Genomic DNA, 81332 nt, shown 5'->3' with positions numbered 1-81332 from the left:
GGGTCTCGGTGATTTTCTCGACTCCGGGGCCCGGGGGCCGGCGGGGCGGGCCCGCCCCCCGGGACCCCGACGGCCTCCGCGCCGCCCTATCCGGCGTCGGCCTCCATCGCCCGCACCAGGCCGGCGGGCCGCATGTCCGTCCACGCCGCCTCGATCGCGTCGAGACATTCCTGGCGCGAACCCTCCGGGCCGCCGACGCTCCACCCGCCCGGAACCTCGATGTGCGCGGGCCACAGCGAGTACTGGCCCTCGCCGTTCACCAGCGTCACAAACCGCGCCGACTCGTCATCGAAAGGATTGGTCACGACCGTCCCCCCACTTGTTTTCCCACATGCCACGGCATGTTCTTCAGATATATGCGGGCCTGTCACGCGGATTCACCGCTCCCCCACCATCGGACCGCCCACCCCTTCCGTGCGACCCCGGTCGCACGGGACGGAGATGCGTTACGCCTCGGGATACCGGCGCGACGCCGATGGCCGGCCGGCCTTCCGGCTTCGCCCGTTCACATCAATCACCATAGATGACCGCCGACGGCCGAAGAGCCGAATTCGGTCCCTTACTTATGGATGCGCACGGCCGCGACGTGCGCGAAGGCCGGCCCCGGACATATGCCAACCCGGATTCCCCGGAAACATCCAGCCAACCCATGTCCCAATTGTGCATGTTTCACTGAATACGACCCGCGCAAATCCGGATAACCGCCGGCGTACGCCTCATCGGCTCCGGGTCCGCACCGATCGCACCGCGCTCCCGTGCGCCGGGTGCGCGCCCCATACCGAACCAATGGCCCTTTCTGTCACGCAGCGTGATATCCGCCTCCGTGGGGCGGCCCACCCGGCGGGGGCGGCCCCCACCGCGTGCGGTACGAATGCCGTGTGACCGAAGAGAACCCGCCCGCGACCGTTCGCGTGTTCATCGCCCTCGCCCCGCCCGACACCGCGAAGGACGAGCTGGCCCGGGAGTTGCGCCCCGTGTACGACACGCACCCGCAGGTGCGGTGGAACCGCGTGGAGGACTGGCACATCACCCTGGCGTTCCTGGGCGCGCTCCCGGTGGAGACCGTTCCGCTGCTGCGTCCTCCGCTCGCCGCTCTCGCCGCGGCCCACCCCGCTCCCCGCCTGGCGCTGCACGGCGGCGGCACGTTCGACGAGCGGGTGGCGTGGAGCGGGATCGCCGGGGACCTCGACGGGCTGCATCTGCTCGCCGCCGGCGTGCGGACCGTGGTGGAGGACTGCGGCATCGCCCTGGAGAACCGGCCGCTGCGCCCCCACCTGACCCTCGCCCGGGTCCGCCGGGGCGACCACACGTCGGCCGGGGAGATCGCGGCCCGGCTCACGGAGTTCCGCGGCCGCCCGTGGCCCGCCGAGCGCCTGCACCTGGTCGGCAGCAACGCGGGGCGCGGCCCCGGGCAGATCCGCTACCGCGACATCGAGGCGTGGCCGCTCGGCACCGCGCGCGAAGCCGGGGCATCACCTTCGCACTCGTAGAGCGCGCCGTTACGCCAGGCTGCCCAGAGTGGGGCGTGGCGCCGTGTGTTGGTGAGGTTCGGGGGTACCCCTGTGGAACGGTGGGCTGACTTCGGCTCGCACCACCCAGGCGGACACCGCACAAGCGGAAAGGGATTTCACTGATGGGACACGGCGGAAACGTGATCGCGGAGCTCACCACGGACCACCGCGAGGTCGACGAACTGTTCGCGAGGATCGAGGCCCAGCCGGTCGGCGACGAGCAGCGCAGGAAGCTCGCCGACGAGCTGACGATCGAGCTGGTCCGTCACTCCGTGGCGGAGGAGATGCACCTGTACCCGGTGGTGCGCCGGTACGTGGACGACGGCGACGACATGGCCGACAAGGAGCTGTCCGACCACGCGAAGGTGGAGCAGCACCTCAAGGACCTGGAGGGGCTGCCCGCGGACGACCCGCAGTTCGACCATCTGGTGGCGACGCTGAAGCTGGAGGTGAGCGAGCACGTGCGCGACGAGGAGAACCGGCTGTTCCCGCTGCTCGCGGCGGCCGTCTCCTCCGAGGCCCTGGAGGAGCTGGGCGAGAAGGTCCGCGCGGCGAAGAAGACCGCCCCGACCCGTCCGCACCCCTCCGCCCCCGACACCCCGCCCGGCAACAAGATCCTCGGCCCCGGCACCGGGCTGGTCGACCGGGCCCGCGACCTGCTGACCGGCCGCGGCAAGGGCTGAACCCCCCGGCGCCCCGGCACGTCCCCGGCGCTCAGCGGGCGCGGGCCGGGCCGAGGCGCAGGCGGTCGAGCAGGTCCGCGTGATGGAGGCGGGCTATCGGCTCCATCAGATCGGGGTGGCGCAGCAGTGCGGTGGCCGCCAGGTCGTGCGCGTTCGGTTCGGTCAGGCGGCGGAACTCGGCGGGCCCGGCCACGGTGTGCTCGCACTGTTCGAGCGCCTGCACCGCTTCCCTCGCCGCCCCGGGTGCGGTGAGCAGGTGGGCGGCCCAGCTGGCGACGACCTCGTCCACCCAGCTGCGCCAGGCCGTGTCCTGCGGACCGGCCGCCGCATGGCCGTGGGCGCCGGTGACCTCGTCGAGGCGGGCCGATCCGCCGGGGCCGCTCAGGGCCACCAGGGCGGCGTCCAGGTCCGTGGGGTAGCGCAGCCAGGTGGCGACGGTGACGGCCTGGCGGGCCTGCGCCTCGGCCAGGGCCGCGGTGAGCGGCCCTCCGTCGGCGGGAAACGCGCGCGTCAGCCACTGGGTGGTGGCGGCGATGAGCGGGGAAAGGTCTGCGGACATCGGGGCGTCCCCTCGGGTGCTGGATCGCCGTGCAGATTACTGCCCCCTCCCGCACGCGCCGTATGACGCAGGGCACGTTCCGGCCGTGGTGTGCGTCATGGGCCCCCACCGACGGGGCACACGGCTGCCGAAGGCCGGACCAGGAAGCAGCGGGCCCGTCGGCCCGGAACGATTGGGAGAGCACACCATGACCCACCCCCGCCCCCTTCCCGGGCTGGACGAGTCCTTCTGGATGGACAGCACCGACGCACCGGACCGTCCGCGCCTGGCCTCGGACACGGATGCGGACTTCGTCGTGATCGGCGGCGGCATCGCCGGCCTGAGCACGGCGTGGGAGCTGACCCGGGCGGGGCGGAACGTCGTGGTGCTGGAGGCGGACCGCATCGCCTCCGGGGTCACCGGATACACCACGGCCAAGGTGTCCGCGCTCCAGTCGCTGGTGTACGACAGGCTGCGGCGGACCAGGGGCGCGGAGGCCACCCGGCTGTACGCGGCGTCGCAGCAGGACGCGGTGGACCGGGTGGCCGGCATCGTCGAGGAACTGCGGATCGCGTGCGACCTGGAGCGGGTGAGCGCGTACAGCTACGCGGCCGGGGCGGCGTCGCGCCCGCTGATCGAGGCGGAGGCGCGCGCCGCCGCCGAGGCGGGTCTCGACGCCGCGTACGTCACCGGGACGGAACTGCCGTTCGCGGTGGCCGGGGCGGTCCGCGCCAACGGGCAGGCCCAGTTCCACCCGCGCAAGTACCTGCTGGCCCTGACCGACGACCTGGTCGCGCGTGGGGGCCGCGTCTTCGAGCGCAGCCGGGTCACCGGCCTCTCGGAGGGCACACCGTGCCGGGTGACCACCGAGTCGGGGCGGACCGTGACGGCCCGGACGGTGGTCGTCGCCACGCACTACCCGGTCTTCGACCGCGCGATGCTGTTCGCCCGGCTCTCGCCCCGGCGGGAGCTGGTCGTCGCGGCGCCCATCGCGGCGGACCTGGCGCCGAAGGGCATGTACATCACCGAGGACGAGGGGAAGCGTTCGGTGCGCTCCACGCCGCTCGACGACGGGCGGCGCCTGCTGATCGTGACCGGGGAGAGTTTCACGCCGGGCACCGGGGACCCCGCGGAGGGGTTCCGGCGGCTGGACGGCTGGATGCGCGAACGGTTCCCGGTGGGCCCGACGGCGTACCGGTGGGCGGCGCAGGACAACGATCCCAGCGATACGGTTCCGCTCATCGGGCCGTTCCACATCGGGGCGCGTCACACCTATGTGGCGACCGGTTTCGGCGGCTGGGGCATGACCGGCGGGGTGCTCGCCGGCCGTCTGCTGACCTCCCTCATCTCCGAGGGGACCCCTGCCCTGCCGTGGGCGGAGCTGTACGACCCCCGGCGGCTGGGCAGCGCGGTGCGCGAGGCGGGGTCGCTGCTGGGAGCGCAGGCGGAGGTGGCGAAGCACTTCGTCGGCGACCGGCTGGCCGTCAGTCACCTGGACTCGGTGAGCCAGGTCCCGCCGGGCACGGGGGCGGTGGTCCGGGTGAAGGGCCGTCGCTGCGCCGTGTACCGGGCCCCGGACGGCACCGTGCGCGCGGTGTCCGCGCGCTGTACGCATCTGGGGTGCCTGGTGGCGTTCAACGAGGCGGAGACGGCGTGGGAGTGCCCGTGCCACGGTTCGCGCTTCGCCGTCGACGGCACGGTCCTCCAGGGCCCGGCGGTCCGGCCGCTGGAGGCGTTGGACCCCGGCGAGGAAGGGTAGGCGGGGGCCGGGCCCCGGGCCGCTAGCGGCGTGCCATGTACAGGCTGAACGCCTTGTGCAGGACCTTGTTGAGGGGGTAGTCCCACTCGCCGACGTACTCGGCGGCCTGGCCCCCGGTGCCGGCCTTGAAGCGGAGCAGGCCGAGCAGGTGGTTGCCCTCGTCGAGCGTGTCGGTCGTGCCCCGGAAGTCGTAGACGTGCGCGCCCTGGGCGTGGGCGTCGCGGATCATCTGCCACTGGATGGCGTTGTTGGGCTGGACCTCGCGCCTGCGGCTGGTGGAGGCGCCGTACGAGTACCAGACGTGCCCGCCGACGGTGAGCATGGTGGCGGCGGCCAGCACCTCCCCGTCGTGCGCCGCGAGGTAGAGCCGCATCCGGTCGGGGTGCTCGGCGGTGAGCGCCTTCCACATGCGCTGGAAGTACTCCAGGGGGCGGGGGATGAACCGGTCGCGCTCGGCGGTCTCGGTGTAGAGCGCGTAGAAGGTGTCCAGGTCGGCGTAGTCGCCCTGGACGACCTTGACGCCGGCCTTCTCGGCCTTCTTGACGTTGCGGCGCCACAGCTGGTTGAAGCCGCTCAGGATCTCGTCGAGCGTGCGGCCCGCGAGGGGGAGCTGGAAGACGTAACGGGGCTGGCCGGCGGCGAAGCCCTCCTCGCTGTCGCCCCCGGCCTGCTGCCAGCCCATGGCTCGCAGACGGTCCATCAGCGCGAAGGCGCGGGGGTCCTGTTCCGTGGGGTCGACCTCGCCGAGGCGGTGGGCCAGTGGGTCGGCGATGGCCTCCTTCACGGTGGCCGCGTCCCAGCGCCGGGCGACGACGGGCGGGCCCATCTTCACGGTGAACGCGCCCTGTCCCCCGAGGTGGTCGAGGAGCGGCTTCAGCCACCGGCCGAGGTCGTCGTCGTACCAGTCGATGACGGGGCCCTCGGGCAGATAGGCGAGGCAGCGCTTCAGCTTCGGCAGCGGGCGGTAGAGGACCAGGGCCGTTCCGGTGACCCGGCCGGCGTCGTCGGTCCAGCCGAGGCTCTCCGCCCGCCAGTCGGGTTTCACCTCGCCCCAGGAGGGGACCTGCATGTGGCTCGCCGACGGCAGGCTCTCGACGAACGCCGTGTGCTCGTCCCGGCTGATCGTCCTCAGGCGGAGGTCCATCGGTCTGCTCCTCGTTCACGGGGGGTGATCCTCTGGCAGCGTAAGGGCGCTCGTCGCCGCCCACGACGCGAGCGGTCCGGGGGCGGGCGTTCGGGCGAAACACCTGTCGGGTCAGCGCCGGGCAGCAGCGACGCCGGGATCGGGCCGAGCGTGGCGAGGACGGCTGGTGCCGCCGTGACCAGCGGGTCCGGCACGTCGCTCCTCTCGGGAAGCGAGGAGTGCGGGGCGAGGGGGAGCCGTCGGCCGCGGCGAGGCCGGCCCCGGTGCCGATCGGGCGCTCCCGCAAGGAGTCCGGGTGATCCATGGGCGGTGCCTGCCGGGCAGCCGTAGCCACTGTCCGCGACGCAGCCCGCGTGGCACCACCGCACACGCTCCAATGACCTCGCCAAGATGCGGGGGCTGTGAGAGTGAGCAGACTGGGTTCCATGGCAGATCAGCGGCGCTCCCACGCCGGAACCACGAAAACGACGACCACTCGTCGCTCCTCGTCCGCACGAGGCCCCGAGCACGCGGCCCGCGCTGCCTGCCAGAGCCTGGAGGGTCTCATCGACCACCACGCGGAGGGGGTGTCCGCCATCCGGCGCACCGACGACGGCTGGTGCGTCGTCGTGGACGTTCTCGAAGTGCCCCGGATCCCGGACACCACGAGCCTCCTCGCCTCCTACGAGGTGCAGCTGGACCGGTCCGGTGAACTCCTGGAGTACCGCAGGGTCCGCCGGTACCGCCGGGGCGCCGCCGACGAGTGAGCCGCGTCCACTCCCCTGCCGGAAGGACATTCCATGACCGCCACCACCTACTCCGACGAAGTCGTCGCCTGCCCGCCGCGCGCCGGCACCCTGTACGACGTCCTGGAGCTGATCCTCGACCGGGGCATGGTGATCGATGTGTTCGTCAGGGTCTCCCTGGTCGGCATCGAGATCCTCAAGATAGACGCGCGCATCGTCGTCGCGAGCGTGGATACGTATCTGCGGTTCGCCGAGGCGTGCAACCGGCTCGACCTGGAGCGGGACTCGGGCAGCACCACGGTTCCGGAACTGATCGGCGGCGGTGCCGTCAAGTCCATCGGCAAGCGGAAGGTGCGCAGGGCGGCCGAGTCGGTGGGAGACACCGTACGCAAGGCGGTCGGCGGCGGCGACGACGAGGACGAGGAGTCGGAGGAGCGGCCGAAGAAGCGGCGTTCTCCGGCGCGCGACAGCGAGAGCCGGCGCCGCCGGGCGGAGGCCTGAGCCGTGACAGCCGACGGTGTGTACGTCTACGCGATCACCCCGGCGGGAGTCACCCTCCCGAAGGGGCAGGGCGGGGTGGGCAGCCCGCCCGCCCGCCCGCGGACCGTCCGGCAGGGCCGGCTGGCCGCCGTCGTCAGCGACGCTCCCCCGGATCTCCGGGCGCGCCGCCGCGATCTGCTGGCCCACCAGGATCTGCTGATGCGCCTCATGGACGAGGGGCCCGTGCTGCCGATGCGGTTCGGCATGGTCGCGCCGGGCGAGGAGGCCGTGCTGCGGCAACTGGCCGCCGACGGGGCCGGGCACACGGCGGCCCTGAAGCGGCTCGCGGGCTGTCACGAGATCAACGTCAAAGCGCTGGCCGCCGAGGACGCGCTCGCCGATGTCGTCGCCGAGGACAGCACCGTACGCAGGCTGCGGGATGCCACGCGCCGGCGTCCGGGATACGAGGCCAGCCTGAAACTGGGCGAGGCGGTGGCCGCGGCCCTCGCGCGCCGGGCCTCCGAAGCGGGGCGGCGGGTGCTGCGGGAGCTGACCCCGAGGGCGCGGGCGGTGGCGGCGGGCCCGGAGGTCCAGGGGTGCGTCCTCAATGTGTCGTTCCTGGTGGACCGCGGTGCCAGTGAGGCGTTCCTGGCCGAGGCCCACCGGTTCGCGAGCGACAACCGCGGCCATGTGGAGCTCCGTCTGGCCGGGCCCCTGCCGTGCTACAGCTTCGTCGCGGCCGAGGCCCGCCCGGTACCCGTGGGCAGTGGCTGAGATGGGCCTGATCACGGGACTGCTCACTCTGCCCCTCGCACCCGTCCGGGGGGTGGTCTGGGTGGCGGAGAAGCTCAATGACGCCGCCGAGCGCGAGCTTCACGACCCTCATGTACTGCGCACGCAACTGGCCGTACTCAACCAGGAGTTGGAGGACGGAGACATCACGCTCGAGGAATTCGAACGGGAAGAGGAGCGGCTGCTCGACCGGCTGCACGCCGTTCGGGCAGGCCGAGTGCCAAGCGATCGAAGGTGACGTGCTCATGGATGACCAGGCCAAGGTGACGCTCGCAGCCGCGGTGGTGGGCGGCTACGTGCTGGGCCGGACCAAGAAGGGCCGGATGGCCCTGACCGTCGCTACGTACCTGGCGGGCAGACGGTTCGGGCTCGAACCCCGCCAGCTCGCCGCGGAGGGCATGCGCCGCCTCGGCGGGGTCCCCCAGGTCGCGGAGCTCCAGGAGCAGCTGAGGGGCGAGGTCATGGACGCGGGCCGCAAGGCCGTGACGGCGGCGGCCAACCGCGGCATGTCGTCGCTGGCCGACGCGATCAGCGACCGCACCGCCCGGCTCGTCGAAGGTCCGCGCGAGGACGACACGTCCGAGGACGACGACGCAGATTACGAGGACGAGTACGACGAGGACGAAGAGGAACCGGAAGGCGGGGACGCCTCGCACGAGGACGAGGACGAGGAGGAGCCCTGGGACGAGGGCGAAGACGAGAGCGAAGACGAAGACTACGAGGACGAGGACGAGGACGAAGAGGAACCGGAGCCGGAACCGGAGCCGGAGGCTCCGCCCAGTCGGCGGCCGGGCGGGAAGAGCGGTACGGCCGGTAAGGCACCGGCCAAGAAGGCGGCGAAGAAGACCGCTCCGGCCAAGAGGGCGGCACCCGCCAAGAAAGCCGCGGGGAAGAAGGCCGCCGAGAAGAAGACGGCGGCGAAGAAGACCGCTCCCGCGAAGAAGACGGCCCGGGCGAAGAAGGCGGCGCCGAAGAAGACGGCTCCCGCGAAGAAAGCCGCGGCGAAGAAGACCACCGCGAAGAAGACGTCGTCGTCCAAGCGGAGCGCTTCCAAGCGCACCGATCGTCGGAGGTAGCGAGTCATGGCCAGGACAGAACAGGACGAGCGCGCCGATGCGCCGGACGAGTCCGGGGCCCAGGGGTCGGGCCTGGACAGACTCCGGGAGGAACTGTCGGGCTTCCTCAGCGCCAAGGTGGAGGACCTCGCGGGCAAAGCGGGCGGCAAGCTGACGGATGTCGCGCAGCAGCTCACCGACTCCGCGGAGAACGGCGGTTCCCTGCCCGCCGTGGCCTCCCGCGTCCTCCAGGGCGAGTCCCCGCTGAAGTCGTTCGTCTCCGAGAAGGCCAAGGGGGTGAAGGACAACATCACGGAGAAGGCCAAGGAGGCGTTCGGCGGCGGCAAGGGGAAGAGCAAGTCGGGCGGCGGCAAGTCGATGAACATCGTCGAGGTGCTCGACGTCGGCGTTCCCCTGCGTACCGCGTACGACTACTGGACCCAGTACGACCGCTTCAGCAGCTTCGCGAAGGGCGTCCAGGACGTGTCGACGAGCGACGAGGCCACGAGCGACTGGAAGGTCAAGATCGGCCCGTCCTCGCGCAGCTTCAAGGCGACTGTCCAGGAACAGGTCCCCGACGAACGCATCGTCTGGACGTCGGAGGGCTCCAAGGGCACCACGCGCGGCGCCGTCAGCTTCCATGAGCTGACACCGAATCTGACCCGCATCGTGCTGGTCGTCCAGTACTACCCGTCCGGGTTCTTCGAGAAGACGGGCAACCTCTGGCGCGCCCAGGGGCGCCGCATCCGGCTCGACTTCAAGCACTTCCAGCGGTACGTCACGCTCACCGACGAGGAGCCCGACGGCTGGCGCGGCGAGATCCGCGACGGAGAAGTCGTCGTGTCCCACGAGGATGCCGTGGCCGAGGAGGAGGAGTCCGAGGGCGACGAGGGGTCGGAGGACGAGGAGGAGTCCGAGGGCGAGGAGGGGCCGGAGGACGAGGACTACGACGACGAGGACGGCGACGAGGAGGGCGAGGACGAGGAGGAGTGGGAGGACGACGAGGAACCGGAGGAGGAAGAGGAACCGGAGGAAGAGGAGGAAGAACCGGAGGAGGAAGAGGAAGAGGACGACGAAGAGGAGCCCGCTCCCGCCGGGCGGCGCGCGCGGAGGTCCCGTCGTGACTGACCTCGACTTCAGGCAGGACGGCTACGCGCCGGCCGGCCCGCACACGACCAACCTCGCCGACATCCTCGAACGCGTCCTGGACAAGGGCATCGTCATCGCCGGTGACATCAAGATCGATCTGCTGGACATCGAGCTGCTCACCATCCGGCTGCGCCTCTTCGTCGCCTCCGTCGACACGGCGAAGAAGGCCGGTATCGACTGGTGGGAGACCGATCCCGCGCTCAGTTCGCACGCGGCGCGCAACGCCCTGCAGGACGAGAACCGGGAGTTGCGTGCCCGCCTGGAAGCCCTTGAGTCACAGACGGCCGACGCGCATGAGCCGCAGGCGTCCGAAACGAAGCCGTCGTCCCGGAGATGAGCCGAGGAGAACCGAGTACATGACCGAGCACATCCCCTCGCCCGCCGACGCCGTCTACGTCTACGCGGTGTGCCGTGCCGAAGAGCCGCCGGTCCTCGCGGGGCCGTCGGGCGTCACGGACGAGAGCCCCCTGCGCGCGCTGACCCTCGGCCCGGCGCTCACCGCAGTCGTGCAGAGCGTGCGGGCGGCGGACTTCACCGACGAGGCGTGGCAGGCACGGCTCGCCGACGAGCCCGAGCTCGAACGGTACGCTCGGGCCCATCACGAGGTCGTGTGCGCGGTGGCCGCCCGCTGTCCGACGGTGCCCCTCCCGCTGTCCACGCTGTACCACGACGAGGAGCGGGCGCGGGCCTCACTGAGCAGGGAGTCGGAGCGGTTCCACGCCGCGCTGGAGCGTACGGCGCACCACTCCGAGTGGGGCGTGAAGGTGTACGTGACCGACGCACCGGCCCGACAAGTCGCCGAGGCCGCCCCGCAGGGCCCCGCCCCCGGGGCCGGGGCCGGCCGGGCCTACCTCGACCGGAAGCGGAGCCTGCGGGACCGGCGCGAACGGCACCGGACGGACGGCGTGCGGATCGCCGAGGTCGTGGACGCGGGTGTGAGCGGTCTGGCCACCGCGTCGCGCCGGTTGCCGCCGCACGGGGCACGCGTCCCGGAGGAGCGGCGCACCCAGGTGCTCAACGCCACCTATCTGGTGGCCGAGGACCGGGCGGCGGAGCTGGCGCGGCTGGCACAGAGCCTCCGAGAACGGACCGGGGCGCAGGTCGAACTGTCGGGGCCCTGGGCGCCGTACTCCTTCGTCGGCGAGGTGTAGAGGGTGGAACGCGCCATCGTGCCGTGGGACGAGCCGGAGCCGCTGAGCGGGCCGATCGGCGTGCCCCTGGTCGATCTGCTGGACCGGGTGCTGGCGACCGGGGTGGTGATCAGCGGGGACCTGGTGATCGCGATCGCCGACGTGCCTCTCGTACGGCTGTCGCTGCATGCGCTGCTGTCGTCGGTCAGCGAGCGTGTGCCCGCCCCCTGGGCGGACGGGGGGCCGTTGTGACGGACGCGCGGGTCGATCTGGACTCCGGCCGGATGGGTCAGGACCTCGTCACGCTGGTGCTCACCGTGGTGGAGCTCCTTCGCCAGCTGATGGAGCGCCAGGCGATCCGGCGGATCGACGAGGGTGACCTCACGGACGAACAGACCGAGGAGATCGGTACGACGCTGATGCTCCTGGAGCAGCGGATGACGGAGCTCTGCGAGCAGCACGGCGTGCGGCCCGAGGACCTGAACCTGGACCTCGGGCCGCTCGGGACGCTGCTGCCGCGGGACTGAGCCGCGGGGCGTCCCCGGCGGCGGCCACCCGAATGGCGGGCGCGCGGGAGCCGGAGGAGAGTGGGAGAGGGGCGGAACGCGGCAGAACGGCTTCTGCCCGGCCGGCCCCTCTCCCCCGACAAGCTTCCGTGTGAGGAACTCATGGCGACCAACGAAAGCGTCAGCGGCACCCGGCTGGAAGGCGGCACGCGAGGGACGACGACCATCGCGGACAACGTGGTCTCGACGATCGCCGGCATCGCCGTACGGGAGACCGACGGCGTCCATGCCGTCGGCAAGGGCCCTTCACGAGCGCTCGGAGCTGTCAAGGACCGGGTCTCCCGCTCCAGCGACCCCGGGCGGGGCGTCAAGGTGGAGGTCGGCGAGAAGCAGACCGCCATCGACCTCGACATCGTCGTCGAGTACGGCGCCACCATCATGGAGACCGCGCGCAGCATCCGTACGAACGTCACCGAGGCGGTTCAGACGATGACCGGTCTCGAAGTGGTCGAGATCAACATCAACGTCACGGATGTCCATGTGCCGGGTTCGGACGACGACGAGGACGAGACGTCAGCCGGCAACTCGCGCGTCCAATGATGCCCTCGGGGCTGTCCCCGGCGAAGGCGACAGTCCTCAGTCCTCAGTCCTCAGTCCTCAGTCCTCAGTGAGGATGCCTTCGCGGAGCCTGCCGAGTATGCGGGCGATGAGCCGTGAGACATGCATCTGGGACAGGCCGAGACGTTCACCTATCCGGGCCTGTGTCATCTCCTGGCCGAAGCGCATCTGGACGATGGCGCGTTCCCGTTCGTCCAGCGTCTCCAGGAGGGGCGCCAGGGCGTGCAGGTTCTCGACCAGTTCGATCCCGGGGTCGCACTCACCGGTGATGTCCGCGTGGGTCCGGCTCACCCCGCCGGGGCCGTCGGTCTCCGCACCGTCCAGGGGCACGTCGAGCGAGTGCGCGGTGTAGCCGTTGGAGGCGACCAGGCCCTCGATGACGTCCTCCTCGCTGATGCCGAGGCGTTCGGCCAGTTCGGCGACCGTGGCTTCCCGGCCTAGCGTGGTGGCCAGTTCCTCCTTGGCCTTGGCAAGGGTGACCCGCAGCTCCTGGAGCCGCCTCGGGACATGGACGGACCACGTGGTGTCCCGGAAGAAGCGCTTGATCTCACCCACGATGTAGGGAATCGCGAATGAGGTGAACTCGACTTCCCGGCTGAGCTCGAAGCGGTCGATGGCTTTGATCAGTCCGATGGTTCCCACCTGGATGATGTCTTCCATCTGGCCGTTGCCGCGGTTGCGGTAACGGGCGGCAGCGAAGTGCACCAGGGTGAGATTCATTTCGATGAGCGTGTTGCGGGCGTACTGGTACTCCGCCGTTCCTTCTTCGAGGATCCGCAACCGGTCGAAGAACAGTTTGCTGAGTGCACGGGCGTCCTTGGGCGCGACCTTCAGCGGATCGGCGATCTCCGGGAGTTCCGCCGGCACCTCTGTCGTGGTCCCCGGCACCTGCGCAGATACGGATGTCGACATGGCGACCATTCCCCTTCCGTCGTACAGCGGCTGCTTACGCGTGCGCGAGACTGCGACTACCCGCCCTTGGCCGAGAAATTCGCGAACTCGCCAGGAATACAGCGCAGAGGGCGGGGCATGTGACGCTTCGGAGGTTGATACCCATGGTTCCGATCATTCTGGTTCTTCTGCTTGCGCTCATTCTCTTCGGGGCGGGTTTCGCCCTGAAGGCTCTGTGGTGGATAGCCGTGGCGGTCCTTGTGGTGTGGCTGCTCGGCTTCGTCGTACGCCCGGCGAGCGGCGGTGGAAAGCGCGGCCGCTGGTACCGCTGGTAGTTGATCGCTCATCCCGGAAAAGGGTCGGGTCGCGGCGCGTGCGCCGTGACCCGACCCTTTTTCTTTATCATCTCCCGCGCGCAGAGCCCTTTCCCGTGTGCAGAGCCCTCGATGGATGGCAGGCGGACTTCCGAGAAGCAGTCGGTCCCGACACCGATGCCCTCGCGTACCGTCTCGGCGGCGGTCCGGTCCGGGCCGCTACTTCCGGACCGCCGCTCGCCGCCCCACCCGGAGGTACAGGGCGTGGCCCAGGGCGACCGTGCTCAGGCCGAACATCAGGACGCCCAGCGGGACATGCCACGCCGCCTCGTGCGCGATGCCCAGCACCACCTGCACCGAGGCGAGTACGAGGAATCCGGTCGCGTACAGGACCGGGCGGGGCGATCCGCCGCCCGGCCGCCACGCCAGGATCGCGGCGAGCACGTAGAGCATCGACGCGCCGTACATCACGCGGGCCCCCACACTGTGCAGCACCTCACCGTGGGCCGAGAGCAGGAGCCCGGCGGTGACCGCCTGGAAGAAGACGGCCAGGGTCTGCAGGGCGAGCGAGACCTCGATGAACGTGGTCCGGCCCGGCGCTGCGGCCGTGTCGGGCCCGGGTCCGCCAGGTGCTGCCGTCGTCGGTGCGGCCATGACGCTGTCCTCTCTTCCGCCTCGCGGCGGTGGGTCGGTACGGTCTCAACGGTCCGACGACGTAGCTCCGCGGAATGTGAGGCCGGGGGCCGCCTCACATTCCGGCACCCTGTTCCGTCGAACCACCAACAGCGGAAACGGACGACGAGACCCAGGGACGGTCGCGCACATGAGCACACCTTCCGAGGCGGGGAACGAGCGGTCCGAACCGGACCTCGGCACGGTCATCGGGGAGCGCCGGCAGCTGATGAACCTCGCCTACCGGCTGCTCGGTTCGGTCGCCGAGGCGGAGGACGCCGTACAGGAGACGTACGCCCGCTGGTACGCGATGTCACCGCGACAGCAGGAGACCATCGCCTCGCCCGGGGCGTGGCTGACGACGGTGGCCGGCCGGGTCTGCCTCGACGTGCTGGGCTCGGCGCGGGTCAGGCGGGAGCGTTACGTCGGCGAGTGGATACCGGAGCCCCTGCCCGACCGCTCCGAGTGGGTCGGCGGGCACACCGACGGCGGCCGGGACGAACCGGCGGATCCGGCGGACCGGGTCACCCTGGACGAGTCCGTGAACATGGCTTTCCTGGTCGTGCTGGAGTCCATGACCCCGGCCGAGCGGGTGGCGTTCATCCTGCACGACGTCTTCCGCTACCCCTTCGTGGAGGTCGCCGGCATCGTCGGCCGGAGCGCCCCTGCCTGCCGGCAGCTCGCCGCGTCGGCCCGCCGGCGCCTTCGGGAAGCGCGGGCCGGGACGGGTCCTGCGGCCGGGCAGGCGGTCCTGGTACGGGAGTTCAAGGAGGCGTGGGAGACCAAGGACATCGCGGCGCTGATCGCTCTCCTCGACCCCGAGGCGGCGATGATCACCGACGGCGGCGGGCTGGCCGGGGCGGCGCTGCGTCCGGTGGAGGGCGGCGAGCGCGTCGCCCAGTACCTGTGCCACTTCGCGGACAAGGTGCCCGATCTCGTACTGCTGGAGCGGACGGTGAACGGCCGGGCGGGACTGGTCGCCCAGCACGCCGGGGTCACCGTCACCGTGGCGGCGTTCGGTCTCGCCGGGGACCGCGTCCACCGCATCTGGGCGGTGCGCAACCCGGAGAAGCTCCGGCCGTGGCCCGGGCACGGCGGGTCCGGTGCGGCCCCTCAGTCGTGGGGCGGGTAGGTCAGCCGGCCGGCGCGGACCGCGCGTCCTTGTTCAGGGCCGCGGACCGCTTCGACGTGAGGGACAGGATGTCGACGGCCTCCGCGCCCGCGACGATCAGCGCGTCGGTGATCAGTCTGCGGTGGCAGCGCCACCGCACGGCCTCAGGGCAGTCCCGTCATCCCTGCTTGGATTCGACGTCGTGCGTGTGTTTCTCGGTGATGACGCCTTCGACGTGACCGGCTCCGGAGTTCCCTCGCACATGGTCCCCGACGGAGAAATCCTTCGTGGTCCGGTTTCCCTTCCTTCCCGGCGCGAGCGGCTCCGTTTCCCCGGCCGTGGTCCCATCCGCCGTGGGTACGCTCATTTCGAACGGCACGCCACCGGGCGGCCGCCGGAAATACGTCGGCAGGACGTGGAAGCGGGTCGATCATGTGCACCGCCGAGGACTACCCCGTACGGGCGGCCGCCCGCTCCCGTACGCTGGCCGCCCTCGACGAGCAGCTGGTCCGGTGCCGTGCCTGCCCCCGCCTCGTGGAGTGGCGGGAGGAGACCGCCCGCGTCAAACGCCCCGCGTTCCGCGACTGGGAGTACTGGGCGCGTCCCGTACCCGGTTTCGGCCCCGCCGACGCCTCCCTGGCGATCACGGGCCTGGCGCCTGCCGCGCACGGGGGGAACCGGACGGGCCGGATGTTCACCGGCGACCGGGCCGGCGACCTTCTGTACGCCACGCTGTACGAGCTCGGCCTCGCGTCCCGGTCCACGGTGACGGACCTGGGCGACGGGCTCGAACTGTACGGGGTCAGGGTGACGTCCCCCGTGCACTGCGCGCCGCCCGCCAACCGTCCCACGCCCGGCGAGCGGGACACCTGCCGGCCCTGGCTGACCCGGGAACTGGAGTTGCTGCGGCCCACGGTGCGGTCGGTCGTCGCGCTCGGCGGCTTCGGCTGGCAGGCGACCCTGGCGGCCCTGGAACGGGCCGGGCGGCGGGTGCCCCGGCCGAGGCCGGTGTTCGGGCACGGTGTCCGTACGGCGCTGGCCCCGGCCGACGGGGCGGGCGATCCGCTGACCGTGTTCGGCTGCTACCACGTCAGCCGGCGCAACGTCTTCACCGGGCGGCTCACTCCGGCGATGCTCCGCGAGGTGCTGGCCGAGGCGGCGGAGGCGGCGGGACTGCCCGCACGCCTCCCCTCCCTGCCGGAACCATGAGGTGGAGGTCCGCCGAGGAGGCTCTGAAGGTGCTGCGCGACGGGGCGATGGCCGAGGAGTGCGTAGACGACCTGGAAGGGCCGGACGAGGACGAGGATGCGGCCGAGTACGAGGACGGCTGACGGCCGGAGTGGGCGGCGGGCGAAGGGGTCGGTTCGCGGTGGTGGCAATTCCGCAAGATCAACAGGTTCGGAGTGCCGAAAATCGAGCAGGCGTCCGTCATGGGATCCCTCTCTCGCACCAACGCCACCCCCGCACCGTTCGAGCACGCGTCTCGTCCGCGAGGAGGCGGGGCGGCCGGGAGAACTCACAGGCTCCGCCGACGCCTCCTCGTACCCGTCGCGATGATGTCGTTCGCCGTCGTCGCGGCGGGCTGCAACGACGACGGCTCCGCGTCGGACGGCTCGGTCTCGCCCGCGGCCCACGCCGAAACGACGGCCTCCTCGCAGACCTCGCCGCCCTCCGGCCCGGTCTCCTCGGCTCCCGCGCAGCCGGCGCCCTCCCCCACGGCGACCGGCGGTTCCGGTACGGACTCCGGCGCCGAGGCGGCCGGCCCCGGACGGTGCACGGCCGAGGGCCTGGGCATGAGCGTGAAGCAGGCCGACGGAGGCGCGGGGCAGGTCTACTACCGGCTCACCTTCGTGAACGAGTCCGCCCGCTCCTGCGCCCTGAACGGCTTCCCCGGTGTCTCCCTGATCCAGCGGGACGGCAGCGTCATCGGCGTACCGGCCAAGCGTGACGGCGCCGCGCACGGGTCGGCGGTGATCGGCCCCGGAAGGACGGCACACGTCGTCCTGCACACGCTCAACCAGGGCATCGCGGACGGCGGCTGCTGGAAGCGGGCCGACTATCTGCGGGTCTACCCGCCCGGCTCCAAGGAGGCGCTCACCCTGCGCGACCCCCAGGTCCGCGTCTGCGGTGACCGCTTCACGACCACGTCCGTGGAGGGCTGACGACGCACCGCGGCGCGGCCGAGGGGAGGGGCACGAAAACTCGCATGCCCCTCCCCGGACGGTTCTGGGATCATGCCGGGATGGCCCACGCTTTCGACCCTCTGGTCTACCGGAAGGGCCGGTCACGTACATCGGTCCGGAACGGCCGGACGGGCTGCACCCGGACTCCGTGGTCATCACGCCGGAAAACCTGCGCGACCTGATCCCCGCCTGACTGCTGACGTTGCTCACGGCGAGGCCATGGAGGGGCTTCCTTCTCATTCCTCTCATGAATTAGTCCTTCCGCTTTCCTCGCCGCCGACTTCACGCCGGGATGCCCCGAGGGCATCCCGGCGTCGTCGTTGGGTCCCGGCCCCTCGGGCCCGTGCCGCCTCGCGTGGGCGGCGCGGGCCCGGTCAGGCGGGGATCGCGTCGACCGTGGGGGCGACGGGGGCGAAGAGGTCGGCGATGGCTGCCAGGGCGGCGGTCTGGAGGGCGGCGGCCGGCACCACCGTGCCGTCGGGCGCGGGAAGACTGCGGGTGGCGGTCGCCTCGGCGACGACGGCGGGCCGGTAACCGAGGTTGAAGGCGCCCTGGGCGGTGTGGGTGACGCACATGTGGGTCATGAAGCCGGCGAGCACCAGGTCCTTGCCGCTGCCGGGCTCCGCGCCGAGGGCGGTCAGCGCCTTCTCCAGTTCCGTGCGGTGGAAGGAGTTGGGGAACTGCTTCACGACCACCGTCTCGCCCTCCCGGGGAGCCACCTCGTCACTGAGTGCGCCGAGGTGCTCGCGGATGTCGTACGGGGAGCCCTCACCGCCGTCATGGATGACGTGGACGACGGGGGTGCCGGCGGCCCTGGCCCGTTCCAGCAGGCGGGCGCAGGCCGCGACGGCCTCCTCGGCACCCTCCAGGGCCATGACGCCGGTGCGGTAGGTGTTCTGGACGTCGATCAGGATGAGGACGGACTCGCTCAGCCGGGGCAGGCGGGCGTCCAGGCCCGATACCTCGCGGAGCGTCGCGGAGGGCTGGTTGGTGGTCATGGTGGGTGCCTTTCTCGGATGGGGGCATGGCGAGGCCGTCCGCCGTGCCCGGGTGCGTGGAAGCCGCCGGTGACGACGGGGGCTGGGGTACCGGAGCGGTCAGGCCGCGCGGGTGCGGAAGCGGCGGCGGTATGCGGCGGGTGTGGTGGCGATCTGCCGGCGGAACACGCGGTGCAGGGTCTCCGCCGACCCGAGCCCGGCGGCGGTCGCCACCCGGTCGAGCGGGTCGTCGGTCGTCTCAAGGAGCCGGCGGGCCGCCTCGACGCGGGCTGACTCCACGTAGGCGGCGGGAGAGACGCCGGTCTCCTGTTTGAAGACCCGGGCGAAGTGCCGCTCGCTCAGACACATCCGCGCAGCGAGCACCGGCGCGGAGAGGTCCTCGTCGAGGTGGTCGGCGATCCACAGCCGCAGCTCGTCGATGTCGCGCCGCGAGGCCGCCGGCCGGCTGAGCGGGACGGAGAACTGGCTCTGTCCGCCCTGCCGTTTGAGGTACATCACCAGCTGCCGTGCCACGGCCAGGGCGGTGTCCTCGCCCAGGTCCTCGGCCACCAGGGCGAGTGCGAGGTCCAGACAGGCGCTGATGCCGGCCCCGGTCCACACCCGCCCCCGGTCGGCGCGGACGAAGATCGGGTCCGCGTCGACCGTGACCTCGGGGTGCGCGGCGGCGAGCTGGGCGGCGGTCGACCAGTGGGTGGTCGCCCTCAGGCCGTCCAGGAGCCCGGCCGCGGCCAGCAGGTGCGCGCCCACGCACACGGACGCGACCCGCCGGGCGTGCGGGGCGGTGTCCCGCACCCACGCGACGATGTCCTGGTCGATCCGGACGACGGGCCCGTCGTCGGTCGCGTCGACCGCGCCGGGCACCAGCAGGGTGTCGACCTCCCGGCCGACCTCGTCGAAGGCCAGGTCGGTCAGCAGCCGCACCCCCGCCGAGGTCCGCACCTCGCCCGCCTGGGGCCCGGCGAGCCGCACCCGGTAGCGGGCACGCCCCTTGGACACCCTGTTGGCCAGGTCGAAGACCTCTGCGGGGCCTGAGACGTCGAGGAGGTCGACGCCGGGGAAGACCGCGATGACGACGCGGTGTGCGGTGGACATGTCCCCATCGTCGCCAACCGCGGGGTTGGCCGCAATGACGGTTCTCTGTCACATTCGGACACCGGACGACGGGCGGGCGGTCGCCGAAAGGCACCGGGAGCCGCCCGTCGGATGCCGGTCCGTTCCGTCAGCCGGTGACCGGCCACTCCAGCGGCTCCTTGGTGAAGCCCCGGCTCAGCTGGACCGCGGCGGCCTTCTGGCCCTCGGGGATCAGGAAGGCCTTGCAGATCTTCTCCGACTGGCCGGCGCTCAGTTTCTTCCGCGTGTCCGGGGCCGGGCAGTTCGGCCACTTCGCCTCGCCCATGATGACGATGAGCGCCTTGGTGCGTTCACCCTTGTCGGTCTTGACGATCAGGTCGTCCTGTCGTCGGAGGCTCCGGAGCCCTTCCTGCCGTCGTCCGAGCCGGAACCGTCGCAGCCCGTCAGTACCGCGGCCGGCGCCGGAGCGCCCCTCGCCGCGGGCACGGCACGCGTCCACGTACGCGTTATCTTCCGTTCCCCGTTCCCCGCTCCCCGTGCTCGTTCCGTCCGGCCGGGTGAGGCAACTCCCCCGGCCGGGCTCTCCGTTCGAGCGCACGATCCTGCCGGAAGGGGTTCCGTCGCGAGCGGACGGGGCTCGGCGGCGGCCCCCGGGCCGCCGTCGCGCAGGACGCCGCACCGGGGCCGTTCGAGATGCGGGGCTGCGCGCGCACTGATTCGCTGGAGTGGTCGGCTGTCCACCGAGCACCGGGAGTGATCATGAGCGTTGCGGACGAAACCGGCGGCCGGGCCGAGCGCATCCGGGCCAAGGCACGGGAGATGCGGGAGGCCGCCGACCGCGCCCCCGACCCGCAGGAGCGGCAGCGCCTCCAGGACAAGGCGCGCCGGCTCCAGGAGCGGAGCGACCAGGTGACCACCAAGGGCGACCACGGGACGAACGCGCTCTGACCGCCCGGAGCCGGCGGCCCCGCGGAATCACTGGGCGAACCGGGGCAGCCACTTCACCTGGTAGTCGGGGTGGCCCGCGCTCTCCGCGGCCAGCTGCCGGACCACGAAGCCGAGGCCGAAGGCCCGGCCGGACGCGAAGTCGCGCTGGGGGCGGTCGACGTCGAGCGCGGCGACCTCGGCGTACTCGTCCAGGAGGACCCGGTTGGTCTCGATGCGCTGGAGCGTCCTGGCCGGGTCCTGGCGGACGATGTGGCGGTCGTAGTCGTGGCCGTGCGTGCGCAGGGTGAAGGCGATCGCGCCACCCCGGTCGTGGATCTCGCCGGGCGTCTCGGCCGGGCACCGCCATGCTTCGCCGCCGGCCGCCCGCGCGAGGTCCTCTTCCTCGTCGAGGCGCGCCCGGACGAACGCGACGAGGTCGGAGTTGTCTGTCATCTGGTTCGCATCCTTCCGCTCGGCCCCACCCCTCAGGGGCCGAGCTGGACCCTATCCCGCCGCGCCTCAGTGGCTCCCGTCCGCCGGCTCCAGTACGAACACGGGGATCTGCCGGTCCGTCTTCTTCTGGTAGTCGGCGTAGTCGGGGAACGCCTCGACGGCGCGCTCCCACCACTGGGCCTTCTCCTCGCCGGTCACCTCACGCGCCGTCATGTCCTGGCGTACCGGCCCGTCCTGCAGCTCGGCACGCGGATCGGCCTTGAGGTTGTGGTACCAGACGGGGTGCTTCGGGGCTCCGCCCTGGGAGGCGACCACCGCGTACAGGCCGTCGTGCTCGACGCGCATGAGCGGGGTCTTGCGGATCTTCCCGCTCTTGGCGCCCACGGTCGTCAGGACGATGACGGGCATGCCGCGCATCGTCGTCCCTTCCGTCCCGCCCGAGCTCTCGTACTGCTCGACCTGGTCGCGAACCCACTGGGAGGGACTCGGTTCGTACTCGCCCTGGAGAGGCATGCGTTCTTTCCCATCGTCGTTCTGTCCGGCCGTGGCGCGTCGTCGGCCGCGGCACCTCATCATGGCTTCAACGCCTTCTGGCTGCGGGAAAATCCGCGTCGGCCGTCGTGTCGCGGTCAGGAACCGGCGGTGCCGTAGTGGACCGTGACCCTCTCGAAGCCGAGGGAGCCCAGCAGGCCCCGGAGCATCGCGGTGGTGTTCTTCTCGGCGCGCCGCGTCAGCCCGCTCTCCTTCGCGGCGTCGCCGATGTGGTGTGCGGCCAGCTTGTTGACCGCCTGCTCGCTGCCGGGGTTGTCGGAGAAGAAGTCGCCGAGCCGGTCCAGGAGGCCCCGCTGCTTGGACACCGCGTAGGAGCGGTCGGGATCGAGCGACGGCTTGCCGAGGACCGCGTGCGGGAGCCGGATCTCGGCGGTGGTGCGTTCCTTGTCGACGGTCACTCCGCCGCTCGTCACCCGTCCGAGGTCGACGTACGCGGAAACCGTGCCGGCGCCGACGTACAGCGTGCGGGTGCCGCGGATCGCGTCGGGCACGAACTTCGTGTCCTTCTCCAGGTCGACGACGACCTGGAAGTTGCCGGCCGCCGCCTCGTACCTGTCCAGGTCCTGGATCGACTTGAGCACGGCGGGCCCTGAGCGGTCGTGGGTCTCCTCGCCCAGTAAGCCGCCCAGTCCGGGCAGCAGGCTGAGGCGCGTGCCGATGAACAGCAGGGCCAGCGCGCCCGCGCAGACGGCGGCGGCGCGGCCCCAGCGGCGGTTGCGACGGCGGCGGACGCCGTCGCCGGCCGGGGCGGGCTTCGCGGACGGTTCTGTCGCCGAGTCGGTGGAGGTCATATCGCTCGTATGACCCGGCCGGCCGGATTCACGCCGGGCGGACGAGGCCCCGGCCGCCTTCGCCCCCTGTACGTCTCCCTCAGGCCCCGGTGACACCGTCCAGCCGCTCGCGCACCAGGTCGGCGTGGCCGATGTGGCGCGCGTACTCACTGATCATGTGGACGTGGACGAGGCGCAGGGAGTGCTCATCCCCGTTGTGGGTGAAGGTGTCGTCCAGCGAGGCACCGGCGACGGCCTCGTCGGCGAGCCGGCACTCCTCGACCAGCCGGGCGTAGTCCTCGGCGGCCCTGGCCGGGTCGAGGTCCTCGAAGTCCGCGTCCTTGCCCTTGGCCGGGTCGTACATCGGTTTCAGTTCCTGCCCGGCGAACCGCTCCCGGAACCAGGTGCGTTCGACCTTGGCCATGTGGCGCAGGAGGCCGAGAAGGGCGAGGTTCGACGGGGGCACGGTCCGCTGGGCGAGCTGTTCACCGGTGAGGCCGGCGCACTTCCGCAACAGCGTGGAGCGGAACCAGTCCAGGTATCCGGTGAGCGTCTCCCGCTCGTCGGCGACGAGCGAGCCGGACGTACGCGTGGCCTCGGGGGCTGTCCAAGTCATCCCGCGATCATGTCCGCTGAACAGCCTTTCGCACGAACCCTTTTACGGCCGCATGCTGTATCCGCTGCCGTCCGGGGAGGAGCGGGTCACGGACGTCGTGACGCCGCCGATGAGCCCGAGGACCAGGAAGAGGACCAGCAGTGCCTTGCCTGCGGTGCTCATGACCAGCGGCCTGGTGGCGGTGCGCGGCTGCCCCGGCGGTACGGAGAGGGCGTCCTCGCCGAAAAGCCCCTTGGGGTAGGCCGGGCTGAGCAGCGAGAAGTAGGCGGACACCCGCGTCTCGTAGCGCAGGGTGGCCGCTGTGGCCTCGAACAGGGGGCGGGGCAGGCGGCCCAGGATCAGGGTGATCAGCCACCAGAGGACTGCCAGGACCGACCAGCCGGACATGGCGAGGCCCCGCACGATCGCGGCGGGAATCACCAGGACCAGCCGGAAGAAGACGGCGAGCCGGTTCAGCCGGGTCGGCCGGACGTCGATGCGTACCGGGTGGTGCGACGGCTGGGCCAGGGTGAAGGGCGGATAGCTGTCGATGAGCAGCATGGCGCTCGCGCCCACCCTCGTCCGGTAGGCCAGGACCTGGGCGAGGAAGCGGTAGACGGGCCCGGGCAGCCGGGCGAGCGCCAGGGCCGCGAACCAGCCGAACACGCCGGTGAAGAAGGCCGCGATCTCCAGGAAGAGCAGCACGACGGCGTGCGGGATCAGCAGAAGCAGCCGGAAGAAGACGGTGAGCCGCCGTTGGCGCACGGGTTCGACGATGTCCAGCACGGGCAGGAACTCGTCCGCGTCCCCCGCTCGTGGCCCCGGGCTCCACTGGGCGTCCGTCATGTCGCTCCTCTTCGGCGGTGGCCCGCGCCGGGCCCGCGCCCGCCCCCGATCCTGGGGCCGGGCGACGGCTTCGGCACGCCCATGTCCTCCCAAGGTCGGACCGGCGTACGCGGTCCGCAATCGGCCGCGGGCCGATCGGGTAGCCCGAAGCCGCCCCGGTCAGCGCTTGCGGGGACCGCCGCGCGCGGCCCTGCGACGGACGCCGTGGCGCGTCCGCGCCCAGAGGGAGGCGGGCCCGCGGGCGGGGCTCTTCGGCCGCCGGGCCGCCGACCGGGCCGGCGCACGGTCCGGCTCCTCGGCCAGGACGTGGTAGCGGTGGCTCAGGCGCCGCCCCACCAGCAGGTAGGCCAGGAGGGCGCCCGCGGTGTTGAGGATGACGTCGTCCACGTCGAAGGCGCGGCCCGCGACGATCGCGCCCTGCACCAGTTCCACGACGACGATGACCAGCACGGTCAGCAGGAACATGCGGAGCATCCTGAGCCGTCGCGGGACGAGGACGGGCAGCAGGACGCCGAAGGGCATGCCCAGCACCAGGTTGCCCCCGGCCTGCTTGCACGCGGCGAGGAAGGTGTAGTCCTCGGCGTACTGGCGCAGCGAGCGGCCCGGCCGCAGGTTCGACTTCACGAGTTCCTCGGAGGCGGGGGACGGGGTGAGCGTCACCTTCGCCAGTACCACCGAGAATCCGGCCATGGCCACGAAGGCCAGCACCAGGATGGTGAGGCGCAGCAGGAGCCGCCCCCACCCCTTCCGCCGGGTTCTCTCACGCTCGGGTCGTGCGGCCGCTGCGTCCATGGCACACGGATGCCCCGGAAGAGCGGGGGCACACCCGCCGCGGCCGTGCGGGGCCGAGGTCCCGGCGTCAGACTGGTCGCGACGGGCGGGGCTCGCAGGGCCCGGCGCATCCGGACCGATGCGGAGATCTCATGATGGGCGACCACGCGAACGCTCCCCTGAACTGCCTGGTCACCGGGGCCACCGGCTACATCGGCGGCCGGCTGGTCCCGGAACTGCTGGCCGCGGGACACCGGGTGCGGTGCCTGGCCCGCGCCCCGGAGAAACTGCGCGGCCATCCGTGGGCCGGGGAGGTGGAGACCGTCCGGGGCGACGTCACGGACGCGGCGTCCCTCGACCCGGCGATGGACGGCATCGACGTGGCGTACTACCTGGTGCACGCCCTGACGACCGGGTCCGGCTTCGAGGAGACCGACCGGCGGGCCGCAGCGGCCTTCGCGGAGCGGGCGCGGGCGGCGGGGGTCGGCCGCATCGTCTATCTGGGCGGCCTCACCCCCGACGGCGTACCCGACCGTGAACTGTCACCGCATCTGCGCTCCCGGGCCGAGGTCGGCCGCATCCTGCTGGAGTCCGGCGTGCCGACGACCGCGCTGCGCGCCGCCGTCATCATCGGCTCGGGTTCCGCCTCGTTCGAGATGCTGCGCTATCTCACGGAGCGGCTGCCGGTGATGGTGACGCCGAGCTGGGTGTCGACGCGCATCCAGCCGATCGCGGTACGCGACGTGCTGCGCTACCTGGTGGGCAGCGCCCGCATGCCCCGGGACGTGAACCGCACGTTCGACATCGGCGGTCCCGACGTCCTCACGTACCGCGACATGATGCAGCGGTACGCGGAGGTGGCGCGGTTGCCGCACCGGCTGATCCTGCCCGTGCCGATGCTGACACCGGGGCTCTCCAGCCACTGGGTCGGGCTCATCACGCCCGTGCCCGCGCGGATCGCCCGGCCGCTCGCGGAGTCCCTGCGGTACGAGGTGGTGTGCCGGGAGCACGACATCGCGGACCACGTCCCGGACGGGGCGGGGCAGCCGTTCGGCTTCGAGACCGCGCTGCGGCTGGCCCTGCAACGGATCCGGGAGGCCCGGGTCACCACCCGGTGGTCCTCCGCCTCGGTGCCGGGCGTGCCCAGCGACCCGCTGCCGACCGACCCCGACTGGGCGGGCGGCAGCTTGTACACGGATGTGCGGGAACGCGCCGTCGAGGCGTCGCCGGAGGCTCTGTGGCGGGTGGTCGAGGGCATCGGCGGGGAACACGGCTGGTACTCGTTCCCGCTGGCCTGGGCGGTGCGCGGCTGGCTCGACCGGCTGGTGGGCGGGGTCGGCCTGCGGCGCGGGCGGCGCGACACCGACCGGCTGCGGGTGGGTGACTCGCTGGACTTCTGGCGGGTCGAGGAGATCGAGCCGGGGCGCCTGCTGCGGTTGCGCGCGGAGATGCGGCTGCCGGGGCCGGCCTGGCTGGAGATGTACGTCGAGCGGGACGGGGAGGGTCGGTCGCACTACCGGCAGCGGGCCCTGTTCCATCCGCGCGGGCTCCTCGGTCACGCCTACTGGTGGAGTGTCTCGCCCTTCCACGCCATCGTGTTCGGCGGGATGGCACGCAACATCGCGCGAGCGGCGGAGACCCGTACGTCACCCGGACGGGCGATACCCGCGGTGTCGCCCTGAGCGAGGGGTGCGGGGGTGGCCGGGGAGCGGCAGCATGGCTGTCCCCGCCTTCCCCGGAGTTGCCCCATGACCGTTGCCGTCGTCCTGTTCACCGCCGATCTCCGCCTGCACGACCATCCGCCGCTGCGGGCCGCGCTCGCGTCCGCCGACGAGATCGTGCCGCTGTTCGTCCAGGACAGCGCGATCGAGGCGGCCGGTTTCGACGCCCCGAACAGGCGCGCCTTCCTCGCCGACTGTCTGCGCGACCTCGACGCCGGACTGCGCGACCGGGGCGGCCGGCTGGTCGTCCGGTCCGGAGACGTGGCGGGCGAGGTGTGCGCGATCGCCTCGGAGACCGGGGCGGGCGAGGTCCATGTGGCGGCGGGCGGCAGCGCGTACGCCCGGCGCCGCGAGGAGCGGCTGCGCGAGGCGCTGGAGTCCGGCGGGCGCCGGCTGCGCGTCCACGACGGGGTGGTCACCGCGGTGGCGCCGGGCGTGGTGACGCCTGCCTCCTCGGACCACTTCGCCGTGTTCACCCCGTACTTCAGGCGCTGGTCGGCGGAGCGTCTGCGCGATGTGTTCGACGCGCCGCGTGCGGTACGGGTGCCCACGGGACCGCGGTCGGAGAAAGTGCCGGCCCGGACCGGGGTACCCGGCGTGTCGGAGGGGCTCGCGGAGGGCGGCGAGCAGGCGGCGCGCAAGGCGTTCACGGCCTGGCGGCGACGCGGGCTCGCCGCGTACGAGGACCGGCACGACGACCTGGCGGCCGACGGCACCTCGCGTCTCTCGCCGCACCTGCACTTCGGCACCCTGTCCCCCGTCGAGCTGGTGCGCCGGGCGCGGGACACCGGCGGCGCCGGGGCCGAGGCGTTCGTCCGGCAGCTGTGCTGGCGCGAGTTCCACCACCAGGTGCTCGCGGCCCGGCCCGCCGCCTCCCGGGAGGACTACCGCACCAAGCACGACCGGTGGCGGTCCGAGGCGGAGGCGGCCGACGAGGTCGAGGCGTGGCGGCAGGGGCGCACCGGCTATCCGGTGGTCGATGCCGCGATGCGCCAGTTGCGCCACGAGGGCTGGATGCACAACCGGGGCCGGCTGCTCACCGCCTCCTTCCTGACCAAGACGCTGTACGTGGACTGGCGGGTCGGGGCACGGCACTTCCTGGACCTGCTGGTGGACGGCGACATCGCCAACAACCAGTTGAACTGGCAGTGGATGGCCGGGACGGGAACCGACAGCAGGCCCAACCGGGTGCTCAATCCGGTGGTGCAGGCCGAGCGGCTCGACCCGGCGGGCGCGTACGTCCGGCGCTGGGTGCCGGAGCTGGCGTCGCTGACCGGGTCCGCCGTGCACAAGCCGTGGAAGCTGCGGGGTGAGGAGCGGGACCGGCTGGACTATCCGGAGCCGGTGGTGGAGCTGTCCGAGGGCCTTGCCCGGTTCCGGCAAGCGCGCGGCCTGGAGTGAGGACGGCGGACCGGGAAAAGGGGGAAGCCCCGGCCGGATCGGGGGAATCCAGCCGGGGCGGCTTGAATGTGGGCGCTCAGGGCGTCATCCACATATAGGTGAACGATAAACCATCGCCTCCCGTTCCCGGCAATCCGGGCCTCGACCTGTGATCCAGGACACGGGATCCGATGGCCGGGGCGGCCACCCGCCGATCGCCGACACCTCGGCGCCGCAGCGGCGGCGGAACCGTTCGATCCGAGCCTCCCCGACCCCTCTCCCACCCCGGCCCACCTCCGCGACTTGCACCAACCGCCTTAAGCAGCAAGGCTGTTCGAAAGAAATGGGCTACAGTCAGCCGCTGGCATATGCCAGATGCAAGAACGCATCGAGTGTTGCCAAACCCCTTACGGGCCTCTTCCGGCTGTGCGAAAGTCGTAGGCGGTCCACCCTTCGTCACTGGTTGTGCCGCCCTGCATCGGAGTACGACATGCCGTCCCCCCTCTCTGCGGACCGCTCCGCCCCACAGCCGCCCGAGCGCGATGCCGTCGACGCGTTGATCGACCGGACGCGCCGGTTGCGCGGCGATGTGGACGCGGTGCGGCGCGACGCCGTGCGCGTCGACGAGGACGACCCGCGGATGCGCTGGCAGCGCGCGCTCTGCGATCTGGCGGTGCACCACCTCGACGATCTCGGCACCCACCTCGGACAGCTCCGGGAGGGCCTGCCCACGGAGAGCGCCGGACGGCCCGCGGAGTCCGAGCGGCGTCCGGACGGGGCGGCCGCCGCCGAAGAGCCCGCGGGCTCCCTGATCGGCCGGGTGGGCAGCGCCGAATGGAATCTGCTGACCGACGAGGTCAGCTGGTCCGACGAACTGTTCCGCATCTTCGGCCGGGCACCGGAGGCGGGCGGGCTGTCGCTCGACGACCTGCCCTCCACGCTGCTCCCCGAGGACCAGCCCTTGCTCACCGCCCTCGTCACGGACTGCCTGGTGGACGGCAGGCCGATAGACGGCGAGTTCCGCATCAGGCACACCGACGGACGGGTCCGGACCCTGCACATGACGGGCGAGCCCGTGCTCGACACGGACGGCTGCACCGCCTCCATGTGGGCCGTCCTGCGCGATGTCAGCGCGCTGCGGCGCAGCCAGCAGGTGGTGCAGCGCACCCATGAGTCCCTGCGGCGCGAGCAGCACCTCGCCAGGACCGAGCACCGGGTCGCGGTGGAGCTGAAGGAAGCCGTGCTCCCGCCCTGGCAGAGCTCCCTGCGGCTCCCGGATCACGGCCCCGGCACCCTGGACATCGCCGCCCACTGTCTGCCGTCCGAGACGAGCGCCCTGGTCGGCGGCGGCTGGTACGACGCCATGGAGCTGCCGGACGGCAGGGCACTGCTCACCGTCGGCGACCTGACCGGCCACGGCATCCAGGCCACCTCCGCCATGGCCGTGGTCATGGGCGCGGTGCGCGGCATGGCACTGGCCGGCATCGAGCCCGGTGCCCTGCTCGGCCACCTCAACCAGTTACTGGAGACCTCCGTTCAGCCGGCCCTGGGCAGCGCCGTGTGCTGCCGGTTCGACCCGGCGACGCGCACCCTGGACTGGGCACAGGCCGGGCACCCCGCGCCACTGCTCTTCCGCAACGGGACCGGGCGGCCGCTGCCCCTGCCGGACGGGGTGCTGCTCGGAGCGGCCTCCGGGGTCGCCTACGAGCAGGACGAGGCGCACCTGCTGCCCGGCGACGTGCTGGTGCTGCACACCGACGGACTGGCCCGGGACGACACCGCCGGACGCGGGGGCGCGCGCCCGGGCACGGAGACGCTGCTCGCTCTGGCCCCACGCATCGCCGAGGCCCGTTCGGCACAGGAATGCGTACGTGTCGTGATCGAGGAGTTCGGCGCGGCCGAGCGACTGGACGACGCCTGTGTGCTGATCGCCCGCGTCGGGGCGTAGGAAAGCGGCGACGGCCCTCTCGGGGGATCGGCACGACTGCTCGACGGAGCCCGGGTCTCCTCGCATCCCGGAAGAACTCCTCAGATCTCCGTGCTCCTCGGCTTCTTGACGCGCTGGCTCTGCGGCAGCGCGAGCTGGATCTCCTGCCGCAGGTCCTCGATCTTCGCGTAGCCCGCGAACTGCCCGGTCAGCCGGTACATCTCACGCAGCCGGTCCCAGGTCCGGTGGGAGGAGGTCTCCCCCATGGTGACCAGGGCGAGCCGGGCGTAGCGGTCGGCCTGTTCCGGGTCGTCGGCGATGAAGCAGGCCGAGGCGAGCGAGATGTAGTCGAAGATCTTGGACCGCTGGCGCCCGTTGACGCGCAGTTCCAGGGCCTGCTTCGCATGCCGCTGGGCGATGACCGCGGCCGAAGGGTCGTGCTCGGCGAGCGTCCGGAAGGCCAGGGCCTGCATGCCGTGCATGTCGGCCTCGTCGAACATCTGCATCCAACTGGGCGGCGGTACGTCGCTCTTGTCCGAGACGAAGAGCTCCTCCGCCCGGCCGAGGGTGCGCCGCATGGCCTGGCCGTGCCCCATGGACGCCTGCGCCCACGCCTCGATGGTGCAGAGCATGGCCTGGGTGCGCGGCAGGACGTTGTCGCCCGAGCCGGACTTGGCCAGTTTCATGAGGTCCAGCGCGTCGTCGGGACGGCCCAGGTGGACCATCTGACGGGCCGCGCGGGACAGGGCCTCGCCCGCGCGCGGACGGTCACCGCCCTCGCGCGCCGCGTGCGCGGCGATGACGAAGTACTTCTGGGCCGTGGGTTCGAGGCCGACGTCGTGCGACATCCATCCCGCCAGGACGGCGAGGTTGGCCGCGACGCCCCACAGGCGCTGCTGGAGGTGGGGAGGGTGGCGGTAGGCGAGCATGCCGCCCACCTCGTTGAGCTGGCCCACCACGGCCTTGCGCTGGAGGCCGCCGCCGCGGGAGGCGTCCCAGGCGCGGAACACCTCCACGGACCGCTCCAGCGCCTCGATCTCCTCGGAGCCGATGGGAGCGGCCTCGTACCGGTCGAAGCCGGCGGGGTCCGCGTGTACCGGGTCGTCGACGCGCGGGGCGTCGGCCGCCAGTACGGGGTCGGTGTGCAGCCAGTCGTGCATGGGGCCGGCGATGGTGGAGCCGGCGGCGAGCGCGGCGCCCGCGCTCACCAAGCCGCGTCGGTTGAGCATGAGGTCCATTCCCGTGAATTCGGTGAGGACCGCTGCCGTCCGCTCGGGCGCCCACGGGAGTTGGTCGGGATTGTCCTGCGTCCCGGCCTCTCGCCGTTTCCCCACACGCCCGCGCCGGCCGAACCCGAGGTCCTCGATGGTCACGACACGGCCGAGTCGCTCGGTGAACAGAGCCGCCAGCACCTTGGGCACGGGATCGCGGGGGGACTCCCCCATGTCGATCCAGCGCCTCACGCGCGAGGTGTCGGTGGCCAGTTGGGGGTGGCCCATGGCCGCCGCCTTCCGGTTCACCATTCTCGCGAGTTCGCCCTTGGACCAGCCGGCAAGGCCGAACAGGTCCGACAGGCGGGTATTGGGTTCTCCGGTCACGTCAAGCCCCCAGGTTCTCGGCTGTGTTGACAGTAACCCCATGTCAGATGCCTTGCGAGTATTCGCCAGGGTTCGCCAGGGTCCGCTATGTCGAGAGACACCCTCGCGCCGGTGTCAGGTAGGAAAGCGCCACCCCGCCCGGCAGCCCTAGGTACTCCCCAGGGTGCCGAAGGGCCGCCGGCCGGGGTGGCGCACGCAACTTGTCGGCGCACGAAGGGATCTGTCCCGCCCATGTACACAGCATCGTCCTCCGTGTCCGCCCCGCCCCGGCCGCTGCGTCCGCTCCAGGCGGGCGGCGGACCGTACCTCGACCCACGCGCCACCGTTCCGGCCCCCGTCATCGGGCGGACCCGGCGGCCGGCGGGGCCGGGCGCCCCCTCCCTCAGCGGACGGCTGGACCTCTCGGGCCCGCAGGGCGCCCAGCTGAGGATGGTGATCGCGTCCGTGCACCGGATCTGCCCGGAGTTCAATCCGGTGCAGGTGCTGCGGCGCAGCGGTCGTTCGGTGCTGCTCGTCGGTTCCACGGGGCGCGCGACGGCGGTGGCGAAGTGTTTACTGGACCACTCCCCCGCGTGGTCGGAGCGGTTCCGGCACGAAATAGCGGCATACCGGGCGTTCGTCCGGCACCGTCCGCCGGTCCGGGCGCCGCGGCTCATCGCCGCCGATCCGGAGAACTGCACGCTGGTCATCGAGCGGATGCCCGGCCGGGTGGCCGCACTGACGAGGCACCCGGCCGAGGCTCCGCCCCGTGCGGACCTGCGGGCCGTGCTCGGGGCGATCGCCCGGGTGAACGCCTGGCGTCCGCCGGCGGGCCTGTTCGAGGCACCGCTGGACTACGCGGCGCGGATCGCCCGCTACCACGAGCTGGGTCTCTTCACCGACCGGGACATGGGCGACCTGCAGAAGCTGCTGCACGGACTGGCCCACTCCGGCGGGCGGCACAGCATGGGGCAGTTCTGTCACGGTGACGCGCTGCTGTCCAACATCCTGCTGTCGCCCACCGGCCCGGTGCTGGTGGACTGGGAGCATGCGGGCTGGTATCTGCCGGGGTACGACCTGGCGACGCTGTGGACCGTGCTGGGTGACGCCCCGGTGGCCCGGCGCGAGATCAGCAAGCTGGCCCAGGTCGCCGGACCGGCGGCGCGGGACGCGTTCCTGGTGAACCTGATGCTCGTACTGACGCGGGAGATCCGCAGGTACGAGACGGCCGTGCAGCGGGCCATGCGGGATGACGTGCCCGCCCGGCCCGGGCAGGACCGCCCGGGCGCGCTGGCCCCCGGCGAGGAGCAGCGGCTGCTGCTGCGCCGGCTGCACGACGACTGCGCGATGGCCCGGAACGCCGTGCGGGCGGCGGTCGGCACGCGCTGACCGGCGGTTCCACGGAGCGCGCCGCGGTTCCGGTGCCGACACACCGGTCCCGCGGCGCGCTGTCGTCCGGGCCCCGCCCCCGGTTCAGCGGGCGCGCACGATGTCCACGTCGGACGCCTTGACGAAGGCGACGCGGTGGCCGATCTGGACGGTCACGTACTTCTCCCCGCCCGGGAAGTACGAGTGGTCCAGGGGGTACGAGGCGTCGATCGTCGGCGCGTAGAAGAAGCCGGTGGGCGCCTCGCCCCCGCCGGGGTAGGACTGGCCGGCCTTGATCGTGTACCGGAGGGGTGTGCCGGCCCGCTGGTCCGCGAAGTCCGCCGGGTACTCGGACTTCTCCGGGTATGCGACCCCGTACACCGGCACCTCCGCCTTGCCCGGCTTCGGGCGGACGACGTAGCCGGAGGTGGGAACGGTGGTGCGGGTGTGGGCGGGCGTGCGGAACCACGCCTTCTCGCCGTACCACCAGATCGCCGTCCAGCCGGGGGCGTGACCGGCCACGACGGCCTGCTGGGTGGCGCTGATCTTGCTGCCCCAGTCGGCGGCGCAGTTGGTGCCGGGCGAGCCGTCCGGGTGGAGGCCGGGGTCGGAGAAGAGGGGCGCGTCGTCGGAGGGTGCCGTGTGCAGCGGGACGGCGCTGGAACCCTGGAGGGGAAGGTCGGTGTTCTTCTCGCAGTCGCGGAACGCCTGCTTGTTCTCCTTGAACGCGGGGCTGACGGTGACCAGTTGGCCGCCCTTGTGTGCGGTGGGCACGGTGGGCTTGCCGAGAAGCGCCATGAAGCGGTTCCAGTCCCAGTAGGTGCCCGGGTCCCAGTGCATGTTCTTGGTGCCCGCCGCGCTGGTGGGCGGGACGTTGTCGTGGCCGATGATGTGCTGGCGGTCGAGCGGGATGTCGTACTCGGCGGCGAGGTAGCGCACCAGGGCGGCGGTCGAGCGGTACATCTCGGGGGTGTACCACGTGGCGCCGTCGACGGCGACGCCTTCCTGTTCTATGCCGATGGAGTGGCTGTTGACGTACCAGTTGCCCGCCTGCCAGGCGACGTCCTTGTTCTTGACCATCTGGGTGACGTGTCCGTCGGCGGACCGTACGACGTAGTGGGCCGAGGCCTGCTTCAGCGGGTTCTGGAAGATCTTCAGCGTGGTGTCGAAGTCCTCCTCGGTGTCGTGCAGCACGATGAATCTGATCTTGTTGCTGTTCGGCCGGTCGGCGGTGTCGTAGTTGCCGTACGTCTCCTTGTCGGCGGGGTCGCCGGTCTGCTGGTAGGCCGCCGGGACCCAGTCGCAGGCGAGACCGCGCGGGCACTCGGGCCGGACCCCGTCGGCGCCGGCCCGGGCGGCCGGGCCGAGCAGCGCGAGGCTCAGCGCTCCGGCGGTGGTGAAGGCGAGTGCGAGCCTGGTCCTCTGCTTGGACGTCATGACAACCCTTCGTAGAGCCGGGTGTAGCCGTTCGGTGCGGGCCGGTGTGCGGGCCGGCCCGCTGCTGGGGTGCGCGCACACTCTGTGACCTGAGGTGAAGGAACGTCAAGAGCGTGGGGAGGGGAGCGCGTTGAGCCACTGGACCAGACCACTGACAGGGCCCGTGACCTGCGAAGGGCGGGAATCCGCGGGACCCTGGCGGTGACGCGTTACCAGGCTTTTACGAGGGCGTCCCCGCACTGCCGTCCCTCGAACGGGCGCTCTGCGGTGTGACTAATCGCCGAGGTGCGTGCCCCGAACGGACCAAGGGTAGTGCTCGCGCCGACAGGACCGTTGCGCGTGGCACTCACGCGGTGGCTTTCGGAAAGGCCGGACGCACATGGCTCAGCCGTTCACCCTGCCGGACTTCTACGTTCCGTATCCGGCGCGTCTCAACCCCCATGTGGAGGAGGCCCGGCAGCACACCAAGACGTGGGCGCGGACCATGGGGATGCTGGAGGGGTCCGGCATCTGGGAGGAGAAGGACCTCGACGCCCACGACTACGCGCTGCTGTGCGCGTACACCCATCCCGACTGCTCGGCGGAGGCGCTGTCACTCGTCACCGACTGGTACGTGTGGGTCTTCTTCTTCGACGACCACTTCCTGGAGCTCTTCAAACGGACCCCGGACCGGGAGGGCGGCAAACGGTATCTGGACCGGCTGCCGGCGTTCATGCCGATGGAGCGCGGTGCGCCGGTGCCCGAACCGGAGAACCCGGTGGAGGCGGGTCTCGCGGATCTGTGGGCGCGTACGGTGCCCGCGATGTCGGACGCCTGGCGGGCGCGGTTCGCGGAGTCGACGAGGAACCTCCTCAACGAGTCGCTGTGGGAGCTCGCCAACATCAACGAGGGCCGCATCGCGAACCCCGTCGAGTACATCGAGATGCGCCGCAAGGTGGGCGGGGCCCCGTGGTCGGCCGGCCTGGTGGAGTACGCGGTCGGGGCCGAGGTGCCGGAGGCGGTGGCCGGTGAACGGGCGCTGCGGGTGCTGCGCGACGCGTTCTCGGACGGGGTCCATCTGCGCAACGACCTCTTCTCGTACCAGCGCGAGGTGGAGGACGAGGGCGAGAACAGCAACGGGGTGCTGGTCCTGGAGCGCTTCCTCGGCTGCTCGACGCAGGAGGCGGCCGAGGCGGTGAACGACCTGCTGACGTCCAGGCTCCAGCAGTTCGAGAACACCGCACTCACCGAACTCGGCCCGCTCTGCGCGGCCACGGGGCTGGACGCGGCACAGACCGCGGCGGTGGGGGCGTACGTGAAGGGGCTGCAGGACTGGCAGTCCGGCGGCCACGAGTGGCACATGCGCTCCAGCCGTTACATGAACGACGGCGGGGCCGGCGAGGCGGAGCCCGGCTTCGGGATGTCCGCCGCGTCGATCCGGTTCACCAGGCGCTCCGAGTCGGCCCGGCTGCGCAGTCACAGCCATGCGCTCTTCCAGCACGTGGGTCCGTCCCTGCTGCCCGACTTCGACCTGCCGTTCGGTACGACGCTCAGCCCGCATCTGGAGGGCGCCCGGGAGCGGCTGGTGGTGTGGGCCGGCCGGATGGGAATCCTGGGGCCGCAGCCGGGGGTGCCGGGTTCGTACATCTGGGACGAGGAGCGGCTGCGGGCGATCGATCTGCCGCTGTGCGCCGCCGGTATCCACCCGGACGCGACACCGGACGAACTGGACCTGTCCTCGGGGTGGCTGGCCTGGGGTACGTACGGCGACGACTGGTTCCCCGTGGTGCACGGCCGGTCCCGCGACCTGGCGGGAGCCCGGCTGGCCAATGAGCGCCTGTCGCTCTTCATGCCGCTGGACGGGAGCCCCGCGCCGGAGCCGGTCAACGCGCTGGAACGGGCGCTCGGCGATCTCTGGGAACGGACGGCGGGACCGATGGACGACGCCGGGCGGCGCGCGTTCCGCAAGTCGGTCGAGGACATGACGGCGAGCTGGCTGTGGGAGCTGGCGAACCAGGCGCAGCACCGGATCCCCGACCCGGTGGACTACGTCGAGATGCGGCGCATGACGTTCGGTTCGGACCTGACGATGAGTCTGTGCCGGATCGGGCACGGCAGGAAGGTGCCGCGGGAGATCTACGAGAGCGGCCCGCTGCGCTCCCTGGAGAACGCGGCCGCCGACTACGCGGCGCTGCTCAACGACCTGTTCTCGTACCAGAAGGAGATCGAGTACGAGGGTGAGGTGCACAACGGCGTCCTGGTGGTGCAGAACTTCTTCGGGGTGGACTACCCGACGGGGACGGCGATCCTGTACGACCTGATGAAGTCGCGGCTGCGGCAGTTCCTCCATGTCGCCGAGAACGAACTGCCGGTGCTGTACGACGACTTCGGTCTGGACGCCGAGGCGAGGAAGACGCTGGCGGGTTATGTGCAGGAGCTGAAGCACTGGATCGCGGGCATCCTGATCTGGCACCGGGGCTGCCGGCGCTACCGCGAGGAGGATCTGCGGCGGGGCACCGGAGCCCCGTGGCACCTGAACGGCCCCACGGGAATGGGTACTTCGGCGGCGCAGGTGGCGGCGCTGTTCGGCCGGCTGTCGGGGGTGAACGTGTAGCGCGGGGCCGGACGGCCTTCCGGCCGTTCGCCGGCAGCGTGGACCGTACCGTCGCCGTACGGGTGCGGCTCGCCGTGATCACCGCACGGCGGGCCGCGCCCGGGGTCCACGGGACCACCGGGCGGGGCCGCCCGGTGACCGTGAGGCCTCAGCCCTGCTGGAAGAGTTCGGCCGGCAGCGGTTTCAGGAGGGCGTACAGGTCGTCGGTGATGGGCCGGTCCCAGCTGGCGATGGTGACGAGCACACCGTCGCTGCGATCGAACTGCACGCAGGAGATGCGGCTCTCGGAGAGCTTCACGCGGCGCACGATCAGCAGGTTGTCGCCCTGCATGACGGGCATGTCCTCGGTGCCGGTGACCTCGACCGGCTCGTCGTTCTCCAGCGCGAGCAGCAGCTGGGCCACCTCGAAGGGAACCTGTCCCTCCTCGGTCTCGCGCGCGGGCGAGCCCTCGGGAAGGTTGCCGATGATCATCGCGGGGCCGCGCCCGCCGAACAGGTCGTAGCGCAGGAACACACCCTGGCAACTGCCGTCGGGGGCGGGCAGCAGACCGGCCCCGAGGTTGCCGGGCCAGTCACCGGGGTCCATGGCCAGGACGTCGAAGTCGGGGCCCGCGGGTGTGGCGGCGCTACGGCGGCGGAGGAAGGACATGCACACATGTTACGTGTCCTGGCTCACCTCGCCGAGCCGGGCCCGGACAGGCATATGCGCAGGCACACGGCCCACCTCCGCACACCTTCATCCGGTGCGCGACTCCGCCACCAGCCGTTCCAGCACGGCGACGGCCTCCCCGGTGCGCTCGTACGGCACGAAGAGGTGGTCGTGATGGAAGCCCGCCACCACGTTGCAGCTGATCCCCGCGTCGGTCAGGGCGAGCGAGACGGCGGCGGTCAGCCCCACGGCCTCCAGCGCCGAGTGCACCCGCAGGGTGATCCAGCCCGCCACGAAGGTGTACGGGAGCCCGGCCGCGGCGGCCTCCGCCTCGGGGAGCACGAGGGTGAGCCCCTCGGTCTCGCGGACGGTGACGACGGGGGTGACGGCGGCGGGGAGGGTGCCCTCGGGGGCGGTGGCGTAGACGTAGCGGCCCGGGTTCGGCTCGGGGCTCAGGCCGCTCAGCAGGACTCGAAGATCGTTCTCGGCTGTCACGCCCCCACGCTACCCACGCGGCGCGGGCGCCGCCGGAGGGATTCGCCGAAGGCCGCCGTCGGCTTCGGTGACGGCGGCCTCCCGGCCCGCCGGGACGCACCGGCGGCGCGTTCCGCCCCCGGCCGGCGGAGGCGGGCGTGAGCCATTCGGGCACGCCCCGCGTCCAACCGCTCACCGTACGTGGCACCGGAGGGGGATCACCCATAGCTTCGGCTCATGAGGAAACGACACATCACACGCCTCGTGAGCATCGCAGCCGCATCGGCCGCCGGACTGGTCGCGGCGGTGCCGTCCGTCCCGGCCGCCGCCGCCGGCGCACACGTGGTGTCGCCCGGGCAGTCCATCCAGGCGGCGGTGGACGCCGCACGGCCCGGCGACACCGTCGTGGTCCGGCCCGGGACCTACCACGAGAGCGTACGGATCAGCACGCCCGGACTGACCCTGCGCGGCGCCGGGGACCGCACCGTCATCATGCCCGCCGCCGGCCGGACCGCGTCCGGCGACGCCTGCGCGCAGGCGGGCAACGGGATCTGCGTCCAGGGCACGGCGGACGACACCGTGGACGGGGTGACCGTCAGGTCCCTGCGCCTCACCGGGTTCACCCGCAGCGGCCTCTGGGCCTCCTGGACGGACCGGCTGACCGTCCGGTCGGTGACCGCCGACGCCAACGGTGTCTGGGGCATCGCACAGCAGCGGTCCACCCGCTCCGACATCCGGGACAGCACCGCCCGCTCCAACGGTGACGCGGGCATCTTCGTCGCCAACAGCGTCGACGAGGAGGGCGGCGCCACCGACACCGGCGGCACCCGGGTCCGCGGCAACACGCTGACCGACAACCGGATCGGCTTCACCGCGCGGCGGGTGCGCAACCTGTCGGTGCGCGACAACACCTTCACCGCCAACTGCAGCGGGGTGTTCGTCGTGGGCGACGAGGGCACCCCGCAGGCCGGTGCCATGTCGGTCCGCTCCAACCGGATCACCGGCAACAACAAGTTCTGCGCCGCCACCGAGCGGCTGCCCGCGATCCAGGGTTCCGGGATCGTCCTGACCGGCACCGCGTCCACCGAGGTGCGGTCCAACGTGATCCGCGACAACGTGGGCGCGACCCCCCTGTCGGGTGGTGTCGTGCTGTTCAAGAGCTTCGTGGGCGCGAAGAACACCGACAACACCGTCAGCGGCAACGTGGTCCTCGGCAACCGGCCCGCGGACCTGGCGAACCGGGACACCGGCACGGGCAACCGGTTCACCGGCAATGTCTGCACGACCTCCGCACCGGCCGGGATGTGCTGACCGGTGACCACCCGTACGAGGAGAAGCGAGACGGCATGACCACCCTGAGCACGACCCCCGACACCACCCCCCTCCAGCCCCTTCCCACCCCGCAGCCGGCCATGCGGCTGCGCGAGATCGTGTTCGGCGCGGCCCGCTCCGCCGCCGTGCGCGCCGCCGCCCGGCTGGGCGTCGCCGACGCTCTGGGCGAGACGCCCGAGACCGTGGAACGGCTGGCGGCGGCGGTGCGGACCGAACCCGGTCCGCTGCGCCGACTGCTGCGGGCGCTGGCCTGCTACGGCGTCTTCACGGAGAACGCGGACGGCACCTTCGCGCACACCGACATGTCCCGACTGCTGCGGGAGGACGACCCGAACAGTCTGCGGGCGATCTCGCTGTGGTGCACGGAGCCCTGGACCTGGGAGGTCTGGCCCCGGCTGGAGGACGCGGTGCGCTCCGGCGGCAACGTCTTCGAGGACGTGTTCGGCAAGGAGTTCTTCGACTACCTCCACCAGGACGCCCACGAGTCGGCGCAGGTGTTCAACGCGGCCATGACCACCTCCAGCGTGCAGTCGGCGCTGGACGTCGCCGCCCTGCTCGACCTCACCGGGGTCTCGGTGGTCGCCGACATCGGCGGCGGCCAGGGGCATGTGCTGGCGAGCCTGCTGGAGAAGCACCCGACGGTGAGCGGCACCCTGATGGACCTGCCGGGGGTGATCGCCCGGGCCGACGAGCGGCTGCGGGACGGCGGTGCGCTGGCCGGACGGGCGGACATCGTGGCCGGGGACTGCCGGGAGGGTATCCCGGTGGCCGCCGACCTCTACATCATCAAGAACATCCTGGAGTGGGACGACGACAGCACCCGCCGGGCGCTGCGCTCCGTCGTCCGCGCGGCCCGTCCCGGCGCCCGCGTCGTCGTCATCGAGAACCTGGTCGACGACACCCCGTCGATGCGGTTCACGACCGCCATGGACCTGCTCCTGCTCCTGAACGTGGGCGGGGCCAAGCACACCCGGCAGAGCCTGGTGGACCGGCTGTCCGAGGCGGGGCTGCGGATCGACGGGATCCGGCCGGTCAACCCGTATCTGCACGCGTTCGAGTGCGTGGTGCCCGGCTGAGACCGGGTCCGTACGCGGACCGCCCCGGTTCCGGCTCTGCGGCCGGGGCCGGGGCGGTCCGCGTACGGGCGCTCACGCGGTGGCGTCGCGCTCCCAGCGGTAGAACTCCTGGGCCATCGCGTCCTTCGGCCCGCGCCAGGTATCGGGGTTGTAGGGGCTGACGAAGGCGGTGAGCCGTTCGCTGACGGCCCTGAACTCCGGGTGCTCGGTCACCTTGGCGATCTCCGGTCCCGGCGGACGCTCGGACTCGATCAGGTGCAGGTAGACGTCGCCGAACTGGAAGAGCTTGCGGCGGGTGACGCCCACCAGGTGCGGCAGTTCGCTGTTGTCGGACGCGGCGAACAGTTCCGCGATGTCCGGGGCCGATCCCGGCGCCATCCGGGCGACGATCAGAGCGTGGTGCATCGGTGGTGCCTTTCTGCTGCCCCGGGCCGGACCCGGCCGGGAGGCCGGACGGGGCCGGCCTGCGACGGTGGGTCAGTTGGCCGGGACGGCGGCGGAGCGGCGCTCACGGTCGCGCTGCTCGATCTTCTGCCGGATCAGCTCCATCTGGACCTTGGAGTTCCGGTTGATGTTGTCGGTCATCCAGGCGTCGTCGACCGGCGCGTCGGGGCGCATCGCGAAGTCCTGCTGCCAGTGCATGCGGGTGCCGCCGGGCACCTCGGAGTACTCCCACCGGATGTCCATGTGCTGGAACGGCCCGGGCTCGACGCGGCGGGCCCGCACGGTGCGGCCCGGCCGGTCGGTGGTGCGCTCGGAGACCCAGCTCCACACCTTGCCGTTCTCGTCGGGGTGCATGGTCAGGCGGAAGGTGGTGCGCTCGCCGTCCCGTTCCAGGACCTCGACGGCCGCGTACTCGCTGAAGAGCTGCGGCCAGTTCTCCAGGTCGTTCGTCATGTCCCAGACGAGGTCCAGGGGGGCGGCGATGAGGATCTCGTTCTCGGTGTGTCCGGACACGTCAGGCTCCTGTCATGAGGCTGTTGTTGACGAGGTCGAGGAACTCGCGGGGCGTCTTGCACCGGTCCGCGTCGGCCGGCAGCGGCTGCCCGTGCCGGTTCTCCAGTACGCCGACGATGCCGAGCAGGCCCAGGGAGTCGAGGCCGAACTCGTCGAAGGCGGTGTCGGAGCGGTTCTCCATCTCGCGGGGGTCGACGGAGAGTCCGGCGCCCTTCTTCATCAGGGCGGCGAGCTCTTCGTACGTCAGACGTTCGGTCATGAGGGACTTCTCCTTCTCACGAGGGGTGGACGGGCTCAGGCGGGACGCCGCAGCACCAGGGCCGCGTTGGAGCCCATGAGGCCTCGGCTGAGCACGAGCGCGGTACGCAGTTCGGCGGGGCGGGCCCGTTCGGTGACGACGTCGAGGTCGTGGCAGATCTCGAAGACGTTGGGCGTGGGCGGCACGAGGCCGTTCTCCATGGACAGGACGGCGGCGGCCGCGTCCAGGACGGGGGCCCCGCAGTAGGCGCGGCCGGTCCCGGTCTTGGGGGCGGTCACGGGGACGCGCCGGCTGTGCGGGCCGAGCGCGTCGGCCAGCGCCAGCGCCTCGGCCCGGTCGGCGGCCGGCGAGCCGAGCGCGTCCGCGAAGACGACGTCGATCTCGTCCGGGGCGCAGCCGGCTTCCCGCAGCGCACCCTCGATGGCGTGGGCGAGGCCCTCCCGGGACTCCTCCCAGTGCGCGGCGGTGGTGAAGGTGGCGGCGTGCCCCGCGATCTCCGCCCGGACCCGGGCACCGCGCTCGCGGGCCGACCTCTCCTCCTCGACCACGAACATCGCGCCGCCCTCGGCGGGCACGAAACCGCAGGCGTCCGAGGTGAACGGGCGGTAGGCCCGCGTCGGGTCCTCGCAGGCGCTCAGGTCGCGGTAGCCGAGCTGGCAGACCACCGAGTAGGGCGCGAGCGGGGCCTCCGCCGCGCCGACCACGACCGCGTCGGTGCCGCGCCGCACGGAGCGGTCGGCGTGCGCGAGCGCGTCGAGGCCGCCCGCCTCGTCGCCGGCCACCACCGCGCACGGCCCCTTGAAGCCGCCGCGGATGGAGATCTGGCCGGTGCTCGCCGCGTAGAACCAGGCGATCGACTGGTAGGGCCCGACGTACGTGGAGCCCTGGCCCCACAGCCGTTGCAGCTCGCGCTGGCCGAACTCGCCGCCGCCGGAGCCGGCCGCGGTCACCACGCCCACGCCGAACGGCTGGTCCTCGTAGTCGGCCCGGCCGAGCCGGGCGTCCTCCAGGGCCATGTCGGCTGCGGCCATCGCGAAGTGCGTGAAGCGGTCGGTCTGGACGAGGTAGCGCTCCTCGATGACCGCGGACGGGTCGAAGCCGCGGACCTCGCCGGCGATGTGCAGCGGCAGGTCCTCGCACCCTTCGCGGGTGACCCGGTCCAGGACGCTCATGCCCTCCTGCGTCCGCTTCCAGAAGGCTTCGGTGCTCGTGCCGTTGGGGGCGACGACGCCGATGCCGGTGACGACGGTGCGGCGGGCCTTTCGGGTGCTCATGGTGTCCTCCCACCTGTTCGGGTCAGGGCCACCGCGGACTGGAAGCCGCCGAAGCCGCTGCCGACCGACAGGACGCTGCGCAGCTTCAGGGAACGGGCGGTGCGCGGCACGTAGTCGAGGTCGCACTCCGGGTCCGGGGACTCGTAGTTCGCCGTCGGCGGCACCGTCTGGTTGACCAGGGCCAGGACGCAAGCGGCGATCTCTATCGCCCCGATCGCGCCGAGGGAGTGGCCCACCATCGACTTGATGGAGCTCATCGGCACCTTGTGGGCGTGCGCGCCGAGCGCCCGTTTCACCGCGGCGGTCTCGTGCCGGTCGTTCTGCTTGGTGCCCGAGCCGTGCGCGTTGACGTAGTCGATGTCCTGCGGGGAGATCCTGGCATGGCCGAGCGCCTGGTTGATGGCCTCGGCCATCTCCAGCCCCTCGGGGGTGAGCCCGGTCATGTGGTACGCGTTGCCGAAGGTCGCGTAACCGGCGATCTCGCAGTACACCGTCGCACCGCGGGCCCGGGCGTGCTCCAGTTCCTCCAGGACGAGCACGGCCCCGCCCTCGCCCATCACGAAGCCGTCGCGGCGCGCGTCGAAGGGCCGGGAGGCGTGCTCCGGGTCGTCGTTGTTGGGGGAGGTCGCCTTGATCGCGTCGAAGCAGGCCACGGTGATCGGAGTGATCGGCGAGTCCGACGCGCCGGCGATGCAGACGTCGACCCGTCCCTCCTCGATGGAGTGGAAGGCGTAGCCGATGGCGTCCAGGCCGGAGGTGCAGCCGGTGGAGACGGTCTGCACGGGGCCGTGCGCGCCGACCTGCTCGGCGACGGCGGAGGCCAGCGAGCTGGGCGAGAAGGCGCGCTCCAGGTGGGGGCCGGCCCGGCGGTGGTCGACGTCCCAGCGCGCTCCCCTCTCGCTGACGGCGACGTAGTCGTGTTCGAGGCGGGTGGTTCCGCCGACGGCGGTGCCGAGGGAGACGCCCATCCGCCAGGGGTCGGTGTGTTCGGGGTCCAGACCGGCGTCAGCGAGCGCCTCGCGGGCGGCGACCATCGCGAACTGCACATAGCGGTCCGCGCGGGCGGTGTCCTCGTCGTCCAGTCCGTGGGCCGCCGGGTCGAAGTCGCACTCGGCGGCGATCCGGGAGCGGAAGCCCGCCGGGTCGAAGAGGGTGATACCCCGGGTCGCGGTGCGGCCGTTGGAGAGGAGGTCCCAGAAGGCCGGGGCCCCGATGCCGCCCGGGGCGACGACGCCGACTCCGGTGACCGCGACGCGCCGGGTCATGAGGCGGCCTCGGTTCGTTCTGGCGGGGCGCCCAGCTCGGCGGTCTCGGTCACTTCGGTGTCGACGTGTCCGAGTTCGGGGCGGGGGGCGAGCGGGCCGAGGTGGAAGACCATGCGGGCCTCGGTGTCGCCCACGTTGCGGAAGCGGTGGCGCACGTGCGGGGGGATCAGCAGGCCCTGGTCGGGGCGCATCGCGTGCGTCTCCCCGTCCAGGTCGACCTCCAGGAGCCCCTGCACGACGTACACGAACTCCTCCGAGTACGGGTGGTAGTGCTCGCCGATGCGGTCGCCGGGCTCGACGATGGCCAGCCCCATGAAGCCGCTGGTGGCGCCCACCGCGGTCGGGGTGAGCAGGGCGCGCAGGTCGCCTCCGCGCCTGCGGTTGGGCTGGGTCTCACTGAGGTCCACGATGCGTGGCCGGTGGGTGGTCATGACTGCTTTCCTCCTGGGCGCAGGGCGCGTTGTGATGACGGGTCGAGCGAGAACCCCCCAAAAGCCGGAGCGCGGTTCAGGAATCCGCGGCCCGCCGGTCGGTGATCAGCCGCATCTCGGACCGGGCGAGGAAGCGTGCGGCGTCCTGGTCGGTGGCCGGTACGGCGTTGGCCTCACCGTCCAGGAGGCGGGCCAGGCGGGCCGCCTTGCCGGGGCCGTTGATGCCGAGCGCCTGGGCGGGCCGCGCGTCGAGCGGGCCGCTCACTTCCAGGAGACGGACGACGATGTCGTCGCGCTGGAAGATCGTGCTGCTGTCGATGGGGCTGCCGGTGTCCTCGGCGGCCTCCTCGTCGTGCTCCGCCAGCAGCCGGGCCAGGGGCATCCCGCAGCCCTCCTTGGCCTGGTAGAACACCGCGTGCCGGTGCAGGCTGCCGGGGGCGTGGCGGCCGGCCGAGACGTGGTGCACGGTGGGCAGGGCCGCGCGGGTGAAGAACATCCGGGCGGAGTCGGGGTCGGCGAGGTCCCGGTCCTGTTCGAGGTAGGGGTTGATGGCCTCCTCGACGGCGCGGACCTCGGGCTGGCGGGAGACGTGGCGCAGCGCGGCCATGAGGTCGCCCTCGACCTCGACCGCGCGCACGACCCGGTTGCCGTGCATGAACAGCGAGGTGCGGCGCAGCCGGGTGTGGTCGTCGACGCGTGAGCGGGGGGACTCGTAGTCGGCGAGGAGCTTCGCCACGATGTCCTCGGTGCCCGGCTTCACCGTGAAGGTGAGCGCGTGGCGTACGACGCCGTCGCCGAGGCGCGGGGACGCCTGGAGGCTGCCCCGGGCCGGGTCGGGGACGTTCTCGAACCCCTTGCCGGTCTCGCGCAGCACGCTGAAGCGCAGTGACCGGGTGTCGCGTACGCAGCTGTGCAGGGGCTGCACGGTCGCGACGTGCTCCTCGCTGTTGACCCAGGCGAGGAAGGGCGGGGCGCTCTCCCACTCGCTGGTGATCAGCCACTGCGAGGGGTTCTCGATGGACTGGCACAGCTGGTCGCTGATGTGGCCGGGGATGGAGGCGACCTGGTTGCGCATGTGCTCGTACGCTTCCAGGAACTGCTTCTGGGCGCCGTCGTGCAGGTCGAGCAGCAGCACGACACGCAGCCTGGATCCGTCGAAGGCGGACTGTGAGATCCGTTCCGAGAGGGTGGTGGTCATCTGGCGAACTCCTTCGACGGTGTGAGGCAGGGAGGCTGGGAGAGCCGGCCGGAGCGGTGGCCCGTCGGCTGCCGCGGGAATCGGAACGGGGAATCTCCCGGAGAGCGCGCACGGCCCGCCCTGGACCGAGGGCGGCGTCTCCGTGACCGATCGTGAAACGCTGGTCCGCCCGACGCGAGATTTATGAACCGTTCAGGTGAGGGGGCGTCCGAAGCGCTCCGACCCGGCCCCTGTACGGGCATGGACACTGCATCCGTACGACGTCCGAGCTGGAGCAACTGATGAACGAGAACGTCGACCTCCATGTACCGGTCCTCATCGTGGGCGGCTCGCTGGTGGGCCTGTCCGCGTCCCTTTTCCTCGGCCGGCTCGGCGTCGAGCATCTGCTGGTCGAGAAGCACGCGGCCACCTCGACGCATCCGCGTGGCCGCGGCAACAACGTCCGCACGATGGAGGTGTTCCGCCGGGCGGGCGTGGAGCGGGAGATCCGGGCGGCGGCCTCGGTGCTGGCGGACAACCACGGCATCCTCCAGGCCGGGTCGCTGACCGGGGACGACCAGGAGTGGTTGTTCCGGGAGATCGACCCGGGCGGGGCGCTCGCCCGGTTCAGCCCGACGGGCTGGTGCCTGTGCAGCCAGAACGACCTGGAGCCCGTCCTGCTGGAGCGGGCCCGGGAGCAGGGCGGTGACCTGCGGTTCTCCACGGAGCTGCTGTCGTTCGACCCGGATGCCTCGGGTGTCTCGGCGGCCCTGAAGAACCGGGATACCGGTGAGCACACGACGGTACGGGCCGACTACCTGATCGCGGCGGACGGGCCGCGCAGCCCGATCCGTGAGCAGCTGGGCATCGGCCGTTCGGGGGCCGGCGAGCTGTTCCACAACGTGAGCGTCACCTTCCGGTCGCGCGGGCTGGCCGAGGTACTGGGCGACCGGCGCTTCATCGTGTGCTACCTGACCAACCCGGAGGCGGAGGGCGCTCTGCTGCCGGTGGACAACGAGCGTGAGTGGGTGTTCCACGCCCCGTGGCAGCCCGGCCGCGGCGAGACGCTGGAGGACTTCACGGACGAGCGGTGCGCCCGCCACATCCGCGCCGCCGTCGGTGCGCCGGACATCGACGTGGAGATCACGGGCAAGGCGCCGTGGCACGCGGCGGAGCGGGTGGCCGAGCGGTATTCGCGGGGCCGGGTGTTCCTGGCCGGTGACTCGGCGCACGAGATGTCGCCCACCGGCGCGTTCGGCTCCAACACCGGCATCCAGGACGCGCACAACCTGGCGTGGAAGCTGGCCGCGGTCCTGCGGGGCGAGGCGGGCCGGGGGCTGCTGGAGACGTACGGCCAGGAGCGGCTGCCGGTGGCCCGGGCGACCGGCGAGCGCGCGTCGGCGAGGTCCGAGGAGCACAGCCACCCCGGCTACGCACCGCCGCCCTCGGTGGGTGGCGGCAAGCGGGGCGGGATGCTGAACGTGGTGCTGGGCTACCGCTATGTGGAGGGCGCGGTGCTGGGCGCGGCCCCGGACGCGCCGGTGGTTCCGGAGGGGATGCGGCTGACGGGCGATCCGGGCAGCAGGGCGCCCCATCTGTGGGTGCGCCGGGCCGGGGAGCGGATCTCGACCCTCGATCTGTACGAGCGCTCATTCGTGCTGCTCGCCGACGGCGCCGACACGGTGTGGCGGCGGGCCGCGTCCCGGGTCGCCGACCGGCTGGGGGTGCGGCTCGACGCGTTCGGCATCGGGGAGGGCGGCGATCTGGAGCCGGAGGACGGGGCGGACTGGGCCGAGGCCCACGGGACGCGCCCGGACGGTGCGGTCCTGGTGCGCCCCGACGGCTTCGTCGCCTGGCGTGCGGAGTCGGCCGCCGAGGACGCCGAGGCGACGCTGCACGAGGTGCTGGTGAGGCTGCTGCACCGCGACTGACGTGACGTCTGGAAGCTGATCACATACCGAACGACCGGAGGGCCGCCAGGAATTCCTCCGGTCGTTCGGTGTGTACGAGATGGCCCGCGTCGATGGTGACGTGTTCGGCGCCGGGGATGCGGCGGGCCATCCGGGCCAGGTCCTCCTGCGCGATCCGGCTGCCCGGGCCGCCGCCGATGACGAGGGTGGGGGCGGTGATCTCACCGAGGAGTTCGCGGCCGGCCGGGTCCGGGGCGTTGAGCTGGGCGTCGGTGGACGGCACGAGCGGCCAGTCGAAGTCCAGCTCTCCGCCCGGGTGTTCGGGGACCGGGCGCGGCGGGTCGAGCGGGAGGGGCGGCGGCGGCTCCTCGAGGACGAGGCGGCCGATCAGCCCCGGGTGCCGCTCGGCGAGCAGGTATGCGGCGGCGGCGCCCATGGAGTGTCCGACGACGGTGGCGCCGGCGAGGTTGCGGGCCTCCAGGAAGCCGTGCAGGTCGTCGCGGAACAGCTCGAAGGAGTAGCGGCCGGGCCAGTCGCTGAGCCCGTGGCCCCGGAAGTCGAAGGCGTACACCCGGTGCGTGGCGGCGAGCCGGGCGGCGATGTGGGCCCAGTCGCCGCTGTTCCCGCACCGGCCGTGGGCCAGGACGACCGGCGGCGCGGCCGGGTCGCCCCACACCCGGTGGGCGAGTCGCACCCCGCCGGCCCGGACGCTGTGCACCTCCGGGTCGAGGAACGCCTCGATCGTGCGGGCGAACGCCCCCGCGTCGTCGATCCACGGGAAGTGCGCGGCGCCGCGCTGCACGGCGAACTCCGCGTGCGGGAAGAGCGCGGCCAGTTCGGCGGCGCGGTCGGGGGTGAGGACGGTGTCGTACTCGCCGGTCAGCACGAGGACCGGTGCCTCCAGCGTGCGCAGGGCGGGCACCGTGGCGGCCGGGTCGAAGGCGCCTTCGCCGGCGTACCGTGCGGCGGCCTCGGCGTTGATCTGGGCGGGCGAGCCCGCGGCGTGCTCCCGCGCGGCGGCGTCCCAGCGCCCGTACATGAACGGCCTTGCCCGGGCGCGCAGTTCGTCGGTCATCCGGCCGGCCCAGATCTCCTCCAGGGCGGCGAGCGCGTCCTCGTACCACGGTTGCGAGCTGCGCAGGGCGGCCGCCTCGCGGGCGTCGCGCACGACGGCGGGGAGGCCGGTGGCCCGGGTGGTGGGGGCGACGAGGACCAGGTTGCGCAGCCGCTCCGGATACCGGGCGGCATAGAGGGCGGCGAGGTCGCCGGCCGCGGAGTGGGCGAGGAGGTCGACGCGTTCCAGGCCGAGGTGGGCGCGCAGGGCCTCGACGTCGCCGGTCTGCCGGTCGCAGCGGTAGGTGGCGGGGTCCGCGGGGGCGGCGGAGCCTCCTGTGCCGCGCAGATCGAGGAGGATCAGCTGCCGGTGGGCGGCGAGACCGCCGAGGGTACCGAGGTAGGCGCTCGCCCGCATGGCACCGCCCGGCAGGCAGATGAGCGGTGTCCCCTCCCCCATGAGGTGATAGGCGAGCTCGGTTCCGTCGTACGTGTGGAAGGTCGGCATGGTTTCCATCCAAACAGGGCTGTCCGGGTGATGCAGCCGTGTTCGGTACGGGCGTATCCGGGCGGGTGGGCGAGATGCGTCATCCCTCTTGTCAGGCGGTGCGCGATCCTGAATTACTGCTCCGGAAGGAGGCGACCGAATGATCGGTCGCCCGCACGGCGCGTACGGAACGAGGGAGGCCCGCGTGACGGCTCTGCTGGATGCGGCGGAACGGATGAGCCGCGACGAGCTGGAGGCGCTCCAGCTGGAACGGCTGCGGGCCACGCTGCGCCACGCGTACGAGAACGTGGCGCACTACCGGGCGGCGTTCGACCGGGCGGGGCTGCGGCCGGAGGACTGCCGTTCGCTCGGCGATCTGGCGCGGTTCCCCTTCACCACCAAGGCCGATCTGCGGGACAACTACCCGTTCGGGATGTTCGCGGTGCCGGAGGAGGAGATCCGCCGCATCCACGCCTCCAGCGGGACGACGGGCCGGCCGACCGTCGTCGGCTACACGGAGAAGGACCTGGAGACGTGGGCCGACGTGGTGGCCCGCTCCATCCGGGCGGCGGGGGGCCGCCCGGGGCAGAAGATCCATGTGGCCTACGGCTACGGCTTGTTCACCGGCGGTCTCGGGGCGCATTACGGGGCGGAGCGGCTCGGCTGCACGGTGATCCCCGCGTCGGGCGGCATGACGGCCCGCCAGGTCCGGCTGATCCAGGATTTCCGGCCCGACATCATCATGGTGACGCCCTCGTACATGCTGACCGTCCTCGACGAGTTCGAGCGGCAGGGCGTCGATCCGCGTACGACCTCGCTGAAGGCGGGGATCTTCGGGGCCGAGCCCTGGACGCAGGAGATGCGGCGCGAGATCGAGGAGCGGTTCGCGATCGACGCGGTCGACATATACGGCCTGTCCGAGGTGATGGGGCCGGGTGTGGCGCAGGAGTGCGTGGAGACGAAGGACGGGCTGCACATCTGGGAGGACCACTTCTATCCGGAGGTGGTCGACCCGTTCACCGGCGAGGTGCTGCCCGAGGGGGAGAAGGGCGAGTTGGTGTTCACCTCGCTGACCAAGGAGGCCATGCCGGTGATCCGGTACCGGACGCGGGACCTGAGCCGGCTGCTGCCCGGCACGGCCCGTGTCTTCCGGCGGATGGAGAAGGTCACCGGACGCAGCGACGATCTGGTGATCCTGCGCGGGGTCAACCTCTTCCCGACACAGATCGAGGAGATCGTGCTCCGCACCCCGGGGGTGTCGCCGCACTTCCAGCTCCGGCTGACCCGAGAGGGCCGGCTCGACGTGCTGACGGTGCGGGCGGAGGCCCGGCCCGGGGCGACGCCGGGGCAGCGGGCGGCGGCCGCCGCATCCGTCGCGGCGGCGGTCAAGGACGGGATCGGGGTGTCGGTCGGCGTCGAGATCCTCGACCCGAAGACACTGGAGCGGTCGGTCGGCAAGTTCCGGCGGATCGTGGACGAGCGCGGGTAACTCCCCTGCTGGGCAATGGGGTTGCTGTGGCAGGATGAGCCGGAGTGACCGTTGTCCGCTGGGGGGACTCGTGTTCTCCCGTCGAAGGATTGGGGAGCACACCATGACGGCAGGCCCGGCCGGGACACCGGTCGACACCAGCAGGCCGCATCCGGCACGCGTCTACGACTACTTGCTCGGCGGCAAGGACCACTATCCCGTCGACCAGGAACTGGGCGAGCAGATGCCGGACCTGGCGAAGGCGGGGGTCGCGCAGAACCGGGCCTTCATGCACCGGGCGGCCGGCTGGGCGGCGCGGGCGGGCATCGGCCAGTTCCTCGACATCGGGACCGGCATCCCGACCCGGCCGAACCTCCACCAGATCGTCCAGGAGGTCGACCCGGCGGCCCGGATCGTCTACACGGACAACGATCCGATCGTCCTGCGGCACGCGGAGGCGCTGCTCGTCAGCTCCCCCGAGGGCGCCACCGATTACCTGGAAGCCGATGTGCGCGAGCCGGAGAAGATCCTCGCCCACGCCCGCACGGTGCTGGACTTCGACCGGCCCGTGGCGCTCTCGATGATCGCCCTGATGCACTTCCTGGCCGACGAGGACGATCCGTACGGCATCACCCGCACCCTGCTGGACGCGCTGCCCGCAGGCAGCTGCCTGGCCCTCTCCCACTTCACCCTGGACTTCCTCGTCGTCGACCAGGAGGCCCTGGACCGCTACCGGTCGAGCGGCATCACGCTGCGGCCCCGCGACCGTGCGGAGGTGGCCCGCTTCTTCGACGGGCTCGACCTGGTCGGCCCGGGTCTGGTGACCGCCACGCGGTGGCACAACGGCACCACCCCCGCGTCGCAGGGCCCGGAGGCCGTCGACACCTTCCATGTCGGCGTCGGCCTCGTCCGGTGACATGCGGCCGGACGGCCGTCAGGCGAAGCGGTCGCGCAGCTCCCGTTTGAGGATCTTCCCGCTGGCGTTGCGCGGGAGGGCGTCCACGAACACGACCCGCTTCGGCGCCTTGAAGTGGGCGAGCCGTTCGCGGGCGTGCGCGATCAGCTCCTCCTCGCCGGCCTCGTCCTTCAGGACGACGACGGCGGTGACCGCCTCGATCCAGCGTTCGTCGGGCAGCCCGACGACGGCCGCCTCGGCGACCGCGGGGTGAGTGTAGAGGGCGTCCTCGACCTGCCGGGACGCGACGAGGACCCCGCCGGAGTTGATGACGTCCTTCACCCGGTCGACCACCGTGAAGTAGCCGTCCGCGTCCCGGACGGCGAGGTCGCCGGAGTGGAACCAGCCGTCGCGGAACGCCTCCGCGCTCTCCTCCGGCTTGTCCCAGTAGCCGGTGCACAGCTGGGGCGAGCGGTAGACCACCTCGCCCGCCGTGCCGTCGGGGACGTCCTTGCCGTTCTCGTCGACCACCTTCGCCTCGACGAAGAGGACGGGCCTGCCGCACGAGTCCATCCGGCCCTCGTGCTCGTCCGGTCCCAGCGCGGTGGCCAGCGGGCCGATCTCGCTCTGCCCGAAGCAGTTGTAGAAGGCCAGGCCGGGGAGCCGGTCGCGGAGGCGTTCCAGCACGGGGACGGGCATGACCGACGCCCCGTAGTACGCCTTGCGCAGCCCGCCGAGGTCGCGGGCCGCGAAGTCGGGGTGGTTGGCGAGACCGATCCACACGGTGGGCGGGGCGAAGAGGCTGTCGGCCCGCCCGGACTCGACCAGGTCGAAGATCCGGGCCGCGTCCGGGGCGTCGAGGACGGTGTTCTCGGCCCCCACCGCGAGGTAGGGCAGCAGGAACACGTGCATCTGGGCCGAGTGGTAGAGCGGCAGCGCGTGGACGGGCCGGTCGCCGGCGCGCAGGTCCAGGGCGGTGACGGCGCTGACGTACTCGTGGACGAGGGCGCCGTTCGTCATCATCGCGCCCTTGGGGAGCGCGGTGGTCCCGGAGGTGTACAGCAGCTGGACCAGGTCGTCGGCGGCGGGTTCGTGCGCGGAGGCGAAGGGGCGCGGCGTGCTCAGTTCGGCCAGCAGCGAGCCCTCCTCGTCGCGCAGCGCCCGTACCGCGAAGCCCTCGGGGAGGCGGTCCGCGAGGGCCGGGTCGGTGAGGACCAGGGAGCTGCCGGACTGGCGCAGGATGTACGCCAGGTCGTCCCCGGTGAGGTTCTGGTTGACCGGCACATGGACGAGCCCGGCGCGGGCGCAGGCGAGGAAGGCGATCAGATAGGCGTCGGAGTTGTGCGCGTAGGCGGCCACCCGGTCCCCCGGCCGCAGCGCGTGGCCCTCGGTGAGGGCGGCGGCCGCGGTGGTGACGGCCTCGTCCAGCTCGCGGTAGGTCCAGGACCGGTCGGCGTACCGCAGGGCGGTGCGTCCGGGGGCGCGTCGTGCGCTGCGGGTCACGACGCCGTCGACTGTGCTGCTGCGTACACCGGTCATGGCGTGATCCTGTGCGGCCCGGGCCCGGCGGTCAAGGGTCCGGGAGCGTGCCGGCGCACATCGATGGGACCGCGTGCCCGGCGTGACGTTCCTCGGCGACGCCGCGCACCTGATGCCGCCGTCCGGCGACGGCGCGAATCCGGCGATGTTCGACGGCTCGGAGCTCGGTAAGGCGATCGCCGCTCATCCCGGCGACGTCGAAGCCGCGCTCACCGCCTACGAAGCGGCGATGTTCCCGCGCAGCGCGTCCTTCCACGCGGACGCCCACGAGATCCTGGACCTCCGCCTCGACGAGCGCGCCCCGCACGGGCTCATCGACTTCCTCAAGAGCACGGCCCCGGACGGGGACTGACTCCGCCTCACGGCCGGTTCCCCCGAGGTCACGGCCTCGACAGGTCCGAGAACGCCACGTCCGACCGGAGCCCCGGCCGAGGAGAGACACTCCCTGACGATTTGTCAGATTCTTTGCGCCTCCACCCCCTACGGCACGGCGGGCCCTGACAGTACTCTCTGCTCGGCAGGAAGTTTCATGCCCGTACGAGATTTCGAAAGTTACTTTCAGGCAGTGGGAAGGGGTTGTGCATGACGCAGGACACGGCGGCCGGGGGTATCAGCCGGCGGAGGGTCGGCGGTGGGATGCTGGCCCTGGGCGGAGCACTCGCCCTGGCGCCCATCCCGTTCGCGGGCACGGCGTCCGCCACGGAGACGGGGACGGGGACGTCGGAGATGAACGCGGGCCGGGGCGCGAAGCCGACGCTGCGGCGCGGTTCGGCTTCCCGTGCCGGGCTCCTGCGCGAACCCCTCGACAAGCTGGTCACCGAGGCGGAGCGCTACCTGGCCGCGTCACCGAAACACCCGTGGTACGCGGGCGCGGTGCTGCTCGCGGGCCGCGGCGGGACGGTGGCGCTGCACCATCCGATCGGCAAGGCGGTGCGCTACTCGGCGTACGACGAGACCACCGACACCGGTGTGGAGCTCCCCGCGGACCAGCAGATCGCGATGGCCGAGGACACGGTCTTCGACATGGCGTCGGTCTCCAAGCTGTTCACCTCGATCCTGGCCGTGCAGCAGATCGAGCACGGCGCACTGGAGCTGGAGGCCACGGTCGCCTCCTATCTCCCGGAGTTCGCGGGCGGCGGCAAGCAGGACATAACCATCCGTCAGCTGCTGACGCACACCTCGGGTTTCACCTCCTGGATCCCGCTCTACAGCGCGCCGACCCGGGAAGGGAAGCTGGAGCTCCTGTGGAACGAGGTGCCGGCCAACCCGCCCGGCACGGTCTACCTCTACTCCGACCTCAACCTGATCTCGCTCCAGCTGGTCCTGGAGAAGCTGACCGGCCGGACCCTGGACGTCCTGCTGCGCGAGCGGATCACCGGTCCGCTCGGGATGCACCGCACCCGGTACAACCCGCCGGCCTCCTGGAAGCCGAAGATCGCCGCGACCGAGGACGCCCGGCGCCCCTGGTCCGGACTCGACCGCGGCCTGGTCTGGGGCGAGGTGCACGACGAGAACGCCTACAGCCTGGACGGGGTGGCCGGACACGCCGGGGTGTTCTCGTGCGCCTGGGACCTCGCGGTCCTCGCGCGCACCCTGCTCAACGGCGGGGTCTACGGCCGGGCCCGCATCCTCTCGGAGGACTCGGTCGACCTGCTGTTCACCGACTTCAACACGGCGTTCCCCGGTGACGAGCACGGCCTGGGCTTCGAGCTCTACCAGCACTGGTACATGGGGGCCATGGCCACGCCCCGTACGGCGGGGCACACCGGCTTCACCGGCACCAGCCTGGTCCTGGACCCGACCACGGACTCGTTCCTGATCGTGCTGGGCAACTCGGTGCACCCGGTGCGCAGCTGGCGCTCCGGCAGCGCGCCGCGCGTCGCCACCGCCAACCAGATGGCGCGGGCGGTCGCGGTCCGGCCGGCCCGGGGGCGTACGGCCTGGTTCTCCGGAATGGCGAGCGCCGCCACCGCCACCCTGGCGCTGCCGCCCCTGCCGCTCGCCTCCTCGCGCGCCCGGCTGAGCTGTGCGCTGTGGTGGGACACCGAACCGGCCTCGGACTTCCTCCGCCTGGAGGCGTCGACGGACGCCGGGACCACCTGGCAGCCGGTTCCGTTCACCACCACCGCGACGGGGCAGGGCCCTCATCCCCGGACCGAGTCGCACCCGGACGGCTCGCTCTCCGGCTGGTCGGGCCGGGTCTGGCACCGCCTCGAAGCCGGTCTCCCCGGCGGGCGCGGTGCCGAGGTGCGCCTCAGGTGGCGCTACACCACCGACTCGCTGTACGTGGGCCGGGGTGTGTACGTGGACGCCATCAAGGTCGAGGACGGCAACCGTACGGTCTTCGACGAGAGCCGGCCCTCGGACGCCGGCCGCATCGAGGCCGACGGCTGGGCGGCGTCGGCCGACTGACGGCACACCACGACCGCGGGGCGGACGGGCCCGGCCGCCCGCCCCGCACCGGTGCCCGGGGGACGGCGCGGCCTGTCACCGGCCCAGCGCCGCCATCGCGGCGTTGTGGCCGGGGACCCCGCTCACGCCGCCGCCGCGCACCGCGCCCGCCCCGCACAGCAGGACGTTGGGGTGCGCGGTCTCCACGCCCCAGCGGCCGGTGGTCTCCGTCGCGCAGGGGAAGGCGAGGTCGCGGTGGAAGATGTGGCCGCCGGGCAGGCGCAGGTCGCGTTCGAGGTCGAGCGGGGTCTTCGCCTCGATGCACGGCTCGCCGTTCGCGTCGCGCGCCAGGCAGTCGGCGAGGGGCTCCTCCAGGTGCGCGTCGAGTTCGGCGAGGGTGGCCCGGAGCAGGGTGGCGCGGGCGGTGTCGTTGTCGTCGGCGAAGAGGCGGGCCGGGGTGTGCAGGCCGAAGAGGGTCAGGGTCTGGTGGCCCGTGGCGGCGAGGCCGGGGCCGAGGATCGAGGGATCTGTCAGCGAGTGGCAGTAGATCTCCGAGGGCGGCGCGGCGGGCAGCCGCCCGGCCGACGCGTCCCGGTGGGCGGCGGCGAGCTGCCCGTACCCCTCGGCGATGTGGAACGTACCGGCGAACGCCCGGCGCGGGTCGACGGACCGGTCGCGGAGCCGGGGCAGCCGGGTGAGCAGCATGTTCACCTTGAACTGGGCGCCCTCGGCGGGCTCCGGCGGCTCCTCACCGAGGAGGGCGGCGAGGGTCTGCGGGGCCGCGTTGACCAGGACCCGGCGGGCGCCGACGGTGTGCTCGCCGCCGTCCGCCCGTACGGTCACCTCGGCGCGTGTCCCGTCCGTGTCGATGCGGAGCGCCTCGTGGCCGGTCCGGATCCGGGCGCCGGCGGCCAGGGCGGCCCCGGCGAGCGCGTCGGTGAGCGCGCCCATGCCGCCGACCGGGACGTCCCAGTCGCCGGTTCCGCCGCCGATCACGTGGTAGAGGAAGCAGCGGTTCTGGAGCAGTGAGGCGTCGTGGGCGTCGGCGAAGGTACCGATCAGCGCATCGGTGAGCACGACGCCGCGCACGAGGTCGTCCGCGAAGTGCTCCTCGACGGCGACGCCGATGGGCTCCTCGAACAGCATGCGCCAGGCGTCCTCGTCGCCGATCCGCTCCCGCAGCGCGTCACGGGTGGGGAGCGGTTCGGTCAGGGTCGGGAAGACGCGGCCGGCGACCCGCCCGGTCATCGCGTAGAAGCGCTGCCACGCCTCGTACTCGCGGTCCGAGCCGGTGAGCGCGGCGAAGGAGTCGCGGGTGCGGTCGCCGCCGACGAGGAGGCCGGTGGGCCGTCCGTCGCGGACGGCCGGGGTGTACGAGGAAACGGTCCGCTTGCGTACGGCGAAGTCCAGTCCGAGCTCACGGACGATCTTCCGCGGGAGCAGCGAGACCAGATAGGAGTAGCGGGAGAGCCGGGCGTCGACGCCGGCGAATGGACGGGTCGATACGGCCGCTCCCCCGGTGGCCGGGAGCCGTTCCAGGAGCAGGACCCGCTGCCCGGCGCGGGCCAGGTAGGCCGCCGCGACCAGGCCGTTGTGGCCGCCGCCCACGATCACCGCGTCATAGCTGTCCCGTACGGTCATGTCCCTTGGTAACACGGCACGTGCGGCCCGGCCAGAGCGTGTGCCCGGTCAGGGCGGTGGCCGGCCGCCGCCCTGCTGCCGGAGCGCGGCCACCTCGCGGTAGAGGTCGGCCGCCTCGCGGGGGCGGCCCAGCTGTTCGAGGCAGTGCGCCTCGTCGTCGCGGCCGGCGAGGGTGTCGGGGTGGGCGGCGCCCAGCAGCCGGGTCCGGGCGTCGGCGACCTGCCGGTAGACGGTGAGCGCGTCGGACCAGCGGCCCAGCCAGCCGAGGGCGACGGCCACCTCGCGGCGGCTGACGAGGGTGTCGGGGTGGTCGGGGCCGAGGACACCCTCCCGGGCGGCGCACACCGCCTGTGCCTCGGCCAGGGCCTCGTCCCAGCGGGCCAGCCGGCCGAGGTTGACGCCCAGTCCGTGGCGGGCGCGCAGGGTTTCCGGGTCGACGGGGCCGTTGACCCGGGTGCGGTCGGCGACGAGCGCGCGGTACAGCTCCAGCGCGTCGGTGCTGCGGCCGAGCCGTCCCAGGCTGATGCCGACCTCGTAGCGGGTGGCGAGGGTGTCGGGGTGGTCGGGGCCCAGCAGCCGGGTCCGGGCCTCGGCGACCTGCCGGTAGGTGTGCAGGGCCTCCGTCCACCGGCCGAGGCGGCCCAGCGCGTAACCGACCTCGTAGAGCGTGACCAGGGTGTCGGGGTGGCCGGCGCCCAGTACCCGGGCACGGGCCGCGGCCACGTCGCGGGCCATGCGGTACGAGTCCTCCAGGCGTCCCAGCCTGCTGAGGCTGAAGGCCAGGTTGTGGCGGCAGCGCAGGGTGTCGGGGTGGTCCGGGCCCATCGCGCGCTCCCGGGACAGGAGCACGGCGGCGTGGAGTTCGTGGGCCTCGGCGTGCCGGCCGAGGCGGCCGAGCGCGTACGCCATCTGCTGCCGGGCGGCGAGGGTTTCGCTGTGGTCCGGGCCGAGGACGCGGGCGCGGTCCTCGGCGAGGCGGCCGAACTCGCGCAGCGCGTTCTCGGCCCGGACCTTGCGGCCGGGGCCCGCGCCCAGGGCCTGGTGGCCGGTGAGGGGCGCGGGGGCCGGGCCGGCCCCGGTGGTCCAGCTGAGGGTCAGCCCCGCCGAGTGGTCGGGCGGCGCCAGCGGGTTCACCGTGCCCGTCGCCTGGTGGCCGCCGGTCATCGTGCGCGCCCAGACGGGCAGCGGCGGAGCGGCGGCGGGCGTCCGGCCGGACAGGGTGACGGGGGCGGGCGGGGCGGGCGGCACCTGCCCGGCCGGCTCGATGAAGGGCTGCTCGCCGGTGCGGCCGACGGCGATGCGGCGGCGCAGGTCGTGGGCGTCGGCCGGGCGCTCCTCCGGGGTCTTGGCGAGGAGGTCCAGGACGACCCGGTCGAAGAATCCGGGCAGTTCGGCGCGGTGGGAGCGCAGCGGCTCGGGCGGGGTGTCCCGGTGGCCGACGAGGATGCCCCAGGAGTCCTCCAGGTCGAAGGGCGGGGCGCCGGTCGCGATCTCGTACAGGACGCAGCCCAGCGAGTAGAGGTCGCTGCGGTGGTCGACCTGGCCACCGCTGATCTGCTCCGGCGACATGTAGTGCGGGGTGCCCATGGCGACGCCGACGCCGGTGAGCCGGGAGGTGACGGGGATGCCGCGGCCGGGCCTGGCGATGCCGAAGTCGCAGATCTTCACCGTCCCGTCGGACAGCCGCATGATGTTGGCGGGCTTGAGGTCGCGGTGGACGATGCCCTGCTGGTGGGTGTAGCCGAGCGCGTCGGCGACCTGTTCGGCGATGTCCACGATGTCGTCGACCGGCAGCGGGTGCTGCTCGTTGTCCTCCAGGAGCTGGCTGAGGTTGCGGCCGTCCAGCAGCTCCATCACGAGGTAGAGCACGCCCTCGTGCTCGCCGAAGTCGTGGACGACGGTGACGCCCCGGTGCTGGAGCGCGGCGGCGACCCGGGCCTCGCGGCGGAAGCGTTCGCGGACGATGCGGGTGTAGTCCTCGTCGTGCTGGGCGCTCATGGGTTTGAGGCACTTGACGGCGACCTGGCGGCCCAGCGATTCGTCGCGGGCGCGCCAGACCTCGCCCATGCCGCCGCGCCCTATCAGGTCGAGCAGCCGGTACCGGCTCTGGATCAGCCTGGTTTCCGCCATCCCTGTTGCCGCCCCCGTCGTTCCGCCTGCCGCCGCCGCACCCTCCCCGGCCCGTCCAGTATGGCTGCCTGCCTCTTCCGTGTGTACGGGGTGGGGCGGCTGCCGGGTCCGAGGACGGGCCGTCCGGGCGGGCCCGGCGGTCAACGCCCGAGCAGTGTTCCTCCGTTGACATTGAAGAACTCACCCGTGATGTATCCGGCGTCGGGGCCGGCCAGGAAGGCGACGGCGGCGGCCACATCGGCGGGCTCACCGACCCTGCCGACCAGCGTCTGGGCACGCCTGCGGGCGAGTTCCTCCTCGCTCGCCGGTCCGCCGAAGAACTCGGTGCCCGCGACGTATCCGGGTACGACCACGTTGGCCGTGGCCCCTCGGCTCCCCAACTGCCCTGCCAGCGTGTGGTTCCACGCCTGGAGGGCCGCCTTCATCGCACCGTAGGACCCGTTGCCGCGCAGTGCCGCCACGGAACCGATCGTGATCACGCGGCCGCCCGGCGAGGCGAGCCGGGGCAGCAGCGCTTCGGTGAGCAGGACGGCGGGCAGGACGTTGTTGTCGAAGTCCCGCCGCCACCGCTCGGCGACCTCCTTGAGGCCGCCCGCCTCCGCCGGGGTGCCGCGTCCGCCCGCGTTGTTCACCACCACGTCGACGCGGTCCGGGAGTTCGCCCAGCCGGGCTTCGATGTCCTCGGGCCGGGAGAGGTCGACGGCGAGGGCGCGGACCGGATGTGTGCCCCGTATCCCGGCCGCGGCGGCGCTCAGCACCTCCTGGCGTCGCCCCAGGATGGTCACCCGGTCTCCCTGCTGGGCGAATCGGGCGGCCGTCGCCCGGCCGATCCCCGTGCCTCCGCCGCTGACGACTACGAACCGGTCCCTGTCGCTCATGGGTCCCTCCGGACTGGCGCTGGTCATGTCCTCGCCACCCTGCCATACGCGCCGTCCGTTTCCGGGAAGAACGGACCCGGATCGGCGCCCGCCGTCGGTGCCGCACCGACGGCCCGGCGGGGGGGGCATCGGGCCGCCTCCGTGCGCTGGTCTGCGGCAGCTCCCCACGCAGGGCCCGGGGGGGGTAGCGCTCAGCGTTTGACGGCGCGCAGGACGACGAACTTGGGGTCGCCCGCCACCGTGGTGCAGTTGCCGAAGACGCGGCGCAGGGTGGCGTGGTGGCCGAGGTGCCGGTTGGCGACCACCCACAGCTCGCCGCCCTGGCGCAGCGCGCTCCGGGCACCGTGGAACATGTTCCGGGCGGTGGCGTCGGTGGTGGCCTGGTGGGAGTGGAACGGCGGGTTGTTCAGGACGAGGTCCGCGCTGCCGGGCTCGGCGCCGGCCAGGGCGTCGCCGACGACGAAGCGGGCCTGGGCGCCGGGCCCGGTGTTGTCGCGGAAGGTTTCCTCGGCCGAGGCGACGGCCTGGTAGGACTCGTCGATGAAGGTGAGGGCGGCGTCCGGGTTGGCGAGGGCCGCGGCGAGGCCGACGACGCCGTTGCCGCAGCCGAGGTCCACGACCCGGTCCGGCCCGCTGCGGGCCGGCAGGTGCTTGAGGAAGAAGCGGGTGCCGATGTCGAGCCGGTCGGCGCAGAAGATCCCGGCGTGGTTGGTGACGGTGCGCCCGGCGGCCGGTCCGGCGTCGGCGGGCAGCTCGTAGCGCAGGGGCCAGGGGCTGGGAGTGCGGGGCAGGGCCGGGTCCGGCGTGCAGTGGATGAGCCGGGCCTTGCGGACCGCGAGGGAGGTGCGGGTCGGCCCGATGATCCGCTCGAACAGCTTGAGCGTGGAGGTGTGGATCTCCTTGACCATGCCGGCGCCGACGACGACGGTGCCGGCGTGCACGCGGGGCGCGAGCCGGTGCAGCTGGTCCTCCAGGAACGCGAGGCTCTTGGGTACGCGTACGAGCAACACGTCGATGCGGTCCGGCGGGGTGTCGCGCGGCGACAGCAGGCGCACCGCGTCGGCGGGCAGCGCGTTGCGCCGCAGGTTCGCCGCGGTCGCCCGCTGTCCGAGGTAGGAGTCGCTGATCTGTACGGGGTGGTGCGCGGCCAGCACGGTGCTCAGGGCGCCCCAGCGGTCCCCGACCACGACGACGTTCCCCGAGACGTCGACCGGGCCGGTGCCGTCGGCCCCCTCCAGATGCTGGAGCAGGTAGGCGTCGGCCGCGTCCCAGGCACGGAACGGGTCGCGGGGGTCCTCGGGGAAGCGGGCGAGGTCGTAACCGGCCTCTGACGTCGTCAAACGGTTCATTGTGCGTTCAGGCTAACCGAGCGGCGCCCGGTGCCCGTACCTGCCGCGGGCGCGGCGGCCGGGGCCGCCGCGCCGCACCACTGTCTACGGCAGTCGCTTGTCGATGGCCGCCCTGCCCTCCCTGGCCAGGGTGCGTTGCGCCCACTCGAGGTTCTCCGGGGTCAGGTCCCGCCCCGATGCGAGCACCAGGTCCTCCGCGGACGGGTTGTCGCTGGCGCCGGTGTGCAAGAGGGCATCCGGAGTCACGCCCCGGGTGCTGGATACGGAATCGGGCTCGTCGCTCATGCCGCCTCCTTGTCCTTCCCGTCATTCTCGCCCGCCGCCGCGGCTCCCGCATCCGAGGCCGGGCGACGTCACGAAGGAGGCCCCGGGTCCTCGCTCGACCGGCACATGACGCATACAGGGGCTTCACGCGTCGGGCCGGTCCGGTTCGCGAGCGCTCCTTCCACCGAACGGGCACGGGAAAGCAGGGCTTCTCACACCCAGGCATGAACAATTCGCCCATGTAAGGATCAAAAGGTATGAATTGACTCGTTGATTCACCCGCTCCGCACGCAGTGCGCCATTCCCCTGGAGGGAACCGATGGACACGGACGCCTTGACCTCCGGCCTGCTGCGGGAGCTGCGCGCGGCCAGGCCCTATCCGGCCCTGTCCCTGACCATGCCGACCCACCGGCGCGCCCCGGACAACGCCCAGGACGCCGTACGGCTGCGCAATCTGCTGTCCGAAGCGCACAACAGGCTGGAGGCCGATCCGGCCGTCAGCCGCGACACGTGCCTCGCGATCAAGCGACAGCTCGAACACGCGGTGGACGAGCTCGATCCGCGCCGGGCACTGGACGCGCTGGTGCTCCTCGCGACCGCCGACGAGTTCCGGATCTGGCGGCTGCCGCGTACCGCGCCCGAACGAGTGGTGCTGAGCGACAGTTACCTCACCCGCAACCTGGTCGCCGCGAAGGCGCAGGCCCGGCCCTTCTGGGCGCTGACCGTGGCCGCCGACCACGCCGCCCTCTTCAGCGGCACCGCCGAGTCCGCGCAGGAGGCGCACGCCGGGGGCTTTCCGCTGACGGCCCCGCGCGAGGAGTTCAACCCGCAGCGCGCGGAGCGGATCGGTGACACGCCGAGCAACTTCGCCAACGAGGACACCCGGAACTTCCTGCGCACGGTGGACGAGAAGCTGCGCGCCGTCCTGGCCGCCGATCCGCGTCCGCTGTACCTGGTCGGCATCGCGCCGGCGCTCGCCCTGTTCGACGAGGTCGGCGAGTGCGCGAAGGAGGCGGTGGGCCGGGTCACCAAGGGCGCACCGGCCGACAACGCTCCCGGCGACCTGCTCACCGAGCTGCGCCCGGCCCTGGAGGCCCGGCGCGCGCACTTCGCGGCGGAGATCGACGGCAGGCTCGACGCGGCGCGCAGCCGGAAGGCGTTCGCCGGCGGGCTCGACGAGGTGTGGGCCGCGGTGCGCGAGGGCCGCGCCGGTCTGGTGGCGGTGGAGGAGCACCACCAGCAGACGGTCCGGGTCGACCAGGAGCACCTGAAGCCCGTGACCGACGACGTGGTGGACCCGGCCGACGAGAACGTCCGGGAGGACATCGTCGACGAGCTGGTCGAGGCGGCGCTGGACAGCGGCGCGGAGGTCTGCTTCGTCGCGGACGACTCGCTCAAGGGGCACGGGCGGATCGCGGCGGAACTGCGCTTCTGAGCCCTCCCAGGACCAGTTCGCCACCTCGGGCAGGTCGACGACGTTGACCACGCGCACGGCCGGCTCCGGCAGGTGGCGCCGCAGCAGCCGGGCGGCCGCCAGGGTCTCCAGCGTGGGTACGTCCCCGGCACAGGCGAGGACGACGTCGGGTTCGCGGATTGTCCCTCAGGTGGATCTGCCCGACGGCCAGGTGGTTGGCGGCCCGCCAGTGCGCGTCGAGCTCCTCGTCGCGGGGGCCGGCCGCCGGCGCGGACGGTGGGGCGTCGCTCGTGGTCACCTCTCAGCGGGCGGGGACGCCGCGTGTACGGTCACCGGGGCTCGGAGCCGTACCAGACGGTGGTGGCGTTGCAGAACTCGCGGATGCCGTGTCCGGCGAGCTCACGTCCGTAGCCGGAGCGCTTCACCCCGCCGAAGGGCAGCGCGGGGTGGGAGGCCGTCATGCCGTTGAAGAACACGCCGCCGGCCTGGAGGTCCCGGACGCAGCGCCCGGCCTCGCCGGCGTCACGGGTCCACACGTTGGAGCTGAGTCCGAAGGAGGTGTCGTTGGCGACCTCCACGGCCTCGTCGAGGCTGTCCACCCGGTAGAGGGAGGCGACCGGGCCGAAGGTCTCCTCGTGGTGGACGCGCATCTCGGGCGTGATGCCGGCGAGGACGGTGGGGGCGTAGAACCAGCCGTTCTCCAGACCGCCGCCCAGGCCCTCGGGGCGGCCGCCGCCGCACAGGGCCTCCGCTCCCCGGCGCACGGCGTCGTCGACGAGTCCCTCCAGGTCGGAGCGGCCCTGTTCGCTGGCGAGCGGTCCGACGTCGGTGGACTCCTCCAGCGGGTCGCCGACGGTCAGCTCGCGCATGCCGAGGGTGAAGCGTTCCGCGAATTCCTCGTAGACCTCGGTGTGCACGATGAACCGCTTGGCGGCGATGCACGACTGGCCGTTGTTCTGGGCGCGGGCGGTGACGGCGGTGCGGGCGGCCTTGGCGACGTCCGCCGAGGGCAGGACGAGGTAGGGGTCGCTGCCGCCGAGTTCGAGGACGGTGCGCTTGATCTCGTCTCCGGCGGCCGAGGCGACGGAGCGTCCGGCCGGTTCGCTCCCGGTCAGGGTGGCCGCGACCACCCTGCGGTCGCGCAGGATGCCCTCGACGGCCCTGGAACCCACGAGCAGGGTCTGGAAGCAGCCGGCCGGGAAGCCGGCGCGGTGGAAGAGGTCGCCCAGGTACAGCGCGGTCTGCGGCACGTTCGAGGCGTGCTTCAGCAGGCCCGTGTTGCCGGCCATCAGGGCGGGGGCGGCGAAGCGCACGACCTGCCAGAGCGGGAAGTTCCACGGCATCACGGCGAGGACCGGGCCCAGTGGCCGGTAGCGGACGTACGCGCGGACGGCGCCGGCGTCCTCGACGTCGGCGGGGGCGGGGTGCTCGTCGGCGAGCAGTCCCTCGGCGCGGGCCGCGTACCAGCGCATCGCCTTGGCGCACTTCGCGGCCTCGGCGCGGGCGGCCTTGATCGGTTTGCCCATTTCCAGGGTCATGGTGCGCGCGATGTCCTGCTGGTCCTCGTCCAGGAGGTCGGCGGCCCGGTTGAGCAGCCGGGCCCGTTCGGCGAACGAGGTGGTGCGGTAGTCGCGGAAGGCGGCGTCGGCCGCGGCGATCCGCTTCTCGATCTCGTCGTCCGCCAGCGCGTCGAACGTCCTGAGCGTCTCGCCGTTGGCGGGGTTGACCGTCGCGATGGGCATGACTGTGGCCTCCTTGCCTCGGTATTCCGACCGTGCCGCGCGGCAGCCCCGGCCGCAACGCGGGCCGCGGCACGGCGGGCCCCCGCCACCGGATACCCCGCCGGCGCGGATCATGCGTGCTCGGGGCATGCGATCCGCGCCGGCGGGGCCGTGGTGGCGGGGGCGGGTGCCTCCGCGTCGCCCTGGGCCGTACGCCTCAGACGAGGGCGGGGGCGGTGTCGGGGACGTTCTCCTCGGTCCCGGCCGCGACGGCGGCGGTCCGCTCCGCTCCGGCCTGAACGGGGTCGGGGATCTCCGCGACCGCGGCCGGCGGGCGGCGGAACTCGCGGACGCCGGGCAGCGGCGGCAGCGGCACCAGCTCGATGTGCTGGGGCTCCTGGGCGTACCGGGTGAACCAGACGACCTTGCCCTGGGCGGTCCGGCAGGTGCCCCAGCTGTCGCTGAGGGCCATGACCCGGCTCAGGCCGCCGCCCTCGTGGAGCAGCCGCGGCATCTCGGAGCCGTTGTCGGCGACGGAGACCGTGAGGTGCCGTCCGGACCAGCGGAGTTCGACGACGCAGTGGTTGTCGTCACCGACGTGCCGTTGGACATTGGTCAGCAGCTCCTCCACGGCACGGCACACGGGCCGCACGTGGAGTTCGAGACTCCAGTGGCGCAGATGCGCGGCGACTATTCGTCGCAGCTGGTCCACACGCTCTGCGGAAACCTGGAGTTCGACCAGATAGTGACGGTCGAGTGGAACGGTCATCGTCGAGGCTCCTCACATCGAGGCCCACGTACTTCGCCTCGTTGAACCAACGACCCCCGAATACGAAGAGTGAGCAGATGTCTCTTCTGGGTCACTCCACAGGGTGACCCGGCTGGGCCGGTCGCGCAACATATCGGGCCGCGCGCCCCGGGTGACCGTCGCTTTCGCCAGGCCGGAGGTGCACGGCCCAAAGATCACGGCAGATGGGTGAGCACCCGGTCGGGTGTGAGCGGGAGGGTGCGCAGCCGGACGCCGGTGGCGTGCCGGAAGGCGTTCCCGACGGCCGCGGCGGCGCCGACGATGCCGATCTCGCCGATGCCCTTGCTTCCCATGGGGTTGAGGTGGGGGTCGTCCTCGTCGATCCAGTGCGCGTCGACGGCGGCCACGTCGGCGCAGACGGGGACGTGGTACGAGGCGAGATCGCACTCGGTGAAGTCGCCGAAGACCGGGTCCATGGTGCTGCCCTCGGTCAGGGCCATGCCGATTCCCATGATCATGCCGCCGATGAACTGGGAGCGGGCGGTGCGGGGGTTGAGGATGCGGCCCGCCGCGAAGACGCCGAGCATGCGGCGCACCCGGACCTCGCCCGTACGGGTGTCGACGGCGACCTCGGCGAAGTGCGCCCCGAAGGCGTGGCGGGCGTACGGGGACTCCTCGGCGGTCTCCTCGGTGGTGTCGGCGCGGACGGTCACTCCTCCGTCGGGCAGCGGCCCGGTGTGCGCGGCGAGCCGTTCCGCGAGCCCGGCGGCGGCCTTGTGCACGGCCCAGCCCCAGGAGGCGGTGCCGGATGAGCCGCCGGCCAGCGGGGCGTTTGGCAGGTCGCTGTCACCGATGTCGACGGTCACGTCGTCCAGCGGGGTGCCGAGCACATCGGCGGCGATCTGCGCGAGGACGGTGCGTGCGCCGGTGCCGATGTCGGTCGCGTTGACGGCGATCCGGTAGGTGCCGTCGGGGGCGGCGTGCGCGGAGGCGTGACTGGCACCGGCGGAGACGGGATACGTGGCCGAGGCGACGCCCGTGCCGAGCAGCAGGGCGCCCTCCCGGCGGACGCCGGGGGCGGGATCGCGTCCCTGCCAGCCGAAGCGTTCGGCGCCCTCGCGCAGACAGGCGGCCAGTCCGCGGCTGCTGAAGGGTTTGCCGGAGTCGGGTTCGTCGGCCGGGTCGTTGCGCAGCCGCAGTTCGACGGGGTCGACGGAGAGTTCCGCGGCGAGTTCGTCGACGGCGGACTCCAGGGCGTACATGCCGGGGGCCTCCCCCGGGGCGCGCATCCACGAGGGGCTCGGCACGTCCAGGGCGGTGACCCGGTGCGTGGTCCGGCTGTGCGGTGAGCCGTACATGACGCGGGCGGGTACGGCGGCCTGCTCCACGAACTCCTTGACCCTGGAGGTGTGGGTGATGATCTCCTGGGCGACCGAGGTGAGGGTGCCGTCGGCCCCGGCGCCGAGCCTGACGCGCTGCACGGTGGGCGCCCGGTGCCCGACGAGGGCCGGCATCTGGCGCCGCGCCAGGGCGAGTTCGACCGGGCGGCCGGTGTGCAGCGCGGCCATCGCGGCGAGCACGGCCTGCGGACGCGGGGTGCCCTTGGACCCGAAGCCGCCGCCGACGTGTTCGGAGACGGCGGTGACCTGGTCGGTCCCGAGTCCGAAGGCGGCGGCGAGGCTGTCGCGCACCTTGGTGGCGCCCTGGCTGGAGTCGTACACGGTGAGGTGCCCCGCGGGTGACCAGTGGGCCGTCGAGGCGTGCGGCTCCATCGGGTGGTTGTGCAGCGCCTCCAGGGTGTACGTGACATCGACGCGTACGGGCGACGCCTCGAAGGCCCGGTCGAAGTCGCCGCGTTCCCGGACGGCCGGGTAGCCGCCGTTGGCGTTCTCCGGGGTGTAGAGGCCGGGGTGGTCCTCGGTCAGCAGGACGTCGTGCGGGGTCGTCTCGTACGTGATGTGCAGGGCGTCGGCGCCGGCGCGGGCGCTCGCGAGGCTGTCGGCGACGACGAGCGCGACAGGCCAGCCGCGGTGGGGCACCCGGTCGTCCTGGAGCACGGCGAGGATCGGGTCGTCCGGCTCCTGAAGACGCGGCGCGTTGTCGTGGGTGAGCACGCAGTGGACGCCGGGGTGGGCCAGGGCGTCGACGGTACGGACGGCGGTGACCCGGCCGGCCGGCACGGAGGCGGGCACGGCCCAGGCGTACAGGCAGCCCGGCAGGCCGCGCTCGGCGGCGTAGCGCGCGGCGCCGGTCACCTTGGCGCGGCCCTCGCGGCGGACGGCGGGCGCGCCCAGGGACTGGGGGGCGTGGCTCATGGCGGGAGTCCTCGGCTCTTCAGGTGCGGGCGGTGAGTTCGGCGAGGGCGTCGACGGCCAGGTGCCGGGCCAGACGGACCTTGAAGGCGTTGTCGCGCAGCGGGCGGGCCGCGGCGAGTTCGGCGTCGGCCGCCCGGAGGAAGGTGGCGTCGCCGGCGGGTGCGCCGTGCAGGATCTCCTCGGCGGTGCGGGCCCGCCAGGGCCGGTGGGCGAGCCCGCCGAACGCCAGTGCGGCGTGCTCGACCCGCCCGTCGCGTACGCGCAGGACGGCGGCCACGGAGGCCAGCGCGAAGGCGTAGGAGGCGCGGTCGCGGGCCTTGCGGTAGAGGCAGACCGTGCCGTCGGCCAGCGGGGGCAGCAGCACCTCGGTGACGAGTTCGCCCGGCCGGACGACGGTGTCGGCGTCGGGGTTGTCGCCGGGCAGCCGGTGGAAGTCGGTCACCGCGACGGTCCGTTCGCCCTCCGGCCCGTGCAGCACGACGTCCGCGTCGAGCGCGGCCAGCGCCACGGCCATGTCGGAGGGGTGGGTGGCGACGCACTCCTCGGAGTGCCCGATGACGGCGAGGTCGCGGTGGGTGCCCTCGCGGGCGGGGCAGCCGGTGCCGGGTTCGCGCTTGTTGCAGGGCTTGGAGGTGTCCTGGAAGTACGGACAGCGGGTGCGCTGGAGGAGGTTTCCGCCGGTGGTCGCGATGTTGCGGAGCTGCCCGGACGCGCCGGCCAGCAGGGCCTGGGAGAGCGCGGGGTAACGGGTGCGTACGGCGGGGTGGGCGGCCAGGTCGCTGTTGCGTACGGTGGCGCCGATGCGCAGGCCGCCCTCGGCGGTGTCCGTGACCTGGTCCAGCGGCAGCCGGCTCACGTCGACGAGCAGGCCGGGTGCCTCCACGCCGAGTTTCATCAGGTCGACCAGGTTGGTGCCGCCGCCGAGGAACTTGGCGCCGGGGTGGGCGGCGCAGGCGCGGACCGCGTCGGGGACGGTTTCGGCGCGCAGATAGGCGAAGGGTTTCACGGCGCCACGTCCTCGACGGCCTCGACGATCCGGGGGTAGGCGCCGCACCGGCAGAGGTTGCCGCTCATCCGCTCCCGGATCTCCTCCGGGCCGAGCCGGACGGGGGCGCCCGCGGGAGCGTCGTGCGGGGTGACGTGGGAGGGGTGGCCGTGGTCGGCCTCGGCGAGGACGCCCGCGGCGGAGCAGAGCTGGCCGGGCGTGCAGTAGCCGCACTGGAACGCGTCCCGCTCCAGGAACGCCTCCTGGAGCGGGTGCAGCCGGTCGCCGTCCGCCAGGCCCTCGACCGTGGTGATGCGGGAGCCGTCGTGGGCGACGGCCAGCAGGAGGCAGCTGTTGGCGCGGCGGCCGTCCACCAGGACGGTGCAGGCACCGCACTGGCCGTGGTCGCAGCCCTTCTTCGCCCCGGTCAGGTCCAGGTGGTGGCGCAGGGCGTCCAGGAGGGTGGTGCGGTGGTCGAGCGTGAGGGTCCGGTCGGTGCCGTTGACGTTCAGGGTCAGGGTGGCGGAGGGCCGGCCGCCGGGCGCCTGCGGTTCTCCGGCGCCGCCCTCCCACGAACTGGTCAGGTCCACGTGCGACACCTTTCGACGAAGTCACTTTGTCCGATTTCTACCAGATGTGTACTGTCGCCCGGTGTCCCGTCGTCGCCCCGCGCGGGCGTTCGGCCTACTTGTTCTCCAGCCGCAGCCGCACCTCCTCCTCCTGGTCCCCCGAAACCGTTCCGACAACCCGGACGGCGAAGGCGTCGGCCAGGCCCTCCCGGAGCCGGTCGACAGCCCGGTAGCCGCCCTGCACATCGACCGTGACGGGGGCACCGAGCGTCACGGACCCCGAGATCACCCGGGCCTCGGACACGTCGACGGTCGCGGCCCAGGCGGTGGGCCGCCTGCCCTCGGTCTCATGGGGTACGTCGGCCGAGGAGCGGTCGGTGGTGAAGGCGGCCCGCAGCACGTCGAAGACCGTGCGCGCGTCGTCCTCGGGGCAGCCGCTGAGGACGACCGACACCTCCTGGTCGTGGTGGTCCTCCGTGGCCTGCCGCTTGTCCTGTGCGCTGTTCACCGCTGCTCCTTACGAAGGGGGCGTTGCCGTCATCTCCAGGCTGACCCCACCCGCGGTCGGCTGCGACAGGAGCAGCCCGGACTCCCCGCGTGCCCGGCGAAGTACGGGCTCACACCGCTCGAAACATTTTCTGCGCTCATATCCACTTAAAACATGAATTCGATCGCCACCCCGAGTGATAGCCCTGTCCGGGGGTATTCGGCAAGCATGGACGTTTCGGATGGAGCCCTGAATTCCCTGGCGGTCACCCTCGCGGACGGACGCGGCGCGACGGGCGTCGTGATGGGCGTGATCGGCGTGCTCCTGGTGCTCATGCTGATCGGCGCTTTCGTGCTGGGCAAGCGACGGCACGACCAGGAGCTGCCCCCGCCCCGGCCGGACGAGCAGCCGGTCGGCCCCGCCCGCCGCAGCCACGAGGAGAAACAGGACGTCCACGGCGACGACCGCTTCCCGGCCGACGGCAGCGGCCTGTCGCCGTACGAGCTCGGCGAGCACGGCAACGAGCCGATCCGCCACGAGGACGACGACAAGCGCGATTGACCCCCGCTCGGGGACCGGGGCCCGGACGGCCTGCCGTCCGGGCCCCGTGCGGTCGCGGCGGGTGGGCGCTCCGCGTTTGCGGGAGCGGCCGCGCCCGGTGAGGCTGGTGACGGCCCCGAAGGGCGCAGACATCTGCGTCGCACCCCGATGAAGGCAGTAGCCCCATGACCCCAAGCACCTCCGGCACGGCGCCCGCGCGCGCAGCTCTGACCGGGCCCGCGGCTCCTTGCTGGGTCAATCTGATGACCCGGGACCTGGAGTCCGCCCAGGAGTTCTACGGCGCGGTGATGGGCTGGACCTTCCGCCCGGGCCGGCTCGGCCAGGAATTCTCGGTGGCCCGCCACGGCGACGTGCCGGTCGCCGGCATCGGCGCCGTGGCCACCGCGTTCCGCGTCGCGGTGGCCTGGACCCCCTACTTCGCCGTCCGGGACGCCGACGTGGCCGCCGCCCGCATCCGGGAACGCAGCGGCACGGTGGCGGTGGGGCCACTGACGCTCGGCAAGGGGCGCGGGGCGCTGGCCTCCGACCGGGACGGGGCCGGGTTCGGCATCTGGGAGCGGACCGAACCGGCGACGTCTCCGCCCGCCCCGGGCGGCCACGCCCACGCCTGGCTGCGGCTGCGCACCCGGAGCGCCTTCGAGGCCGCGATCTTCTACGGCGAGGTGCTGGACTGGGCGAGCGGGAAGCCCGGCTCCTGCGAGGTGTCGTACGCGAAGGACGAGGTGATCGTGCAGTGCGGGGGCCGCCAGCTGGCCCGGATCAGCTCCGGCGCGGTCGAGGCCGCCCCCGACCCGCTGGTCCGCCCGCACTGGCAGGTCAACTTCCCCGTGGACGACGTGACGCTCGCCGTCGAACGGGCACGCAAGCACGGGGGCTCGCTCGTGGAGGAGCTGACGCGCCCCGCGGACCGGGAGGCAACGCTCCTCGACCCGGACGGCGGGCTCTTCACCGTCACGGACGTCCACCGCGCCCCGGACGACGCCCCGGCCTGAGCGGCACGCCGGGGCCCGTCACGGGACGGGCAGGCACAGTTCGGGCCGGTCCCACATCACCGCGGGAGGCGCGGCCCGCACGGTGCCGGTCCGCTTCGCGCCCATGCTCAGGTAGAACCCCTCGGCCGGCGGGTGCGAGACGACGCGTACGCCGGGCAGCCCGCGGGCGCCCGCCTCCTGCCGCAGGTGGCCGATCAGCAGCCGCCCGGTGCCGGCACCCTGCGCGTCGTCGGCGACGAAGAGCAGGTCGAGCTCGGGCGGGTCCAGGATCAGCGAGTAGAAGCCGAGCACCCGGCCCGTCGTCTCCTGCACGGCGGCGAAGACCTCGTGGACCTCGATGTAGTCCGGCCCCACCCGGTATCCGTCGACCATCGGCGCGTAGGGGCCCTCGTACGCGCGCGAGGACCGCACCAGACGGGTGAGGCGCTTGGCGTCCCGCGCGGTCGCCCGCCTGACGCGGACCGGGCCGCCGGATGCCCGGCGGCCCGTCGGCGTAACGCTTGATCTCATGAAGTGAGTATTACGCATCCGCGCCGGGAGCGGCTCGGGGCTCCTCAGGAGGCGGCGCGCGCCTCGCGCCACTCCTCGACCAGGGCCTCCACGTCGAAGGGCCGCAGGTTGAGCAGCGGTCCCGGCGGCGGCCGGCGGACGGCCTCATGGATCTTCTCGTTCACCTCGGCCAGCACCCGGCGCACCCCGGCCTCCGTCCGGATCTCCGGCAGGCCGGCGACGGCGTCCTCGGCCTCCTTGCGCAGCGCCAGCGCCGGCGGCAGCACCGAGACCCCCTCGCGCCGCATCTTCGCCTTGATCCACCACGCCTCGTCGTACGGGGCGCTCAGCGCCTCGATCGGCTTGCCGAACCCGGGCAGCCGGGAGACGTCGCCCCGCTGTTCGGACGCCCGGATCTGCTGGTCCACCCATGATTCGAAGCCGACACCCGCGGGTTTGCGCTCGGTCACCGTGATCCGCCCTCTCGGAGTACTCCTGCTGCGGCGCCTTCCACCCTACCGAGGCGCCCCACGGCGTCCGTTGGGCGGCAGACGCGCACGCGCCACGTCTCGAACGCGTTCGCGGGGGTACACGAGCGTCACGCCCGGACGGAACGACGCCGGGCAACGAACCGAAAGGGATGGTGGGAGTGGAACACAGCGACCTGCGAACCGACTACCGCCGGGGGCGGTGACGATGACGACCCTCGTGATCATCCTCGCGGTCGTCGTGGTGGTGGCCGCCGGACTGTTCCTCGTCCTCGGCCGGAGGAACGGCGGCCACGGGCTGCGGCGGCGTTTCGGGCCCGAGTACGACCGTGCCGTAGCCCGGCACGACGGCGACACCAAGGCCGCCGAACACGAACTGAACGAACGGCTGAAGCGGCACGGCTCGCTGGACGAGCGCCCGCTGGCACCGGAGGCCCGGAAGGAGTACCTGGCCCGCTGGGCGCGGGTCCAGGACCGGTTCGTCGACTCGCCGCAGCAGGCGGTGGCCGACGCCGACACGCTCCTCGCGGAGCTGGCCCGGGAGCTGGGCTTCCCCGACGGCAAGGACTTCGACGAGCAGAGCGACGCGCTCTCCGTCCACCACGCCCAGCACGTCCACGGCTACCGGCGGGTGCACGCCGCCAAGCACGGCGAAGGTGACACGGAGCAGCTGCGGACGGCCCTCGTGGAGGCCCGGGGTCTCTTCGACGTCCTCGTGTCGAACGGCACGGGCCGACCGGTCCGCCGGGACAAGCACCACGCGGAAGGAAGTGGCACGGCATGACGAAGGACATCGACCGCACACCGCAGCGCCCGGCCGCGGCCCCCGTGCCCGTGCCCCTGGCCGAGAAGGACACCGGGCGCACGGAAACCGGACTTACGGCCTCGGGCGCCCCGTCCCGTGACACGGTGACCGGCGGCAAAACCGACACCGGCACCCGCGCCTTCCGTACGACGGCGGCTCCGCACGAGCCGGACCGCGCCGGCCCGGCGCACGGCGCGTACGACGGCACCGGCCCCCTGCTCCCGACCGGCGACCAGGACCGGCTGGCCCACCGCCTCCACCAGGCGGTGACCGACTTCGTCGAGAGCCCGCACCGGGCGGTGGAGGAAGCGGAGTCCACGTTCGACGCGGTGGTCGCCGGCCTCACGGACGCGCTCAAGGAGCGCCGCAGCACCCTGCACGTCGACGAACGCGACGGCGGCGACCCCGGGGCGCGGACCGAGGAGCTGCGGATCACCCTCCAGCACTACCGCGACCTGACCGAACGTCTCCTGAAGATCTGAGGAGCCGGCCCCGGCCGGAGACCTGGAGGCCGCCGAGTGGCCGCCGCGCCCGCCGGCCACTCGGCGGGGGCGGCGGCAGCCGCTACCCGTCGGCGTAGACGACCAGTTCGCTGCGCAGCCGCCGCAGCGTCGGGCCGGGGACGCGCAGACCGTCGCGCACGTATCCGTCCAGACCGCCCCAGCGTTCGTCCATGGCGGCCAGGGCCGTGTCGAGGTAGCGGGGGCGGACCTCGACGATCGCGGAGGCGATCGCCGGGTCACCGCCGGCGTCGAGGAAGCCCTGCACGTACGGCCGGCCGACGATCCGCAGCGCCGGGTTCACCGCCAGGAACTCCTGTCGCACGGCCTCCCGCGAGGCACCGAGGACGAGGAGCAGCAGGGCGGCCGCCCAGCCGGCGCGGTCCTTGCCGGTCGCGCAGTGGAAGAGCACCGGCCGCGCGGCGGTGTCGGCGGCCGTGTCGATGAAGGCGCGGTACGCGGCCGCGGCCCCCGGCGAGAGCACCATGTGCCGGTACGACTGCGCGATCGCTTCCTCCGCCTTGCCGTTGCCCAGGAGGCGTTCCGCCTCGACCGGGTCGGCGAGCAGCGCGCGGAACCGGGCGGGGGTCACGCCGGGGTTGTCCCCCAGCACGTCGGCCACGAAGAGCCGGGAGCCGGGCGGCAGGGCGTCGGGGGCCGAGGCGCGCTCGTCGGCGGTCCGCAGATCGACGACCGTACGGATACCGAGCGCGGCCACGGTCGCGGCGTCCACCGGGTCCAGCCCGCCGAGCCGGCCGGAGCGCAGCACCACGCCCTGCCTGACCTGCCGGCCGGGGCCCAGGGGGATGCCTCCCAGATCGCGCAGATTGAGGGCGGAAACGGTCGGGACGGCCCTGACGGTTTGCACGATGGATTTCCTCTTTTCCCGGCACGCATCCGAATCGGTTTCGGCCTGGCCGGATCAAAAGTCGCATGATGTCGTCACATCGACAAAGTAAAACGCCGGGAATCATCGATCGGGCGCGGGCAGGGCTGAGCCCCGGGGCTGTCCCGTCATCCCCGGCGGGCGCACGAGGCCGGACATGACGGGACAGCCCTTCGGCACGCGCGCCGTTCCGGCGCTCTTGGGCCGGGCGGCCGCCGGGACGAGAAAGCGGAAAAGGGCTGCCGGGCAGGGCGCCCGGCAGCCCTCTGTTCTCACCCTGCCAGCAGCCGCGCCTTCTGGGCCTCGAATTCGGCTTCGCTCAGGACACCCTGCTGCTTCAGGGCGGCCAGCCGCTCCAGTTGCCCGATCATGTCCTCGGCCGGCGCGGCGGCCGGCGGGGCGACGGGCTGCGGGACGGGCGGCATCGGCTGCTGGGCGGCCAGTTGTTCGGCCTCCTGCTCGGCGAACCTGTTCTGCTGGTGCCGCTGGACGCGCCCGGTGACGGCGGACGCGGTGCCCGCGATGACGGCGGTACGCGCGGCGGCCCCGATGAGGCCGGGTCCGCGGCGGTTCATTCCGGGTCCTCGGAAGATCGGCATGGCGTGTTCCCCTTCCGGTGCGGGCGTCAGCTCTCGTGGCCGGCGGCGGAGGCGGCGGCCTCCGCGACCTCGGCGGGAATCCGTTCGTGGGCGATGACCTGCCCGCCCGACGCGCGGACGGCCTCGGCCAGCGGTACGGCCCACAGGTCCTCCCACACGATCAGCGCGGCAGAGCTCCCCGGCGGCACACGCTCGCCGAGCATCCGGATGTCCTCGCTGTTCAGCATGCCGCTGACCTCGCCCTCGACCGGCTCGAAGGAGACCAGGTCGTCGGGGTCGAGATCGTCCAGCTCGACGGCCTGGATCGTGCCGTCCTCGGCCCGCTGCACGAAGGCCAGATCCAGGATGCGCACCGCCTTCGAGGCGACCGCGTCGGCCAGCGCCGGCGCGATGGCGCCGGTGAACCGGCTGCCGGGAAAGGCGACGACGAGGTATTCCACTGGTCCCACGGTCACGGGCGTGTCCTCTCCGCATGAATGGATTGTCAGCAGCATAACTTTGGGCATTCATGGGCGCACTGTGGCAAATCACCGCATACCGAAAAATTTGATTACGCGACAGTACGTAAAGGATCAAGTGCTCTGGGAGAGGGCAAGGTCACAGGCCGACGCACTGCTGCTGCCCCCGGAGCTGTCCTAGCATCTGGGCCATGACGGTCCAGCCTGCTGACGGGCTTTCGCTGGCCGCCGGATTTCCTGACCCCGCCCATGAGCAGTGGCAGAGCCTCGTCGAGGGTGTGCTGCGCAAATCGGGCAAGGACGTGTCGGGGCCGGCTGCCGAGGAAGCGCTGTCCACCACGGTGGAGGACGGGCTCATCACCCGCCCCCTCTACACCTCGCGCGACGACGCGCCCGATGCCGGTCTCCCGGGCTTCGCCCCCTTCACCCGCGGCAGCAGGCCGGAGGGGTGCACGGCGAGCGGCTGGGGCGTACGGCAGCGGCACGCGTTCACCGATCCCGGCCGGCTCAACGAGGCTGTGCTCACGGACCTGGAGAACGGCGTCACCTCGCTGTGGCTGGCCGTCGGTGGCGCCGGCGGCGTGCCGGTGTCCGGTCTGGAGCGGGCGCTCGACGGCGTCCTCCTCGACCTGGCGCCCATCGTGCTGGACGCGGGCACGGAACTGGACTCCGCGGCCACCGAGTTGCTGCGGCTGCACGCGAAGAGCGGTGTCCCGGCCGGGCAGGTGCGAGGCGGTCTCGGCGCCGATCCGCTGGGGCGGGCCGCGCGCGAGGGCACCGAGCCCGACCTGGCGGACGCCGTGCGCTGGGCGCGGCGGTGTTCCGAGGAGTTCCCGGGGCTGCGGGCGATCGTCGTGGACGCGATGCCGTACCACGAGGCGGGCGGTTCGGCGGCCCAGGAGCTGGGTGCTTCGCTGGCCTCGGGGGTCGCGTACCTGCGGGCGCTGACGAAGGCCGGGCTCGGCGTCGAAGAGGCGTGCGCACAGCTGGAGTTCCGGTACGCGGCGACCGCCGACCAGTTCCTGACGATCGCCAAGATGCGGGCGGCGCGCCGGCTGTGGGCGCGGGTCGCCGAGGTCTGCGGGGCTCCCGGTGCCGGGGCGCAGCGGCAGCACGCGGTGACCTCGCCGGTGATGATGACCCGGCGCGATCCGTGGGTGAACATGCTGCGGACCACGCTGGCGAGTCTGGGCGCGGGCGTCGGCGGGGCGGACGCGGTGACGGTGCTGCCCTTCGATCACGCACTGGGCCTGCCCGACGCGTTCGCCCGGCGTATCGCCCGCAACACCTCCACGATCCTGCTTGAGGAGTCGCACCTGGCCCGGGTCATCGACCCGGCGGGCGGTTCCTGGTACGTGGAGCGGCTCACCGACGAACTCGCGGGCACGGCCTGGTCCTTCTTCCAGGAGATCGAGCGGGCGGGCGGCCAGGCGGCCGCCCTGGGCTCGGGGCTGGTCGCGGAGCGGATCGCGGCGACCTGGGAGGCGCGCAGCAAGGACCTGGCGCGGCGCAAGGAGCCGGTCACCGGCGTGAGCGAGTTCCCCCTGCTGGACGAACGTCCGGTGGAGCGCGAGCCCTTCCCTGCGGGCCCGGCCCGGGGCGGGCTTCCGGTCGTCCGGCGCGACGAGGCGTTCGAGGCGCTGCGGGTCCGCTCGGACGCCCATCTGGCGGTGACCGGCAGCCGGCCGCGGGTGTTCGTCGCCGCGCTCGGCCCGGCGGCGGCCCACACCGCGCGGGTCTCCTTCGCCGCGAACCTGTTCCGGGCGGGCGGCGTCGAGGCCGTGCACGAGCCGGCGCGGGTGGACGCGTCGTCGGTGGCCGAGGCGTTCGCGGCCTCGGGGACGGACGTGGCGTGTCTGTGCTCCAGCGACGAGCTCTACGGCGAACAGGCGGGCGAGGTCGCCGCGGCGCTGGTCGCGGCGGGTGCGCGGCGCGTGTACCTGGCGGGGCGGCCCGGTGCGTACGACGGTGTCGACGAGTACGTCTTCGCCGGCTGCGACGCGGTGGCCGTGCTCTCTTCCCTTCTCGACCGGATGGGTGTGGCGTAATGCGTATCCCCGACTTCTCCGACATCGGGCTCGGGCCGGACGGCTCCCCCGAGGTCACCGAGGACCAGTGGCGCGCCGCGGTCAAGGAGTCCTCCGGCAGCTCCGACGGCGACCTGCTGTGGGAGACGCCCGAGGGCATCGCGGTCAAGCCGCTGTACACCGGGCGGGACCTGGAGGGGCTGGACTTCCTCGGCACCTACCCCGGTATCGCGCCGTTTCTGCGGGGCCCGTACCCGACGATGTACGTCAATCAGCCCTGGACGATCCGGCAGTACGCGGGGTTCTCCACCGCCGAGGAGTCCAACGCGTTCTACCGGCGGAATCTGGCGGCGGGACAGAAGGGCCTGTCGGTCGCCTTCGACCTGCCCACCCACCGCGGCTACGACAGCGACCACCCGCGGGTGACCGGTGACGTCGGGATGGCGGGGGTGGCGATCGACTCGATCTACGACATGCGTCAGCTCTTCGACGGCATCCCGCTGGACCGGATGTCGGTGTCGATGACGATGAACGGCGCGGTGCTGCCCGTCCTCGCGCTGTACATCGTGGCCGCCGAGGAGCAGGGCGTAGCGCCTTCGATGCTGGCCGGGACCATTCAGAACGACATTCTGAAGGAGTTCATGGTCCGCAACACCTACATCTATCCGCCGAGGCCGTCGATGCGGATCATCTCCGACATCTTCTCGTTCACGTCGCAGAAGATGCCGCGCTACAACTCGATCTCCATCTCCGGCTACCACATCCAGGAGGCCGGGGCGACGGCCGATCTGGAGCTGGCCTACACCCTGGCCGACGGGGTGGAGTACCTGCGCGCCGGGCAGGCGGCGGGGCTCGACGTCGACGCGTTCGCCCCGCGGCTGTCCTTCTTCTGGGCGATCGGCATGAACTTCTTCATGGAGATCGCGAAACTCCGCGCCGCCCGCCTGCTGTGGGCCAAGCTCGTCAGGCGGTTCGACCCGAAGAACCCCAAGTCGCTGTCGCTGCGCACGCACTCGCAGACCTCGGGGTGGTCGCTGACCGCGCAGGACGTGTTCAACAACGTCACCCGCACCTGCGTCGAGGCGATGGCCGCCACCCAGGGCCACACCCAGTCCCTGCACACCAACGCCCTCGACGAGGCCCTGGCCCTGCCCACCGACTTCTCCGCCCGCATCGCCCGCAACACCCAGCTGCTGCTCCAGCAGGAGTCCGGCACCGGCCGGGTCATCGACCCCTGGGGCGGCAGCGCGTACGTGGAGAAGCTGACGTACGACCTGGCGCGGCGGGCGTGGCAGCACATCGAGGAGGTCGAGGCGGCGGGCGGTATGGCCAAGGCCATCGACGCCGGCATCCCCAAACTCCGTATCGAGGAGGCCGCGGCCCGCACCCAGGCCCGCATCGACTCCGGCCGTCAGCCCGTCATCGGAGTCAACAAGTACCGCGTCGAGACCGACGAACACATCGACGTCCTCAAGGTCGACAACACCTCCGTGCGCACCCAGCAGATCGACAAACTGCGCCGGCTGCGCGAGGAACGCGACGAGCAGGCCTGCCAGGAAGCCCTGCGCGCGCTGACCACCGCCGCCGGACGGGAACCGGGACCCGGCCTGGAGGGCAACCTGCTGGCGCTGGCCGTGGACGCGGCCCGCGCGATGGCGACCGTCGGTGAGATCTCCGACGCCCTGGAGAAGGTGTATGGCCGGCACGCGGGCCAGATCCGTACGATCACCGGTGTGTACCGCAACGAGGCAGGCCAGTCACCGTCCGTGGACCGCACCCGCGCGCTGGTCGACGCGTTCGAGGAGGCGGAGGGGCGGCGTCCGCGCATCCTGGTCGCCAAGATGGGCCAGGACGGGCACGACCGCGGCCAGAAGGTCATCGCGACCGCCTTCGCCGACCTGGGCTTCGACGTGGACGTCGGCCCCCTCTTCCAGACGCCGGGCGAGGTCGCCCGGCAGGCGGTCGAGGCGGACGTCCACATCGTGGGCGTCTCCTCCCTGGCCGCCGGCCACCTCACGCTCGTCCCGGCGCTCCGCGAGGAACTGGCCGCCGAGGGCCGCGAGGACATCATGATCGTGGTGGGCGGGGTGATTCCGCCGCAGGACGTCGACGCCCTGCTGGAGGCGGGCGCCGCAGCCGTCTTCCCGCCCGGCACGGTGATCCCGGACGCGGCCCACGACCTGGTCACACGGCTCGGTTCCGCCCTCGGCCACGAGCTGTGAGCCGCTGACCCATGACCCCGAGGATCGATCTCGACAGTTACGTGAAGGGCGTGCTCGACGGGAAGCGCGCGCACATCGCGCGCGCCATCACTCTCGTCGAGTCCACCCGCCCCGACCACCGGGCGCTGGCCCAGGAGTTGCTGCGCCGGCTGCTGCCGCACTCGGGCCACGCCCGGCGGGTCGGCATCAGCGGGGTGCCCGGGGTCGGCAAGTCGACGTTCATCGACGCGCTCGGCACCATGCTCACCGGCCTCGGGCACCGGGTCGCCGTGCTGGCGGTCGACCCGTCGTCCACCCGTACGGGCGGTTCCATCCTGGGCGACAAGACCCGGATGGAGCGGCTGGCGGTGGACCCGGCGGCCTTCGTGCGCCCCTCCCCCACCGCCGGCACGCTGGGCGGGGTGGCGAAGGCCACCCGCGAGTCCGTCGTGGTGATGGAGGCGGCGGGCTACGACGTCGTGCTGGTGGAGACGGTCGGCGTCGGCCAGTCGGAGACCGCGGTCGCCAACATGGTCGACACGTTCCTGCTGCTGACCCTGGCGCGCACCGGTGACCAGCTGCAGGGCATCAAGAAGGGGGTCCTGGAACTCGCGGACGCCATCGCGGTCAACAAGGCCGACGGCCCGCACGAGCGCGACGCGCGCGCCGCCGCCCGTGAACTGGCGGGCGCGCTGCGGCTGATGCACCCGGCGGACGCGGCGTGGACTCCGCCGGTCCTGACGTGCAGCGCACGTGAGTCGACCGGTCTCGACACCCTGTGGGAGCGGCTGGAACAGCATCGGGCGCTCCTGGAGTCCACCGGCCGGCTCGCCGCCAAGCGCAGCGAGCAGCAGGTCGACTGGACCTGGACGATGGTGCGCGACGAACTGCTGGAGAGCCTGCGCGGCCACGCCGGGGTGCGTGCGCTGGCACCGGATCTGGAGCGGCGGGTGCGGGAGGGGACGCTCCCGGCGACGCTGGCCGCCGAAGAGATCCTCGCCGCGTTCCGGGGGCCGGGCCCGGCGGTCTGAACCGCCGGGCACCGTGCCCGGGTCACATCCGGGTGTGGAGGGCCGCGGTGTGCTTGCGGACCTGTTCCGGGGTCAGATAGCTGTCGGTGTACTCGAAGTCCCGCAGCGTCGCCGGTTTGCGCATCTGGAAGCCGGTGCGGACGAAGTCGTCGCCCGCGGTGGCGTTGATCAGCCAGTTCGCCATGACACGGGCCTTGGCCACGCTGGTGCGCAGCGCCGTCCAGTGGTAACCGCGGGCCACGGCCTGGGCGGCGATGCCGTGCATCTCGATGCCGAGGGGCTTGGAGACGGCGTCCTTGCCTCCGAGGTCCACGACGAGCCCGAGGTCCTTGTGGACGTACGGCTGCAACGGCTGGTCGCGCAGCTTCGCCAGGAGGTTGTCGGCGAGCTTGCGGCCCTGGCGCAGCGCGTGCTGGGCGGTGGGCGGGCAGACCGCGCCGTCGCCCTTGGCCAGGTCGGGCACGGCGGCCACGTCACCGAGCGCGAAGATGCCGTCGTGGCCCGGCAGCGTCATCTCGGGCGTCACGGCGAGCCGGCCCTTGACGGTCTCCGCGTCGAAGGTGCCCACCAGGGGGCTGGCGGCGACCCCGGCGGTCCAGATCAGCGTCCGGCAGGGCAGCACCCGGCCGTCGGTGAACTTCACGGTGTCGGGCCCCGCCTCGGCGACCGACACGCCGAGCGACACCTCGATACCCCGGTCGCGCAGCACCTTGAGGGCGCTGGCGCCGAGCTTGTCGCCGAGTTCGGGCATGAGCTTCGGCGCGATGTCGATCAGGTGCCACTTGAGGAGCTTCGGGTCGAGGCGGGGGTAGTGCCGCAGCGCGTTGGTGGTGAGGCGATGGAGGCAGGCCGCGGTCTCGGTGCCGGCGTAGCCGCCGCCCACCACGACGAACTGGAGCCGCGAGGCCCG

Annotated in this window: 83 protein-coding genes and 4 pseudogenes (1 of these 87 cut by a window edge); 40 read left to right on the top strand and 47 right to left on the bottom strand. The window is 72.4% G+C overall.

What is annotated here, in order from left to right; translation table 11 throughout:
- Positions 1 to 86: 86 nt before the first annotated feature.
- A complete protein-coding gene (locus ABZ564_RS14250; RefSeq protein WP_360854895.1) occupies positions 87 to 305 on the bottom strand; it encodes an MbtH family NRPS accessory protein in 219 nt (72 codons plus the stop codon).
- Positions 306 to 878: 573 nt separating this feature from the next.
- Between ABZ564_RS14250 and thpR the strand changes: the two genes are divergently transcribed.
- A complete protein-coding gene (gene thpR / locus ABZ564_RS14245; RefSeq protein ID WP_360854893.1) occupies positions 879 to 1490 on the top strand; it encodes an RNA 2',3'-cyclic phosphodiesterase in 612 nt (203 codons plus the stop codon).
- A gap of 143 nt (positions 1491 to 1633) precedes the next feature.
- Positions 1634 to 2194 carry a hemerythrin domain-containing protein gene (locus ABZ564_RS14240; protein WP_360854890.1) on the top strand — a complete coding sequence of 187 codons (561 nt, stop codon included), beginning with the start codon at positions 1634 to 1636 and terminating at the stop codon, positions 2192 to 2194.
- A 31-nt stretch (positions 2195 to 2225) separates the two neighbouring features.
- On the opposite strand, the gene ABZ564_RS14235 is transcribed toward ABZ564_RS14240, so the two are convergent.
- On the bottom strand, positions 2226 to 2753 hold the full coding sequence (locus tag ABZ564_RS14235) for a hypothetical protein (protein WP_360854888.1): 528 nt from the start codon (positions 2751 to 2753) through the stop codon (positions 2226 to 2228).
- A 187-nt stretch (positions 2754 to 2940) separates the two neighbouring features.
- Here ABZ564_RS14235 and ABZ564_RS14230 point away from each other — a divergent pair, with 187 nt between their 5' ends.
- On the top strand, positions 2941 to 4491 hold the full coding sequence (locus tag ABZ564_RS14230) for an FAD-dependent oxidoreductase (protein WP_360854885.1): 1551 nt from the start codon (positions 2941 to 2943) through the stop codon (positions 4489 to 4491).
- A gap of 22 nt (positions 4492 to 4513) precedes the next feature.
- Here the strand turns inward: ABZ564_RS14230 and ABZ564_RS14225 are convergent, their stop codons facing one another.
- On the bottom strand, positions 4514 to 5635 hold the full coding sequence (locus ABZ564_RS14225; protein ID WP_360854882.1) for a peptidoglycan bridge formation glycyltransferase FemA/FemB family protein: 1122 nt from the start codon (positions 5633 to 5635) through the stop codon (positions 4514 to 4516).
- Between the two features lie 425 nt (positions 5636 to 6060).
- On the opposite strand from ABZ564_RS14225, the gene ABZ564_RS14220 reads away from it, so the two are divergent.
- The 11 genes from ABZ564_RS14220 (at position 6061) to ABZ564_RS14170 (ending at position 12072) form a co-directional block, all read left to right on the top strand.
- Positions 6061 to 6381: a gas vesicle protein gene (locus tag ABZ564_RS14220; RefSeq protein ID WP_360854880.1), complete on the top strand. Its 321-nt coding sequence runs from the start codon at positions 6061 to 6063 to the stop codon at positions 6379 to 6381.
- Between the two features lie 33 nt (positions 6382 to 6414).
- Positions 6415 to 6861, top strand: a complete 447-nt coding sequence (gvpJ, locus tag ABZ564_RS14215; RefSeq protein WP_360854877.1) for a gas vesicle protein GvpJ — start codon at positions 6415 to 6417, stop codon at positions 6859 to 6861.
- A 3-nt stretch (positions 6862 to 6864) separates the two neighbouring features.
- On the top strand, positions 6865 to 7614 hold the full coding sequence (locus tag ABZ564_RS14210) for a GvpL/GvpF family gas vesicle protein (RefSeq protein WP_360854874.1): 750 nt from the start codon (positions 6865 to 6867) through the stop codon (positions 7612 to 7614).
- Between the two features lies 1 nt (position 7615).
- Positions 7616 to 7870, top strand: a complete 255-nt coding sequence (locus ABZ564_RS14205; protein WP_360854909.1) for a gas vesicle protein GvpG — start codon at positions 7616 to 7618, stop codon at positions 7868 to 7870.
- Between the two features lie 7 nt (positions 7871 to 7877).
- Complete coding sequence (locus ABZ564_RS14200) at positions 7878 to 8708, top strand: histone protein (RefSeq protein ID WP_360854871.1); 831 nt, start codon at positions 7878 to 7880, stop codon at positions 8706 to 8708.
- A 6-nt stretch (positions 8709 to 8714) separates the two neighbouring features.
- Positions 8715 to 9815 carry an SRPBCC family protein gene (locus ABZ564_RS14195; protein ID WP_360854868.1) on the top strand — a complete coding sequence of 367 codons (1101 nt, stop codon included), beginning with the start codon at positions 8715 to 8717 and terminating at the stop codon, positions 9813 to 9815.
- Positions 9808 to 10173 (top strand): gas vesicle protein, encoded by a 366-nt coding sequence (locus ABZ564_RS14190; RefSeq protein ID WP_360854865.1) that lies wholly within the window; start codon positions 9808 to 9810, stop codon positions 10171 to 10173. The genes ABZ564_RS14195 and ABZ564_RS14190 overlap by 8 nt, the downstream gene beginning before the upstream one ends.
- 19 nt (positions 10174 to 10192) lie before the next feature.
- Positions 10193 to 10987 carry a GvpL/GvpF family gas vesicle protein gene (locus tag ABZ564_RS14185; RefSeq protein ID WP_360854862.1) on the top strand — a complete coding sequence of 265 codons (795 nt, stop codon included), beginning with the start codon at positions 10193 to 10195 and terminating at the stop codon, positions 10985 to 10987.
- Positions 10988 to 10990: 3 nt separating this feature from the next.
- Positions 10991 to 11218 (top strand): gas vesicle protein, encoded by a 228-nt coding sequence (locus ABZ564_RS14180; protein WP_164404639.1) that lies wholly within the window; start codon positions 10991 to 10993, stop codon positions 11216 to 11218.
- Positions 11215 to 11493 carry a gas vesicle protein K gene (locus tag ABZ564_RS14175; protein WP_360854859.1) on the top strand — a complete coding sequence of 93 codons (279 nt, stop codon included), beginning with the start codon at positions 11215 to 11217 and terminating at the stop codon, positions 11491 to 11493. Before ABZ564_RS14180 ends, ABZ564_RS14175 begins: the two co-directional genes overlap by 4 nt.
- A 141-nt stretch (positions 11494 to 11634) precedes the next feature.
- The gene (locus tag ABZ564_RS14170) at positions 11635 to 12072 is read left to right on the top strand and encodes an Asp23/Gls24 family envelope stress response protein (RefSeq protein WP_360854856.1); all 438 of its coding nucleotides are present in this window, start codon (positions 11635 to 11637) and stop codon (positions 12070 to 12072) included.
- A gap of 57 nt (positions 12073 to 12129) precedes the next feature.
- Here ABZ564_RS14170 and ABZ564_RS14165 read toward each other — a convergent pair whose 3' ends face one another.
- A complete protein-coding gene (locus ABZ564_RS14165; protein WP_360854853.1) occupies positions 12130 to 13011 on the bottom strand; it encodes an RNA polymerase sigma factor SigF in 882 nt (293 codons plus the stop codon).
- A gap of 134 nt (positions 13012 to 13145) precedes the next feature.
- Here ABZ564_RS14165 and ABZ564_RS14160 point away from each other — a divergent pair, with 134 nt between their 5' ends.
- Complete coding sequence (locus ABZ564_RS14160; protein WP_360854850.1) at positions 13146 to 13316, top strand: hydrophobic protein; 171 nt, start codon at positions 13146 to 13148, stop codon at positions 13314 to 13316.
- Between the two features lie 198 nt (positions 13317 to 13514).
- On the opposite strand, the gene ABZ564_RS14155 is transcribed toward ABZ564_RS14160, so the two are convergent.
- Entirely contained in the window at positions 13515 to 13949 is a 435-nt protein-coding gene (locus ABZ564_RS14155; protein ID WP_360854847.1) for a hypothetical protein, read from the bottom strand.
- 169 nt (positions 13950 to 14118) lie between these two features.
- Here ABZ564_RS14155 and sigJ point away from each other — a divergent pair, with 169 nt between their 5' ends.
- Positions 14119 to 15099, top strand: coding sequence for an RNA polymerase sigma factor SigJ (gene sigJ / locus ABZ564_RS14150; RefSeq protein WP_360854844.1), 981 nt, complete (start codon positions 14119 to 14121; stop codon positions 15097 to 15099).
- Here sigJ and ABZ564_RS14145 read toward each other — a convergent pair.
- Both ABZ564_RS14145 and ABZ564_RS14140 read right to left on the bottom strand, forming a co-directional pair.
- Positions 15081 to 15250, bottom strand: a pseudogene (locus ABZ564_RS14145) (DNA repair protein); the annotation flags it as partial. The gene sigJ and the pseudogene ABZ564_RS14145 sit on opposite strands and share 19 nt — an antisense overlap.
- A 15-nt stretch (positions 15251 to 15265) precedes the next feature.
- Positions 15266 to 15340 (bottom strand): annotated as a pseudogene (locus ABZ564_RS14140) (DUF2945 domain-containing protein); the annotation flags it as partial.
- A 170-nt stretch (positions 15341 to 15510) separates the two neighbouring features.
- Here ABZ564_RS14140 and ABZ564_RS14135 point away from each other — a divergent pair.
- From ABZ564_RS14135 to ABZ564_RS14125, 3 genes are all read left to right on the top strand, one after another.
- Complete coding sequence (locus tag ABZ564_RS14135; RefSeq protein ID WP_360854841.1) at positions 15511 to 16287, top strand: uracil-DNA glycosylase; 777 nt, start codon at positions 15511 to 15513, stop codon at positions 16285 to 16287.
- The gene (locus ABZ564_RS14130; protein ID WP_360854838.1) at positions 16284 to 16409 is read left to right on the top strand and encodes a hypothetical protein; all 126 of its coding nucleotides are present in this window, start codon (positions 16284 to 16286) and stop codon (positions 16407 to 16409) included. Before ABZ564_RS14135 ends, ABZ564_RS14130 begins: the two co-directional genes overlap by 4 nt.
- 99 nt (positions 16410 to 16508) lie before the next feature.
- Positions 16509 to 17240: a DUF4232 domain-containing protein gene (locus ABZ564_RS14125; protein WP_360854835.1), complete on the top strand. Its 732-nt coding sequence runs from the start codon at positions 16509 to 16511 to the stop codon at positions 17238 to 17240.
- Between the two features lie 395 nt (positions 17241 to 17635).
- Here ABZ564_RS14125 and ABZ564_RS14120 read toward each other — a convergent pair whose 3' ends face one another.
- The 3 genes from ABZ564_RS14120 to ABZ564_RS14110 form a co-directional block, all read right to left on the bottom strand.
- Positions 17636 to 18259: a cysteine hydrolase family protein gene (locus tag ABZ564_RS14120; protein ID WP_360854832.1), complete on the bottom strand. Its 624-nt coding sequence runs from the start codon at positions 18257 to 18259 to the stop codon at positions 17636 to 17638.
- Between the two features lie 99 nt (positions 18260 to 18358).
- Complete coding sequence (locus ABZ564_RS14115) at positions 18359 to 19351, bottom strand: helix-turn-helix domain-containing protein (protein ID WP_360854829.1); 993 nt, start codon at positions 19349 to 19351, stop codon at positions 18359 to 18361.
- 127 nt (positions 19352 to 19478) lie between these two features.
- The gene (locus ABZ564_RS14110) at positions 19479 to 19829 is read right to left on the bottom strand and encodes a hypothetical protein (protein ID WP_360854827.1); all 351 of its coding nucleotides are present in this window, start codon (positions 19827 to 19829) and stop codon (positions 19479 to 19481) included.
- 260 nt (positions 19830 to 20089) lie between these two features.
- Between ABZ564_RS14110 and ABZ564_RS14105 the strand changes: the two genes are divergently transcribed.
- On the top strand, positions 20090 to 20278 hold the full coding sequence (locus ABZ564_RS14105) for a DUF6381 family protein (protein ID WP_360854824.1): 189 nt from the start codon (positions 20090 to 20092) through the stop codon (positions 20276 to 20278).
- A 27-nt stretch (positions 20279 to 20305) separates the two neighbouring features.
- Here the strand turns inward: ABZ564_RS14105 and ABZ564_RS14100 are convergent, their stop codons facing one another.
- The 6 genes from ABZ564_RS14100 to ABZ564_RS14075 all read right to left on the bottom strand — a co-directional run bounded on the left by ABZ564_RS14100 (position 20306) and on the right by ABZ564_RS14075 (position 24265).
- Entirely contained in the window at positions 20306 to 20710 is a 405-nt protein-coding gene (locus ABZ564_RS14100; protein ID WP_360854822.1) for a DUF6221 family protein, read from the bottom strand.
- Positions 20711 to 20776: 66 nt separating this feature from the next.
- Complete coding sequence (locus ABZ564_RS14095) at positions 20777 to 21223, bottom strand: nitroreductase family deazaflavin-dependent oxidoreductase (protein ID WP_360854819.1); 447 nt, start codon at positions 21221 to 21223, stop codon at positions 20777 to 20779.
- A gap of 116 nt (positions 21224 to 21339) precedes the next feature.
- Complete coding sequence (locus tag ABZ564_RS14090; protein ID WP_360854816.1) at positions 21340 to 22053, bottom strand: DUF4230 domain-containing protein; 714 nt, start codon at positions 22051 to 22053, stop codon at positions 21340 to 21342.
- A gap of 79 nt (positions 22054 to 22132) precedes the next feature.
- The gene (locus ABZ564_RS14085; RefSeq protein ID WP_360854813.1) at positions 22133 to 22648 is read right to left on the bottom strand and encodes a DinB family protein; all 516 of its coding nucleotides are present in this window, start codon (positions 22646 to 22648) and stop codon (positions 22133 to 22135) included.
- 42 nt (positions 22649 to 22690) lie between these two features.
- On the bottom strand, positions 22691 to 23473 hold the full coding sequence (locus ABZ564_RS14080; protein WP_360854810.1) for a DUF4389 domain-containing protein: 783 nt from the start codon (positions 23471 to 23473) through the stop codon (positions 22691 to 22693).
- Positions 23474 to 23632: 159 nt separating this feature from the next.
- Positions 23633 to 24265: a VanZ family protein gene (locus tag ABZ564_RS14075; RefSeq protein WP_360854807.1), complete on the bottom strand. Its 633-nt coding sequence runs from the start codon at positions 24263 to 24265 to the stop codon at positions 23633 to 23635.
- Positions 24266 to 24396: 131 nt separating this feature from the next.
- Here ABZ564_RS14075 and ABZ564_RS14070 point away from each other — a divergent pair, with 131 nt between their 5' ends.
- The 3 genes from ABZ564_RS14070 (at position 24397) to ABZ564_RS14060 (ending at position 29293) form a co-directional block, all read left to right on the top strand.
- Positions 24397 to 25926, top strand: coding sequence for an SDR family oxidoreductase (locus ABZ564_RS14070; RefSeq protein WP_360854804.1), 1530 nt, complete (start codon positions 24397 to 24399; stop codon positions 25924 to 25926).
- A 66-nt stretch (positions 25927 to 25992) separates the two neighbouring features.
- Positions 25993 to 27366 carry a deoxyribodipyrimidine photo-lyase gene (locus ABZ564_RS14065; RefSeq protein ID WP_360854801.1) on the top strand — a complete coding sequence of 458 codons (1374 nt, stop codon included), beginning with the start codon at positions 25993 to 25995 and terminating at the stop codon, positions 27364 to 27366.
- A gap of 469 nt (positions 27367 to 27835) precedes the next feature.
- Positions 27836 to 29293, top strand: a complete 1458-nt coding sequence (locus ABZ564_RS14060; RefSeq protein WP_360854799.1) for a SpoIIE family protein phosphatase — start codon at positions 27836 to 27838, stop codon at positions 29291 to 29293.
- A gap of 80 nt (positions 29294 to 29373) precedes the next feature.
- Here ABZ564_RS14060 and ABZ564_RS14055 read toward each other — a convergent pair whose 3' ends face one another.
- Positions 29374 to 30870 (bottom strand): hypothetical protein, encoded by a 1497-nt coding sequence (locus ABZ564_RS14055; protein ID WP_360854796.1) that lies wholly within the window; start codon positions 30868 to 30870, stop codon positions 29374 to 29376.
- Between the two features lie 231 nt (positions 30871 to 31101).
- Here ABZ564_RS14055 and ABZ564_RS14050 point away from each other — a divergent pair, with 231 nt between their 5' ends.
- On the top strand, positions 31102 to 32238 hold the full coding sequence (locus ABZ564_RS14050) for an aminoglycoside phosphotransferase family protein (RefSeq protein ID WP_360854793.1): 1137 nt from the start codon (positions 31102 to 31104) through the stop codon (positions 32236 to 32238).
- 84 nt (positions 32239 to 32322) lie between these two features.
- Here ABZ564_RS14050 and ABZ564_RS14045 read toward each other — a convergent pair whose 3' ends face one another.
- Positions 32323 to 33654, bottom strand: coding sequence for a peptidoglycan recognition family protein (locus ABZ564_RS14045; RefSeq protein WP_360854790.1), 1332 nt, complete (start codon positions 33652 to 33654; stop codon positions 32323 to 32325).
- A 379-nt stretch (positions 33655 to 34033) separates the two neighbouring features.
- On the opposite strand from ABZ564_RS14045, the gene ABZ564_RS14040 reads away from it, so the two are divergent.
- A complete protein-coding gene (locus tag ABZ564_RS14040; protein WP_360854787.1) occupies positions 34034 to 36247 on the top strand; it encodes a terpene synthase family protein in 2214 nt (737 codons plus the stop codon).
- A 148-nt stretch (positions 36248 to 36395) separates the two neighbouring features.
- On the opposite strand, the gene ABZ564_RS14035 is transcribed toward ABZ564_RS14040, so the two are convergent.
- Positions 36396 to 36896, bottom strand: coding sequence for a hypothetical protein (locus ABZ564_RS14035; protein WP_360854784.1), 501 nt, complete (start codon positions 36894 to 36896; stop codon positions 36396 to 36398).
- 87 nt (positions 36897 to 36983) lie between these two features.
- Positions 36984 to 37391, bottom strand: a complete 408-nt coding sequence (locus ABZ564_RS14030; RefSeq protein WP_360854781.1) for an ACT domain-containing protein — start codon at positions 37389 to 37391, stop codon at positions 36984 to 36986.
- Between the two features lie 216 nt (positions 37392 to 37607).
- Between ABZ564_RS14030 and ABZ564_RS14025 the strand changes: the two genes are divergently transcribed.
- Both ABZ564_RS14025 and ABZ564_RS14020 read left to right on the top strand, forming a co-directional pair.
- On the top strand, positions 37608 to 38681 hold the full coding sequence (locus tag ABZ564_RS14025) for a right-handed parallel beta-helix repeat-containing protein (protein ID WP_360854778.1): 1074 nt from the start codon (positions 37608 to 37610) through the stop codon (positions 38679 to 38681).
- 35 nt (positions 38682 to 38716) lie between these two features.
- Positions 38717 to 39778, top strand: coding sequence for a methyltransferase (locus ABZ564_RS14020; protein WP_360854775.1), 1062 nt, complete (start codon positions 38717 to 38719; stop codon positions 39776 to 39778).
- A 72-nt stretch (positions 39779 to 39850) separates the two neighbouring features.
- On the opposite strand, the gene ABZ564_RS14015 is transcribed toward ABZ564_RS14020, so the two are convergent.
- From ABZ564_RS14015 to ABZ564_RS13985, 7 genes are all read right to left on the bottom strand, one after another.
- Entirely contained in the window at positions 39851 to 40183 is a 333-nt protein-coding gene (locus tag ABZ564_RS14015) for a TcmI family type II polyketide cyclase (RefSeq protein WP_360854772.1), read from the bottom strand.
- 72 nt (positions 40184 to 40255) lie between these two features.
- Positions 40256 to 40735: an SRPBCC family protein gene (locus tag ABZ564_RS14010; RefSeq protein WP_360854769.1), complete on the bottom strand. Its 480-nt coding sequence runs from the start codon at positions 40733 to 40735 to the stop codon at positions 40256 to 40258.
- A 1-nt stretch (position 40736) separates the two neighbouring features.
- On the bottom strand, positions 40737 to 40994 hold the full coding sequence (locus ABZ564_RS14005) for an acyl carrier protein (protein WP_018524505.1): 258 nt from the start codon (positions 40992 to 40994) through the stop codon (positions 40737 to 40739).
- A gap of 35 nt (positions 40995 to 41029) precedes the next feature.
- Positions 41030 to 42268, bottom strand: coding sequence for a ketosynthase chain-length factor (locus ABZ564_RS14000; RefSeq protein WP_360854766.1), 1239 nt, complete (start codon positions 42266 to 42268; stop codon positions 41030 to 41032).
- Complete coding sequence (locus ABZ564_RS13995; RefSeq protein ID WP_360854763.1) at positions 42265 to 43533, bottom strand: beta-ketoacyl-[acyl-carrier-protein] synthase family protein; 1269 nt, start codon at positions 43531 to 43533, stop codon at positions 42265 to 42267. Before ABZ564_RS13995 ends, ABZ564_RS14000 begins: the two co-directional genes overlap by 4 nt.
- A complete protein-coding gene (locus tag ABZ564_RS13990; RefSeq protein ID WP_360854761.1) occupies positions 43530 to 43964 on the bottom strand; it encodes a cupin domain-containing protein in 435 nt (144 codons plus the stop codon). Before ABZ564_RS13990 ends, ABZ564_RS13995 begins: the two co-directional genes overlap by 4 nt.
- Before the next feature lie 76 nt (positions 43965 to 44040).
- On the bottom strand, positions 44041 to 45162 hold the full coding sequence (locus tag ABZ564_RS13985; RefSeq protein WP_360854758.1) for a SchA/CurD-like domain-containing protein: 1122 nt from the start codon (positions 45160 to 45162) through the stop codon (positions 44041 to 44043).
- Between the two features lie 281 nt (positions 45163 to 45443).
- Between ABZ564_RS13985 and ABZ564_RS13980 the strand changes: the two genes are divergently transcribed.
- Entirely contained in the window at positions 45444 to 47072 is a 1629-nt protein-coding gene (locus tag ABZ564_RS13980) for an FAD-dependent monooxygenase (RefSeq protein WP_360854755.1), read from the top strand.
- A gap of 19 nt (positions 47073 to 47091) precedes the next feature.
- Here the strand turns inward: ABZ564_RS13980 and ABZ564_RS13975 are convergent, their stop codons facing one another.
- The gene (locus ABZ564_RS13975; RefSeq protein WP_360854752.1) at positions 47092 to 48612 is read right to left on the bottom strand and encodes an alpha/beta hydrolase; all 1521 of its coding nucleotides are present in this window, start codon (positions 48610 to 48612) and stop codon (positions 47092 to 47094) included.
- 184 nt (positions 48613 to 48796) lie between these two features.
- Between ABZ564_RS13975 and paaK the strand changes: the two genes are divergently transcribed.
- Entirely contained in the window at positions 48797 to 50080 is a 1284-nt protein-coding gene (paaK, locus tag ABZ564_RS13970) for a phenylacetate--CoA ligase PaaK (protein ID WP_360854907.1), read from the top strand.
- A gap of 103 nt (positions 50081 to 50183) precedes the next feature.
- Complete coding sequence (locus tag ABZ564_RS13965; protein ID WP_360854749.1) at positions 50184 to 50975, top strand: SAM-dependent methyltransferase; 792 nt, start codon at positions 50184 to 50186, stop codon at positions 50973 to 50975.
- 18 nt (positions 50976 to 50993) lie between these two features.
- On the opposite strand, the gene ABZ564_RS13960 is transcribed toward ABZ564_RS13965, so the two are convergent.
- Positions 50994 to 52493: an acyl-CoA synthetase gene (locus ABZ564_RS13960; RefSeq protein WP_360854746.1), complete on the bottom strand. Its 1500-nt coding sequence runs from the start codon at positions 52491 to 52493 to the stop codon at positions 50994 to 50996.
- A 58-nt stretch (positions 52494 to 52551) separates the two neighbouring features.
- On the opposite strand from ABZ564_RS13960, the pseudogene ABZ564_RS13955 reads away from it, so the two are divergent.
- Both ABZ564_RS13955 and ABZ564_RS13950 read left to right on the top strand, forming a co-directional pair.
- Positions 52552 to 52845 (top strand): annotated as a pseudogene (locus tag ABZ564_RS13955) (FAD-dependent monooxygenase); the annotation flags it as partial.
- Between the two features lie 230 nt (positions 52846 to 53075).
- Positions 53076 to 54905, top strand: coding sequence for a serine hydrolase (locus tag ABZ564_RS13950; protein WP_360854743.1), 1830 nt, complete (start codon positions 53076 to 53078; stop codon positions 54903 to 54905).
- Positions 54906 to 54980: 75 nt separating this feature from the next.
- Here ABZ564_RS13950 and ABZ564_RS13945 read toward each other — a convergent pair whose 3' ends face one another.
- The 5 genes from ABZ564_RS13945 to ABZ564_RS13925 form a co-directional block, all read right to left on the bottom strand.
- A complete protein-coding gene (locus ABZ564_RS13945; RefSeq protein WP_360854740.1) occupies positions 54981 to 56525 on the bottom strand; it encodes an NAD(P)/FAD-dependent oxidoreductase in 1545 nt (514 codons plus the stop codon).
- Between the two features lie 48 nt (positions 56526 to 56573).
- The gene (locus ABZ564_RS13940) at positions 56574 to 58655 is read right to left on the bottom strand and encodes a serine/threonine-protein kinase (RefSeq protein ID WP_360854737.1); all 2082 of its coding nucleotides are present in this window, start codon (positions 58653 to 58655) and stop codon (positions 56574 to 56576) included.
- A 140-nt stretch (positions 58656 to 58795) separates the two neighbouring features.
- Entirely contained in the window at positions 58796 to 59533 is a 738-nt protein-coding gene (locus ABZ564_RS13935; RefSeq protein ID WP_360854734.1) for an SDR family oxidoreductase, read from the bottom strand.
- Between the two features lie 191 nt (positions 59534 to 59724).
- Complete coding sequence (locus ABZ564_RS13930; RefSeq protein WP_360854731.1) at positions 59725 to 60882, bottom strand: methyltransferase; 1158 nt, start codon at positions 60880 to 60882, stop codon at positions 59725 to 59727.
- Between the two features lie 84 nt (positions 60883 to 60966).
- Positions 60967 to 61167: a hypothetical protein gene (locus tag ABZ564_RS13925; RefSeq protein WP_360854728.1), complete on the bottom strand. Its 201-nt coding sequence runs from the start codon at positions 61165 to 61167 to the stop codon at positions 60967 to 60969.
- A gap of 298 nt (positions 61168 to 61465) precedes the next feature.
- On the opposite strand from ABZ564_RS13925, the gene ABZ564_RS13920 reads away from it, so the two are divergent.
- Positions 61466 to 62581 (top strand): chemotaxis protein, encoded by a 1116-nt coding sequence (locus ABZ564_RS13920; protein ID WP_360854725.1) that lies wholly within the window; start codon positions 61466 to 61468, stop codon positions 62579 to 62581.
- Positions 62582 to 62611: 30 nt separating this feature from the next.
- Here ABZ564_RS13920 and ABZ564_RS13915 read toward each other — a convergent pair.
- The 7 genes and pseudogenes from ABZ564_RS13915 to ABZ564_RS13885 all read right to left on the bottom strand — a co-directional run.
- A pseudogene (locus ABZ564_RS13915) lies at positions 62612 to 62746 on the bottom strand (hypothetical protein); the annotation flags it as partial.
- 143 nt (positions 62747 to 62889) lie between these two features.
- A complete protein-coding gene (locus ABZ564_RS13910; protein ID WP_360854722.1) occupies positions 62890 to 64302 on the bottom strand; it encodes an NADP-dependent succinic semialdehyde dehydrogenase in 1413 nt (470 codons plus the stop codon).
- 196 nt (positions 64303 to 64498) lie between these two features.
- Positions 64499 to 65050 carry an ATP-binding protein gene (locus tag ABZ564_RS13905; protein WP_360854719.1) on the bottom strand — a complete coding sequence of 184 codons (552 nt, stop codon included), beginning with the start codon at positions 65048 to 65050 and terminating at the stop codon, positions 64499 to 64501.
- Between the two features lie 194 nt (positions 65051 to 65244).
- Complete coding sequence (locus tag ABZ564_RS13900) at positions 65245 to 67344, bottom strand: xanthine dehydrogenase family protein molybdopterin-binding subunit (protein WP_360854716.1); 2100 nt, start codon at positions 67342 to 67344, stop codon at positions 65245 to 65247.
- A 19-nt stretch (positions 67345 to 67363) separates the two neighbouring features.
- The gene (locus ABZ564_RS13895; RefSeq protein ID WP_360854713.1) at positions 67364 to 68350 is read right to left on the bottom strand and encodes a xanthine dehydrogenase family protein subunit M; all 987 of its coding nucleotides are present in this window, start codon (positions 68348 to 68350) and stop codon (positions 67364 to 67366) included.
- Positions 68347 to 68913, bottom strand: coding sequence for a 2Fe-2S iron-sulfur cluster-binding protein (locus ABZ564_RS13890; RefSeq protein WP_360854904.1), 567 nt, complete (start codon positions 68911 to 68913; stop codon positions 68347 to 68349). The genes ABZ564_RS13895 and ABZ564_RS13890 overlap by 4 nt, the downstream gene beginning before the upstream one ends.
- Positions 68914 to 69013: 100 nt before the next feature.
- On the bottom strand, positions 69014 to 69406 hold the full coding sequence (locus tag ABZ564_RS13885; RefSeq protein WP_360854710.1) for a hypothetical protein: 393 nt from the start codon (positions 69404 to 69406) through the stop codon (positions 69014 to 69016).
- 207 nt (positions 69407 to 69613) lie between these two features.
- Here ABZ564_RS13885 and ABZ564_RS13880 point away from each other — a divergent pair, with 207 nt between their 5' ends.
- Both ABZ564_RS13880 and ABZ564_RS13875 read left to right on the top strand, forming a co-directional pair.
- Positions 69614 to 69946 (top strand): DUF6479 family protein, encoded by a 333-nt coding sequence (locus ABZ564_RS13880; protein WP_360854707.1) that lies wholly within the window; start codon positions 69614 to 69616, stop codon positions 69944 to 69946.
- Between the two features lie 164 nt (positions 69947 to 70110).
- A complete protein-coding gene (locus tag ABZ564_RS13875) occupies positions 70111 to 70938 on the top strand; it encodes a VOC family protein (RefSeq protein WP_360854704.1) in 828 nt (275 codons plus the stop codon).
- An 18-nt stretch (positions 70939 to 70956) separates the two neighbouring features.
- Here ABZ564_RS13875 and ABZ564_RS13870 read toward each other — a convergent pair whose 3' ends face one another.
- Complete coding sequence (locus ABZ564_RS13870; protein ID WP_360854701.1) at positions 70957 to 71448, bottom strand: GNAT family N-acetyltransferase; 492 nt, start codon at positions 71446 to 71448, stop codon at positions 70957 to 70959.
- A 44-nt stretch (positions 71449 to 71492) separates the two neighbouring features.
- Positions 71493 to 71897: a DUF1992 domain-containing protein gene (locus tag ABZ564_RS13865; RefSeq protein ID WP_360854698.1), complete on the bottom strand. Its 405-nt coding sequence runs from the start codon at positions 71895 to 71897 to the stop codon at positions 71493 to 71495.
- Positions 71898 to 72123: 226 nt separating this feature from the next.
- Here ABZ564_RS13865 and ABZ564_RS13860 point away from each other — a divergent pair, with 226 nt between their 5' ends.
- Together ABZ564_RS13860 and ABZ564_RS13855 are read left to right on the top strand one after the other, a co-directional pair.
- The gene (locus tag ABZ564_RS13860; RefSeq protein WP_360854695.1) at positions 72124 to 72699 is read left to right on the top strand and encodes a hypothetical protein; all 576 of its coding nucleotides are present in this window, start codon (positions 72124 to 72126) and stop codon (positions 72697 to 72699) included.
- Positions 72696 to 73202, top strand: coding sequence for a hypothetical protein (locus ABZ564_RS13855; RefSeq protein ID WP_360854693.1), 507 nt, complete (start codon positions 72696 to 72698; stop codon positions 73200 to 73202). The genes ABZ564_RS13860 and ABZ564_RS13855 overlap by 4 nt, the downstream gene beginning before the upstream one ends.
- A gap of 82 nt (positions 73203 to 73284) precedes the next feature.
- Here ABZ564_RS13855 and ABZ564_RS13850 read toward each other — a convergent pair whose 3' ends face one another.
- The 3 genes from ABZ564_RS13850 to ABZ564_RS13840 all read right to left on the bottom strand — a co-directional run bounded on the left by ABZ564_RS13850 (position 73285) and on the right by ABZ564_RS13840 (position 75160).
- On the bottom strand, positions 73285 to 74088 hold the full coding sequence (locus ABZ564_RS13850) for a tyrosine-protein phosphatase (RefSeq protein WP_360854690.1): 804 nt from the start codon (positions 74086 to 74088) through the stop codon (positions 73285 to 73287).
- Positions 74089 to 74378: 290 nt separating this feature from the next.
- Positions 74379 to 74681 (bottom strand): SHOCT domain-containing protein, encoded by a 303-nt coding sequence (locus ABZ564_RS13845; protein WP_360854687.1) that lies wholly within the window; start codon positions 74679 to 74681, stop codon positions 74379 to 74381.
- A gap of 50 nt (positions 74682 to 74731) precedes the next feature.
- Positions 74732 to 75160, bottom strand: coding sequence for a DUF6325 family protein (locus ABZ564_RS13840; protein WP_360854684.1), 429 nt, complete (start codon positions 75158 to 75160; stop codon positions 74732 to 74734).
- A gap of 194 nt (positions 75161 to 75354) precedes the next feature.
- Here ABZ564_RS13840 and mutA point away from each other — a divergent pair, with 194 nt between their 5' ends.
- Genes mutA through meaB form a run of 3 tightly spaced genes read left to right on the top strand, consistent with a single transcriptional unit; the run spans position 75355 to position 80422 of the window.
- Entirely contained in the window at positions 75355 to 77211 is a 1857-nt protein-coding gene (gene mutA / locus ABZ564_RS13835) for a methylmalonyl-CoA mutase small subunit (protein ID WP_360854681.1), read from the top strand.
- Positions 77211 to 79412 (top strand): methylmalonyl-CoA mutase, encoded by a 2202-nt coding sequence (scpA, locus tag ABZ564_RS13830; RefSeq protein WP_360854678.1) that lies wholly within the window; start codon positions 77211 to 77213, stop codon positions 79410 to 79412. The genes mutA and scpA overlap by 1 nt, the downstream gene beginning before the upstream one ends.
- Before the next feature lie 11 nt (positions 79413 to 79423).
- Positions 79424 to 80422: a methylmalonyl Co-A mutase-associated GTPase MeaB gene (gene meaB / locus ABZ564_RS13825; protein WP_360854675.1), complete on the top strand. Its 999-nt coding sequence runs from the start codon at positions 79424 to 79426 to the stop codon at positions 80420 to 80422.
- A gap of 22 nt (positions 80423 to 80444) precedes the next feature.
- Here meaB and ABZ564_RS13820 read toward each other — a convergent pair whose 3' ends face one another.
- On the bottom strand, positions 80445 to 81332 hold the 3' portion of the coding sequence (locus ABZ564_RS13820) for an NAD(P)/FAD-dependent oxidoreductase (RefSeq protein ID WP_360854672.1). The gene runs 474 nt beyond the window's last position; 888 of the gene's 1362 nt are visible here — the last part of the coding sequence; its start codon lies beyond the right edge, outside the window; it ends in the stop codon at positions 80445 to 80447.

It is taken from the genome of Streptomyces sp. NPDC019224, from assembly GCF_040632605.1.
In the GTDB taxonomy this organism is placed as follows: domain Bacteria; phylum Actinomycetota; class Actinomycetes; order Streptomycetales; family Streptomycetaceae; genus Streptomyces.
The sequence above is the reverse complement of the archived record's forward strand: the minus strand, read 5'-3'. Positions and strand labels throughout refer to the sequence as shown.

Coding starts and splice junctions, on each gene's coding strand:
- ABZ564_RS14170 (WP_360854856.1), top strand. CDS start 11,635: ATGGCGACCAACGAAAGCGTCAGCGGCACCCGGCTGGAAGGCGGCACG.
- ABZ564_RS14130 (WP_360854838.1), top strand. CDS start 16,284: ATGAGGTGGAGGTCCGCCGAGGAGGCTCTGAAGGTGCTGCGCGACGGG.
- ABZ564_RS14115 (WP_360854829.1), bottom strand. CDS start 19,351: ATGTCCACCGCACACCGCGTCGTCATCGCGGTCTTCCCCGGCGTCGAC.
- ABZ564_RS14165 (WP_360854853.1), bottom strand. CDS start 13,011: ATGGTCGCCATGTCGACATCCGTATCTGCGCAGGTGCCGGGGACCACG.
- ABZ564_RS14050 (WP_360854793.1), top strand. CDS start 31,102: ATGTACACAGCATCGTCCTCCGTGTCCGCCCCGCCCCGGCCGCTGCGT.
- ABZ564_RS13900 (WP_360854716.1), bottom strand. CDS start 67,344: ATGAGCCACGCCCCCCAGTCCCTGGGCGCGCCCGCCGTCCGCCGCGAG.
- ABZ564_RS13925 (WP_360854728.1), bottom strand. CDS start 61,167: ATGAGCGACGAGCCCGATTCCGTATCCAGCACCCGGGGCGTGACTCCG.
- ABZ564_RS14025 (WP_360854778.1), top strand. CDS start 37,608: ATGAGGAAACGACACATCACACGCCTCGTGAGCATCGCAGCCGCATCG.
- ABZ564_RS14235 (WP_360854888.1), bottom strand. CDS start 2,753: ATGTCCGCAGACCTTTCCCCGCTCATCGCCGCCACCACCCAGTGGCTG.
- ABZ564_RS13860 (WP_360854695.1), top strand. CDS start 72,124: ATGACGACCCTCGTGATCATCCTCGCGGTCGTCGTGGTGGTGGCCGCC.
- ABZ564_RS13845 (WP_360854687.1), bottom strand. CDS start 74,681: ATGAACCGCCGCGGACCCGGCCTCATCGGGGCCGCCGCGCGTACCGCC.
- ABZ564_RS14125 (WP_360854835.1), top strand. CDS start 16,509: ATGGGATCCCTCTCTCGCACCAACGCCACCCCCGCACCGTTCGAGCAC.
- ABZ564_RS13950 (WP_360854743.1), top strand. CDS start 53,076: ATGACGCAGGACACGGCGGCCGGGGGTATCAGCCGGCGGAGGGTCGGC.
- ABZ564_RS14200 (WP_360854871.1), top strand. CDS start 7,878: ATGGATGACCAGGCCAAGGTGACGCTCGCAGCCGCGGTGGTGGGCGGC.
- ABZ564_RS14220 (WP_360854880.1), top strand. CDS start 6,061: ATGGCAGATCAGCGGCGCTCCCACGCCGGAACCACGAAAACGACGACC.
- ABZ564_RS14000 (WP_360854766.1), bottom strand. CDS start 42,268: ATGAGCACCCGAAAGGCCCGCCGCACCGTCGTCACCGGCATCGGCGTC.
- ABZ564_RS14045 (WP_360854790.1), bottom strand. CDS start 33,654: ATGACGTCCAAGCAGAGGACCAGGCTCGCACTCGCCTTCACCACCGCC.
- ABZ564_RS13965 (WP_360854749.1), top strand. CDS start 50,184: ATGACGGCAGGCCCGGCCGGGACACCGGTCGACACCAGCAGGCCGCAT.
- ABZ564_RS14040 (WP_360854787.1), top strand. CDS start 34,034: ATGGCTCAGCCGTTCACCCTGCCGGACTTCTACGTTCCGTATCCGGCG.
- ABZ564_RS13985 (WP_360854758.1), bottom strand. CDS start 45,162: ATGACCACCACCCTCTCGGAACGGATCTCACAGTCCGCCTTCGACGGA.
- ABZ564_RS14085 (WP_360854813.1), bottom strand. CDS start 22,648: ATGACTTGGACAGCCCCCGAGGCCACGCGTACGTCCGGCTCGCTCGTC.
- ABZ564_RS14080 (WP_360854810.1), bottom strand. CDS start 23,473: ATGACGGACGCCCAGTGGAGCCCGGGGCCACGAGCGGGGGACGCGGAC.
- ABZ564_RS14135 (WP_360854841.1), top strand. CDS start 15,511: ATGTGCACCGCCGAGGACTACCCCGTACGGGCGGCCGCCCGCTCCCGT.
- ABZ564_RS14060 (WP_360854799.1), top strand. CDS start 27,836: ATGCCGTCCCCCCTCTCTGCGGACCGCTCCGCCCCACAGCCGCCCGAG.
- ABZ564_RS13960 (WP_360854746.1), bottom strand. CDS start 52,493: ATGACCGGTGTACGCAGCAGCACAGTCGACGGCGTCGTGACCCGCAGC.
- ABZ564_RS14005 (WP_018524505.1), bottom strand. CDS start 40,994: ATGACCGAACGTCTGACGTACGAAGAGCTCGCCGCCCTGATGAAGAAG.
- ABZ564_RS14160 (WP_360854850.1), top strand. CDS start 13,146: ATGGTTCCGATCATTCTGGTTCTTCTGCTTGCGCTCATTCTCTTCGGG.
- ABZ564_RS14195 (WP_360854868.1), top strand. CDS start 8,715: ATGGCCAGGACAGAACAGGACGAGCGCGCCGATGCGCCGGACGAGTCC.
- ABZ564_RS13870 (WP_360854701.1), bottom strand. CDS start 71,448: ATGAGATCAAGCGTTACGCCGACGGGCCGCCGGGCATCCGGCGGCCCG.
- ABZ564_RS14185 (WP_360854862.1), top strand. CDS start 10,193: ATGACCGAGCACATCCCCTCGCCCGCCGACGCCGTCTACGTCTACGCG.
- ABZ564_RS14020 (WP_360854775.1), top strand. CDS start 38,717: ATGACCACCCTGAGCACGACCCCCGACACCACCCCCCTCCAGCCCCTT.
- ABZ564_RS13945 (WP_360854740.1), bottom strand. CDS start 56,525: ATGACCGTACGGGACAGCTATGACGCGGTGATCGTGGGCGGCGGCCAC.
- ABZ564_RS13935 (WP_360854734.1), bottom strand. CDS start 59,533: ATGAGCGACAGGGACCGGTTCGTAGTCGTCAGCGGCGGAGGCACGGGG.
- ABZ564_RS14205 (WP_360854909.1), top strand. CDS start 7,616: ATGGGCCTGATCACGGGACTGCTCACTCTGCCCCTCGCACCCGTCCGG.
- ABZ564_RS14075 (WP_360854807.1), bottom strand. CDS start 24,265: ATGGACGCAGCGGCCGCACGACCCGAGCGTGAGAGAACCCGGCGGAAG.
- ABZ564_RS13880 (WP_360854707.1), top strand. CDS start 69,614: ATGGACGTTTCGGATGGAGCCCTGAATTCCCTGGCGGTCACCCTCGCG.
- ABZ564_RS13990 (WP_360854761.1), bottom strand. CDS start 43,964: ATGACCACCCACCGGCCACGCATCGTGGACCTCAGTGAGACCCAGCCC.
- ABZ564_RS13980 (WP_360854755.1), top strand. CDS start 45,444: ATGAACGAGAACGTCGACCTCCATGTACCGGTCCTCATCGTGGGCGGC.
- ABZ564_RS13875 (WP_360854704.1), top strand. CDS start 70,111: ATGACCCCAAGCACCTCCGGCACGGCGCCCGCGCGCGCAGCTCTGACC.
- gvpJ (WP_360854877.1), top strand. CDS start 6,415: ATGACCGCCACCACCTACTCCGACGAAGTCGTCGCCTGCCCGCCGCGC.
- ABZ564_RS13910 (WP_360854722.1), bottom strand. CDS start 64,302: ATGCCCATCGCGACGGTCAACCCCGCCAACGGCGAGACGCTCAGGACG.
- ABZ564_RS13975 (WP_360854752.1), bottom strand. CDS start 48,612: ATGCCGACCTTCCACACGTACGACGGAACCGAGCTCGCCTATCACCTC.
- meaB (WP_360854675.1), top strand. CDS start 79,424: ATGACCCCGAGGATCGATCTCGACAGTTACGTGAAGGGCGTGCTCGAC.
- ABZ564_RS14065 (WP_360854801.1), top strand. CDS start 25,993: ATGACCGTTGCCGTCGTCCTGTTCACCGCCGATCTCCGCCTGCACGAC.
- ABZ564_RS13905 (WP_360854719.1), bottom strand. CDS start 65,050: ATGACCGTTCCACTCGACCGTCACTATCTGGTCGAACTCCAGGTTTCC.
- ABZ564_RS13855 (WP_360854693.1), top strand. CDS start 72,696: ATGACGAAGGACATCGACCGCACACCGCAGCGCCCGGCCGCGGCCCCC.
- ABZ564_RS14015 (WP_360854772.1), bottom strand. CDS start 40,183: ATGCACCACGCTCTGATCGTCGCCCGGATGGCGCCGGGATCGGCCCCG.
- ABZ564_RS14070 (WP_360854804.1), top strand. CDS start 24,397: ATGATGGGCGACCACGCGAACGCTCCCCTGAACTGCCTGGTCACCGGG.
- ABZ564_RS13920 (WP_360854725.1), top strand. CDS start 61,466: ATGGACACGGACGCCTTGACCTCCGGCCTGCTGCGGGAGCTGCGCGCG.
- ABZ564_RS14225 (WP_360854882.1), bottom strand. CDS start 5,635: ATGGACCTCCGCCTGAGGACGATCAGCCGGGACGAGCACACGGCGTTC.
- ABZ564_RS13930 (WP_360854731.1), bottom strand. CDS start 60,882: ATGAACCGTTTGACGACGTCAGAGGCCGGTTACGACCTCGCCCGCTTC.
- ABZ564_RS13995 (WP_360854763.1), bottom strand. CDS start 43,533: ATGACCCGGCGCGTCGCGGTCACCGGAGTCGGCGTCGTCGCCCCGGGC.
- ABZ564_RS14035 (WP_360854784.1), bottom strand. CDS start 36,896: ATGTCCTTCCTCCGCCGCCGTAGCGCCGCCACACCCGCGGGCCCCGAC.
- ABZ564_RS14155 (WP_360854847.1), bottom strand. CDS start 13,949: ATGGCCGCACCGACGACGGCAGCACCTGGCGGACCCGGGCCCGACACG.
- ABZ564_RS13940 (WP_360854737.1), bottom strand. CDS start 58,655: ATGGCGGAAACCAGGCTGATCCAGAGCCGGTACCGGCTGCTCGACCTG.
- sigJ (WP_360854844.1), top strand. CDS start 14,119: ATGAGCACACCTTCCGAGGCGGGGAACGAGCGGTCCGAACCGGACCTC.
- ABZ564_RS14230 (WP_360854885.1), top strand. CDS start 2,941: ATGACCCACCCCCGCCCCCTTCCCGGGCTGGACGAGTCCTTCTGGATG.
- ABZ564_RS14100 (WP_360854822.1), bottom strand. CDS start 20,710: ATGACAGACAACTCCGACCTCGTCGCGTTCGTCCGGGCGCGCCTCGAC.
- ABZ564_RS14240 (WP_360854890.1), top strand. CDS start 1,634: ATGGGACACGGCGGAAACGTGATCGCGGAGCTCACCACGGACCACCGC.
- ABZ564_RS14120 (WP_360854832.1), bottom strand. CDS start 18,259: ATGACCACCAACCAGCCCTCCGCGACGCTCCGCGAGGTATCGGGCCTG.
- ABZ564_RS14095 (WP_360854819.1), bottom strand. CDS start 21,223: ATGCCTCTCCAGGGCGAGTACGAACCGAGTCCCTCCCAGTGGGTTCGC.
- ABZ564_RS14090 (WP_360854816.1), bottom strand. CDS start 22,053: ATGACCTCCACCGACTCGGCGACAGAACCGTCCGCGAAGCCCGCCCCG.
- mutA (WP_360854681.1), top strand. CDS start 75,355: ATGACGGTCCAGCCTGCTGACGGGCTTTCGCTGGCCGCCGGATTTCCT.
- ABZ564_RS14105 (WP_360854824.1), top strand. CDS start 20,090: ATGAGCGTTGCGGACGAAACCGGCGGCCGGGCCGAGCGCATCCGGGCC.
- scpA (WP_360854678.1), top strand. CDS start 77,211: ATGCGTATCCCCGACTTCTCCGACATCGGGCTCGGGCCGGACGGCTCC.